107 protein-coding genes (1 of these 107 running past the window's edge) are annotated in these 113,690 nt (G+C 59.7%); 59 read left to right on the forward strand and 48 right to left on the reverse strand.

The features are described 5' to 3' along the window. Window positions 1–110 precede the first annotated feature (110 nt). Both rhtA and AC30D7_RS15330 read left to right on the forward strand, forming a co-directional pair. On the forward strand, window positions 111–998 hold the full coding sequence (rhtA, locus tag AC30D7_RS15325) for a threonine/homoserine exporter RhtA (RefSeq protein WP_490134626.1): 888 nt from the start codon (window positions 111–113) through the stop codon (window positions 996–998). A gap of 170 nt (window positions 999–1,168) precedes the next feature. Further along, complete coding sequence (locus AC30D7_RS15330) at window positions 1,169–1,450, forward strand: hypothetical protein (protein ID WP_007934217.1); 282 nt, start codon at window positions 1,169–1,171, stop codon at window positions 1,448–1,450. A 229-nt stretch (window positions 1,451–1,679) separates the two neighbouring features. Here AC30D7_RS15330 and AC30D7_RS15335 read toward each other — a convergent pair whose 3' ends face one another. The 5 genes from AC30D7_RS15335 to AC30D7_RS15355 all read right to left on the reverse strand — a co-directional run bounded on the left by AC30D7_RS15335 (window position 1,680) and on the right by AC30D7_RS15355 (window position 6,428). After that, window positions 1,680–3,488 (reverse strand): aminopeptidase P family protein, encoded by a 1,809-nt coding sequence (locus tag AC30D7_RS15335; protein ID WP_490134627.1) that lies wholly within the window; start codon window positions 3,486–3,488, stop codon window positions 1,680–1,682. A gap of 56 nt (window positions 3,489–3,544) precedes the next feature. Beyond that, complete coding sequence (locus tag AC30D7_RS15340) at window positions 3,545–4,711, reverse strand: cysteine desulfurase family protein (protein ID WP_490134628.1); 1,167 nt, start codon at window positions 4,709–4,711, stop codon at window positions 3,545–3,547. A 205-nt stretch (window positions 4,712–4,916) separates the two neighbouring features. Next, window positions 4,917–5,531: a LysE family translocator gene (locus tag AC30D7_RS15345; protein ID WP_490134629.1), complete on the reverse strand. Its 615-nt coding sequence runs from the start codon at window positions 5,529–5,531 to the stop codon at window positions 4,917–4,919. Window positions 5,532–5,631: 100 nt separating this feature from the next. Beyond that, window positions 5,632–5,901, reverse strand: coding sequence for a hypothetical protein (locus tag AC30D7_RS15350; protein WP_192379612.1), 270 nt, complete (start codon window positions 5,899–5,901; stop codon window positions 5,632–5,634). A gap of 155 nt (window positions 5,902–6,056) precedes the next feature. Then, complete coding sequence (locus AC30D7_RS15355; RefSeq protein ID WP_490134630.1) at window positions 6,057–6,428, reverse strand: antibiotic biosynthesis monooxygenase; 372 nt, start codon at window positions 6,426–6,428, stop codon at window positions 6,057–6,059. Between the two features lie 96 nt (window positions 6,429–6,524). Here AC30D7_RS15355 and soxR point away from each other — a divergent pair, with 96 nt between their 5' ends. From soxR to AC30D7_RS15405, 10 genes are all read left to right on the forward strand, one after another. After that, entirely contained in the window at window positions 6,525–6,992 is a 468-nt protein-coding gene (gene soxR / locus AC30D7_RS15360; RefSeq protein WP_490134631.1) for a redox-sensitive transcriptional activator SoxR, read from the forward strand. A gap of 114 nt (window positions 6,993–7,106) precedes the next feature. Further along, on the forward strand, window positions 7,107–7,565 hold the full coding sequence (locus tag AC30D7_RS15365; protein WP_490134632.1) for a VOC family protein: 459 nt from the start codon (window positions 7,107–7,109) through the stop codon (window positions 7,563–7,565). A 261-nt stretch (window positions 7,566–7,826) separates the two neighbouring features. Further along, window positions 7,827–9,032, forward strand: coding sequence for a PepSY-associated TM helix domain-containing protein (locus tag AC30D7_RS15370; RefSeq protein WP_490134633.1), 1,206 nt, complete (start codon window positions 7,827–7,829; stop codon window positions 9,030–9,032). Continuing rightward, window positions 9,029–9,571: a thiamine pyrophosphate-binding protein gene (locus AC30D7_RS15375; protein ID WP_490134634.1), complete on the forward strand. Its 543-nt coding sequence runs from the start codon at window positions 9,029–9,031 to the stop codon at window positions 9,569–9,571. Before AC30D7_RS15370 ends, AC30D7_RS15375 begins: the two co-directional genes overlap by 4 nt. Then, window positions 9,568–9,888: a hypothetical protein gene (locus AC30D7_RS15380; RefSeq protein WP_490134635.1), complete on the forward strand. Its 321-nt coding sequence runs from the start codon at window positions 9,568–9,570 to the stop codon at window positions 9,886–9,888. The genes AC30D7_RS15375 and AC30D7_RS15380 overlap by 4 nt, the downstream gene beginning before the upstream one ends. 8 nt (window positions 9,889–9,896) lie before the next feature. After that, the gene (locus AC30D7_RS15385; RefSeq protein WP_490134636.1) at window positions 9,897–10,469 is read left to right on the forward strand and encodes a DUF6162 family protein; all 573 of its coding nucleotides are present in this window, start codon (window positions 9,897–9,899) and stop codon (window positions 10,467–10,469) included. A 35-nt stretch (window positions 10,470–10,504) separates the two neighbouring features. Beyond that, window positions 10,505–11,431 carry a metal ABC transporter substrate-binding protein gene (locus tag AC30D7_RS15390; protein ID WP_490134637.1) on the forward strand — a complete coding sequence of 309 codons (927 nt, stop codon included), beginning with the start codon at window positions 10,505–10,507 and terminating at the stop codon, window positions 11,429–11,431. Next, a complete protein-coding gene (locus AC30D7_RS15395) occupies window positions 11,428–12,171 on the forward strand; it encodes a metal ABC transporter ATP-binding protein (RefSeq protein ID WP_490134638.1) in 744 nt (247 codons plus the stop codon). The genes AC30D7_RS15390 and AC30D7_RS15395 overlap by 4 nt, the downstream gene beginning before the upstream one ends. Then, on the forward strand, window positions 12,171–13,070 hold the full coding sequence (locus AC30D7_RS15400) for a metal ABC transporter permease (RefSeq protein WP_007934243.1): 900 nt from the start codon (window positions 12,171–12,173) through the stop codon (window positions 13,068–13,070). Before AC30D7_RS15395 ends, AC30D7_RS15400 begins: the two co-directional genes overlap by 1 nt. Next, on the forward strand, window positions 13,071–13,985 hold the full coding sequence (locus AC30D7_RS15405; RefSeq protein ID WP_490134639.1) for a metal ABC transporter substrate-binding protein: 915 nt from the start codon (window positions 13,071–13,073) through the stop codon (window positions 13,983–13,985). It begins immediately after the preceding gene. Window positions 13,986–14,089: 104 nt separating this feature from the next. On the opposite strand, the gene AC30D7_RS15410 is transcribed toward AC30D7_RS15405, so the two are convergent. From AC30D7_RS15410 to AC30D7_RS15430, 5 genes are all read right to left on the reverse strand, one after another. Beyond that, window positions 14,090–14,317, reverse strand: coding sequence for an MbtH family protein (locus tag AC30D7_RS15410; RefSeq protein WP_007934245.1), 228 nt, complete (start codon window positions 14,315–14,317; stop codon window positions 14,090–14,092). Window positions 14,318–14,398: 81 nt separating this feature from the next. Further along, a complete protein-coding gene (locus AC30D7_RS15415) occupies window positions 14,399–15,811 on the reverse strand; it encodes an aspartate aminotransferase family protein (protein WP_490134640.1) in 1,413 nt (470 codons plus the stop codon). A gap of 134 nt (window positions 15,812–15,945) precedes the next feature. Further along, window positions 15,946–16,431 (reverse strand): GNAT family N-acetyltransferase, encoded by a 486-nt coding sequence (locus AC30D7_RS15420; protein ID WP_490134641.1) that lies wholly within the window; start codon window positions 16,429–16,431, stop codon window positions 15,946–15,948. 215 nt (window positions 16,432–16,646) lie between these two features. Further along, entirely contained in the window at window positions 16,647–17,972 is a 1,326-nt protein-coding gene (locus AC30D7_RS15425; RefSeq protein ID WP_490134642.1) for an ATP-binding protein, read from the reverse strand. Continuing rightward, the gene (locus tag AC30D7_RS15430; protein ID WP_490134643.1) at window positions 17,969–18,649 is read right to left on the reverse strand and encodes a response regulator; all 681 of its coding nucleotides are present in this window, start codon (window positions 18,647–18,649) and stop codon (window positions 17,969–17,971) included. The genes AC30D7_RS15425 and AC30D7_RS15430 overlap by 4 nt, the downstream gene beginning before the upstream one ends. Before the next feature lie 325 nt (window positions 18,650–18,974). Between AC30D7_RS15430 and AC30D7_RS15435 the strand changes: the two genes are divergently transcribed. The 5 genes from AC30D7_RS15435 (at window position 18,975) to dsbG (ending at window position 24,038) form a co-directional block, all read left to right on the forward strand. Continuing rightward, on the forward strand, window positions 18,975–19,670 hold the full coding sequence (locus tag AC30D7_RS15435; RefSeq protein ID WP_490134644.1) for a hypothetical protein: 696 nt from the start codon (window positions 18,975–18,977) through the stop codon (window positions 19,668–19,670). Between the two features lie 131 nt (window positions 19,671–19,801). Beyond that, complete coding sequence (locus AC30D7_RS15440) at window positions 19,802–20,578, forward strand: hypothetical protein (protein ID WP_490134645.1); 777 nt, start codon at window positions 19,802–19,804, stop codon at window positions 20,576–20,578. Between the two features lie 117 nt (window positions 20,579–20,695). Continuing rightward, window positions 20,696–22,429, forward strand: coding sequence for a protein-disulfide reductase DsbD (gene dsbD, locus AC30D7_RS15445; protein WP_490134646.1), 1,734 nt, complete (start codon window positions 20,696–20,698; stop codon window positions 22,427–22,429). Continuing rightward, window positions 22,429–23,295: a TlpA family protein disulfide reductase gene (locus tag AC30D7_RS15450; RefSeq protein WP_490134647.1), complete on the forward strand. Its 867-nt coding sequence runs from the start codon at window positions 22,429–22,431 to the stop codon at window positions 23,293–23,295. The genes dsbD and AC30D7_RS15450 overlap by 1 nt, the downstream gene beginning before the upstream one ends. Continuing rightward, entirely contained in the window at window positions 23,271–24,038 is a 768-nt protein-coding gene (dsbG, locus tag AC30D7_RS15455) for a thiol:disulfide interchange protein DsbG (RefSeq protein WP_018929978.1), read from the forward strand. Before AC30D7_RS15450 ends, dsbG begins: the two co-directional genes overlap by 25 nt. 114 nt (window positions 24,039–24,152) lie before the next feature. Here dsbG and AC30D7_RS15460 read toward each other — a convergent pair whose 3' ends face one another. Continuing rightward, entirely contained in the window at window positions 24,153–24,965 is an 813-nt protein-coding gene (locus tag AC30D7_RS15460; RefSeq protein WP_490134648.1) for an alpha/beta fold hydrolase, read from the reverse strand. Between the two features lie 80 nt (window positions 24,966–25,045). Next, window positions 25,046–38,029 carry a non-ribosomal peptide synthetase gene (locus AC30D7_RS15465; protein WP_490134649.1) on the reverse strand — a complete coding sequence of 4,328 codons (12,984 nt, stop codon included), beginning with the start codon at window positions 38,027–38,029 and terminating at the stop codon, window positions 25,046–25,048. A 381-nt stretch (window positions 38,030–38,410) separates the two neighbouring features. On the opposite strand from AC30D7_RS15465, the gene AC30D7_RS15470 reads away from it, so the two are divergent. Further along, a complete protein-coding gene (locus AC30D7_RS15470) occupies window positions 38,411–38,959 on the forward strand; it encodes an RNA polymerase factor sigma-70 (protein WP_105343374.1) in 549 nt (182 codons plus the stop codon). 93 nt (window positions 38,960–39,052) lie between these two features. Here the strand turns inward: AC30D7_RS15470 and AC30D7_RS15475 are convergent, their stop codons facing one another. The 4 genes from AC30D7_RS15475 to AC30D7_RS15490 all read right to left on the reverse strand — a co-directional run bounded on the left by AC30D7_RS15475 (window position 39,053) and on the right by AC30D7_RS15490 (window position 42,739). Continuing rightward, complete coding sequence (locus AC30D7_RS15475; RefSeq protein WP_490134650.1) at window positions 39,053–40,066, reverse strand: GNAT family N-acetyltransferase; 1,014 nt, start codon at window positions 40,064–40,066, stop codon at window positions 39,053–39,055. Between the two features lie 149 nt (window positions 40,067–40,215). After that, window positions 40,216–41,055, reverse strand: a complete 840-nt coding sequence (locus AC30D7_RS15480) for a hypothetical protein (protein ID WP_028939030.1) — start codon at window positions 41,053–41,055, stop codon at window positions 40,216–40,218. Between the two features lie 171 nt (window positions 41,056–41,226). After that, on the reverse strand, window positions 41,227–42,021 hold the full coding sequence (locus AC30D7_RS15485; RefSeq protein ID WP_490134651.1) for a substrate-binding periplasmic protein: 795 nt from the start codon (window positions 42,019–42,021) through the stop codon (window positions 41,227–41,229). A gap of 94 nt (window positions 42,022–42,115) precedes the next feature. Further along, window positions 42,116–42,739: a TetR/AcrR family transcriptional regulator gene (locus AC30D7_RS15490; protein ID WP_019582499.1), complete on the reverse strand. Its 624-nt coding sequence runs from the start codon at window positions 42,737–42,739 to the stop codon at window positions 42,116–42,118. Window positions 42,740–42,929: 190 nt separating this feature from the next. Here AC30D7_RS15490 and AC30D7_RS15495 point away from each other — a divergent pair, with 190 nt between their 5' ends. From AC30D7_RS15495 to ppnP, 8 genes are all read left to right on the forward strand, one after another. Further along, complete coding sequence (locus AC30D7_RS15495; RefSeq protein ID WP_490134652.1) at window positions 42,930–44,720, forward strand: acyclic terpene utilization AtuA family protein; 1,791 nt, start codon at window positions 42,930–42,932, stop codon at window positions 44,718–44,720. 12 nt (window positions 44,721–44,732) lie between these two features. Beyond that, a complete protein-coding gene (locus tag AC30D7_RS15500; RefSeq protein ID WP_490134653.1) occupies window positions 44,733–45,632 on the forward strand; it encodes an SDR family oxidoreductase in 900 nt (299 codons plus the stop codon). A gap of 2 nt (window positions 45,633–45,634) precedes the next feature. Continuing rightward, window positions 45,635–47,251 carry a geranyl-CoA carboxylase subunit beta gene (gene atuC / locus AC30D7_RS15505; RefSeq protein ID WP_490134654.1) on the forward strand — a complete coding sequence of 539 codons (1,617 nt, stop codon included), beginning with the start codon at window positions 45,635–45,637 and terminating at the stop codon, window positions 47,249–47,251. Between the two features lie 133 nt (window positions 47,252–47,384). Beyond that, complete coding sequence (gene atuD / locus AC30D7_RS15510) at window positions 47,385–48,542, forward strand: citronellyl-CoA dehydrogenase (RefSeq protein WP_490134655.1); 1,158 nt, start codon at window positions 47,385–47,387, stop codon at window positions 48,540–48,542. Continuing rightward, window positions 48,539–49,336, forward strand: a complete 798-nt coding sequence (locus tag AC30D7_RS15515; protein ID WP_490134656.1) for an enoyl-CoA hydratase/isomerase family protein — start codon at window positions 48,539–48,541, stop codon at window positions 49,334–49,336. The genes atuD and AC30D7_RS15515 overlap by 4 nt, the downstream gene beginning before the upstream one ends. Before the next feature lie 138 nt (window positions 49,337–49,474). Continuing rightward, window positions 49,475–51,436: an acetyl/propionyl/methylcrotonyl-CoA carboxylase subunit alpha gene (locus AC30D7_RS15520; RefSeq protein WP_490134657.1), complete on the forward strand. Its 1,962-nt coding sequence runs from the start codon at window positions 49,475–49,477 to the stop codon at window positions 51,434–51,436. Between the two features lie 71 nt (window positions 51,437–51,507). After that, window positions 51,508–52,056 carry a 3'-5' exonuclease gene (locus AC30D7_RS15525; RefSeq protein WP_490134658.1) on the forward strand — a complete coding sequence of 183 codons (549 nt, stop codon included), beginning with the start codon at window positions 51,508–51,510 and terminating at the stop codon, window positions 52,054–52,056. Window positions 52,057–52,130: 74 nt separating this feature from the next. Continuing rightward, window positions 52,131–52,415 carry a pyrimidine/purine nucleoside phosphorylase gene (ppnP, locus tag AC30D7_RS15530; protein ID WP_018929993.1) on the forward strand — a complete coding sequence of 95 codons (285 nt, stop codon included), beginning with the start codon at window positions 52,131–52,133 and terminating at the stop codon, window positions 52,413–52,415. Between the two features lie 70 nt (window positions 52,416–52,485). Here ppnP and AC30D7_RS15535 read toward each other — a convergent pair whose 3' ends face one another. Together AC30D7_RS15535 and AC30D7_RS15540 are read right to left on the reverse strand one after the other, a co-directional pair. Further along, window positions 52,486–53,289 carry an MOSC domain-containing protein gene (locus AC30D7_RS15535; protein WP_490134659.1) on the reverse strand — a complete coding sequence of 268 codons (804 nt, stop codon included), beginning with the start codon at window positions 53,287–53,289 and terminating at the stop codon, window positions 52,486–52,488. Between the two features lie 139 nt (window positions 53,290–53,428). Further along, on the reverse strand, window positions 53,429–54,364 hold the full coding sequence (locus AC30D7_RS15540; protein ID WP_018929995.1) for a chemotaxis protein CheV: 936 nt from the start codon (window positions 54,362–54,364) through the stop codon (window positions 53,429–53,431). Between the two features lie 462 nt (window positions 54,365–54,826). Here AC30D7_RS15540 and AC30D7_RS15545 point away from each other — a divergent pair, with 462 nt between their 5' ends. The 3 genes from AC30D7_RS15545 (at window position 54,827) to AC30D7_RS15555 (ending at window position 57,330) form a co-directional block, all read left to right on the forward strand. After that, window positions 54,827–55,297, forward strand: a complete 471-nt coding sequence (locus AC30D7_RS15545; protein ID WP_490134660.1) for a hypothetical protein — start codon at window positions 54,827–54,829, stop codon at window positions 55,295–55,297. Window positions 55,298–55,780: 483 nt separating this feature from the next. Beyond that, a complete protein-coding gene (locus tag AC30D7_RS15550) occupies window positions 55,781–56,674 on the forward strand; it encodes a sensor histidine kinase (RefSeq protein WP_490134720.1) in 894 nt (297 codons plus the stop codon). Next, window positions 56,671–57,330 (forward strand): response regulator, encoded by a 660-nt coding sequence (locus AC30D7_RS15555; RefSeq protein WP_490134661.1) that lies wholly within the window; start codon window positions 56,671–56,673, stop codon window positions 57,328–57,330. Before AC30D7_RS15550 ends, AC30D7_RS15555 begins: the two co-directional genes overlap by 4 nt. Here AC30D7_RS15555 and yegS read toward each other — a convergent pair. Beyond that, window positions 57,314–58,231: a lipid kinase YegS gene (gene yegS, locus AC30D7_RS15560; protein ID WP_490134662.1), complete on the reverse strand. Its 918-nt coding sequence runs from the start codon at window positions 58,229–58,231 to the stop codon at window positions 57,314–57,316. The genes AC30D7_RS15555 and yegS overlap by 17 nt on opposite strands. Before the next feature lie 322 nt (window positions 58,232–58,553). On the opposite strand from yegS, the gene AC30D7_RS15565 reads away from it, so the two are divergent. Next, on the forward strand, window positions 58,554–58,862 hold the full coding sequence (locus AC30D7_RS15565) for a hypothetical protein (RefSeq protein ID WP_490134663.1): 309 nt from the start codon (window positions 58,554–58,556) through the stop codon (window positions 58,860–58,862). Window positions 58,863–58,917: 55 nt separating this feature from the next. On the opposite strand, the gene AC30D7_RS15570 is transcribed toward AC30D7_RS15565, so the two are convergent. Both AC30D7_RS15570 and moaB read right to left on the reverse strand, forming a co-directional pair. Further along, window positions 58,918–60,144 carry a molybdopterin molybdotransferase MoeA gene (locus tag AC30D7_RS15570; protein ID WP_490134664.1) on the reverse strand — a complete coding sequence of 409 codons (1,227 nt, stop codon included), beginning with the start codon at window positions 60,142–60,144 and terminating at the stop codon, window positions 58,918–58,920. After that, window positions 60,128–60,667: a molybdenum cofactor biosynthesis protein B gene (gene moaB, locus AC30D7_RS15575; protein WP_007940044.1), complete on the reverse strand. Its 540-nt coding sequence runs from the start codon at window positions 60,665–60,667 to the stop codon at window positions 60,128–60,130. The genes AC30D7_RS15570 and moaB overlap by 17 nt, the downstream gene beginning before the upstream one ends. A gap of 81 nt (window positions 60,668–60,748) precedes the next feature. Here moaB and mobA point away from each other — a divergent pair, with 81 nt between their 5' ends. Both mobA and AC30D7_RS15585 read left to right on the forward strand, forming a co-directional pair. Further along, entirely contained in the window at window positions 60,749–61,351 is a 603-nt protein-coding gene (gene mobA, locus AC30D7_RS15580) for a molybdenum cofactor guanylyltransferase MobA (protein WP_490134665.1), read from the forward strand. A 76-nt stretch (window positions 61,352–61,427) separates the two neighbouring features. Then, window positions 61,428–61,649, forward strand: a complete 222-nt coding sequence (locus AC30D7_RS15585; RefSeq protein ID WP_490134666.1) for a YgdI/YgdR family lipoprotein — start codon at window positions 61,428–61,430, stop codon at window positions 61,647–61,649. Between the two features lie 85 nt (window positions 61,650–61,734). Here the strand turns inward: AC30D7_RS15585 and AC30D7_RS15590 are convergent, their stop codons facing one another. The 3 genes from AC30D7_RS15590 to AC30D7_RS15600 form a co-directional block, all read right to left on the reverse strand. Beyond that, complete coding sequence (locus AC30D7_RS15590; RefSeq protein ID WP_490134667.1) at window positions 61,735–62,625, reverse strand: pseudouridine synthase; 891 nt, start codon at window positions 62,623–62,625, stop codon at window positions 61,735–61,737. Between the two features lie 71 nt (window positions 62,626–62,696). Next, window positions 62,697–63,017: a hypothetical protein gene (locus AC30D7_RS15595; protein ID WP_007895054.1), complete on the reverse strand. Its 321-nt coding sequence runs from the start codon at window positions 63,015–63,017 to the stop codon at window positions 62,697–62,699. A gap of 160 nt (window positions 63,018–63,177) precedes the next feature. Next, complete coding sequence (locus tag AC30D7_RS15600) at window positions 63,178–63,420, reverse strand: glutaredoxin family protein (protein ID WP_490134668.1); 243 nt, start codon at window positions 63,418–63,420, stop codon at window positions 63,178–63,180. Window positions 63,421–63,617: 197 nt separating this feature from the next. On the opposite strand from AC30D7_RS15600, the gene AC30D7_RS15605 reads away from it, so the two are divergent. Next, window positions 63,618–65,330 (forward strand): cation:proton antiporter, encoded by a 1,713-nt coding sequence (locus tag AC30D7_RS15605; RefSeq protein ID WP_490134669.1) that lies wholly within the window; start codon window positions 63,618–63,620, stop codon window positions 65,328–65,330. A gap of 1 nt (window position 65,331) precedes the next feature. On the opposite strand, the gene AC30D7_RS15610 is transcribed toward AC30D7_RS15605, so the two are convergent. Both AC30D7_RS15610 and AC30D7_RS15615 read right to left on the reverse strand, forming a co-directional pair. Continuing rightward, window positions 65,332–66,540 carry an ammonium transporter gene (locus AC30D7_RS15610; protein WP_490134670.1) on the reverse strand — a complete coding sequence of 403 codons (1,209 nt, stop codon included), beginning with the start codon at window positions 66,538–66,540 and terminating at the stop codon, window positions 65,332–65,334. A 12-nt stretch (window positions 66,541–66,552) separates the two neighbouring features. Further along, window positions 66,553–66,780: a hypothetical protein gene (locus tag AC30D7_RS15615; protein ID WP_490134671.1), complete on the reverse strand. Its 228-nt coding sequence runs from the start codon at window positions 66,778–66,780 to the stop codon at window positions 66,553–66,555. Between the two features lie 65 nt (window positions 66,781–66,845). On the opposite strand from AC30D7_RS15615, the gene AC30D7_RS15620 reads away from it, so the two are divergent. From AC30D7_RS15620 to AC30D7_RS15660, 9 genes are all read left to right on the forward strand, one after another. Further along, on the forward strand, window positions 66,846–67,160 hold the full coding sequence (locus tag AC30D7_RS15620) for an ElaB/YgaM/YqjD family protein (protein ID WP_490134672.1): 315 nt from the start codon (window positions 66,846–66,848) through the stop codon (window positions 67,158–67,160). Window position 67,161: 1 nt separating this feature from the next. Next, on the forward strand, window positions 67,162–67,551 hold the full coding sequence (locus AC30D7_RS15625) for a phage holin family protein (protein WP_258672901.1): 390 nt from the start codon (window positions 67,162–67,164) through the stop codon (window positions 67,549–67,551). After that, window positions 67,548–67,889, forward strand: coding sequence for a hypothetical protein (locus AC30D7_RS15630; protein ID WP_490134673.1), 342 nt, complete (start codon window positions 67,548–67,550; stop codon window positions 67,887–67,889). Before AC30D7_RS15625 ends, AC30D7_RS15630 begins: the two co-directional genes overlap by 4 nt. 125 nt (window positions 67,890–68,014) lie before the next feature. After that, entirely contained in the window at window positions 68,015–69,178 is a 1,164-nt protein-coding gene (locus AC30D7_RS15635; RefSeq protein ID WP_490134674.1) for an EAL domain-containing protein, read from the forward strand. Window positions 69,179–69,245: 67 nt separating this feature from the next. Beyond that, on the forward strand, window positions 69,246–70,577 hold the full coding sequence (locus AC30D7_RS15640) for a deoxyguanosinetriphosphate triphosphohydrolase (protein ID WP_490134675.1): 1,332 nt from the start codon (window positions 69,246–69,248) through the stop codon (window positions 70,575–70,577). Window positions 70,578–70,748: 171 nt separating this feature from the next. Further along, window positions 70,749–71,153, forward strand: a complete 405-nt coding sequence (locus tag AC30D7_RS15645; protein ID WP_490134676.1) for a response regulator — start codon at window positions 70,749–70,751, stop codon at window positions 71,151–71,153. 253 nt (window positions 71,154–71,406) lie between these two features. Next, a complete protein-coding gene (locus AC30D7_RS15650) occupies window positions 71,407–72,033 on the forward strand; it encodes a response regulator transcription factor (protein WP_007940027.1) in 627 nt (208 codons plus the stop codon). A gap of 8 nt (window positions 72,034–72,041) precedes the next feature. Further along, window positions 72,042–75,704 (forward strand): transporter substrate-binding domain-containing protein, encoded by a 3,663-nt coding sequence (locus AC30D7_RS15655; protein ID WP_490134677.1) that lies wholly within the window; start codon window positions 72,042–72,044, stop codon window positions 75,702–75,704. 32 nt (window positions 75,705–75,736) lie between these two features. Next, window positions 75,737–78,682: an HD domain-containing phosphohydrolase gene (locus AC30D7_RS15660; RefSeq protein ID WP_490134678.1), complete on the forward strand. Its 2,946-nt coding sequence runs from the start codon at window positions 75,737–75,739 to the stop codon at window positions 78,680–78,682. Here the strand turns inward: AC30D7_RS15660 and AC30D7_RS15665 are convergent, their stop codons facing one another. Together AC30D7_RS15665 and AC30D7_RS15670 are read right to left on the reverse strand one after the other, a co-directional pair. After that, window positions 78,683–79,165: a GAF domain-containing protein gene (locus AC30D7_RS15665; RefSeq protein ID WP_490134679.1), complete on the reverse strand. Its 483-nt coding sequence runs from the start codon at window positions 79,163–79,165 to the stop codon at window positions 78,683–78,685. Next, the gene (locus AC30D7_RS15670; protein WP_019582525.1) at window positions 79,162–80,052 is read right to left on the reverse strand and encodes an ATP-binding protein; all 891 of its coding nucleotides are present in this window, start codon (window positions 80,050–80,052) and stop codon (window positions 79,162–79,164) included. Before AC30D7_RS15670 ends, AC30D7_RS15665 begins: the two co-directional genes overlap by 4 nt. A 166-nt stretch (window positions 80,053–80,218) precedes the next feature. On the opposite strand from AC30D7_RS15670, the gene AC30D7_RS15675 reads away from it, so the two are divergent. Further along, the gene (locus AC30D7_RS15675) at window positions 80,219–82,540 is read left to right on the forward strand and encodes a hybrid sensor histidine kinase/response regulator (protein ID WP_490134680.1); all 2,322 of its coding nucleotides are present in this window, start codon (window positions 80,219–80,221) and stop codon (window positions 82,538–82,540) included. Here the strand turns inward: AC30D7_RS15675 and AC30D7_RS15680 are convergent. The 3 genes from AC30D7_RS15680 to msrB form a co-directional block, all read right to left on the reverse strand. Next, entirely contained in the window at window positions 82,524–82,985 is a 462-nt protein-coding gene (locus AC30D7_RS15680; protein WP_490134681.1) for a MarR family winged helix-turn-helix transcriptional regulator, read from the reverse strand. The genes AC30D7_RS15675 and AC30D7_RS15680 overlap by 17 nt on opposite strands. After that, a complete protein-coding gene (locus AC30D7_RS15685; RefSeq protein ID WP_018930016.1) occupies window positions 82,982–83,467 on the reverse strand; it encodes a glutathione peroxidase in 486 nt (161 codons plus the stop codon). Before AC30D7_RS15685 ends, AC30D7_RS15680 begins: the two co-directional genes overlap by 4 nt. 151 nt (window positions 83,468–83,618) lie before the next feature. Beyond that, window positions 83,619–84,014, reverse strand: a complete 396-nt coding sequence (gene msrB, locus AC30D7_RS15690) for a peptide-methionine (R)-S-oxide reductase MsrB (RefSeq protein ID WP_490134682.1) — start codon at window positions 84,012–84,014, stop codon at window positions 83,619–83,621. 225 nt (window positions 84,015–84,239) lie between these two features. Here msrB and AC30D7_RS15695 point away from each other — a divergent pair, with 225 nt between their 5' ends. Together AC30D7_RS15695 and htpX are read left to right on the forward strand one after the other, a co-directional pair. Next, entirely contained in the window at window positions 84,240–85,451 is a 1,212-nt protein-coding gene (locus AC30D7_RS15695) for a pyridoxal phosphate-dependent aminotransferase (protein ID WP_007940017.1), read from the forward strand. Window positions 85,452–85,768: 317 nt separating this feature from the next. Then, window positions 85,769–86,656 (forward strand): protease HtpX, encoded by an 888-nt coding sequence (gene htpX / locus AC30D7_RS15700; RefSeq protein WP_008075669.1) that lies wholly within the window; start codon window positions 85,769–85,771, stop codon window positions 86,654–86,656. A gap of 111 nt (window positions 86,657–86,767) precedes the next feature. Here htpX and AC30D7_RS15705 read toward each other — a convergent pair whose 3' ends face one another. Next, the gene (locus tag AC30D7_RS15705) at window positions 86,768–87,424 is read right to left on the reverse strand and encodes a thiopurine S-methyltransferase (RefSeq protein WP_490134683.1); all 657 of its coding nucleotides are present in this window, start codon (window positions 87,422–87,424) and stop codon (window positions 86,768–86,770) included. Between the two features lie 103 nt (window positions 87,425–87,527). Between AC30D7_RS15705 and AC30D7_RS15710 the strand changes: the two genes are divergently transcribed. Beyond that, window positions 87,528–88,295 (forward strand): DODA-type extradiol aromatic ring-opening family dioxygenase, encoded by a 768-nt coding sequence (locus AC30D7_RS15710; RefSeq protein ID WP_490134684.1) that lies wholly within the window; start codon window positions 87,528–87,530, stop codon window positions 88,293–88,295. Between the two features lie 105 nt (window positions 88,296–88,400). On the opposite strand, the gene AC30D7_RS15715 is transcribed toward AC30D7_RS15710, so the two are convergent. Continuing rightward, window positions 88,401–90,074, reverse strand: a complete 1,674-nt coding sequence (locus AC30D7_RS15715; RefSeq protein WP_018930020.1) for a DEAD/DEAH box helicase — start codon at window positions 90,072–90,074, stop codon at window positions 88,401–88,403. A 421-nt stretch (window positions 90,075–90,495) separates the two neighbouring features. Here AC30D7_RS15715 and AC30D7_RS15720 point away from each other — a divergent pair, with 421 nt between their 5' ends. Further along, window positions 90,496–91,287 (forward strand): crotonase/enoyl-CoA hydratase family protein, encoded by a 792-nt coding sequence (locus AC30D7_RS15720; protein WP_490134685.1) that lies wholly within the window; start codon window positions 90,496–90,498, stop codon window positions 91,285–91,287. Window positions 91,288–91,429: 142 nt separating this feature from the next. Here AC30D7_RS15720 and AC30D7_RS15725 read toward each other — a convergent pair whose 3' ends face one another. Beyond that, on the reverse strand, window positions 91,430–92,185 hold the full coding sequence (locus tag AC30D7_RS15725) for a spermidine synthase (protein ID WP_007940010.1): 756 nt from the start codon (window positions 92,183–92,185) through the stop codon (window positions 91,430–91,432). A gap of 148 nt (window positions 92,186–92,333) precedes the next feature. Between AC30D7_RS15725 and AC30D7_RS15730 the strand changes: the two genes are divergently transcribed. After that, window positions 92,334–93,680: a class II 3-deoxy-7-phosphoheptulonate synthase gene (locus AC30D7_RS15730; RefSeq protein WP_007899909.1), complete on the forward strand. Its 1,347-nt coding sequence runs from the start codon at window positions 92,334–92,336 to the stop codon at window positions 93,678–93,680. Between the two features lie 114 nt (window positions 93,681–93,794). Here the strand turns inward: AC30D7_RS15730 and AC30D7_RS15735 are convergent, their stop codons facing one another. Next, entirely contained in the window at window positions 93,795–95,024 is a 1,230-nt protein-coding gene (locus AC30D7_RS15735) for a winged helix-turn-helix domain-containing protein (RefSeq protein WP_490134686.1), read from the reverse strand. 64 nt (window positions 95,025–95,088) lie between these two features. After that, entirely contained in the window at window positions 95,089–95,304 is a 216-nt protein-coding gene (locus AC30D7_RS15740; RefSeq protein ID WP_490134687.1) for a DUF1127 domain-containing protein, read from the reverse strand. 96 nt (window positions 95,305–95,400) lie between these two features. On the opposite strand from AC30D7_RS15740, the gene AC30D7_RS15745 reads away from it, so the two are divergent. Further along, entirely contained in the window at window positions 95,401–96,255 is an 855-nt protein-coding gene (locus AC30D7_RS15745) for a LysR family transcriptional regulator (protein WP_490134688.1), read from the forward strand. Here the strand turns inward: AC30D7_RS15745 and AC30D7_RS15750 are convergent. Then, window positions 96,245–96,979: a sulfite exporter TauE/SafE family protein gene (locus AC30D7_RS15750; RefSeq protein ID WP_490134721.1), complete on the reverse strand. Its 735-nt coding sequence runs from the start codon at window positions 96,977–96,979 to the stop codon at window positions 96,245–96,247. The two genes, AC30D7_RS15745 and AC30D7_RS15750, sit on opposite strands and share 11 nt — an antisense overlap. Window positions 96,980–97,104: 125 nt before the next feature. Here AC30D7_RS15750 and AC30D7_RS15755 point away from each other — a divergent pair, with 125 nt between their 5' ends. From AC30D7_RS15755 to AC30D7_RS15765, 3 genes are all read left to right on the forward strand, one after another. After that, window positions 97,105–98,061: a LysR family transcriptional regulator gene (locus AC30D7_RS15755; protein ID WP_490134689.1), complete on the forward strand. Its 957-nt coding sequence runs from the start codon at window positions 97,105–97,107 to the stop codon at window positions 98,059–98,061. A gap of 69 nt (window positions 98,062–98,130) precedes the next feature. Beyond that, window positions 98,131–98,592, forward strand: coding sequence for a MarR family winged helix-turn-helix transcriptional regulator (locus AC30D7_RS15760; RefSeq protein ID WP_026286713.1), 462 nt, complete (start codon window positions 98,131–98,133; stop codon window positions 98,590–98,592). A gap of 266 nt (window positions 98,593–98,858) precedes the next feature. Beyond that, the gene (locus tag AC30D7_RS15765; RefSeq protein ID WP_477813616.1) at window positions 98,859–99,278 is read left to right on the forward strand and encodes an organic hydroperoxide resistance protein; all 420 of its coding nucleotides are present in this window, start codon (window positions 98,859–98,861) and stop codon (window positions 99,276–99,278) included. A gap of 72 nt (window positions 99,279–99,350) precedes the next feature. Here AC30D7_RS15765 and AC30D7_RS15770 read toward each other — a convergent pair whose 3' ends face one another. Both AC30D7_RS15770 and earP read right to left on the reverse strand, forming a co-directional pair. Next, on the reverse strand, window positions 99,351–99,920 hold the full coding sequence (locus tag AC30D7_RS15770) for an elongation factor P (protein ID WP_490134690.1): 570 nt from the start codon (window positions 99,918–99,920) through the stop codon (window positions 99,351–99,353). A 48-nt stretch (window positions 99,921–99,968) separates the two neighbouring features. Further along, on the reverse strand, window positions 99,969–101,111 hold the full coding sequence (gene earP, locus AC30D7_RS15775) for an elongation factor P maturation arginine rhamnosyltransferase EarP (protein ID WP_490134691.1): 1,143 nt from the start codon (window positions 101,109–101,111) through the stop codon (window positions 99,969–99,971). A gap of 124 nt (window positions 101,112–101,235) precedes the next feature. On the opposite strand from earP, the gene AC30D7_RS15780 reads away from it, so the two are divergent. Together AC30D7_RS15780 and AC30D7_RS15785 are read left to right on the forward strand one after the other, a co-directional pair. Continuing rightward, window positions 101,236–101,634, forward strand: coding sequence for a hypothetical protein (locus AC30D7_RS15780; protein ID WP_490134692.1), 399 nt, complete (start codon window positions 101,236–101,238; stop codon window positions 101,632–101,634). 14 nt (window positions 101,635–101,648) lie between these two features. Then, window positions 101,649–102,131, forward strand: coding sequence for a GreA/GreB family elongation factor (locus AC30D7_RS15785; RefSeq protein WP_490134693.1), 483 nt, complete (start codon window positions 101,649–101,651; stop codon window positions 102,129–102,131). 13 nt (window positions 102,132–102,144) lie between these two features. On the opposite strand, the gene cysB is transcribed toward AC30D7_RS15785, so the two are convergent. From cysB to AC30D7_RS15810, 5 genes are all read right to left on the reverse strand, one after another. Then, the gene (gene cysB, locus AC30D7_RS15790) at window positions 102,145–103,119 is read right to left on the reverse strand and encodes an HTH-type transcriptional regulator CysB (protein WP_105343266.1); all 975 of its coding nucleotides are present in this window, start codon (window positions 103,117–103,119) and stop codon (window positions 102,145–102,147) included. A gap of 113 nt (window positions 103,120–103,232) precedes the next feature. After that, a complete protein-coding gene (locus AC30D7_RS15795) occupies window positions 103,233–103,736 on the reverse strand; it encodes a universal stress protein (protein ID WP_007939995.1) in 504 nt (167 codons plus the stop codon). Window positions 103,737–103,832: 96 nt separating this feature from the next. After that, a complete protein-coding gene (locus AC30D7_RS15800) occupies window positions 103,833–104,738 on the reverse strand; it encodes a 5'-nucleotidase (RefSeq protein ID WP_018929795.1) in 906 nt (301 codons plus the stop codon). Between the two features lie 23 nt (window positions 104,739–104,761). Next, window positions 104,762–105,718, reverse strand: coding sequence for a putative 2-dehydropantoate 2-reductase (locus AC30D7_RS15805; protein WP_490134694.1), 957 nt, complete (start codon window positions 105,716–105,718; stop codon window positions 104,762–104,764). Beyond that, on the reverse strand, window positions 105,715–106,101 hold the full coding sequence (locus AC30D7_RS15810) for a thioredoxin family protein (RefSeq protein ID WP_192379582.1): 387 nt from the start codon (window positions 106,099–106,101) through the stop codon (window positions 105,715–105,717). The genes AC30D7_RS15805 and AC30D7_RS15810 overlap by 4 nt, the downstream gene beginning before the upstream one ends. Here AC30D7_RS15810 and AC30D7_RS15815 point away from each other — a divergent pair. Further along, window positions 106,100–106,543, forward strand: coding sequence for a PilZ domain-containing protein (locus tag AC30D7_RS15815; RefSeq protein WP_490134695.1), 444 nt, complete (start codon window positions 106,100–106,102; stop codon window positions 106,541–106,543). The genes AC30D7_RS15810 and AC30D7_RS15815 overlap by 2 nt on opposite strands. Before the next feature lie 189 nt (window positions 106,544–106,732). Continuing rightward, on the forward strand, window positions 106,733–107,809 hold the full coding sequence (locus AC30D7_RS15820) for a 3-deoxy-7-phosphoheptulonate synthase (RefSeq protein WP_038982203.1): 1,077 nt from the start codon (window positions 106,733–106,735) through the stop codon (window positions 107,807–107,809). Window positions 107,810–107,875: 66 nt separating this feature from the next. On the opposite strand, the gene AC30D7_RS15825 is transcribed toward AC30D7_RS15820, so the two are convergent. Beyond that, window positions 107,876–108,157 carry a GNAT family N-acetyltransferase gene (locus AC30D7_RS15825; RefSeq protein WP_007939987.1) on the reverse strand — a complete coding sequence of 94 codons (282 nt, stop codon included), beginning with the start codon at window positions 108,155–108,157 and terminating at the stop codon, window positions 107,876–107,878. 629 nt (window positions 108,158–108,786) lie between these two features. Here AC30D7_RS15825 and oprI point away from each other — a divergent pair. After that, window positions 108,787–109,038: an outer membrane lipoprotei OprI gene (oprI, locus tag AC30D7_RS15830; protein WP_003172710.1), complete on the forward strand. Its 252-nt coding sequence runs from the start codon at window positions 108,787–108,789 to the stop codon at window positions 109,036–109,038. Window positions 109,039–109,161: 123 nt separating this feature from the next. Here oprI and AC30D7_RS15835 read toward each other — a convergent pair whose 3' ends face one another. The 3 genes from AC30D7_RS15835 to AC30D7_RS15845 all read right to left on the reverse strand — a co-directional run bounded on the left by AC30D7_RS15835 (window position 109,162) and on the right by AC30D7_RS15845 (window position 111,221). Next, window positions 109,162–110,133: a L,D-transpeptidase family protein gene (locus AC30D7_RS15835; protein ID WP_490134696.1), complete on the reverse strand. Its 972-nt coding sequence runs from the start codon at window positions 110,131–110,133 to the stop codon at window positions 109,162–109,164. Between the two features lie 132 nt (window positions 110,134–110,265). Continuing rightward, complete coding sequence (locus AC30D7_RS15840) at window positions 110,266–110,559, reverse strand: hypothetical protein (RefSeq protein WP_007899882.1); 294 nt, start codon at window positions 110,557–110,559, stop codon at window positions 110,266–110,268. 56 nt (window positions 110,560–110,615) lie between these two features. Next, entirely contained in the window at window positions 110,616–111,221 is a 606-nt protein-coding gene (locus AC30D7_RS15845) for an arylesterase (protein WP_490134697.1), read from the reverse strand. 10 nt (window positions 111,222–111,231) lie between these two features. Between AC30D7_RS15845 and AC30D7_RS15850 the strand changes: the two genes are divergently transcribed. Continuing rightward, window positions 111,232–111,915 (forward strand): ABC transporter ATP-binding protein, encoded by a 684-nt coding sequence (locus AC30D7_RS15850; RefSeq protein ID WP_490134698.1) that lies wholly within the window; start codon window positions 111,232–111,234, stop codon window positions 111,913–111,915. Further along, a protein-coding gene (locus AC30D7_RS15855) for an ABC transporter permease (RefSeq protein WP_490134699.1) crosses the window boundary here: on the forward strand, window positions 111,915–113,690 show its 5' portion. The gene runs 729 nt beyond the window's last position; 1,776 of the gene's 2,505 nt are visible here — the first part of the coding sequence; the start codon lies at window positions 111,915–111,917; its stop codon lies off the right edge, out of view. Before AC30D7_RS15850 ends, AC30D7_RS15855 begins: the two co-directional genes overlap by 1 nt.

Genomic DNA, 113,690 nt, shown 5'->3' on the forward strand with positions numbered 1-113,690 from the left:
GGATGTTCAAAATCCCTGCTTATATATAGACGCAACCGTAACGAATGCGCAGTGTATTGCCCAGCGCATAACGCGATACTCTCGTTTCCCACCTCGGACGATGTCACGCAATGAATGACCAACCCCGCAGCCTTGCCTCGACCCTGTTCTCGGTAGGCCTGCTCTTGATAGCCATGGCATCGATCCAGTCTGGAGCCTCCCTGGCCAAAAGCATGTTCCCGGTTATCGGCGCTCAAGGGACCACCACCCTGCGGCTGATCTTCGCCAGCGTGATCATGCTGCTGCTGTTACGCCCATGGCGAGCGAAGCTCACCGCAAAGTCCCTGCGCACAGTAATTGTCTACGGGATGGCGCTGGGCGGCATGAACTTCCTCTTCTATATGTCCTTGAACACTGTTCCCCTGGGTATTGCGGTGGCCCTGGAGTTCACCGGCCCATTGGCGGTCGCTATTTATGCCTCACGGCGGGCGATCGACTTTCTGTGGATCGCTCTGGCAGCCGCGGGTTTACTGTTGTTGATTCCGACTGGCGCCACGAGTGCAGGTATTGATCTGGTTGGTGCAGGTTACGCCCTTGGTGCTGGGGCCTGCTGGGCGTTGTACATTCTGTTCGGTCAGAAGGCTGGTGCCGACAATGGCGTGCAGACCGCCGCATTGGGCGTGATGATTGCCGCACTGTTCGTAGCCCCCATAGGCATCGTCCATGCGGGTGCCGCGCTGCTGACACCCTCGCTGATTCCAGTTGCCATCGGGGTCGCCATTCTGTCCACTGCCCTGCCCTACACCTTGGAGATGGTCGCCCTCACGCGAATGCCGGCCCGCACCTTCGGCACATTGATGAGTATCGAACCTGCGTTCGGTGCACTGTCCGGCCTGTTGTTCCTCCATGAATACCTTTCCCTGTCACAGTGGATGGCTATCCTGTGCATCATTCTGGCATCCGTCGGCGCGACCATGACCATGGGGAGCACCGCCAAGCCCGCAGTTGCCGCGGACTGATACGAGATTTGACGAAGGTCTGGTATTTACCGCTCAATTAGGCCATGTTTAGGCTATGTAACTCGGTGTCAGACATGGACTTTTTCAGATAGGGATATCGGAACGCTTCAAGCAAAAGCGAATGCAGGCAGACCCGGGCACAAAGATCCGGGGCCTCAATAAGGACAGCAATGAAACGAATTTTGATACTGATCGCCGTGCTTGCAGTTGCGGGTTGCGCGGCGACCTCGAAAACCCAGATCAAACACGGCAAGAAAGGGCTGCATATCAACTGTTCGGGGCTGTCGTCCTCCTGGGACAAGTGCTACGCCAGCGCTGCCAACTCGTGCGCGCCCAAGGGGTACAAGGTGATCGCCAAATCAGGGGATGCGGTCGAAGAACCCGGAGATTATCCGTTTGGCCTTAACCCCGCCGGCTATACCAGTCGCAGTATGATCGTCATCTGCAAATAACCCTCTACGCCTATCGGGCTTTACATGGCCCGATAGGCGCTTCGCCCGGGATGCTAACGCTCGTCAGTCACTGACCGTTTAGCAAAGGGCGACATCCTCAACCCCGAGCACATCGCCGAAAACCATTGGCACCTATTGATGCGCGTGGTCACAGGTATGCAATTACGTCCCCCCGAGCACTTTCAGGCGTTTATCGATTGCGCTGGAAACAGCACCTGACACTCGCCGATCAAATAGCCGCGGTCCGGGTGTTCAGCCACTCAAGGGCCGCACCATTGAGCAACGGGCTCAAGCGCTCGCGCACTTCGGCGTGGTAGCCGTTGAACCACTGTTTTTCGTCTTCGGTCAGCAGCGACGGTTCCAGGCAGCGGGTGTCGATCGGGCACAGGGTCAGGGTTTCGAACCTCAGGAATTCACCAAATTCGCTCTTGCCTGCTTCGCGGTTCAACACCAGGTTCTCGATCCGCACGCCCCAGCGGCCCGGACGGTAGGTACCCGGTTCGATGGAAGTGATCATCCCTGGTTGCATTGCAGTTTGCGGCGCGGCAGCAGCCTGATAGGCGATGACCTGTGGACCTTCGTGAACGTTGAGGAAGTAACCGACGCCGTGACCAGTGCCATGACCGTAGTCGACGCTTTCAGCCCAGATCGGTGCGCGGGCGATGGCGTCTAGCAGCGGTGACAGGATGCCGCGCGGGAACTGCGCACGGGACAGTGCAATTACGCCTTTGAGTACGCGTGTGCAATCGCGCTTCTGCTCGCCAGTCGGCGTGCCGACCGGCACCATCCGCGTAATGTCGGTAGTACCGCCCAGGTATTGGCCGCCAGAGTCGATCAGCAACAGCCCATCACCTTCAATAACCGCGTGTTCTTCTTCGGTGGCATGGTAGTGCGGCATCGCACCGTTGGCGTTAAACGCGGCAATGGTGTTAAAGCTCAGCGACACGTAATCCAGACGCCGTGTACGGGCCGCGGTCAGGTGTTCGTCGATGGTCAGTTCAGTGATGCGCTCACGACCCCATGCTGCTTCCAGCCAGGCAAAGAATTCACACAGCGCCGCGCCATCCTGCTCCATGGCTCGGCGGATGTGCTCGGCATCGGCCAGGCTTTTCTGCGATTTGGCCAGGGTAGTCGGGTTCAAACCTTCGACAAGTTTCACACCGCTGTTCAAGTTATCCAGCAGGCCCGCCGTGACCCGCGCCGGATCGACTTGCAGGCTCGCGCCGCTCGGAATGGCGCGCAAGGCAGCGGCTACTTCGCTGTAATCGCGCAGGGTAACGCCGTCCTGTTCGAGGATGGCACGCAACTCGGCGCTCACTTTGCTCAAGGCCACGAACAAGGTGGCCTGTTGCTGACTGATCAGGGCGAAGGATACGAACACCGGGTTGAACGACACATCGCCACCGCGCAGGTTGAACAGCCAGGCGATGTCATCGAGGGTGGCAATGAAATGCCAGTCGGCACCGCGCGCTTTCAACACGTCACGCAGCTGGGCGAGTTTCTCGCCACGGCTGACGGTCGCCTGAGGCGGCAAGTGTTGATAAATCGGCTCGTTCGGCAAGCTCGGGCGATCACTCCAGACTTCGCTCAGCAAATCGATGTCAGTGCGCAGGCGTGCGCCACGCTCTTCGAGCTTGCTGCTCAGGGTACGCGCCGACGCCACGGCCATCACTGCGCCATCGACTGCGACGACACCGCCTTCAGGCGTCTGCTCGGCCAGCCAATCAAGCGGGCCGGGTTGACCCGGTTGCAGCTTGACCAGATCGATGCCGCTGCCCTTGAGTTCCTTGCTCGCTTGTTCCCAATAACGACTATCGGCCCAGACGCCGGCAAAATCCGGTGTGACGATCAGCGTACCGACCGAGCCATGGAAACCCGACAGCCACTGCCGCCCCTGCCAATAGCCCGGCAGGTATTCCGACAGGTGCGGGTCGGCCGACGGCACCAGCAGAGCATGAATACCCTCCCGGCTCATCAGCTCGCGGGTTTGCGCCAGGCGCTGGGGTACCAATCCATTGATCGAAGGCTGCGTACTCATCGTGTCTCCTGCTAACCACTTCATCATTATTGTTTGGTGCCGATCAGAGTCGGCGCTTAAGGACCTGTCGCCCAGAATGCCGGAGCACTGGCGGTGGCCGTTTTGATCAGGTGCGCAGCCTGGTCGATATCCTGCTCGGTGGTGAAACGCCCCAGGCTCAGGCGAATGGTGCGACTGGCCGAGCGCGCGTCATGCCCCAGCGCCAGCAGCACATGAGATGGCGCATTACTGGCGGAGTTGCAGGCCGACGTCGCGGAAAACGCGATCGAGGTGCTCAACGCCGCGGAATTGAACTCGCCTTCGTTGAAGGTCAGGCTCAGGGTATGGGGAATGCGTTGGGTCGGACTGCCATTGACGCGAATACCGGAAATGCTCAGCAGCTGATCGAGCAAGCGTTCACGCAGGCGCACGATGGTCGCCTTTTCTTCATCGAACGAAGCGGCCGCCAGTGCGAAAGCGGCGCCCATGGCTGCGATCTGGTGCGTCGCCAGAGTGCCGGAACGCAACCCGCCCTCATGACCGCCGCCGTGGATCTGTGCCTGCAGGCGCTGTTGCGCACGAGGCCCGACGTACAACGAGCCGATACCTTTAGGACCGTAGACCTTGTGCGCCGAGAACGACATCAAATCCACCGGCCATTGGGCCAGGTCGATCGCCACTTTGCCCACGCCCTGGGCCGCATCGACGTGAAACAATACATCGCGATCACGCACCACCTGACCAATGGCCGGGATGTCGTTGACGGTGCCCAGTTCGTTGTTGACCAGCATCAGCGACACCAGAAAGGTGTCTTCGCGCATCGCCTCACTGACCGCTTGCGGGGTAATCAGGCCTTCCGCATCGGGCACCAGATACGTCACGGCAACGCCGGTGTCCTGCAATTGTTTGGCGGTGTCGAGAATCGCCTTGTGTTCGATCTGGCTGGTGATGACATGTCCGCCGGACACACCGCGGGCCTGGGCCACGCCCTTGAGCGCCAGGTTGTTGGATTCGGTGGCGCCGGAGGTCCAGACGATCTGATCGGCCTGGGCGCCCACCAGTTCGGCGACCTGGCGCCGTGCGTGCTCGACCGTTTGCCGGGCCTGTTGACCGAAGGTGTGGGAGCTGGAGGCAGGGTTGCCGAAGTTACCGCTAAAACCCAGACACTCAACCATCACCTTGATGACCCGCTCATCCACCGGCGTGGTGGCGGCGTAGTCGAAATACAACGGACGTTTATTCATAGAAGACTCGCAGAGCGTGTTCCGGGATCAGGAAGCTCGTCACTGGAAATATCAAAGCGCCACCTCATGAGCGGCGCCGAATTTGCAGAACGACAGCAATACCTGATCGGAGGCCGTTAAAGAAGAACAACTTCATTTAAAAGTGCGTAGGAACGCTCCTGAAGTCGAGCTTAACAGGCATCGGGCAACCGGTTGAAGCAATGCGTCAGCTAAAACTTTCAAGCAATAACGGATACATGGAAGCCACCAGCAACAAGGCCATGCCCCAGTTGAACAGACGCAACCAGCGGCGATCACGTAGCACATTGCGCAATAGCGTCCCACAACCGGCCCACACACCAACGCTTGGCAAATTGATCAGGGCAAAGACCGCGGCAATCACAATCACGTTGGTGAAATAGCCCTGCATCGGCGTGTAGGTGCTGATGGCACCGATGGCCATGATCCAGGCCTTCGGGTTGACCCACTGAAACGCCGCCGCCCCCAAATAACTGATCGGCTTGCCCCCGCCCTGCTCACTCTCGGCGACTGGCCCGGAATGGGCAATCTTCCAGGCCAGGTACAGCAAATACGCCGCGCCGAGATAACGCAACACGGTGTAAAGCAATGGATAGGTTTGAAACACAGTGCCCAGGCCGAACCCGACGGCCACCACCAACACAAAGAAGCCGCAGGTAATGCCCAGCATGTGAGGGATGGTGCGGCTAAAGCCGAAATTCACGCCCGAAGCCAGCAACATGGTGTTGTTCGGGCCGGGGGTGATCGAGGTGACAAGGGCAAACAGGGCGAAGCCCAGCAGCAGGTCGAGTGAGAGTGTCATGGGTGCAGTCCATCAGGGTCAGTCAGGTGTTGACCCTATCGCACGCCTTGAGGGAAACCCATGGACAGTTGCGTGAAAGTTCGAGCAGTACAGTTGTCGCTCAGCTTTGGCGACCGTGCAGCTGTACTGTGCGCTCGGCGTTCATCTCGCCCTGCTTGTCAAAACTGATCGATTTGGTCGGCTGGCCGAGCAATTCGGCTTTCTTCGCGTGGTACTCCTCGAAGGACAAGCCCCGACGATTCAAGGCTTCCAGCGCCAGCTCCCGGGTTTCTTCGGCGGTGTAGGGACGCAATTCCGGTGAGACATGACTGGCGCATCCGGCGAGGACGGAAACGGCTAGCAGCAAGAAAGTGGTGAGTAGAGTTTTCATTTCGGGCGTCCGGATAGCTGGGTTCGGGGCAATGAATACAGGCTACCCGCGAGCCCTGACGGGCAGAAATCAATGCTCTCGATAGTGGGTATCGGGGATCGGCGAACTGGTGGTAAACAGGCGTCGCGCTACGGAGAACCTGTCGATCCAGGTTCTTACCGCTGATGCACCAACTTACAGTGCAGCGCATTGTCGTGACTGCGCTCCAGACTGTGTAACACCTGGAACGAGCCGAAGGTCACAGTTTTCGCCCGATGGACACGAATCAGCTGCCAGAAGTCCTGCTCGCCGCTTTCGAAGCTCCGGAAGGCGGCCTCCCCGGCCTCGCGGGATTGCCATTGCAGGTAATTGAGCACCCGCCGGCCATCGTCGCTGGCCTGGATACTGGCACTCAGAAAACCCGGGTAGCCCCCGGCCAGGCGCTCGGTGTGCGCCGACAGTGCCGACACCAGCGCGGATTGCTGACGGGGTTCGATTTCGAATTCGATCAGCTGGGCGAAGCTGCGATTCTTCTCTGGAGCGTGCATGAATAGTCCCCACTTGCGTGTTAAGCCGGATCTTGCGATTCGAAGGCCTGCAGGGTAAAACCTCAAGTTAACTTGAGGTCAAGGGGCATTTTTTAAATGATCACCTCGAAAAACCTGGATAAAGAACTGACTGTCGGCCAAGTGGCTGCGCGCAGCGGCGTGGCGGTTACAGCGCTGCACTTTTATGAGTCCAAAGGGCTGATTAAAAGTAATCGCAATCAGGGCAACCAGCGGCGTTATCCGCGAGAAGTGTTGCGGCGGGTGGCGTTGATCAAAGTGGCTCAGCGGCTGGGAATTCCGTTGGCGGAGATCGGCGAGGCGTTGCAATCACTGCCGGATAACCGGGCCCCGACGGCGGCGGACTGGAAGGTGCTGTCGGCGCAATGGAGTCGGGATCTGGATGAACGGATCAATCAGCTGACCCTGCTGCGGGACAGGCTCAATGGCTGCATCGGGTGTGGCTGTTTGTCGATGGAGGCGTGTCCGTTGCGAAACTTTGGGGATGTACTCGGGGACCGCGGGCCGGGGGCACAGCTGCTTGGGGCGGGGATTGATCGGAAATAGCGGCGCGGCAACTCGTCGGGCATTCGGTTGTGGCGAAGGGTCTGACCTATAGTTATCCGAGCGGAAATCGGCGAAGGAACACCCTAACTCCACAATAATTAAAGGAGAACCGTCATGAGCGTTAAACCTATTCCAGAGGGTTATCACAGCATCACCCCTTATCTGGGCATTCAGAAAGCTGCCGAAGCCATCGACTTCTACAAGAAAGCCTTTGGCGCCACCGAAGTCATGCGCCTGGCCATGCCCGATGGCGGCATCGGGCATGCCGAACTGCGCATTGGCGATTGCCCGATCATGCTGGGCACACCCTGCGACCAGGGCCCTTTGAGCAACCCGGACAAGTCACCGTCCGTGGGGCTGCATTTGTATGTGAACGATGTGGACAAGTCCTATAAACAGGCCATCGATGCCGGTGCCACGGTGGTGTCCGAGGTCAAGGATCAGTTTTATGGCGACCGCACGGGGACCTTGAAGGATCCCTATGGGCATGTGTGGTTTCTGGCCACGCGCAAGGAGGATCTGACGCAGGAACAGATCGAACAGCGGGCGAAGGAGATGTTCAAGCAGGGTTGATAGCTTCGGTACGTGATCAGCCCCCATCGCGAGCAGGCTCGCGAGGGGGCCATCACATTCAACATCAATATTGGCTGTTCCCACACAGCGCAGAAACACGAAACATTTACTTTCATATCCCCTTTCGGGATTTCCGATGCTCATACGTCTTATTTAGATGCAGCCGGTCGCGTAGGCAAAAGCCACGACCGGGCCTTTCATGGACCTCAACGCTGGGAAGCCCGCAGCAGAGGTCCTCTCATCGAAACAAGACCTTTAATCATGTCGAAGAAATCCCGCTCAAAACTCTGGTTTCTGGTCCATAGCTGGCTGACCCTGCCCATCTGGTTCTTTGTATTGATCGTCTGTGTGACCGGCACATTGGCGGTAGTCAGTCAGGAAATCGTCTGGCTAGCCAACCCGCAAATGCGCGCCAGCCCGCCCTCGGACGACGCGCCGCTGCTCAGCTATGACCAGATCATCGCTGCCATCAAAAAGGCCGAACCCCAAACGCTGGTCGAAAGTATCAACCGTCCCGACGAGTCGCATTTCGCCCTGGACGTGAAGGTCAGTTACCCGGACGGACGCTCGGTGACGGTCTATGTGAACCCCTATAGCGGGGTGATTCAAGGCACTGCTCCACCCTTCAACTTCCAGGCCTTTACTCGCGCACTGCATGGCTGGTGGCTGGTGCCATTCACCAACGGCTACAGCTGGGGCTGGTATCTGGTGTCGTTCCTCGGCTTGCCGATGCTGGCTTCACTGGTGACGGGGCTTGTGGTCTACAAACGGTTCTGGAAAGGCTTCTTGCGACCGACCCTGCGCATTCGTCATGGCGCGCGGATTTTCTGGGGCGACTTTCACCGGCTCAGCGGCATCTGGTCGATCTGGTTCATTGCGGTGATTTCCGTCACCAGCACCTGGTTCATGATTGAAGCGATCCTGTCCGATAACCATATTTCGATTTCCACCGCGCCGGTCGCCCCCGTCGTCCCGCGTGAGAGCGTGCCGCTCACCGCCGATGGCGCACCAGCGCCGATGATCAGCCTGGAAAGCGCGATCCGCGAGGCCAAGGAACGCATTCCCGGTCTGCAAGACAGCTCTGTCAGCCTGCCCGCCAATGCCTATAGCCATCTTTTGGTGAGCGGGCGCAGTTGGTACCCGTTGATCTACCAGAGCGCCGAGGTCAACCCTTACACCGGTGACATTTCCACCACGCGCCTGCTGTCGGATCGTTCGGGTCTGGAGCTGGTGACCGAATCCATGCGTCCGCTGCACACCGGCGATTTCGGCGGTATCTGGATCAAGCTGATCTGGTTCTTCTTCGGCCTGATCCTGAGCATGATGGTCCTCAGCGGCCTGTTGATCTGGACCAAACGCACCGCCCTGGCCACGGCCAATGCGCTCAAGCGCAGCAACAAGCGTCCACGGACAGCCTTGACCCATCAGCCGGTCATGAGCCGCGAAGCCACGGAGGGCAGCCGATGAGCCAGGTCGCAGCAGATAAGCCGCGCTCGCCGCTAAGTCGTTTCTGGCACACATGGCGCTTCCACATCAACGTGCTGCTGTTGCTGGTGCCGCTGGGGTTCATGCCCAAATACTTCGCCGACGCAGCGCTGTTTCGCGGAGACACCGGCTTGGGGGAGCGGGAAATCGGTGAAGTTCAGGTCGGCCCCTGGAGCCTGCGACTGGCTGAATTGCGCAACGCTGCCCCTGTATCCGATGGCCCCGCCGGTTACTTGAAGTTCTTCAATGCCGCGCTCTGCGACAGCTGTCGCGATCAGGTCAAGGCGACTTACCTGCGCATTGGCAAACCGCGCAGCCTGCGCGCAGCCGGGGTGATTTTCTTCGGCACGCCCTACAACATGGGCGCCGCGCTGCCGGTACCCGAAAAGACCAAAAACGATGCTGAGCTGTGGATCACCATGGAAGGCTGGGACGGTGCCATGCATCAAGCCTCCATTCCTCTGAGCCAGGCATCCCCGGCCACCATCGCATGGCTGACCAGACAAGGAGGCAAACCATGATCAGCGCTTTTAGCCCGGTTTTACTGGCGCTCTGCGCCGCTTTCAGCGCCAGTGCCCTGGCCCACAACCCGATGTGCGAGTGCAAGGCCATCGACGCCGAACAGATCCGTTGCACCGGTGGTTTCTCCGACGGCAGCGGCGCGCCGGGCGTGACCCTGGATGTGATCGGCTACGACGAAACCATTCTGGTGCCAGGCAAGCTCGGCGCCGATTCGACCCTGACGTTCAAGAAGCCCGGCGCTGAATTCTACGTGCTGTTCGACGCCGGTCCCGGCCACGTGGTCGAGATCGACCAAGCCGACATCGAGGCGCCCTGAACATGAGCATGACCACATCAACGACCCAAGTGGTGCGGCCCGCCGGTGCCGGCCATGAAACCCTCTATGTGTTGCTGTTGTGCCTGATAATCCTGGCGGTGGCCGGCTCGGTGGTCGCCTGGCGCGGCGAGTCCCGGGAAGTGAGCAGCGTCGGCAGCCATCAACTGGATGCCCGTCGCGACTTGAGCGCATCCGAGCAAGGTATTTACGCAGATCTGCGGGTCACGCTGGATGAAATCCATCTGTTGCGTGAGGAACAACAAGCACTGCCCACACCCGCCACCCTCGCCGAGGAAGGTTTCGCGCCGTTTGCCCAGGACGCCAGCTCCGTCAGTCGAGGCGCTCATGCCTGGCAATTGCTGGACGCCAAGGCGTACTTCGGCCAGAGCCAGACACCCACCGTGGCCGGCTCGTTTCTGATGCGTTTGACTGCTGACGATGATGCTCCAGACGTCTGGCTCAACCGCGGCAAAGCCCTCACGCCCCCGACAGATCTGACTGACACCGCGCTCGAAAGCTCCGGCTGGCAGCAGATCGTCGCGCAGTTCGATGCCGGGGTCACCCGCCAGCATCGGCACTGAACCCTCGCCCTCCCCCGAGAGAAGACCGCTTCCCCATGCCTAGTTCATCTCAACGCCCTTTTTTACGCCTGCTGTTGGTCAGCCTGCTTGCCTGTTTGCTGATGCCTCTGGCCAGTGCCGACGAAGCCAAGCGTCTGCGCATCGGCATCACCCTGCACCCTTATTACAGCTACGTGGCCAATATCGTCGGCGACAAGGCCGAAGTGGTGCCGTTGATTCCGGCCGGTTTCAACCCGCACGCCTATGAGCCCCGCGCCGAGGACATCAAACGCATCAGCGGGCTCGACGTGATCGTACTCAACGGCGTGGGCCATGACGACTTCGCCGACCGCATGATCGCCGCCAGCGAAACCCCGAATATCAAAGTGATCGAAGCCAACGAAAACGTGCCGCTGTTGGCCGCCACCGGTGTCGCCGCTCGCGGTGCCGGTAAAGTGGTGAACCCGCACACGTTCTTGTCGATCAGCGCTTCGATTGCCCAGGTCAACAACATTGCCCGCGAGTTGGGCAAGCTCGACCCGGCCAACGCTAAAACCTACACCCAGAATGCCCGCGCCTACGGTAAGCGCCTGCGGCAGATGCGCGCCGATGCCCTGGCCAAACTGACCCAGGCGCCGAACGCCGAGCTGCGCGTGGCCACGGTCCATGCCGCCTACGACTATCTGCTGCGCGAGTTCGGCCTGGAAGTCACCGCCGTGGTCGAGCCGGCCCACGGCATCGAACCCAGCCCCAGCCAACTGAAAAAGACCATCGATCAACTGCGGGAGCTGGACGTGAAAGTGATCTTCTCGGAGATGGATTTCCCGTCCACTTACGTCGAAACCATCCAGCGCGAATCGGGGGTGAAGCTGTATCCGCTGTCGCACATTTCCTATGGCGAATACACCGCCGACAAGTACGAAAAGGAAATGACCGGCAACCTCAACACCGTGGTTCGGGCGATTCAGGAGTCCGGCGCATGACCGCTCAAGAAACCCTGACCGTACAAAGCGCCGGCCCGACCCTCGACTTCGCCGAAGTCAGCCTGACCCTCGGTCGCACGACGATCCTCGACAACGTGACCTTTCAGGTCCGGCCCGGCAGCGTGCATGCCCTGGTCGGCCCCAACGGTGGCGGCAAGAGTTCGCTGATCAAGACCCTGCTCGGGCAGATGCCGCATCAGGGCCGTTTGAGCCTGCAATGGCCCGACGAACCCGGGACGATCGGCTACGTGCCGCAAGCGCTGGAGTTTGATCGCGGTTTACCAATGACCGTCGACGACTTCATGGCGGCCATGTGTCAGCGGCGCCCGGCATTTCTCGGCTTGAGCAAGCATTACGCCGCAGCGATTGGCGAAGCGCTGGAACGGGTCGGCATGCAGGACAAACGTAAACGGCGCATGGGCGCGCTGTCCGGTGGCGAGCGCCAGCGGGTTTTGTTGGCCCAAGGGCTGATTCCGGCGCCACAGTTGCTGGTGCTCGATGAGCCGATGTCGGCGCTGGATGAGGCCGGTATCCAAGTGTTCGAACGGCTGCTGGGCGATTGGCGCCAGAGCGGCATCACAGTGCTGTGGATCGAGCATGATCTGGAAGCGGTCGGGCGCCTGGCCGACCGGGTCACCGGGCTCAATCGCCGGGTGCTGTTCGATGCCACGCCGAAACAGGCGCTGACCCCGGAGCGACTGCTGACCTTGTTCTCGACCCATCCCCGGAGCGCTGCCTGATGAGCTACGAAGCCTTTCGTTTGATGGTCCAGGGTTGGGCCTCGCAAGGTTACCTGCCGGAAGCGCTGGCCTATGGTTTTGTGGTCAACGCCCTGCTCGCTGGATTACTGATCGGCCCGGTGCTGGGCGGTTTGGGCACGCTGGTGGTGGTCAAGCGCTTCGCGTTTTTTTCCGAAGCGGTGGGTCACGCGGCGTTGACTGGCGTGGCCATCGGCATTCTGCTCGGTGAACCTTACACCGGGCCTTATGGCAGCCTGTTCGGTTACTGCCTGCTGTTCGGGATTTTGCTGAACTACCTGCGCAACCGCACGGGTCTGGCGCCGGATACATTGATCGGCGTGTTTCTGTCGGTGTCGTTGGCGCTGGGTGCCAGTCTGCTGCTGATTCTGGCGGGCAAGATCAATGTGCACATTCTGGAAAACGTGCTGTTCGGCTCGGTACTGACGGTCAACGGCAACGACCTGCTGGTATTGGCGATCGTCGGCTCACTGGTGATGGCACTGGCCCTGCCGCTGTACAACCGCATCATGCTTGCCAGCTTCAACCCGCAACTGGCGGCGGTACGTGGTGTGGCGGTGAAAACCCTGGACTACCTGTTCGTGATCCTGGTGACGCTGATCACGGTGGCAGCGGTGAAAGTCATCGGCGCGATTCTGGTCGGCGCCCTGCTCGTGATTCCGGCGGCGGCCGCGCGCTTGCTCAGTCAATCGCTGAAGGGTTTCTTCTGGTGTTCGGTGCTGATTGCCACGGTGAGCACCTTGTGCGGAATTCTCGCGCCGATTGTGTTTGACCTGCCCATCCCGTCCGGTGCCGCGATCATTCTGGTGGCCGGTATCGCCTTCGCTCTGGCCGCGATCGCTCGCGGCATCGTCCCAAGTCTGAAAGGGAACCTCGGATAAATGTGTTTTTCTCTGCGTCAACTGACCCTGGCATTGACCTTCACATTGCCCCTGTGCGGCCTGGCCAATACTGGCTTTGCGGCGGACAGCGCCAAACCGCTGCACGTGCTGGCGTCCTTGCCGATCACCTATGGTCTGGGCGAAGTGTTGCTCAAAGGCACCGAAGTCAAACTGCAACGGGCCGCGCCGGACAATCTGCCCGGCAGCCGACAGACCGCCTATTTCACCGGCCGTGGCGCTCCGGCGCTGGCCAAGCTGGCGACCGACGCCGATGCCGTGATTGGTCTGCGTTCGCTGTGGGCGGATGATCCGCTGTACCCGATATCCCGGCGCAGCAATATTCGTATCGTCGAAGTCGACGCCGCCCGCCCGGTGGACGGCGCCCTTCCCGGCATCGCCGTGCAGCCCGGCAGCAAGGTCGACGGGTTGAACAGCCAGCCGTGGCTTTCCAGCAACAACATGGGGCGCATGGCAGACGTGATGGCGGCGGACCTCGTGCGCCTGGCGCCGGCGGCCAAACCGACCATCGAGGCCAATCTGGCAGCGCTCAAGCAGCGCCTGCTCAAGCTCAGTGCCGACAGCGAAGCGCGGCTGGCCAGTGCCGATAACCTGAGCGTGATGAGCCTGAGCGATCATTTCGGCTACCTGATCGGCGGCCTCAACCTGGAGCTGATCGGCCTCGATCCACGGCCGGATGCCGAGTGGACGCCTGAAGCGCTCAAGCAGTTAAGTGCGACGCTCAAGGACCATGACGTGGCGGTGGTGTTGCATCATCGACAACCGTCGGAGGCGGTGAAAGCGGCGATCTCGCAGGCAGGTAGTCGGTTGGTGGTGTTGAGTGTCGATGCGGCGGATCCGGTGGCCGAGCTGGAAGGAAATGTGGATCAGGTGATCAAGGGGTTGAGCGGGGCGTGACGTCAGTTAAACCCGCGATGGCAACCGCGCAGACAACAGAGATTTCAAACGTGAAAAACCCGCTGACCGTCACCGGTTCAGCGGGTTTCTTTTTGCGCGGCGACTCAGTGAGCCACGGCTGCCTGCTCTTCCATTTTCTGGCGCAGGCTCAGTGGACGCATGTCGGTCCAGACCTCTTCGATATAGGCCAGGCATTCCTTTTTAAGGCCGCTCTTGCCCACGGTGCGCCAGCCTTGTGGCACGGCTTTGTAGTCGGGCCAGATCGAGTATTGCTCTTCGTGGTTGACCACGACCTGAAAGAGGATGTCCTCGCGGTCGAATACTGACGTCATGCTGTCTCTCCATCGCTATAGGGTGGGCTGCACGCCGTGCGCAGCCGTTATGTAAAAAGAACGTTCGAGGCGCCGGAAAATTTAGAGGCTGGCGGTGGCTGCGGCCATGGCCCTGCCGAAAATGTCGGCCACCTGATCGATTTCGGCGGCGGTGATCACCAGTGGCGGCAGGAAGCGCACGACTCCGCCATGACGCCCGCCCAGCTCGAGGATTAACCCGCGCTTGAGGCATTCGCGCTGCACCAACGACGCCAGACGACCGAATACCGGTGGATGGCCTTGAGCGTCCGGCGCACCAGCTGGGTCGACCAATTCGACACCCAGCATCAAGCCACGCCCGCGAATGTCGCCCAGTTGCGGGAAGTCCCGCTGCAGGATGTGCAGGTGTTCGCTCAAGCGCTCGCCCATGACGGCGGCGTGCTCGCAAATCTTGTGTTCGGTCAGGTAGCGCATCACCGCAGAGCCTGCGGCCATGGCCATCTGATTGCCGCGAAAGGTTCCGGCATGGGCGCCCGGCAGCCAGGTGTCGAGCCAGTCGCGATAGACCACCACTGCCAGCGGCAGGCTGCCGCCGATGGCCTTGGACATCACCACCACATCAGGAATGATTCCGGCGTGCTCGAAGGCAAACATCTTGCCGGTGCGGGCAAAGCCGCTCTGGATTTCATCGACGATCAGCGCCACGCCGGCCTGCTCGGTGATGCGCCGCAAACCGCGCAGCCAGTCGAGATCGGCCGGAATCACCCCGCCCTCGCCCTGCACCACTTCGACGATCACCGCAGCCGGCAGTTGCACGCCAGCCTCTGGATCGTTCAGCAGGTTCTCCAGGTAGTTCAGGTTGACCTGCACTCCCTGCGCGCCACCGAGCCCGAACGGGCAACGGTAATCGTAGGGATACGGCATGAACTGCACGCCATTACCGAGCAAGGCAGCCAACGGCTTTTTCGGTCCCAGACTGCCCATCAGGCTCAGCGCGCCCTGACTCATGCCGTGGTAACCGCCCTGGAACGACAAGACTGTGCTGCGCCCGGTGGCGGTACGCACCAGCTTCAGCGCGGCTTCCACGGCATCGGTGCCGGTGGGGCCACAGAACTGGATTTTCGCTTCAGCGGCCAATGTCGGCGGCAGCAGGCCGAACAGCTCCTGGACAAACCGGTCCTTGACCGGCGTGGTCAGGTCGAGGGTGTGCAGTGGCAGTTCATCGGCCAGCACTTGCTGAATGGCTTCGATCACCACCGGATGGTTGTGCCCCAGGGCCAGGGTTCCGGCACCGGCCAGGCAATCGATGAAACGGCGGCCTTCGACATCTTCCACATAAATACCCTTGGCACGCTTGAGTGCCAGGGGAATGCGTCGCGGGTAGCTGCGGGCGTTCGATTCCTGTTGGCTCTGACGGGCCAGCAGCGGCGATTCGTTGAACTGATAAAGCGTCTCGGCAGGCGTCGGGGCAATCCGGGCCGGCTGATCTTCGATAAGGCTGGTAGCGACTGACATCTCTCGACCCCTGTTGATAGTGACCAAAACTGCACACCGGGCAGGTGCGCGGTCCGTTCAGGGGGCGCACTTGCAGGTTTTCCTGTTCTGGAAACGCATCAAGGGCTCGAGGATTTAGACCCTCGATCAGCTTTCTATGAAGGTGGCGCCAGCGCCTTGTGCATGGGAATGGCATGAAGCCCCGCCACCGTGAAGGCTTCAGCGCAAGCCCGGTAACCCAAACGGCGATAGAACGCTTCGCCGGTTCGGGTGCTGTTGAGCCGCGCCTGAGGCAATCCCTGAGCGATCAACCAAATCTCGAGATCGTGCACCAGTGCTTGTCCGGCGCCTCGTCGAAACCATTCCGGTTGCACGTAACAAAACGCGACCTTACCGCTGACTGCGGCCATGGCGACACCGACCGGTTTGTCTTGCAACAGGGCGATGTTCAGGTACAACCGCGGGTCGTTCAGCCAAGGCTGTACGTGCTCGATGGTTTTGTTGTGGGTCCAGTTGGCGACGGTTCGTGGGTCGTTACGATGGTCGAGCGCACAGCCGACGCGAATGGAGCGCTCGACGATCCGGCTGATGATGCCGGCGTCGGCAGACGTTGCCTTGCAGATGTGTATCGATGCAGTCATGGCGCTGTTACCTCAATCCATTGAGTCAAAGCTGCCGGAGACGATAACGCGGTGGGGAACCGGGTGGCTAACGGAGAGACGTTACATTTGGTGTGCGACATAGACCCCTGTGGGAGCGGGCTTGCTCGCGAAAGCGATTTCATTCAAAACAATGATGTTGACTGAGAGTCCGCCTTCGCGAGCAAGCCCGCTCCCACAGGGTTTTGTGTTGTTGGTCAGAGCGGTTGCAACGGCATCGTCAATTCAACCCGCAACCCATCCGGCCGGCTGTCGAAATGCAGGGTGCAACCGCAGCGCTGGACGATGGCCTGGACAATCGCCAGGCCGAGGCCGCAACCGGTGCTCTGGCCGTTGCGCCAGAAGCGTTGGGTCAGGTGTTGCAAGTCGTCTTCGGCAATTCCCGGGCCGTGGTCGCGAACCAAAAAGTGCACACGATTGCCATTGGTTTCCAGGCTCAGCTCCACCGCCCTATCGCCCGGCGTATGGCGCAGGGCGTTGTCGAGCAAGTTGCGCAATGCAGCAATCGACAGCACTGCGGGCATTTGCAGAGGCGCATCGGAGAATCTGGCCGGCACCTGAAACTTGATCCGCTGACGATCGCCGCTGGCGGCATCCTGAATCGCCAGTTTCGCCACCTGCTCAGCGCTGCACTGCACGCCATCATCGAACGACAAGCTGCCCTCGACACGCGCCAGCAGCAGCAATTGTTCAAGGGTACGGTGCAGGCGGTCGGCACCCTCTTCAGCCCGGGCCAGGGACTGATCCCGCGCGGCACCGTCGGTCATGCGCGCCACTTGCAGATGGGTTTTGATCGCAGTCAGCGGGCTACGCAATTCGTGCGCGGCATCGCCGGTCAGGCGCCGCTCGCGCTCGATGGTCTTGCCGATGCGCTGGAACAACTGATTCTGGGTTTCCAGCAGCGGTTGCAATTCGCTGGGCAACGGCTGGATCTGCAATGGTTCCAGAGAATCGGCGCTACGCCGCATCAACGCATCGCGCATACGATTGAGCGGTGCCAGCCCCTGACCGATGCCGAGCCACAACAGGCACAGGCAGCCAAGCAGCGCCACGCCGACCGGCACCGAGGCCGCCAGCAGAATGGACATGTTCAGCGCTTCACGCTCGATCTGCCGGTCGGCGGTGGTGATGCGCACATCGCCCCGTGCCAGGGTGAAACTGCGCCATGGCGCGCCGTCGATGATCTGATCGTGGAAACCCATTTTCTCGGCTTCCAGCGCTTGCTCGGGGTTGCTGTGGCTGCGGGCCAGAATCTCGCCGCGCAACGAGCTGACCTGACAGGCCATGCCGCCGGGGATATTCAGTTGTTCAGCGCTGAAATGGGTGCCCTCGCCCTTGCTCGGCAACGCCGGCAGTTGCTCCAGCAGCCCGGCGACCATCCGCGCCGACGCCACCAGCCGCTGGTCGAGGGAAAACATCATCTGGTTACGCAGATCGCTGAGCATCCAGGCGGCGGCCAGGGCCCAGATCAGCGCAAACGCGGCGCCGAGGGTCAGGCTCAGGCGCAAACGCAGGCTCATCACTTCGATTCTTCTCCGCCATCGGCCGGCCCCAGGCGATAGCCCAGGCCACGCACCGTCTCGACAATGCCATTGCCGAGTTTACGCCGCAGGTGATGGATATGGACGTTAAGGGCGTTGCTTTCCAGCTCATCGTTGAAACCGTAGACGCTGTCTTTCAGTTGCTCGGTTGAGAGTACGCGACCACGGTTGTGCAGCAAGGCTTGCAACAGCGATTGCTCGCGACGGGAAAGGTCCACCGGCTGGCCGCCCAGCAGGGTTTCGCGGCTGCTCGGGTCGTAGGTCAAACGTCCGTGCTCGATCAGGTTGACGCTGCGCCCCGCCACTCGTCGCAGCAAGGTGTGCAGGCGCGCTGCCAGTTCGCGCAGGTCAAAAGGCTTGAGCAAGTAATCGTCGGCGCCGGCTTGCAAACCGTCGACACGGTCGGTGACCGAGTCACGGGCCGTCAGAATCAGCACCGGGATTTCCAGGCCATGATGGCGCAACTGCTGCAACAGCTTCAGGCCGTCTTCATCAGGCAAGCCGAGGTCGAGCACCATTACGTCGAACTCGGCAACCTTGAGCATCGCCCGCGCAGCGGACGCCGTGGCCACGTGCTCCACGGTCAGGCCCTGGGCGGTGAGACCGGCAACGATGCCGCTGGCAATCAGCTCATCGTCTTCGCAAACCAGTACGTGCATGGGCGCTCCATGAGCAAAAACGCGAGTGAAGCAGGCGAGGATTAAGCCGCAATTATGGCAAGCCCCACTGCCGACGAGAAGCATCGCTGCCGTTCAGCCGTCGCACCAGCGTATCAGAGGGGTATTTGATAATCGCCTGATCATTTCAGTGCTTCAGTCAGTTGGCAGCACATCGCCCGGTTTCAAACCGAAACAACCTCCCTCTAAAAAACCATACCGAATAGCATTACATCGCGATAATCTAAACCCGACACAAACTACAACCAACCACTCATTTAAAAACACTACCCAAACAGAACCTCACTTGACTGAAAGGAATCAGATCATGCCAAAACTCAACAACTTTGTTGCCGTCGACTGGCGTGCCGGAAAAGATAAAATCTATTTCTTCTTCAAAGACACCAATCAATACTCACGATTTGATATTGGCTCGAACACGGTTGAAGAGGGTTATCCTGCCAACATTACATCCGATAATTGGGGAGCCGTTCATGCTCAACTCAAAAACCTGCGCTTCGGATTCACAGCTCCTGCACTGGGAGGTTCCGGGGGCGGAGGCGACGATATTTTGTGGCTATTCTATTACGGCGGCGATACGCCGATGGTCTGCAAGTATGATCAGGACCTTGACAAGCCAGTCGGAAACTATCGCCTTGAAAACTCCCTATGGCATTCCCTACTTCCTTATTTTGACAAAATAGTAGCCGGCACGTGGTGGGATACCTTTGCGCCAAAAAATGTATTTCGATTCCTGATGAATGATGGGCACTACATCGCCTTTAACTACATCACAAAAACAACCACACGACTGCCAATAACGCCCGACTCCTGGCCAGGACTGTCACACTATAAAGATCGAATTATAACGGCGGTGCAAAACGACGCGCCCCTTATCGACACCTACTACTACATTTTCCTCACGAACAACGAATACATCAGGTACAACCTCAAGAACAACAAGGCAGAGACCGGCCCTGTAAAAATCAATGACGGCAATTGGCCCGGACTCTTGCGGGGATGAGGCTCAAGGCCAGGCGCTGCCATTCATTGGTTAAAGTTACCCCTGATGCACATCGCTTGCGCAGAAACACGACACTACCCAATGCGCCTTAACTATCCATACGACTTTTACCCACTGAAAGGATTCAGAACATGCCAGCACTTGAAAATCTTGTCGCCGTCGATTGGCGTTCAGGAAAAGACAAGATCTACTTCATTTTCAAAGACACCGATACTTACTCCCGCTTTGATATTCCCGACAACAAGGTCTCTGATGGATACCCCTGGCCGATTAAAGGAAACTGGGGGACGTTGGAAAACCACATGAAAAACCTGCGGTTTGGATTTACGACCACGGGCATAACACTTGATCGTCCCATGGACTTTTCTGACCTCGATATCCTTTGGCTTTTCTATTACGAGCGCACTACGCCGATGGTCTGCGCCTACAATCAGGATACCGATGCGGTGATGCAGACCCGCAAGGTTGAAGACACTAAATGGAAGCTGCTGTTGCCTTATTTCGATCGAATCATTACTGGCACATGGTGGCAGGTAAATCGCAGCTCATTGTTTCGTTTTATCTTGAACGACGGAAACTCTCTTTATCTGGACTGGGATGAGGTACCCCAAAATCCGCAAATCGATTATGCCGACGACAAATATGACGACAACCTCTTTAATACCGTGGTGACGCCCATTCAAACGATCAGGCTCGAAGCTATCACAGAGACCACTTGGCCAGGCCTGACCGCCTACAAAGACCGAATGATCACCGGGGTGCAGAAAGATCGCACGCTTGCCGACAACTATTACTATATTTTTCTAACTGACAATCAATACCTGACATACAACATCCCGAAAAACCGTCTGGAGTCTGGTCCGCATTCGGTGAACAACGAGTCCTGGCCAGGGCTGTTGCGCAACTGAGGATTGAAGCTGATGACTGTCCATGAGCGACTTCGTAGACAGCCCGGCGGTGGTTAATCATCGGTTAATCGCCGCCACCCATTGTGCACCTCACTTGCACAGGGATAAGGCTTACCCATGCGTCGACTGTTTCTATTTTTCGTTCTCTTGATCTCGGGTGTGGCCCAGGCAGGGACCAATCCGTTCGAAGCCAAACCTGAATTTCTGCCGGTGGAAAAGGCATTCGTCTTCACCTCCGAACGCCTTGATTCAGGTGAAACACAGCTCTATTGGCAGATTACCAACGGTTATTACCTTTACCAGAAACGTCTGAAGTTCGATGGATTGCCCACTGAGCACCATCCTGTTTTACCTGAGGGCGAATCCCACAGTGACGAGTTCTTCGGAGAACAGCCGGTTTATCGTCAGGGTCTGGAACTGAAGATTCCGGCCGGTGCCACCGGTCAGATCAAGGTAGGTTTCCAGGGTTGCGCCGACGCCGGTTTGTGTTATCCGCCGCAAACTCAGGTCGTGGAGCTGGGCGGCAACGTTGCCAGTGCAGTGGTAAATGAGGCACCAGATCAAGCCTTGGCCAGTAACCTGCAACAACGGGCGCTGGGCTGGAGCTTGCTGGTGTTCTTTGGCCTGGGCCTGCTGCTGGCCTTCACCCCTTGTTCGTTACCGATGCTGCCGATTCTGGCCGGTTTGATCGTAGGCAGTGGTGCCACGCCCAAACGCGGGTTTGCCTTGGCGACCAGTTATGTCGTGAGCATGGCGCTGGTGTATGCGGCAATGGGTGTTCTGGCTGCGTCGCTCGGTGCGAATCTTCAAGCGCTGCTACAGAATCCATGGCTGTTGGGCAGCTTTGCGGCGGTATTCGTGCTGCTGGCCTTGCCGATGTTCGGTTTTTTCGAACTGCAATTGCCAGTGGCCGTGCGAGATCGGCTGGAACACGTTTCACGTAACCAGCGCGGCGGCAACCTGATCGGTGCCGGTGTGCTGGGCGCGTTGTCCGGCCTGCTGGTGGGACCGTGCATGACAGCCCCATTGGCGGGCGCCCTGCTCTATATAGCCCAGAGCGGCAATGCGCTGCACGGCGGGCTGATTCTATTCACCATGGGCATTGGCATTGGCGTGCCGCTGTTGCTGCTGGTCACCGTCGGCAATCGCTTCCTGCCCAAACCCGGCGCGTGGATGAACCTGCTCAAGGGCGTGTTCGGTTTCCTGTTCCTCGCCACCGCGTTGCTGATGCTGCGCCCGGTGCTGGACGAATCGCTGTGGCTCGGCTTGTGCGGTGCCTTGCTACTGATTGCCGCCCACAGCGCCTGGAAGCAGTCGCAAGGGTTTGGTCGAGTTGCCCACCTGTTCGGCGCCAGTTCGCTGCTGCTGGGGTTATGGGGCAGCCTGCTGGTGGTCGGTGCGGCGGGCGGCAGTGACGATCCGTATCAGCCGTTGCAGGTGTACAGCGCCGGTCGTACCGGCGCTGTCTCGCCAAGCGCTCACGATGCATTCACTACGATCAAGGAGCCCGCGTCCCTGCAACGTGAGCTCGACGCCGCTAAGGCCCAGGGCCAATGGGTGCTGCTGGACTATTACGCCGACTGGTGTGTGTCGTGCAAAGTCATGGAAAAACAGGTCTTCGGCAAACCCCAGGTACTGGATGCGCTGAGCGATGTGCGCTTGCTACGGCTGGACGTCACCGCCGACAATGCCGCCAGCCGCGAACTGCTCGGCCGTTATAAAGTGCCGGGGCCGCCGAGCCTGTTGTGGATCGGCACCGACGGCGAAGAGCGTCGCAGCCAGCGCATCACCGGCGAGGTCGATGCCGGCACTTTCCTGCAACGCTGGACCACCACCCGAGACGCTCGTTAATGCTGACCTTTACCCTCGGCACCTTTGCCATCGCGCTTAACCATTTGCTGCTGATCAGTGCCCTGGCGCTGGCGACGTTTGTCGGCTGGCGGGTGGCCAAGCGTGGCGGCGAGAACCCGGAATCGGTGCTGTTCAGCCTGTTCCTGTTGGGCATGCTGGCGGCCCGGGTCGGCTTCGTGATTGCCTACTGGGCACATTATCGCAACGACCCGTGGCAGATCATCGACCTGCGCGACGGTGGTTTTCTCGCCTGGCCAGGGGTGGTCGTGCTCCTGCTGGCGGCGTTGTACCGCGGCTGGCGTCAACCGGGCCTGCGTCGGCCGTTGGGCTTTGGCGTGGCCAGCGGTCTGGTGTTCTGGCTGCTGGCGAGTTTCTCCCTGAGTATTTACGAACAAGGCACACGCCTGCCGCAGATCACCTTGCGCAATGCCGCTGGCCAGACCCTACAACTCAGCGACTACCAGGGCGGCCCGTTGGTCATCAACCTCTGGGCCACCTGGTGCCCGCCGTGCCGCCGGGAAATGCCGGTGCTGGAGAACGCCCAGCAACAGCGCCCGGACCTGACCTTCCTGTTCGTCAACCAGAGCGAAAGCATGCAGAGCGTCGCCACTTTCCTCGAAACCCAGGGCCTGAGCCTGACCAACGTGCTGTTCGATGGCAGCGGTCGATTGAGCCATGCCGTGGGTTCCATGGCATTGCCGACTACGCTGTTCTATAGCCCCAACGGGTATCTGTTGGGCAGTCACCTGGGTGAGTTGTCGGAAGCCAGCCTGGCCCGCGCCCTGGAACACTTCGACACCCCGAACCCGGCCACCTCGGCCACGCCTTCAAGGAAATTGCCATGCTCCGCCTCCGCCACCTGCTGACACTGACCCTGGGTGCTGCCCTGCTGCACTTGCCGTCGGTACAGGCCGAAGAACTGCCTGAAGCGATCAAGAAGATCGAAGCCAAGGGCGCCAAAATCGTCGGTACCTTCGACGCGCCCGACGGCCTGCGCGGTTACGCGGCGCAGTACCAGAACCGCGGCATGACACTGTACCTGACCCCGGACGGCAAACATGTGCTGCTCGGCAATCTGTACGACGCCGACGGCAATGACCTGAGCAGCGCACCGTTGCAGAAACTGGTCTACGCGCCGATGGCCAAGGAAGTCTGGGGCAAGATGGAAGCAAGCAGCTGGATCGGTGACGGCAATAAGGACGCACCACGGGTCGTCTACCTGTTCAGCGACCCGAACTGCCCGTACTGCAACATGTTCTGGGAACAGGCACGGCCGTGGGTCCAGGCCGGCAAGGTGCAGTTGCGACACATCATGGTCGGCATCATTCGCGAAGACAGCCCCGGCAAATCCGCCGCGCTGCTGGCCGCCAAGGACCCGCAGAAAGCCCTGGAAGAACACGAGAAATCCGGCAAGGGCAGCTCGCTCAAGGCCTTGAAGGACGTACCACCGGCGGTTCAGGCGAAACTGGCGGCGAACATGAAGTTGATGGAAGACCTGGAACTGGCCGCTACCCCGGCGATTTTCTACATGGATGAAAAGGGCCAGTTGCAACAACAGCAAGGCGCGCCGTCGCCGGACAAGTTGCTGAAGATTCTCGGGCCGAAGTAATCCCGGCCGGCCCCTTCGCGGGCAAGCCTCGCGCCTACGAGATTTGTGTCGAATCGCGAATCACACAAATCCCGTAGGAGCGAGGCTTGCCCGCGAAGGGGCCAGCAAGATCGACTAGGTTCTTTCAGACAGAAACTTCAGCAGCGCCTCAGTGACGAACTCGGGGTTCTCCAGACTGGAAATATGCCCCGCCTCCGGCACCAGCACATACGGGCAACCGATCAACTTGGCCATCTCTTGGGTTTCCGACGGCGGCCGCGGTTTGTCCTGGTCGCCGCACATCAACAACGTGGTTTCAGGGTTCAGCTGAGCCAGGCGTGGCAACAAATCATCACGACTAAACGTGATCCGCCCCATCGGCACGATGCTTTCACGCAGCCGGTTGACTGGCAATGCAGCCAGCCTGGCGCGGAAATCCTGATACAAAGCCGACTGCGGATCGATGCCCGGACGGAAGAAGATCGGCACAATAATGTCGAGCAGTTGCGGTGAGATCTCACCGCTGTCTTCGATCTGTTTGAACAGCGAGAAGTAATACTGACGAGTCGGTTCCGGTTCGACACCAACGTAAGTATCCATCAGCACAAGCCCGTTGAGCCGCTGCGGCGCCGACAGTGCCAGGCGAACACCCCACATGCCACCGACCGAAAGACCGACCAGCGTGACGCGATCGACGTCCAGATGATCGAGCAATGCCAGCGCCTGACGCGCCATGTCATTCAGCGACGTCATGCCCTCGGGCATCCGCCCGGATTCGCCATGGCCCCACAGGTCCAGGGCAATGACCCGATAGTGCTGCGACAGCGCCGCAATCTGCGGTGCCCACATGGCCTGGTCCCACAGGTAACTACCCGCCAGCAATACCGCAGGGCCTGTGCCTTGATCTATGTAGTGAAGCGCTTGTCCATCAATCGTTACAAAGGGCATCGACTGTCTCCCTGGTGAAATAGGATCCATTAAAAAACCACGGGAAGCCTGAGCCGCGTGGGCTCGGCAGTCAACCCGGATTAAAGGCCCTCCAGCTCCGCCATCAGGTCATTCAACCGATCCACCTTCTCCTCGGTAATGTCGCTCGCCGCCAACCCGTCGATGTACTCGGCCAGTTCCGCCACAGTGCTGCACTCGAACATCGCCCGCAGCGGCACGTTGCGTTGCAGGGCTTTTTGTACCCGCGAGGCAATTTGCGTGGCCAGCAGCGAATGCCCACCAAGCTCGAAGAAGTTGTCACGCACGCCAACCTTCTCGACCTTCAACACTTCGGCCCAGATATCCGCCAAGGTCTGCTCCAGCTCATTGCCCGGCGCCTGATAGTCCTGGCTCTGCAACTGGCCGATCTCCAGTGCCGGCAAGGCCTTGCGATCGAGTTTGCCGTTGGCGTTGAGCGGCAGCTTGTCGAGCCACAACCAGTGCAGCGGCACCATGTATTCCGGCAACTCGGCACGCAGGCGCTGCTTGATCCGCTCCAGTCGTTCGTTCGGATTGAGCGCCGAATCCGCTGCCACCAGATAGCCGACCAGATGCTTGCCGTTGACGCCCTCCTGCACCCCGACCGCCGCATCGCGGACTTCCGGCTGTTCATGCAGACGCGCTTCGATTTCACCCAGTTCTATGCGGTAACCGCGAATCTTCACCTGATGGTCGATACGTCCGACGTATTCCAGCACACCGTCACTGCGACGTCGGGCCAGGTCACCCGTGCGATACAAACGATCGCCCGGTGCGCCGAACGGATTCGGCACAAACACCTGCGCCGTGCGCAACGGATCGCTCACATAACCGCGCCCCACCCCGGTGCCGGCCACGCACAACTCACCCACCGCCCCCAACGGCACCAGCTCCAGCGCGCCATCGAGCAGGTACAAACGGTTGTTGTCGGTCGGCGTACCAATCGGCAGATAACTGCCACGCGTCGAGGCCATGTCGACCCGGAAGAACGCCACATCGTCCGAGCATTCCGCCGGGCCATAAGCGTTCACCAGCCCCATCTGCGGGTAACGCAGCAACCATTGATGCGCCAGTTCCGGCGGCATCGCTTCACCGGTCGGCAACATCCAGCGCAGGCCATCGAGGCTCATGCAGTCCTGGGCGAGCATGCCCTGAATCAGCGACGGCACGCTTTCCAGCACGCTAATGCCCTGGCTCTGGACGTGAGCCAGCAAGCCTTGCGGATCGTGGGCGATGCTGTTCGGCACGATGTCCACCCGAGCGCCGAACAACGGCGCCGCGAGGAACTGCCAGACCGAAATGTCGAAGCTTTGCGAGGCAGTCTGGGCGATCACATCGGCGTCACTCAGTTTCAGGTACGGCACCTTGCTCAACTGGTTATTGAGCATGCCGCGCTGCTCGACCATCACGCCCTTCGGCAGGCCGGTGGAGCCTGAGGTGTAAATCACGTAGGCGAGGTTGTCCGGACCGCTGTAAATACCCGGATTGGCCACCGAAACATCACTCGCCTGCACGTCTTCCCAGACCAGCAATCGAGGCCGGTTGGCACATCCGAATTCCTCCAGCAGCGCGACGGCTTGGTCACGGCACGCCTGGGTGCAGACCAGCAACGGCGTGCGGCTCAGGTCAATGATCCGGCTCAGGCGCTGACTCGGCAGGCCCGGGTCCAGCGGCAGGTAACCGGCACCGGCCTTGAAGCTGCCGATAATCATGCCCAGCAGATCGAGATTACGCTCGGCGAGCAGCGCCACCGGTTGATCGAGGCCGACGCCTGCAGCGATCAAGGCATGGCCGAGACGGTTGCTGCGCTGGTTCAACTCAACATAGCTGTGTTGCTGATCGAGATAACTGGCGGCAATCCGCTGCGGATGCCGGGCAACCTGCGCTTCGAACAATGAGACATAGCTCTGCTCCAACGGATAGTCGTGTTCGCTCTGGTTGCAGCCATGGATCAGGAAGTCCTGTTCCTCGGCGCCCAACAGCGGCAAATCGGCCATGTCCCCGTGGAAGCCCTCGACCAGCGCCAGCAACAGGCGCTTGAACTCACCGAGCATGCGCTCGACCGTGGATTCGTCGAAATAACGCTGGTCGTAGGACAGGTGCAAACCCAGGTCATCCCCCGGATAGCAGACCGCCGTCAACGGGAAGTTGGTGTGGGTGCGGCCCGAATCCGAAGTGGCATTGAGGCTTTGCGCACGGTCCAGCACCGAGACTTCCACCGGGGCGTTTTCGAACACGAACAGGCTGTCGAACAGCGGCTGGCCTTTCGGCAGTTCGCTGGTTTCCTGGATGCTCACCAGCGGCAGGTACTCGTATTCGCGCAGTTGCATGTTGCTGTCGAGCAAACCACTGAGCCACTGACGAACGCTGCAGCGCTGATCGTCCTCGGGCATTTTCACCCGCAGGGCGATGCTGTTGATGAACAGCCCGACGGTGCGTTGCATCTCTGGCATGTCCACCGGACGCCCGGCCACGGTGACGCCGAACAGCACGTCGCGCTCACCGCTCAAGCGACGCAGCACCAACGCCCACGCCGCCTGGGCGAAGGTGTTGACGGTCAACTGATGGGCCTGGGCCAGTTCGCGCAGTTGCGCGCCATCCCGGGCATCGAGCCTTGTGTAGCGGTCGCCGACGATCATGCCGCCGCTGTCGCCGGCATGTTCACGCAGGAACGGCCGGTCGCTCGGAATCGGCGTGGTGCGCTCGAAACCTTGCAGGTTCCGCCGCCACCACTGCCGCGCTTCAGCCAGGCTCTGGCGTTGCAACCAGCCGATGTAATCGCGATAACGCGGCGGCACAGCCAGTTGCGCCTGCCGACCTTCGCCGAAGGCGCTGTAGATTTCGAAGAAATCGTTCATCAGCAGCGAACGGCACCAGGCATCGATGAGGATGTGGTGGTTGCTCATCATGAACCAGTAGCGCGCCGCGCCCACGCGGATCAAGCGCAGGTGGAACGGCGCCTGATTGAGCAGATCGAACCCGGCCTCGCGCTCGCTTTTGAGCAGCGCCTGCAGCTTCGGCTCTTGCTCGGCTTCGGCCACCGCGCTCCAGTCCAGATACTCGATCGGCGTGCTGCCCGGTTTATGGATCACTTGCAGCATGTCTTCGCCGACGTTCCAGCAGAACGACGCGCGCAGGGCTTCGTGACGGGCGATCACCGCTTGCCAGGCGTGGGCGAAGCGCTCGGGGTCGAGCTCGCTGTTGATGCGGTAGCGGTCCTGCATGTAATAGAGGCCGGTGCCCGGCTCGAGCAAGGTGTGCAGCAGCATGCCTTCCTGCATCGGAGTCAGCGGGTAGACGTCTTCGATCATCGACGCTGGAACCGGCAGTGCGTCGAGTTGCGGCTGAGTCAATCTGGCCAGCGGGAAGTCCGAGGGTGTCAGCCCCCCCGCGTGGTCGCTCAGGCAGTGCTGGATCAGGCTGTGCAATTCATCCAGATACGCCTGCGCCAGGTCGGTGATGGTTTGCCGGTCGTGGCGTTCGGCGCTGAAGGTCCAGCGCAGCACCAGTTCACCACCGTACACCTGACTGTCGATGCTCAGTTCGTTGGGCAACGGCGCCTGCGGATCATGGGCCGCACCCACCGGCTCATCGAGCGGACGGAACAACGCATCGCTGCCGAAACTCTGGTCGAACTGGCCAAGGTAGTTGAAGGTGATCGGCGCCACCGGCAGCGCGGCCATGGTCTGCCGACACAGGCCGTCGGCCAGGTAACGCAGAACGCCATAACCCAGGCCTTTATGCGGCACCGCGCGCAGCTGTTCCTTGATCGCCTTGATCGATGCACCCTGCCCGTTCGCAGGTGTGAGGCGCAGCGGATACGCGCTGGTGAACCAACCGACGGTGCGGGTCAGGTCGATCTCGTCGAACAGGGTTTCGCGGCCGTGACCTTCGAGTTGAATCAACGCCGACCCATGACCGCTCCAGCGGCACAACACACGGGCCAACGCTGTCAGCAGTAAATCGTTGACTTGGGTGCGATAAGCCGCCGGCGCCTGTTGCAACAGTTGGCGGGTGTGCTCGCTGTCGAGGCGCACGCTGACGGTTTGCGCGTGACGATTCTGCTGCCCGCCCCGAGGCCGATCACACGGCAATTCAGCGCTTGGGCCGGCCAGTTGCGCCTGCCACCAGCTCAATTCTTCCCGCAAGGATTCGCTGCCGGCATAAGCCTGCAACCGTGCGGCCCAGTCCCTGAAGGCACTGGTTTTCGCTGGCAGTTTTACTGACTGCTCTGCATCCAGTTGGCGATAAACCGTTTGCAGATCGTCCAGCAGCACCCGCCACGACACCCCGTCCACCACCAAGTGGTGAATGGCAATGAACAACCGTTGTTGCCCCTCGGGATCGTCGACCAACAGCGCCCGCATCAGTGGCCCCTGCTCAAGGTCGAGGCTGCGCTGGGCTTCGGCGAACAGTGCCGCGCATGTGTCCATCGTCGGCACCTGCACTTGCCACAGCACGGCAGCGTCGGAAACTGCCTGATGCTCGGTCTGCCAATGACCGGCGACTTCGGTGAAGCGCAGGCGCAAGGCATCGTGCTGTTCGATCACCGCCAACAGCGCTTGCTCCAGGCGATGCGGCTCCAGCATCACGCTCGGCTCCAGCAGTAACGCCTGGTTCCAGTGTTGACGCTGCGGGATTTCGGTGTCGAAGAACCAGTGCTGAATTGGCGTCAGACGCGATTCACCCGTGAGTAAACCTTGCTCGGCGGTGACCTGCTCGGTGCGGGTCGCCACCGCAGCCAACGTCTGTACGGTCTGGTGCTGGAACAGGTCGCGCGGGCTGAAGTGAATACCCTGCTGCCGCGCCCGGCTGACCACCTGGATCGACAGGATCGAATCGCCGCCCAGTTCGAAGAAGTTGTCGTTAAGGCCGACCTGCCGCACGTTCAACACTTCGCACCAGATGCCGGCCAGGGTCAGCTCAAGTTCGTTGCTCGGCGCCACGTACTGCTGACGATTCAACTCCGGGTCCGGTGCCGGCAGTGCGCGGCGGTCGAGTTTGCCGTTGGCGGTCAGCGGCATGTTGGCCAGCAGGATCAGGTGCGTGGGCACCATGTAGTCCGGCAGCTGAGCCTTCAAGTGAGCCTTGAGGGCTTCGCGCAGCACGGTTTGTTGCGCTTCATCCTGCTCGGCCACGTTTGTAACCAGATAGCCCACCAGTTGCTTGCCGCTCGGCGCATCGAGCGCCAGCACGACCGCTTCACGGATCGACTCATGTTCCAGCAGACGGGTTTCGATCTCGCCCAGTTCGATGCGAAAACCACGGATCTTCACTTGATGGTCGATACGGCCGAGGTACTCGACCAGGCCATCGGCGCGCTGACGGACAAGGTCGCCGGTGCGGTACAAGCGTCCGCCGTTCGCGGCAAAAGGATCAGCGACAAAGCGTTCGGCGGTCATCCCCGGACGTTGGTGATAACCCTGCGCCAGACCGGCGCCGCCGACATACAACTCGCCGGTCGCGCCTTGCGGCAGCAACGCCAGATCGGCGTCGAGAATGTACGCCACCCGAGCGCCGATCACGCTGCCAATCGGCACACTGCCCAGCCCTTCTTCCAATTGCTCGGGGGCCAGGCTGGCGAGCGGCATGACCACAGTTTCGGTCGGGCCGTAAGCGTTGAAAAACAGGCTCGGTTTGAACGCCGCGCGAATCCGCTGCAAGTGTTCGCCAGTCAGGGCTTCGCCACCGGTGATGCACATGCGCACCGGCAGGGTTTCGCCCTGGGTCGCCAGCCATTGCGCCAACTGGCTGCCGTAGCTTGGGGTGAAGCCGAGGATGTTGATGTGGTGGCGACGAATCAGCCCGCAGATTTCCTGCGCGTCCCACTGGCCTTGAGCGCGAAGGACCACCTGCGCACCGCTCAATAGCGGCACCAGCAGACGCTCGGTCGCAGCATCGAAGTTGATTGAATAAAAATGCAGCTCGCAATCATCCGGGCGCATGCCGAAACGCTCGATCACCGCGCGGCAATGCATGGCGATTTCACCGTGGGACACCACCACGCCTTTCGGTTTTCCGGTCGAGCCCGAGGTGTAAATCAGGTACGCCTGATGCTGCGGCATACTGATAAACGGCAGCTCGCTGGCCGGGTAATTGGCCAGGTCCGCGGCATCGTCTTCCAGGCACCAACGACCGACGCTGGCCGGCAATTCACCGAGTGCTGCGAACATCGCCGCATCGCTGAGCAACAAACCGATGCCGCTGTCTTCGATCATGTAGTGCAGGCGATCCAGCGGGTATTCCGGGTCCAGCGGCACATAGGCGCCGCCCGCCTTGAGGATTGCCAGCAAGCCGATGACCATCTCCAGCGAACGTTCCAACGCCAAGCCGACCCGCACCTGCGGCCCAACACCGCGCTCACGGAGCATCCAGGCCAGACGATTGGCGCGGCTGTCGAGCTCGGCGTAGCTCAGGGTTTGCCCGGCGAACGTCAGCGCCGGTGCGCCCATGCGCACCAGCGCCTGCTCAGCGAACAGCTGGTGGATGTATTGATCGAGGCGATACTCACCCGGCTCGATGCCGAGGTTGTCGAGCAGGTTTTGCTGTTCAGTGGCGTCGAGCAACGGCAGTTCACTCAAGCGCTGTTGCGGATCGGCCAGCAACGCGTCCAGCAGATTGCGCCAGTGCCCGGCCATGCACGCAATGCGCGGCTCATCGAACAGATCGGTGCTGTAAGTCAGGCAGCAACCCAGGCGATGGTCGAGGTCGGTGACTTCCAGGTTGAGGTCGAACTTGGTCGCTCGCGCATCATTGGCCAGGTACTCGACGGTCATCCCGGCCAGGTTGCGACTCTGCTGGAACTCCCAGCGCTGCACGTTGCACATCACCTGGAACAGCGGGTTGTAAGCGGCGCTGCGCGGTGGCTGCAAGGCTTCGACCAAGTGATCGAACGGCAGGTCCTGATGGGACTGGCCTTCGATCACCGTGTGGCGAACCTGCTCGAACAACTCGCCGACGGACATCTGCCCATCGAGCTGGCAACGCAGCACTTGGGTGTTGAGGAATGCGCCGATCAACCCTTCGCTTTCCGGGCGAATGCGGTTGGCCACCGGCGCACCGATGCGCAGGTCGGTCTGGCCGCTGTAGCGGTAAAGCAGCACGGCCAGGGCGGCGGTCATGGTCATGAACAGGGTCAGACCGTTGTCTGCGTTGAAGGCACGAACCCGCGCCGCGAGGTCATCACTGAGGTCGAAGCGGAACAGTTCGCCCTGATGACTTTGCACCGGCGGACGCGGACGATCAGCCGGCAACTCCAGCAGTGGATGTTCGCGGCCCAGTTGCGCGGTCCAGTAATCGAGCTGGCGCTGACGTTCGCCGGATTCCAGCCACTGACGCTGCCACACGCTGTAATCCAGGTACTGCACCGGCAAGGGTTGCAGTGGTGATTCGCGGTCATCGACGAACGCTTCGTAGAGCGCGCTGAGTTCCCGGGCGAAGATGTCCATCGCCCAGCCTTCGGTGACAATGTGGTGCAGGGTCAGCACCAGGTAATGTTCCTGCTCGGCGGTCTTGACCAGGCAGGCGCGCAGCAACGGTCCGGTTTCCAGATCGAAAGGCGTGTGCGCCTCGCTGTCGGCCAGTTGCTGGACACGCTGCTCACGAGTATCAGCCGCCAGCGCGGAGAAATCCTTCCAGTCCATGCGCATACCGGTGTCCGGATGCACCTGTTGCCGGGCCACGCCGTCGACGCTCGGGAATGTCGTGCGCAGGGTTTCGTGACGCATGATCAGCGCTTGCAACGCCGCCTCGAAACGCCCGACATCCAGCACGCCGCGCAACCGCGCCATGCCGCCGACGTTGTAGGCCGGGCTGTCCGGTTCCATCTGCCACAAGAACCACATGCGTTGCTGGGAATAGGACAACGGCACCGGTTGGCGGCGGTCGACCTTCTCCATCGGTGGCTGCTGGTTAGTTTTGCCGCAGACCTGGATCAAGCGAACCTGTTCGGCAAACGCGCCCAGCTCACTGGCCTCGAACAGCGCCCGCAACGGTAACTCGACGTCGCAGGCCTGACGGGTACGGGAGATGATTTGCGTGGCCAGCAGCGAGTGGCCGCCAAGGGCGAAGAAGTCGTCGCGCAGACCGATCTGCGTCTGGCCCAGCACTTCGCGCCAGATGCCGGCGATTTGTTGCTCAAGCGCCGTGACCGGTTCGACGTGCTCGCGGACGTGCCGCTGAGGTTCCGGCAAGGCGCGGCGATCGAGTTTGCCGCTCGGGCTCAAGGGCATTTGGTCCAGACGCATGAGTTGCGCCGGGACCATGTATTCCGGCAACTCGGCGGCCAGCACGGCTTTCAGGCGTGCGGCTTGAGTGTCGAGGTCTTCAGTGGAATCAGCGGCGGTGTAGTAACCGATCAACTGCCCGCCGACCGCCGTTTCGCGCACCAGCACCACCGCTTGGGCGACGCCGGATTGTGCCAACAGCCGCGCTTCGATCTCTTGCGGCTCGACACGAAAGCCACGCAGTTTGACCTGCTGATCGAGACGACCGAGGTATTCGATTACGCCATCGGCGGTCCAGCGCGCACGGTCGCCGGTGCGGTACAGACGCGCGCCCTGCTCGCCCAGTGGATCGACCACGAAACGCTCAGCCGTCAGCCCCGCACGGCCCAGATAGCCCCGGGCCAAACCGATACCGCTGATGCACAGTTCACCCGGCACGCCGGCCGGCACCGGGTTGAGGTCACTGTCGAGCACCCGGCACAGCACGTTGCCCAATGGCCGGCCAATCGGCGAGCGCTCGCCATCGGCGGTTGTGCAGTGCCAGTGGGTGACGTTGATCGCGGTTTCGGTGGGGCCGTAGCGGTTGTGCAGTTGCACCGCCGGCAGTTGCGTCAGCACGCGGTTGCGCAGTTCGACGGGCAAGGCTTCGCCGCCGGAAAACACCCGGCGCAGGCTGGTGCATTCGGCGGTCAGCGGTTCGTCGATGAACAGAGAAAGCAGCGGCGGCACAAAGTGCAGCGTGGTCACGCCGTATTGCTGAACCAGTTGTGCGATGCGGTGCGGATCGCGGTGTTCGCCGGGGCCGACGATCAGCAAGCGGCACCCGGTGATCAACGGCCAGAAACACTCCCATACCGACACGTCAAAACTGATCGGGGCTTTTTGCATCAGCACGTCGGTATCGTTCAGGCGATAAGTGTTCTGCATCCATTGCAGACGTTCAGCGAGCGCTGCGTGAGTGTTGCCAACGCCCTTGGGCTGGCCGGTGGAACCAGAGGTATAAATCACGTAGGCCAGGTTGTCGCCGTGCAGGTGCAGACCCGGTGCATGGCTTGGCCAGTTCTCCAGGTGCAGGGCATCCATGGCAATCACGCAGACGCCATCAGTGGCCGGCAAGCGGTCGAGCAATTCGGTTTGGGTCAGCAACAACTCGACGCCACTGTCGCTGAGCATGTAGGCCAGGCGCTCAGCCGGGTAATCCGGGTCCAGCGGCACATAAGCGCCGCCGGCCTTGATGATCGCCAGCAAGCCGATCAACAACTGCGGTGAACGTTCGGCGGCGATGGCCACGCACACATCCGGGCCGACGCCTTTGTCGCGCAGGTAATGCGCCAAGCGGTTGGCCTGAGTATGCAGTTCAGCGAAGTCCAGGCTGCCGCCGTCCCACAGCAACGCGGTGTGCTCCGGGATCTGGCGTGCTTGTTCGCTGAGCAGTTCCGGCAACCACTGCTGCGCCGTTTTGCACGGAGCAACGCTCCAGTCATTTTGCTGAGCCTGTTCGGCGGCGGTCAGCAGTTGCAGATCGCCGATCGCTTGTTGCGGACGCTCACAGACGGCTCGCAGCAGGTTGCTGAAATGCTCGGCCAGACGCCTGATGGTCGCCGCGTCGAACAGTTCAGTGGCGTAGTCGAACGACAGACTCAAGCGCCCGTTGCGGTCTTCTTCGCTGTGCAGTTGCAGGTCGAATTTGGCTTCGCGGCTGTGCCAAGGCAGCTCTTCGGCGAGTAGCCCCGGCAAGCGGCGCAATGCACTGAGATCCCGTTGCTGGTGGTTGAACATGACCTGGAACAAACCTTGTTCGCGAGCCTGGGGGAAAGCTTCGAGCAGCTGTTCGAACGGCAGGTCCTGATGCGCTTGCGCGCCCAATGCGGCTTGCCGGGTTTGCGCCAGCAACTCAATGAACGGCAGACGCGAATCCACCTCGGCGCGCAGCACCTGAGTGTTGATAAAGAAGCCGATCAACCCCTGGGTTTCCAAGCGTGGACGGTTGGCATTCGGCACGCCGATGCGGATGTCGCGCTGGTCGCTGTAGCGATGCAGCAGGCTCTGGAACGCCGCGAGCAACAGCATGAACGGCGTCGACTCATGGGCCTGGGCGGTCTGGCGAATCGCGTTGCTCAGGCTCGCGTCCAACCGCAGGGTGTGGCGGGCGGCGCGGTGGGTGTGTTGTGCCGAACGTGGGTGGTCGGTGGCCAGGCTCAGGGTCGGATGCTCATCACCCAACTGCTCTTTCCAGTAAGCGAGTTGCCGTTCGCCCTCCCCTTGCGCCAGCCACTGGCGCTGCCAACTGCCGTAGTCAGCGTATTGGGTCGACAAGGCCGGGAGGCTGGCGGCCTGGCCTTGAGAGGCCGCCGCATACAGGCGCGAGAATTCATCGATCAGAATGTTCAGCGACCAGCCATCCGCGATGATGTGATGCATCGTCACCAGCAGTTGATGATCCTCATCGTCGAGGCGCACCAGGGTCACCCACAGCAGCGGGCCGTTCTCCAGGTCGAACAGGGTGCGGGCTTCGTCCTCGCGGATTTGTTGCGCGCGGGCTTCACGCTCGGCGGCCGGCACGTCGCTGATGTCGATCACTTGAAGATTGAACTCACCGGCAGCATCGACCTGTTGCAGGGCCACACCGTCGCGCTCGAAAAAACGCGTGCGCAGGGATTCGTGACGTTCGATCAGTTGCTGGAAACTGGCGCGCAAGGCGTCTTCGTCCAGTTCGCCGCGCAGTCGCAAGGCGCCAGGAATGTTGTAGGCGCTGCTCTGCGGGTCGAGTTGCCAGGTGATCCACAAACGGTTTTGCGCCAGGGATTGCGGCATGGCGTCGTTGCGCGACAGCTGAGTGATCGCGCCTTGGGCGAGGCCGCCATCCTGTTGTTGCCGGGCGACGGCGGCGGCGAACGCGCCGAGGGTCGGCGCTTCGAATAACAGACGCAGATTCAGCTCCATCCCCAACGCTTCACGCAGGCGAGCAACCACTTGAGTGGCGGCGATGGAGTTACCGCCGAGCAGGAAGAAGTGATCGTCGGCGTTGACTTGCTTGACCTGCAATTGCTCGCACCAGATCTGGCCGATCAGGGTTTGCAGTTCGGAACCCGACTCGCTGCAGTCTTCACTTTCGTTCGCTGCCGACGGGAAAACCGCATAGCTGTCGAGGCTGCCATCGGCCAGACGATTGCGGCAGGCCGAACGTTGCAACTTGCCGCTGGAGGTCTTGGGCAGCGCCCCCGGATTGAGCAGCACCACCACGCTCGGCGCCTCCTGATACGCCTCGGCCACCGCTTGGCGGATGGCTTTGATCAGCGCCTCGGGCGGCAGGATTTTCTGCACGCTGCGGCTGATTTCCGCGACGACGCCGATACCTTCCTGTCCCTCGAGATTGACCGCGAACGCGGCCACGCGACCTTTGCGCACCACCTCCACTTCGCGCTCGATGGTCTGCTCGATGTCCTGCGGATAGAGGTTGTGACCACGAACGATCAGCATGTCTTTCAGGCGCCCGGTGATGAACAGTTCACCGTCACGCAAAAAGCCCAGGTCGCCGGTGCGCAACCAGGTGCGACCCGCATGCTGGACGAAGGTCTTGGCCGTGGCTTCAGGGTTGCGCCAGTAGCCATGGGCGATGCTTGGCCCGGCGGCCCAGACTTCACCGACCGCGTTGTCGGCGAGTTCTTCGAACGATACAGAATCGACAATCAGCACCGCATGATCCGGCTGGCCGATGCCGCAACTCATGATCGGACTGCCGTCGCCCGGTTCGGCGCGGTTTTGCGCCAAGGCCTGATCATCCACGCGCAACGCCGGAATACCCTGACCGCGCGGGCTGCCGGCAACGAACAGCGTGGCTTCCGCGAGGCCGTAAGAGGCCATGAAGCTGTCTGGCGTAAAGCCACAGGCCGCGAACTTCTCGGCGAAGCGCTCCAGGGTGTCGAGGCGAATCGGTTCGGAACCGGAATAGGCCACGCGCCAGCCGCTCAAATCAAGACGCTCCAGAGCCGATTCGCTGACGCGCTCGCTGCACAGTCGATAGGCGAAATCCGGCCCGCCGCTGATGGTGCCGCCGTATTCGCTGATCGCTTCCAGCCAGCGCAACGGGCGGCCGAGGAAGTACGCCGGCGACATCAACACGCACGGCACACCACTGAAAATCGGCTGCAGCAGACCACCGATCAAGCCCATGTCGTGGTACAGCGGTAGCCAGCTGACGATCACGTCATCAGGATTGAAGTCGATGCCAAAGCCGTGACGAATCAATAGTTCGTTGGCCACCAGATTGCCGTGGCTGACTTGCACGCCTTTAGGCAACGCGGTGGAGCCGGAGGTGTATTGCAGGAAAGCGATGTGCTCGCCTTGCAGGTCCGGCGCAACCCAGTGTTCAGCCAGGGCGCTGTCGAGGGTATCGACACATAGCAGCGGCGGCGCCCCGTTGATTTGCAGCAAGGCGTCGCGCAGGTCGGCGCTGGTCAACAGCAGGCGCGGCTCGGCATCGCTGATGATCGACAGCAGGCGTTCCTGATGATGACGACGGGTCGATTCCGGCGGATAGGCCGGCACCGCGATCACCCCGGCGTACAGGCAACCAAAGAACGCCGCGACGTAATCCGGGCCACTGGGAAACAACAGCACCGCGCGATCACCGAACGACGCCTGGGCCTGCAACGCGCCGGCAATGGTTCGCGCCCGCAGGTCCAGCTCACGATAACTGAGCACCACAGCCTGATCCTGGGTTTCGGCAAGAAAACGCAAGGCCACCCGGTCCGGCGTCAGGGCCGCGCGGCGCTGGAGGGCTTGGACCAGTGTGCTGGGGAGTTCGAACGCGTCGGTCATGAGGTTTCCTGCCTGAATTCGGCTTGCAAGTGGAATCGGTTTTCGTACGTCACGCCCGTTCACGGGCATGCAGGATGCGGTCTTCGCCGACCGCGCAAGGCATTGGGAATGCTGTTTTGGCCGGGACTTGCGCCCGCAGCCATTCACCAATGAGAACGGATGAGGTCTTGAAATAATTAGTCGCCGGGCTTGAGCGCCGGCAGGCTTGAGGTCAGTGGATGAGTCAGCGTGTCGCCGTTCTCAGTCCGCACCCTAAGGGAGCATTAATTCTCTTTCTCAATTGACAATCATTATCATTAAGAATAATTTGTCGCTCGATATGTAGGACGGCTCCGACCCCCTTGTCGTCCCACGACCCTATTTGCAGCAAGGTGATTTCCAATGACGGAACAAGTATCCACAAGCAGGTGCGATTCACCGCTACTTCAGGCCTTCGTCGACAACCGAATGATTCTGGTCAAGATTGCCGCCCGCATTACCGGCTGCCGATCCCGCGCCGAAGACGTGGTGCAGGATGCGTTCTTCCGGTTGCAGTCGGCGCCGCAGATCACCTCGTCCATCAAGGCGCAGCTCAGTTACCTGTTCCAGATCGTGCGCAACCTGGCGATCGATCACTACCGCAAGCAGGCGCTGGAGCAGAAGTATTCGGGCCCGGAAGAGGAAGGTCTGAACGTGGTGATCCAGGGTGCTTCGCCGGAAACCTCGCATATCAATTTCTCGACCCTGGAAAACATTGCCGATGCACTGACGGAGCTGCCCAGCCGCACCCGTTACGCCTTCGAGATGTACCGCCTGCACGGCGTGCCGCAAAAAGACATCGCCAAGGAACTGGGCGTCTCGCCGACCCTGGTGAACTTCATGATTCGTGATGCGCTGGTGCATTGCCGCAAAGTGTCGGGCAATCGTGCGGACACCTTCGCACGTCGCTAAAAGCTTCGCGGGAAAGCCTCGCTCCACAGGGAATATTGCCTGTCACTGTAGGAGCAAGCGGTGCGGCGATCCGACTTGCCCGCGAAGACTGACTCAAGCCAACGAACACCGATCAAAAAACTGCTCACGCCCCAGCATCATCAGCGCCGCGCGCTTGTGCGGGAAGTCGAACTCTTTTTCGCAGTGAAAACACTGATTGTGCAGATGCCCGATCATCTTCGCGTTGTCGGCGCGAGGTTCGGCGACCACCCTTTGAGTGCGCGGATCATCGAGAAACAGGTAGTGCACCAGCGCCGATAACCAACTCGCCACTTTGTGCGGGCCACGGTGATTTTCCTCACCCACCAGCATGTGAATGCCACGGTCGTAATCGGCGACATCATAGAACGGCGCAATGCGATCTTCCTTGGCCCAGTAGGCTTCGAAGTAGGCAAACGGTTGATCATCGAAGCAACCGATCAGGGTCAAGGTGTGTGGGTCGGCTTCAAGCTTGCTCAGGTATTCCCGATGCTGCTCGAGACTGCCCTCCTCCTGCCAGAAACTCGCGACCCGAGGGCTGTTCTGCCAGCGGTTGAAACGCGCCAGATCCTGCTCGATTTCTAGCGTACGCAGGGAGACCCACGCACCGAGCCGCGCATCAAAGCGTCGATAAACCTCACCACGGGGTTTCACCGCACGCAGGGGGTGGCGCTTGCCGTCACTGATGACCATCTGCTGTGGATAGCTACCGGTCAACGACTCACCCAGCCAAGGCTGAGGCAATTGCCAGAACAGCGTGCGCTCGCAGCGATATTGATCGTTGACCTCGGTCGCAATCAGCAATCCACTGCGCAAGGCCTCGGTGGGTACTTGATCGAGGTGCCAGGTCAGACGCTGACACTGCGCATCACGGGCAAAAAGCCAATAACAGGCCGCCCAGAATGCTTGACCATCAGGACGACCGAAGCGCTCCTCCAGCCGCAGATTCAGCTCAGGCTCGCGGGTCAGCCGCAGTTCGATCAGCGGCTGCCCTTCCAGGCTGAGGCTCAGGCGACTTGTGGTTTCATCGGCTACAAGACGGTTGCCTGACGGCAAGGCCAGGGCGGTCAGGTCATTCAGATTGGACATGGGTCGGGCTCACGGTAATCGTCGACAGTTAACTGAGGTGACGTGAGCCAGGCAGGGAAATTTAACGAAAAGCACCGCGAACCTTAATCAGCGTTCGCGGTGGCATGCACAGCCCGGATCAGTTCCAGGCCATTGACGTTACGCAGGCACTAGATCGACCTGACCCAGATTTCGCGGAAGGCATAGTCGTTGCCGTTTCCGGTGGCGACATGGTTAACGATCTGCAACTCCATCTGTGATGCACTCGCGGTAAACGTGCCTTTGAGCGGAGCCCAGGCCATTGACGAAATTTCCGTCGCGGGGGCAATGACTTGCGCTCCGCTGTTGAGTGACAGCACCGGAACCGAATAGCTGTTGTTCCACCTGCGCACGGTCAGCCCGAACTCATAGGATCGACCCATCTCCAGCCCCTGAAAGGTCTTTTTCAACACTGTCCCGGCAGAGTTGTTGGTGTAGGTGTTGTCGAACAATACGTAGATATCTCCATCTTTGGTGATGGTGAGATCCCGTGGATCAGTCGCAGCGTCGCCCCTCATCCAACCATTCCAGTTATTGGTACCGTCTGTTGCCGAGAAGGTCGTTGTATCGTCAAAAGGCGCCTGAACCTCAAGACACAATGTCGGGAACAGCACCGGGCCAGCACAACTGCCTCCATCCAGCGCCGCCTGAAAAACAAACGCGAGATGGCTCCCGTCTTTCAGATTCTGTAAAGACGCCCAGGCAATATTGCGACGCCAGCCCTCCTGGAACTCTTGTTGCGTGACGGGCTCGGCGTCCGCCACTCGCAGCATCACTGGCGAGCCGTCGGCTTGTTGACCGCAGACATGCAGCGTTGTCTTTTGATTAACCACCATGAATGGCCAACGCGCCACCTCGACCGTGACACCGGCCGAATCATCAGGTTTTTTCAGAATGAGTACATCGTTGACGGCTTGTGGCACCACAGGAGCGGGCACACAGGAGAGAGAAACCAACGAGGGGGTTGTCATGACAGAAATCCTTTCTGAATGAGCGCCAACCCCTCCATGGGGTCGGACACAGGCAAGGAGCTAAGACCACGTTAGGCGAAGCGTCTACTGTCAATTCGACCATTCGAACAGCAGAACATAAATACCAGATGAATGGTCGTACGCCCCCCCTGCCCCCGGAAACTCTATCTGTCAGTGCTTGCCCACCGGCACCAGGGCAATTCTGTAAGGATCGAAAATCTTCAGCATCTGGCCGTTGTTTCGCAGGCCTTGCAGCAATTTGCCGAAGGCTTCGCCCGTAATCGGCGCCTGCGGGCGAATCAGCGCGTAATGGTGATAGACCTGATCGATGCGTTGCGACACCAGCAACTGCTCGCCGACTTTTTCGTTGCGCAGCAGGTAATCGCTCAGATAGGAGCGTGTCACCAGGGCAATGTCCGCTCGCCCGCGCAGCACCATCAGCAGGTTGCTGTCGTGGGAATAGGTCAGCGTGGCGTTGTAGGTGTCGGCCAGGTACTTGGGATCGGCGTTGAAATTGGCAAACTCGTAGTGATAGCCGCTGTACAGCGCCAGGCGCTTGCTCGCCAGATCCTTGAAGTAGTTCTCATCGCGACCGGGTTGTTTCTGCGCGACAAAGATTTCTGCATCTTCCAGGCCCATGTCGACATCGGTATGCGGAATGTCCTTCCACCCCCACTCAGGGTTCTCGAAAATTGCCATATCGACCCGGCCTTCCTTGAAGTCATTGAAACGCCTGGGAATCGAGGTGGGCACCAGCACAAACTGATAATCGGTTTGCAGCTGATTCAGCGCTTCCACCAGTTGCGGCAGCAGGCCGGTGTCGGCACCGGACTCCGGGCGCACGGTATAGGGTGGAAAATGGGCGGCCCCGACCCGCACCTGTTGCGCGGCCTGAGATGGCAACACCCAGCACACCGCAAGCGCCGCCAGCAAAAGCCGCGACGCCATTCGAATTGATGAAGACATCAAAACAGCACACTCCCCAAAAAAATACTCACCAATGCATACAAACTAGGCGGTTTCGTCAACTTAGCCAGTTTCTTGCCGAGATAGACGGCTCTTACCGTTCTTCAAGCACCAGAATCAGCGCTTCATCGGCCAATTGATCGAGGTTCATACTGCCACCGGCGCGAAACCAGGTGGTGGTCCAGGATAGCGCGCCCGTCAGGAAACGGCGGGTGATGAACACATCGCCACGGATAAAACCGGCGTCCTTGGCTTCTCCCAGCACCTGCAGCCAGATGGCTTCATAAATATCGCGCAGCGCCAGAACCTGCGCCTGGCCTTCCTCAGACAGCGAACGCCACTCATATACCAGCACCGCCATGGCCTCGCCACTGCCGCCCATGATCGACTGCAATTCACAGCGAATCAGCGCCAGCACCCGCTCGCGCACATTGCCGGCCTCGGCCAGCGCTGCACGCATCAACGCGGTGTTGTAGCGAATGGTCTCCTCCATCACTGCTCGCAGGATCTCGTCCTTGCTTTTGAAGTGATGAAAAATGCTGCCTGACTGAATGCCCACCGCACTGGCCAGGTCACGCACGGTGGTGCGTTCATAACCTTTGTTGCGAAACAGGTGAGCGGCCACTTGCAGCAGTTTGCCGCGGGCGCTGTCGGGGTCGGTCAATTGGCCGCTGTCGACCAACTCGCGCATCACCCTCAGGGCTTTTTGCTCGTCCACCCGTTCTCTCCTACAGTCGATCAATCAAATGCGCCGCTGCCTGTTAAAACAGCAGGGTTGCGCGGGCAATTTAAGCTGGCGGGGGCGACCAAGCAAGCGCTCGGGAAGAAGATAATCAAGGCGTTTACAAACCAAGCGCTTGCTTGGTAGTCTCGAAGCACTTCTGTCGCAGGTGGCTATGGAGTTGACTGTGCCTAAAACAATTCGCATCGGTTGTGCCAGTGCATTCTGGGGCGACACCTCGACCGCCGCCGCACAGTTGGTGGAGGGCGGCCGCCTGGACTATCTGGTGTTCGATTATCTGGCCGAAATAACAATGTCGATCATGGCCGGGGCGCGGATGAAAGATCCCGCCACCGGCTACGCCAGCGACTTCATCGAAGTCCTCAGCCCCCTCCTCGAGCAGCTCGCGAAACAACAGATCCGGGTGATCAGCAACGCCGGCGGGGTCAATCCACAGGCCTGCGCCGCCGCCCTGCAAGCGGCCTGCGACAAGGCAGGGGTGGCGCTGAAAATCGCCGTGCTGTCGGGTGATGACCTGCAACCGCAGTTCAAACGCCTGAGCAGTCTGGGCATCCATGAGATGTTCAGTGGCGCGCCCCTGCCACCGATGTGCGTGTCGACCAACGCCTACCTCGGCGCACCGGGCATCGTCGAAGCCCTACGCCTGGGCGCCGACATTGTGATCACCGGGCGCGTGGTCGACAGCGCCGTGGTCAGCGCCGCGCTGGTGCATGAGTTCGGCTGGTCGTGGCACGACTACGACAAACTCGCCCAGGCCGCATTGGCCGGGCATCTGATCGAATGTGGCGCCCAGTGCACCGGCGGCAATTTCACCGATTGGCAAGACGTGCCTGACTACGAACACATCGGTTTTCCGATCGTCGAAGTCGGCGCCGACAGCCAGTTCATCGTCAGCAAACCCGACGGCTCCGGCGGTCTGGTCACACCGCTGACGGTTGGCGAGCAGATGCTCTATGAGATCGGCGACCCACAGGCCTATTTGCTGCCCGATGTAGTGTGCGATTTCAGCCAGGTCAAACTCGTGCAACAAGGCAAAAACGCGGTTCAGGTGCATGGCGCGAAAGGCTTGCCACCGACCGCTCAGTACAAGGTCAGCGCAACGTACCCGGACGGTTTCCGCTGCACCGCCAGTTGCCTGATCGCCGGGATCGATGCGGTGGCCAAGGCCCGAAGGGTCAGCCAGGCAATCATCAACAAGACCTCGGAAATGTTTAGCCAGCGCGGCTGGGCGCCCTACAGCGAAGTGAACATCGAACTGCTGGGCAGCGAGGCCACTTACGGCCCCCACGGCCAGCGCCAGGACAGCCGCGAAGTGGTGATCAAACTCGCTGTGCGCCATCCGAGCAAACAGGCCTTGATTCTGTTCTCCCGGGAAATCGCTCAGGCTGCCACCGGTATGGCGCCCGGGCTGACGGGAATCGTCGGCGGGCGGCCGACGGTGTATCCGTTGATCCGGCTGTTTTCGTTCCTGATCGACAAAACCGCCTGCGCCTTGGAAATCGACCTTGCCGGTGAGCGCCATCCGTGTGCCCTGCCCGCCCTCGATGCGCTCGATCCGGCTGACTTGCCGCTACCGTTCGATCCGCCCAAAACCACAGAGCGCGCCGACGCCAGCGTGGCCTTGATCAAACTCGCCGTGGCGCGCTCCGGCGACAAGGGCAACCACAGCAACATCGGCGTCATGGCCCGCCACCCCGACTACCTGCCATGGATCGCCGAAGCACTGACACCCGAGGTGATGGTCGACTGGATGAGCCATGTCCTCGACCCGATCCACGGACGCGTCGAACGCTGGTATTTACCCGGCACTCAGAGCTTTAATTTTCTTCTGGAGAACGCACTCGGCGGCGGTGGCGTGGCCAGCCTGCGGATCGATCCGCAGGGCAAGGCGTTCGCCCAACAACTGTTGGAAATCCAGATTCCGGTGCCCCAGCGCATCGCCGATCAGTTCAATTAGAGGACTGTCGCCATGGCCTATGACTCGATTTTCAAACCCAACCTGTTCGCCGGCCAAACCATCATCGTCACCGGTGGCGGCAGCGGCATCGGTCGTTGCACCGCCCATGAGCTCGCAGCCCTCGGCGCGCAGGTGCTGCTGGTGGGGCGTAATGCCGAGAAATTGAAAAAGGTCAGCGCCGAAATCACCGAAGACGGCGGTAAAGCCAGTTGGCAGGTCTGCGATATCCGCAACGAAGACGCTGTCACGCAACTGGTCAGCGAGCTGATCCGCGAACACGGGCCGATTCATGGATTGGTCAACAATGCTGGCGGGCAGTACCCGTCGCCGCTGGCGTCGATCAATCAGAAAGGTTTCGAAACCATCCTGCGCACCAACCTGGTGGGCGGTTTTCTGATGGCTCGCGAGGTGTTCAATCAGTCCATGAGCAAGCACGGCGGCGCCATCGTCAACATGCTCGCCGACATGTGGGGCGGCATGCCCGGCATGGGCCATTCGGGCGCGGCGCGCTCGGGCATGGACAACTTCACCAAGACCGCCGCATTCGAATGGGGTTACGCCGGCGTGCGGGTCAATGCCGTCGCGCCGGGCTGGGTCGCGTCCAGCGGCATGGACACCTACGAAGGCGCGTTCCGGGCGGTGATTCCGACGCTGTGCGAACACGTGCCGCTCAAGCGCATCGGCACCGAATCGGAAATCAGCGCGGCGATTGTATTCCTGCTCAGCCCGGCAGCGGCGTTTGTCAGCGGCAGCACGTTGCGCATCGACGGTGCCGCCAGCCTCGGCGGGCGGGCCTGGCCAATGCACAAGGCGCAGAACAGTCACTCGTACAACGGCTTTCACCGCGCCTATTTACCTGAAGTACTCAGGCCGGACGCCTCCAAACCAGACGAACCGAAGGACAAGGAATAACCATGCCGGTCATCCAGTCCCAGATAGACCCGCTCAGCGAACCATTCGCCCGCAACCGTGCGGCCATGCTGGCCGGCATCGAGCAGGTCCGCCAGCTCGAACAGAACGTGTTGAATAAAGCCGCTGAAGCCAAACCGAGGTTCGACAAGCGCGGGCAACTGCTGCCCCGGGAGCGGCTGAACCTGCTGCTTGATCCCGGCGCGCCGTTCCTCGAACTGGCGAGCCTGGCCGGCTACAAGCTGCACGACGACAAGGACGGCAGCGCGGCCGGCGGCGGTTTGATCGCCGGGATCGGTTACGTGTCCGGCGTGCGGGTGCTGGTGGTGGCGAACAACAGCGCAATCAAAGGCGGCACCATTTCCCCCAGCGGCCTGAAAAAGTCCCTGCGCCTGCAACAGATCGCCATGGAAAACAAACTGCCGGTGATCACCCTCGCCGAAAGCGGAGGCGCCAACCTCAATTATGCGGCGGAGATTTTCGTCGAAGGTGCGCGCAGCTTTGCCAATCAGGCGCGGATGTCGGCGATGGGCTTGCCGCAGATCACCGTGGTCCACGGCTCGGCCACGGCGGGCGGTGCTTACCAGCCAGGGTTGTCGGATTACGTGGTGGTGGTGCGCGGCAAGGCCAAGCTGTTTCTCGCCGGCCCCCCACTGCTCAAGGCCGCCACCGGTGAAGTCGCCACCGACGAAGAACTGGGCGGCGCCGAGATGCACGCGCAAACCGCCGGCACCGCCGAATACCTGGCTGAGAACGATGCCGATGGCGTGCGCCAGGTGCGCGAAATTGTCAGTCTGTTGCCGTGGAACGATCAGTTGCCGTGGTTACCGGAGCGTCGGTGGGAAGAGCCGCGCTATCCCATCGACGAACTGCTGGGGCTGATCCCGGATGACCCGAAAAAACCTTACGACGTGCGTGAAATCATCGCGCGGGTTGCCGACGCTTCGAACTTCCTCGAATTCAAAAGCGAGTTCGATCAGCAGACGGTGTGCGGGCATTTGCAGATCCAGGGTCGAGCCTGCGGTTTCATCGGCAACAACGGCCCGATCACCCCCAAAGGCGCAAGCAAGGCAGCGCAATTCATTCAACTCTGCGACCAGAGCCAAACGCCGCTGCTGTTTTTCCACAACACCACCGGCTTCATGGTCGGCACCGAGTCGGAACAGCAAGGCGTGATCAAGCACGGCGCGAAAATGATTCAAGCGGTGGCCAATGCCCGGGTGCCTAAACTGACAATCGTCGTCGGCGGCTCCTACGGTGCCGGCAATTACGCGATGTGCGGCCGCGGTCTCGACCCGCGCTTCATCTTCGCCTGGCCCAACAGCCGCACCGCTGTGATGGGTGGCGCCCAGGCCGGCAAGGTGCTGCGGATCGTCACCGAAGCCAAACAGCTCAAAGACGGATTGGTGCCCGACCCGAAAGTGCTCGACATGCTGGAACAGGTCACCGCGCAGAAACTCGACAGCCAGTCCACCGCGCTGTATGGCAGCGCCAACCTGTGGGATGACGGGCTGATCGATCCACGGGATACCCGCACGTTGCTTGGATACTTGCTGGACATCTGCCATGAGGCCGAGGTTCGGGCGCTGCAACCCAACAGCTTTGGTGTCGCGAGGTTTTGATTGATCGTTCCCACGCTCTGCGTGGGAATGCAGCCCGGGACGCTCCGCGTCCCAAAAGCGGACGCGGAGCGTCCATAGAGGCGTTCCTTTGCTGCGCATGGGAACGATCGGGTTCGACAGGAGAACAATAAAAATGATCTTCACCCAGGAACACGAAGCACTGCGCCGCACCGTCCGCCAATTCGTCGATCATGAAATCAATCCTCATGTCGAGGAGTGGGAGAAGGCCGGGCGCTTTCCGATCCATGAGATCTTTCGCAAGGCCGGCAAGCTCGGTTTGCTGGGGATTTCCAAACCGGAAAAATTCGGCGGCATGGGCCTCGATTACAGCTATTCGATTGTGGCGGCCGAAGAGTTCGGCACCATTCATTGCGGCGGCATTCCGATGTCCATCGGCGTGCAGACCGACATGTGCACCCCGGCCCTGGCACGTTTCGGCTCCGATGAACTGCGTGAAGAATTTCTGCGGCCAGCGATCACCGGCGAGCAGGTCGGCTGCATCGGTGTTTCCGAAGTCGGCGCCGGTTCCGACGTCGCCGGGCTTAAAACCACCGCCCGCAAGGACGGCGACGACTACGTGATCAATGGCAGCAAGATGTGGATCACCAACTCACCGAGCGCCGACTTTATCTGCCTGCTGGCCAACACCTCGGACGACAAACCGCACATCAACAAGTCGCTGATCATGGTGCCGATGAACAGCCCCGGCATCAGCCTCAGCTCGCACCTGGACAAGCTCGGCATGCGCAGCTCGGAAACCGCCCAGGTGTTTTTCGACAACGTGCGCGTGCCGCAGCGCAACCGCATCGGCCACGAAGGCACGGGGTTCATGATGCAGATGCTGCAGTTTCAGGAAGAACGGCTGTTCGGCGCGGCGAACATGATCAAAGGCTTGGAATACTGCGTCGACAGCACCATCGAGTATTGCAAGGAGCGCAAAACCTTCGGCAACGCGCTGATCGACAACCAGGTCATCCACTTTCGCCTGGCCGAACTGCAAACCGAAATCGAATGCCTGCGGGCGCTGGTCTACCAGGCCACCGAGCAATACATCAAAGGCCAGGACGTTACCCGTCTGGCGTCCATGGCCAAACTCAAGGCCGGACGACTGGGTCGGGAGGTCAGCGACAGTTGCCTGCAATACTGGGGCGGCATGGGCTTCATGTGGGACAACCCGGTGGCCCGGGCTTACCGCGATGTGCGGCTGGTATCGATTGGCGGCGGTGCCGACGAAATCATGCTGGGGATCATCTGCAAACTCATGGGCATCCTGCCGGGGAAAAAAAAATGAGCACCCTCCCCACCTGTCAAACCCTGCTGCTCGACCTGCATAACGGCGTGCTGCACATCACCCTCAATCGTCCCGAAAGCCGTAATGCCATGAGCTTGCAGATGGTCGCCGAACTGCGTGCGGTGCTGGCGGCGGTTCGCGATGACCGGCAGATTCGCGCGCTGGTGATCGGCGGTGCCGGCGGGCATTTTTGTGCCGGTGCCGACATCAAGGACATGGCCAACGCCCGCGCTCAAGGCCAGCCCGCCTACCGCGATTTGAACCGTGCGTTCGGTGCGCTACTGCAAGAGGTGCAACACGCGCCGCAAGTGGTGATTACGGTGCTGCAGGGTGCGGTGCTTGGCGGCGGCTTCGGCCTGGCCTGCGTCAGCGACATCGCGATGGCCGAACATCAAGCGCAGTTCGGCTTGCCGGAAACCAGCCTCGGCCTGTTGCCGGCGCAGATCGCACCGTACGTGGTGCAGCGCATCGGCCTGACCCAGGCCCGCCGACTGGCCCTGACCGCCGCACGCTTCGATGGCACCCAGGCGCGGCGCATGGGGCTGGTGCATTTTGTCGAACATGACCCACAAGCCTTGGCCGAACGCCTCGATGAGGTACTGGCCCATGTGTTGTGTTGCGCACCGGGGGCGAATGCAGCGACCAAAAAGCTGTTGCTGGCGAGTGCCGGACAACCCTCGGATGACCTGCTGGATCAGGCAGCCGAGTGGTTCAGCGAAGCGGTGACCGGGGCTGAAGGGGTCGAGGGGACCCTGGCTTTTGTGCAGAAGCGTAAACCGGGGTGGGCCATTTAAAAGCTTCGCGAGCAAGCCCGCTCCCACAGGGTTCACCAATGGTCAATCAATCCGGGGACACCCTGGAGATCCAATGTGGGAGCGGGCCTGCTCGCGAAGAGGCCATCCAATTCACCGCAACAACCAAGGGAATAGCCCATGCCCACCCTCAAAAAAATCCTGATCGCCAACCGCGGTGAAATCGCCTGCCGCATCCAGCGCACCGCGCAAAACCTGGGCTACCGCACCGTCGCCGTATTCAGCGATGCCGACGCCAATGCGCTGCATGTGCAGATGGCCGACGAAGCCGTGAACATCGGCCCGGCCCCGGTGCAGCAGTCTTATCTGAACATCCCGGCCATCATCGACGCCGCCCGGCGTACCGGTGCTGATGCAATCCATCCCGGTTACGGCTTCCTCTCGGAAAACTCAGGCTTCGCCCTCGCCTGCCAACAAGCCGGCATCATCTTCATCGGTCCCAGCCCCGAAGCCATCGAGCTGATGGGCAGTAAACGGCTGTCGAAACTGGCCATGATCAAAGCCGGCGTGCCTTGCATCAACGGCTATCAGGGCGGCAAACAGGACGACGCGACCCTGCGCCGCGAAGCCGAACGCATCGGCTACCCGCTGATGATCAAGGCCAGTGCCGGCGGTGGTGGTCGCGGTATGCGCCTGGTGCACAGCGCCGCCGAATTGCTGGAGCAGATCCGTACCGCACGCTCCGAAGCCTTGCACGGGTTTGGCAGCGACGAACTGATCCTCGAACAAGCCTTGATCGATCCGCGTCACGTTGAAGTTCAGGTGTTCGGCGACCAGCACGGCAACCTGATTTATCTCGGCGAACGCGACTGTTCGATCCAGCGTCGCCACCAGAAAATCATCGAAGAAGCGCCCTGCCCGGTGATGACCGCCGAGTTGCGCCAGGCCATGGGCGAAGCGGCGCTCAAGGCGGGGCGCGCGGTGAATTACGTGGGCGCTGGCACCGTGGAATTCCTGCTGGATGCTCACAGCCGATTTTACTTCCTGGAGATGAACACCCGGTTGCAAGTGGAACACCCAGTGACCGAACTGATCACCGGCCTCGATCTGGTGGCCTGGCAGTTACACATCGCCGAAGGGCAACCGCTGCCGCTACGACAGGAACAGGTGCGGCTCAACGGGCATGCCATGGAAGTGCGCCTCTATGCCGAAGATCCGGCCCAGGGATTTCTGCCGCAAACCGGGCGAGTCGTAGCTTGGGAGCCAGCGATCCAGGGCAGTGTACGGATCGACCATGGCCTGATCGAAGGCCAGTCTGTCAGCCCGTTCTATGACCCGCTGCTGGGTAAGCTGATCGCCCACGGCGCCACCCGTGAAGTAGCCCGGCGCAAGTTGCTGCGGGCAGTACAGGACAGCGTGCTGCTGGGCGTGCAGAGCAATCAGCGCTTGCTCGCCAATCTGCTGGAACACCCGCACTTCATCAGCGGCGAATTCAACACCGGGTTCATCCCCACGTACTTCGCCGACCACCCCTGCCTGCACCCTCATGCACCGAGCGCCGAAGAACTGGCCATCGCCGCGGTGCTCTTTTATCAAGCCTCAGCTCAGGCTCACCCCGCCCCGCTGGCCGGTTGGCGCAACAATGCCAGCGTGCCTCTGCACTATCGGATCGGCCTGGAGGATCAAGCGTGGCCGGTAGAACTGCATGCTGCACCTGGCGAACCCTACCGTGTTCAGGTCGGCGCCCGGACTCTCGAACTGAAGGTCATCCAGTACGACGGACGCTGGGCCACCCTGCAAATCGACGGCATCCGCCAACGCCATGCCTATCGTCTGGAAGCCGGGCAACTCTGGTTGTTCGCGCGCCCCGGCAGCTTGCTGCTGGTCGATCGGACCCAGGTGCAGGTCAGCGGCCAAGCCAGTGTCAGCTCCGGCACGCTCAAGGCGCCAATGGACGGGGCGATTGTGGACGTATTGGTCAGTGAGGGTAGCCCAGTCAGCAAAGGGCAGCTGCTGGTGGTGCTTGAAGCGATGAAAATGGAGCATCCGCTCAAGTCGGGTATCGATGGCGTGCTCAAGCGCTTGCAGGTCAGGGTCGGTGACCAGGTAAAAAATCGTCAGATTTTGTTGGAGGTCGAATAAGCCGCTAGGCGGATCCGTCGGGTTTGGCTACGCTCAAGCCCTATCAGGACGCGGATACCAGGAAACCTGCGATGCCTCACTGGCTGGTCATTGATCTGGAAGCCACCACCGATGAGGGCGGCTGGCCAGTAACCGAAATGGAAATCATCGAAATCGGCGCCACCCTTGTGGACCGCAAAGGCCGGGAACTGGATCACTTCCAGTGCTTCGTGCGCCCGTTGCGTCGGCCCTTGCTGACGCCGTTTTGCCGGGAACTGACCCACATCACCCAAGCCAATGTCGATGCCGCTCAGTCCTTGAGCGATGTCTGGGTTTCGTTCGAGCACTGGCTTGGCCAGCATCTCTCGAACCTGGAAGGCTGGGCCAGTTGGGGTGATTACGACCGCAAACAACTGCTTCAGGAATGGCAGCGCCTGCAACTCAACAGTGCCCTGAGCCGAATGCCGCACATGAATCTCAAACAACGCTTCGCCAAAGCCTGCCGACTGGAGCGCCCGCTGGGGCTTAATGGCGCGCTGCAACTGGCGGGTCTGCAGTTCAACGGTCAGCAACATCGGGCGCTGGAGGATGCGCGCAATACCGCGCGCCTGTTACCGCTGATTTTCCCCGCCAATCCTTGAGTGCAGGAGGTGACGCCTATCGACACCTTGTGCATACTGGCCGGCCCTTTTTAGCCCTTTTCGAGGAATCGCCCATGTTTAAAGTCAACGAGTACTTCGACGGCACCGTCAAGTCGATCGCCTTTGGCACTGCTGAAGGTCCGGCGACCATCGGCGTCATGGCACCGGGCGAATACGAATTCGGCACCAGCCAGCGTGAAATCATGCACGTGGTGTCCGGCGCCCTGACCGTCAAACTGCCTGACAGCAGCGACTGGCAAACCTTCGCCGCCGGCAGCCAGTTCAACGTGCCCGCCAACAGCAAGTTCCAGCTGAAAGTGGCCGTCGACACCGCTTACCTGTGCGAATACCGCGGCTAAACCCGAGGGTTTTCACCGCGACAAAAAATGCCCGTGTCCAAGGACACGGGCATTTTTTTATTGAGGGCTGCTATTCGAGGATCGTCACTGGCATACCGACTTCGAGCCGGCCGTTACCGTCATTGACCAGATTCTGCCCGAACATCGCGCCGTCTTCCTGGGCTCGGTACTTCTGCAAGGTCGCCAGAGGTTCACGGTCGTCGCTGCGTTCACCGGTTTGCGGGTCGATGGTGGTCAGAACGCAGCGTGAGCAGGACTTGACCACGCGAAACTCGACATCGCCAATGCGAATGCGCTTCCAGCCATCTTCGGCGTACGCCTCGCTGCCCTCGATCACCAGATTGGGCCGAAAGCGCAACATCTCCAGCGACCGCCCGACCCGTTGCGACAAGTCTTCCAGTGACGCCTGACCAATCAGCAACAACGGAAAACCATCGGCAAACGCTACCTGATCGTCCTCCTTGCCATAGCCGGCCTGGGTGGTCCGCGCGCGATCCAGCGGCACGTGCACCAGACGCGTCGGATTGCCGATGAACTCACTGACCCAGGCTCCCGCCGCATCCCCGGCATCGGGGACGCGCAAAGTGTCGCGCCAGATGGTCACGCCACGCAGATCGGCGTCGCCGTCAGGTAACGTAATATCAATCGGTGAATGGCCCGGAGCACTGAGGGTCAAACCGCCGCTTGCATTCCACAACGCCGACAGCTGACTCATTTTGGCGACCGCGCGCTGGGTCAGAAAGCGCCCGCTGGCCTCATCCACCAGCATCCAGCGTCGATCACCGTCCAGCCCCAGTTTGTCCAGGCTGACCTGATTCAAGGTCTCGCCCTTGCCGGATTTCAACGGAAAACGATACAGCGCGCTCAGATGCATGGCCACAGCTCCCTGGTGGGCAAAAACGCCACCCTATACGAGCTTGATCGCCGAATCAAAGACCCTGTGGCGAGGGGCTTGCCCCCGTTGGGCTGCGCAGCAGCCCCAAACCCTGCCACCACGCTTTTCCAGATCGTTATCAGGCCGGCACTTCGTCGAGCATCAGACGCTGACGAACCACGTCGACAAGTTTGTCGGGCTGGAATTTGGAGAGGAAGTTGTCGCAGCCGACCTTCTTGACCATCGAGTCGTTGAAGCTACCCGACAGCGAGGTGTGCAGGACCACATAGAGGCCGCGCAAACGGGGGTCGTTGCGGATCTCGGTGGTCAGGCGATAGCCGTCCATTTCCGGCATTTCCGCATCGGTGAAGATCATCAGCAGTTTGTCAGTCATGTTCACACCGGTATCAGCCCAGGCCTTGAGCATGTTCAGCGCCTTCAAGCCATCGCTGGCGATGTGCATCTTCACGCCCAGTTGACCCAAGGTATCGCGCAATTGCGACAGAGCCACGTTCGAGTCATCCACCAGCAGCACCTCACGGCCACGGGCGCGCTCCAGAACCGGATCGTCGAGTTTGTCGCGCGAGACCTTGGCGTTGTACGGCACGATTTCGGCCAGGACTTTTTCCACGTCGATGATCTCCACCAACTGATCGTCGACCTTGCTGATAGCGGTCAGGTAATGCTGGCGACCGGCGCTGGTCGGCGGCGGCAGGATGGCTTCCCAGTTCATGTTGACGATGCGGTCCACGCCACCGACCAGGAACGCCTGCACCGAACGGTTGTACTCAGTGACGATGATCGTACTGGTGGGGCTTGGCACTAGCGGACGCATGCCGATGGCTTGGGACAAATCGATCACCGGAAGCGTCTGGCCACGCAAGTTGACCACACCACAAACAAAGGGGTGGCGCTGCGGCATCAGAGTCAGCTTCGGCAGTTGCAGCACTTCCTGGACCTTGAAGACGTTGATCGCGAACAATTGCCGTCCGGCCAGCCGAAACATGAGAATTTCCAGGCGATTCTCACCCACCAGTTGCGTGCGTTGGTCTACCGTGTCGAGAATGCCGGCCATTAATGACTCCTGGGCTTGTTCTGATGAATTCACTAAAGGGAGTTATCGGCCGTTTTTGCCAAATCTTGACCCCCAGACAAAATGCCACGCCCAAGCATTGATGTCACATTAACATCATGCTTTACTGACCCCGTGATTTCATCTGCTTCATTCCCTGCGGCGCGACCTCGGTTTGCACGTTAGGTTCCCCTGCGTAAGGGATTCCCCTAGGCACAATCAGGCCCAACCTGATGTTCGCAGTATCCAATAGCCATTAATGTGACGCCATTCTCATTGCATGAACGGAGTCAGGCTTTTGTGTGCGATCGCAGGTCAGTGGCCATCCACCCTCTCGAGTTCCCCAGCCGGCGCCCAAGCCAGCCGGAGCGCGATCTCACGAAGGCATGGCAACGCCGGGACACGTAACGTTCTCGTCGACACACACGACATTCCCTCATCTGACATGACGTTGTGGAGATAAGCATGCCGAACACCCCTAAACAGTGGGCCCAGCGATTTCCGGAGTTTCTCGTCGAGGCTGAAACACTCCTGGCCAAGTCCGAGGAGTGCCTGAGTCATTTGCAATTGATCAGCAATGACAAGGACGCCATCGACTGCATACTCAGCACCCTTCTCAAGCTGGCGAGCAAGGCCGATGCCCTGGCACTGGCAGCGGTCTCGGAATTCTCGTTGCACCTCCATGGATTGCTGAGCCACGCCCAGAATCACATGGACCTGCACGATCAGGCCCTGGATGCGCTCAAGGATTGCTTCACGTTAATGGCCTGGCAACTCGAACTCATCGACCAGACCACCGGCCAACTCGGCCTTGATGACAGCGAACAGACTTCCCTGATCGAAGCGTTTGCGTTTCAAGTGGGACAAAGCCAGTTTCAGCCGCCCAGCCACTCTAAACAGTTCAGGCTCGTTTCGTTCTCGGAACGGCAGGCTTAAACTCATCAGCCCGCTGTTTTTTATTGCAATGATGCGCCCTGTAACTTGAGTGGGTTTATGCCGCCATTGAATAGTTCATGCCTGATGGCAGCAGCTCGAAATAAATAGTTACCCCAACCTCGACTTCAGATAGTGCCTGTCGATCAGAATAAAACGATTCGGCACACTCGATATCTTCGAAGATAAAAATCAAAATTTTTCCATTATGGAACCATCGTCCAACAACGGTATTTCCTCCTGTGCAGACTTCTATCCCAAACGCGACCAACGGTATCTTAAGTGTTATTATGCCGCCCATTCGTTGACGTCAATTAATGGCAAAGTGACTCTTGGCGCGAACAAGCCCATAACATTGAAGGCTTTTATTTCGAGCATTGCACCGCAGTCATCAAAGGCGACTCATACAAACTATTTTCACACAGAGACCCGCCACCCTTTATGGCCGGTCTGCCCGCAGCGAACATTCCATTGGCTCCATCAGCTATGTATGCCAGCCTCAAGTTAATTGCCCTGTGGCCACCCTCCCGAAAAAGCGCACGCCGGTTCACGCTTTTCGTGTGTACCTGCTCGGCGCTTGGCAGCCTGTTGGTGTACAGCTTGTCCATGCCTTTGCCGGTGAGTCTGCTGGTGCTCAACAGTGCGGCGCTGACCTGCGTCTGGGTCGGACATCGCCTCTCGCTCAAATCGATAAAGTTCCAGCCTCAGGAACTGGCCGACCGCCTGCTGGAAGTTCAGGAAAACGAACGCCACCGGCTCAGTCGGGAACTGCATGATGATATCGGTCAGTTGCTGACCGCCGCAAAACTTCAAAGTGAATGGCTCAAACGTCGATTACCTGAAGAACTGCAAGGTCAGTGTTCGGTACTCTGCGATACGCTGGACGAAACCCTGACCAAGGTTCGTGATGTGTCGGCCATCCTGAACCCACGACAGTTGACCAGCCTCGGGTTGGAAGCCAGCCTGCGTGCACATTTGCTCAGAACCCTGGCCAATACGTCCGTGAACTGGAGCCTGGAATGCCATCAACGTTTGACTGGCATACCGGAGGAAATGGCAGTGGCGGCCTTTCGCATCACTCAAGAAGCGGTTACCAATATGCTGCGCCATGCCGAAGCCAGGAATCTGTTGGTCCGCCTGCAACGTCTGCCCCAAGGCCTGACGTTGTTGATCAGTGACGATGGCCTCGGTTTCAAGCCAGCGGCAGACCCCGCTCGCGAAGGGCAACGCGGAATGGCCGGAATGTCGGAACGGATCGATCAGTTAGGCGGCACGCTGACCGTGACCAGCGAACCGGGCAAAGGCACTCAAATCGAAGCACTCTTCCCTTGGGCGCCCCGTGCGCTGGAACGGGCCAGTACGAATAAGGTTATGCGTTGACTTGTAACTTACTTCTGGTGGACGACCACTCGCTTATCAGGGCTGGCGTGCGCGCTCTGGTGCTGGATATTCCCGGCTATGCGGTCATCGGGGAGGCCAGTGACGGCTCGCAGTTAGTCGAGATGGTCGAGCAACTGTCGCCCGACATCATCCTGCTGGATATCTCCATGCGGGCAACCGGTGGCCTTGAAGCCTTGCAGCGACTCAAACGTGTACGTCCACAGAGTAAAGTGCTCATCCTGTCGATGCACACCGACCCGGCACTCATCATGCAGGCGCTCGAATCCGGGGCTCATGGCTACCTGCTCAAGGACACCACGGCCACCGAACTCGAACATGCCCTGGATGCCTTGCGCAATAACGAGCGCTACCTGAGCCCGGCCATTGCCCACACCGTCATCAACCAGGCGCTGACCCGAACCCAGAAAAATCAGGCGCCCACTCAGAATTCGCACAACCTGACGGCACGCCAGCTGGAAATCCTGCGATTGATTGTTCGCGGAAAATCCACCCGGGAAATCGCCAATGGCCTGGGCCTGAGCATCAAGACTGTCGAAACCCACCGCTCGCAGATCATGAAACGCTTGCAGATCTACGATGTGGCCGGCCTGGTGTTGTTCGCCGTGCGCGAGCAAATCATCAGCCTGGACGATTAGCCGGATTCGAGCCGCCCAGCAACGGCGAGCCCTCGGGCAAGTGCACCCGCAATGCCGCCGGACGTGCCGAAAAACGCAGGCTATCGCCCTCCAGAGGCTCACCATCGAGGTTGATATAAAGGCCCTCCGAGACTTTGATCTCAACCCATGGCAAACGGGCTCGAACAAACATGTTGTCGATTCCGAAGCCATCGCTCAGCAGGTCCTTCAACGTACCGACCACCTCCTGGGGCGCGGGTAAAATGCTGATATCCAGCAGACCATCGTCAGCCAGCGCCTGCGGGCACAACATATGACCACCGCCAGCCTGTCGGCCATTGCCGATGCCCAATGCCAACAGCTCGCCGGCCCAGTGAAAGTCCGGCCCCTGCAACTCGCCATAGGCCGCATGCAACTCACTGAAGCGCGATAAACCGGTGAAGAGATAAGCCGCGCCGCCGAGAATTTTTTTCAGATCCTCGGAAGTATTGGCCGTGACCTGACTGCCAAAACCGCCCGTGGCCATGTTCAGAAAAACCTGTCCGTCGACCTCCCCCAGATCAATGGCACGCGGGACGGCTTCCAAAAGCTCCAGCGCCTGGGCGGGGTCCAAAGGCACACCAGCGGCGCGTGCAAAATCGTTGGCGGTGCCCAAGGGCAAAAGCACCAGGCTGGCCTGCGTCGAATGCGCCGCCATGGCTTCGGCGATATCACGCAAAGTGCCATCGCCGCCGCCGGCAATCAGCTGCGTATAGCCCGCCGTCAACGCTTCATTCACCAACCGCTGCGCATCACCGGCTTCCCAGGTCAGTCGAACAGCCAGTTCCCAGCCTTGTTGGCGCTTGCCTTCGACAGCTGAACGGACCTGCTCATTGAGCGCCTGCTTGCCATGCAGAATCAACAGCGCCTTGCGCTCGATCATTTTGATCACCTCCTTTCCGAATCCGTATGGGAGATGTTGACCTCGCAGCCCCTCATAAAAGTCGCAAGAATTTCAATTATTTCCTGGGGCGGAACACTTGAATCCTACAGAGCGGTATTTTTTCTTACAAAACGTGAGGAATCGGCTCAATTGACCCATCAGGGCAATTGGTACACCGTTGTGTCAGCGGTTATCAGTCATCACCAGTAAATTACACAGGGACGTGAAAAAATGAATGGACCCCCTTTAAGGGCCTCAAAAATCCTAACTAATAACAGTATCGGCCACCTGAATGGTTTTAACGCAAGGAGCCAGTTATTCCATGCAAAGCCATGACCTCAGACTACCGGTAACTCCGGTCGCGCCTTTCGCAGACAATCGCGCCAATCATCAGGCTGAATTCAAAAGCAGCGCAAAGCCCACCGGAGAAGTTGATATGGAACCTCGCGTCACTGAACTGGAGACACACCTCAAGTACATCCGCAGAGACCTGGATGAAGTCCGCGGCGACGTCAAATCCATCAAGCACAGGCTTGCCTATTCAGCTGGCGGAACAGCCGTGGTCCTGGGGCTTTTGACCTGGATATCCAACAGTCGCTTCGATCAGGTCGTGACACTTCTGGCAAATTAAGGAACGGCCATGCACGCAAGCCCCAACGGGCTTGCGTGGTAGAACCAGGCCTGTATCAGCCCATGACCTCACTCAACGGGATGAAACTCACACTATCACCCTCGATCAGCGTACGGTCCTCCAGCACTTCAACCAGACCGTCCGCCCAGGCGGCACTGCGCAGTACGCCAGAGCTCTGATTCTTGTAGATGATTGCCCGGCCATTCTCCAGACGTCCGCGTAAGTACTCACGTCGGTTACCAGCCTTTGGCCAGACAAACCCTGCCGGCACCTGAAATTTCAGGGGCTCGACCTCTTTTACGCCTTGGCGGCGCAAGAGGTAGGGCCTTGCCAACAGAGCAAAAGTCACCAGGGTCGACGCCGGGTTGCCGGGCAAACCGATAACCGGCACGCCGCGAAAATGCCCGAACGTCAGCGGCTTGCCTGGTTTGATGGCAAGCTTCCACAGAGTCAACTCGCCCTCTTCCCGCAAGGCAATGCCCAGAAAGTCCGCCTCTCCCACCGATACACCACCGGTCGAGAGAATCAGGTCGACATCCTTCAACTCGCCCAAGCGGGCACGAGTAGTCGCTAAATCATCGGGAAGAATGCCGGCATCGATCACCTCGCAGCCCAAGCGCTGCAACCAACTGCAGAGCAACACTCGATTGCTGTTATAGATCTGTCCCGGCCCAAGGGTCCGGCCCGGTTCAATCAGCTCATCCCCGGTAGACAAGACCGCAACACGAACCTTGCGAACCACGTCCAGCTCAGCGCATCCCAGCGATGCCGCCAGCCCCTGTTCGATGGGCCCCAAGCGTGTGCCGGCGGGCAAGATCAACTCACCGACGGTGGTTTCCTGGCCTTGTGGACGGATGTTCTGTCCCCGGGTCATGGTCTCGGTGAAACGTACACGCTCATCCGCCTGAACCTCGGCGTTCTCCTGCATCTCGACACAGTCGGCACCCGCGGGTACAGGTGCACCGGTGAAGATCCGCGCACAGGTACCGGGCTTCAACGGCTCCGGCGCCTGGCCTGCAAAAATCTTCTGGCTGACCGGCAACGGCGCGCCCGTCCAGTCAGCGGCGCGCAAGGCATACCCGTCCATGGCACTGTTGGGCCAGGGCGGCAAATCAAGTGTCGAGATCAGATCAGCGGCCAGTACACGCCCCTGGACCTGCGCCAACGGCAAGCGTTCGTGCTCATGAATTCTTGAGGCGTCGGCCATTTCCAGTAAGCGCGCAAGTGCCACCTCGACGGCCATCAGACTGCCAGTCTTGCCTGGCTTACCCGCGGGATTCACAGGGTGCCGCCTGTTTCAGATGGGTTACGAAATTGCACGGACGGTGCCGGGAATCCAGTTGCTCGGCGAGAATGCCATCCCAGCCGGTGCGCACTGCATTGGTCGAACCCGGCAAGCAGCAAACCAGCGTGCCATTGGCCAGACCGGCCAGGGCCCGGGACTGAACCGTAGAAGTGCCGATATCGGCTACCGATATTTGTCGGAACAGTTCACCAAAACCGTCAACCTGCTTGTCCAGCAAGCAACTCACGGCTTCAGGTGTGCTGTCACGACCGGTGAACCCGGTGCCGCCAGTGATCAGCACTACTTGCACGACCTCATCGGCAATCCAGTTGGCGACTTGCGCGCGAATTTTGTAGAGGTCATCTTTGAGCAATACACGGGCCGCCAGGTTATGACCGGCAGCGCTCAAGCGGTCTACGAAGACCTGGCCTGAGGTATCGGTTTCCAGGGTACGGGTATCGCTGACAGTCAGCACCGCGATGTTGAGTGGTGCGAAAGGTACATCAGCCTTGGCTTTCATAGGCTCGTCCAGTTGTAGGAGAAACAGCCCGGTGTTATATCACAGCGCCTCATTTTTTCGCCGCCCCCATGGAGAAGTGCGATGACCTCGAATACACCTTTGGCGCCTTGTTCCATTCTGCTCCTGGCAGGCGGGCGTGGCCAACGCATGGGCGGTCAGGACAAGGGATTACTGGAATGGCACGGCGAGCCACTGATCGCGCACTTACACCGCAAAACCCGTCCGCTGAGTGATGATCTGATCATCTCCTGCAACAGAAACCTGGAGAAATATGCGCCTTATGCAGATCAGTTGGTCCATGACGACGAAGGCGACTTTCCGGGGCCATTGGCGGGTATTCGCGCCGGCCTGAAGGCCGCCCGCCATACGCACCTGTTGGTATTGCCCTGCGATGTGCCCCGCATCGATGCCGCGCTGCTCCAGAGCATGCGTGAAACGGCCGCGCAGCATCCGGACAAACCATTGATGCTGCGCCATGGAAAACACTGGGAACCTTTGCTGTGCATTATTCCCGTCATTCTTTCAGCGGCTTTCGAGACGGCCTGGAACGAAGGAGAGCGCAGCCCGGGCCGACTGATGCGTACTTTGGGCGCCACAGCCCTGCAGTGCCCCGACAACGACCCTCGCCTGGCCAACCTCAATACGCCGGAACTGTTAAGCACGCATCACACTGTGTCAGACTGACACGCGAAGGAACTTGCGCGTGTTGCATACGTCTCAAGCTCAGTATTCAAAAGAATTTCCATTCGGAGACACACTCATGACCCAACGGACCCTCGCCACTTTCATGCTTGCTCTGGGCCTTGCAACCCTCGCCGGTTGTGCATCGCCTTCAGTGATCACCTTGAATGACGGTCGAGAAATCCAGGCCGTCGACACGCCTAAGTACGATGAAGAATCGGGCTTTTACGAATTCGAACAACTGGATGGCAAACACACCCGCATCAACAAGGATCAAATCCGTACCGTTAAAGAGTTGTAATCTTTGCGGCGATAACCGGATACAGAAAAGCCCGCTTTTTAAAGCGGGCTTTTTCGTGGCTGAAGAAAAGCAGGTTTGCCTGTAATCACCACTCCAAGGTGATCGTGCTTTCGAATTCTCTTTCCTGCCCCGTGACCGGATCGATAAATCGCAACCCCTGGGCCAGCAGCTTCAAGGGGTTGGCATAGTCGTCTTCTACGTCCTTGAGGACCTGCGGATAGAACGGGTCATTGCAGATGCCAGCCCCCAGGGCCGCCATGTGTACTCGCAACTGATGTTTCTTGCCCGTCACCGGGTAAAGCGCATAGCGCCAGAACTCACCGTTTTTTTCCCTGACCTCGACAGCCGTCTCGGTATTACTGACACCCGGACCTTCCTGCATGCGAAAGAACGGCTCGCCATCGATAAGTCGACTTTTATGAACCATCGGAAAGGTTAACTCAGGCAATGCTCGGGCGATTGCTTCGTAGCGCTTTTCGATCTGGCGTGTAGGGAACAATGACTGATACGCCGAGCGACTCTGAGGGTTGGCTGAGAACAACACCAGCCCTGCCGTATGCCGGTCAATGCGATGCAAAGGCACCAGATGCGGGTTATCCAGTCGACGGATCAGTCGTCGCAACAAAGTCTGCTCCACGTATTCTCCAGCCGGCGTCACCGGTAGAAAGTGCGGTTTATCCGCCACCACCAGATGCTCGTCTGCATAGAGGATCGACTCCACCACCGGGATCGGCTTTTCGTCCGGCACCTCGCGAAAATAATGAATTCGCAGACCTTCCTTGTAAGGCAGATCCAGAGCGATCGGCATACCTTGCCCATCGAGGACACGACCGCGAGCAATTCTGTCCAGCCATTGCTCACGACCGATGGCGCTGAAGTGTTCGCATAGGCAATCGAATACGGTCTGCCACGGACCAGGCGGCAGATAGAGCGTGCTGGCCTGGTTATGCGCAGCAGAAAAAGATGAAGTGGACATACGAAAAACTCTAACCCCGATGCAGGGCGGCATTATCCAACAGTGACCGGATCGAACCTAGAAGAGAATCCTCAGGCCGGTATCGACTGCGTTCGAGCGGCTGCTTCGGTGAACTCCTTGAGCCAGCGCAGCACATCGACCGCTTCCCAGCGGCCAGGATCATAAAGCGCGTATAACAAACCCTGATAACCCACGACATCCAGTTGCCGGTGATAACCCGCGCGCTGGAACAAGGCTTCGATTTCGGCGAAGCAGGTATTGAAATGCAGTTTATTGAAGGGCGTTTTCCCTTCCGTGACCAGACCATCCAGACGCAATTCGAGGACCGCCTCGCGCACCACGTCTGCCGACATCCGGTTCACGCTGTTCTTCAATTGTTCGACATTGACCACGTTTCGTCCCTCTGACTTCCGGGATCGGCTGCCCAAACCCGAACAGGGAAAAGCATGGCAGGCAATCCGAATAACTGTATGCACATACAGTAACCGAATAATCAACCTTTCGCCAACGAATGAAACGAGGATCGCGACAGATGGAGTATCGCCAGCAGCGTCAGGACTCGCGCAGGAACGCCACCACCTGCTCGGCATTAAACGGCCAGCCCAGCTCAGCGCCGGTATCGACCCGACGCAACACCGGAATACGCAGGCTGTAAGCTTCGAACCAGGCTTCATCGTCAGCGATATCCACCAGCTCCACCAACAGACCACGCTCGACAAACTCCATCAGCATGGCTTCGGCGACTTCACAAAGATGGCAACCAACGGTGCCGAACAGCTGACATTCAGGAGGCATGACGACAAGACCAAACGAAGTAAGCGCTCATTCTAGGCCCGCCATCAAACGCAGTCGAGCCGACGTCTGAGCAACGGTAATTTCAAGAGGTTTCGGTAAAATTCTGACGCAAATCATTTGCGTCGGTGGTCATTTGCGCAATGCTCGTGTCTTTTTTGCCTCTACGCTTGAGTAGCCAGAACCTCACGGAGTTTTTTGTGTTCGCCAACCTGTTGATCATCCTCGCGTCTTCCCTAGTGGTGATTGCACTGTTCCAGCGCCTGCGTTTGCCACCGGTGCTGGGCTACTTGTGCGTGGGGCTGATGATCGGACCGACAGCGTTCAACTGGGTAAATGAAAACGAAGATTTGCCCGATCTGGCGGAGTTGGGCGTGGTGTTCTTGCTGTTCTCCCTGGGGCTTGAGTTTTCCCTGTCGAAAATGCTCGCGCTGCGCCAAGTGGTGTTTGGCTTGGGCAGCCTGCAAGTGCTGGGGTCCGGGATCGTGCTGGGGGCATTGCTGATGCTGTTCGGCATGCCGATCACACCGGCCCTGTTACTCGGTGCCGGCTTGGCGCTGTCGTCTACCGCCATTGTCAGCAAGGAGTTGAGCAGCCTCGGCGAAATATTCAGCCGTCACGGCCAGAATGCCATCGCCGTGTTGTTGTTCCAGGACGTGATCGCGGTGTTGCTGCTGACGCTGGTGCCAGTGTTCGCCGGCAGCGGCGACCAGACCTGGTATTGGGCGCTGCCGGTGACGCTGGCCAAGACCCTGGTGCTGTTCGTCGGTCTGCTGCTGGTCAGTCGCTGGTTTCTGCCACGACTGTTCCATGAAGTCGCCGCGGCCCGGTCCGCGGAGCTGTTCGTCCTGCTGGCATTGGTGATCGTTCTGCTGACCGCCTGGCTGACTCACTTGCTCGGCCTCTCCCCTGCCCTGGGCGCTTTTCTCGCAGGTATGCTGCTGGGGGAAAGCCACTACCGACATCAGATCGAGGCCGACATCCGTCCGTTCCGCGACATCCTGCTCGGGGTGTTCTTTGTCAGTATCGGCATGCTGATCGACTTGCGCCTGTTTGCCAGCCATGGCCTGCTGATTCTCGGTCTGACGCTCGGGTTGCTGCTGATCAAGGGCACCCTCGTCGCGCTGCTGGTCAAATGGCGCGGCAGCGATGGTGAAACCGCCTGGCGTAGCGGCCTGGCGTTGGCTCAGGGCGGCGAATTCTGCTTTGCCCTGATGGCGCAGATGCAACAGAACCAACTGATGCCCGCCGACCTCGGCGGCCTGCTGCTGGCCGCCACTTTCTGCTCGATGCTGGTAACGCCTCTACTGCTGCGCGTCGCTCCCCGCATTGCCATGCATCTGCACCGCAAACCCAACAAAGCGGCCGAACTCGAAGAAATCAGCGCGCTCAACGCCGGCCTGCACAATCACGTGGTGATCTGTGGCTACGGCCGCGTAGGTCAGTCCATCGGGCGCTTCCTGAGTCATGTACAACAACCGTACATTGCGTTGGACACCGACCCGGTGCGGGTCCAGGAGGCCGCCATCAATGAAAGCAGTGTGCATTACGGCGACTCACGTCGCGGCGAGCTGCTGATCGCGATAGGGCTGGAGCGCGCCAGGCTGCTGGTCGTTGCCGTGGACAAAACGGACATCGCCCTGCTGATCCTCAAGGAAGCACGCCGGTTCAATCCGACCGTGCCGATCCTGGTGCGCACCCGGGACGACAGTCAGTTGGCCGAATTGAAGGCGGCGGGTGCCAGCGAAGTCGTACCCGAGCTGCTGGAGTCCAGTCTGATGCTCGCCTCCCACGCACTGATCATGTTGGGCATACCCGGTCAGCAAGTGCAGGACCGGGTCGACCAGGTACGACATGACCGCTATCGCCTGCTGCACGATTTCTACCCCGGCGCCAACGATGAAGAACGCTGATTCAATCCTGGCTCACGGCGCCGATCTTGTGCACCGACAAATCCGCGCCGTAATACTCTTCTTCCTGGCTCAGGCGCAGGCCATGGGCCGCCTTGATCGCGCCATACACGGCAAAACCACCGGCCAGCGCCACAACTATCCCCAAAGAAGTGCCGATCAACTGACTGATCAGACTCACGCCCCCCAAACCGCCCAACGCGGTTTGACCGAAGATGCCGCAAGCGATTCCGCCCCAGACGCCACACAGACCATGCAACGGCCAGACACCCAGCACATCGTCGATACGCCATTTGCCTTGAGCCGCGGTAAAGCACCAGACAAACAGGGCTCCGGCGATGGCGCCGGTCACCAACGCGCCTACCGGATGCATCAGGTCCGAGCCGGCGCAGATCGCCACCAACCCGGCCAGCGGGCCGTTATGCAGGAAGCCCGGGTCATTGCGCCCGACGATCAACGCTGCCACTGTGCCGCCGACCATGGCCATCAACGAATTCACCGCCACCAGCCCGCTGACTCCTTGCAGGGTCTGGGCGCTCATCACGTTGAAGCCGAACCAGCCGACGATCAGGATCCACGAACCCAGCGCCAGAAAGGGGATGCTCGACGGCGCGAATGCCACCAATCGTCCGTCGCGATAACGACCATGCCTCGGCCCCAGCAGCAACACCGCCGCGAGTGCCAGCCAGCCGCCCATGGCGTGAACCACCACGGAGCCGGCGAAGTCATGGAAACTGGCGCCAAAGCGCTCCAGCAACCAGGCTTGCAGACCGAAATTGCCATTCCAGACCACGCCTTCGAAGAAGGGGTAGATGAACGCCACGATCAGCGCCGTCGCGCACAACTGCGGGACGAACCGGGCGCGCTCGGCGATGCCGCCAGAAATGATCGCCGGTATCGCCGCAGCAAAGGTCAGCAGAAAGAAAAACTTCACCAGCCCATAGCCATGGTCGGCGGTAATCACCGCCGCCGGTTGCATGAAACTGACCCCATAGGAAATCCAATAGCCTATAAAGAAGTAAGCCAGGGTCGAAATGGCGAAGTCGCTGAGGATCTTCGACAAGGCGTTGACCTGGTTCTTTTGTCGAACCGTACCGACTTCGAGAAAGGCGAAACCGGCGTGCATGGCCAGGACCATGACCGCACCGATAAGAATGAACAACGTGTTGGAGCTATGGACCAGACTGTCCACAGCACTTTGCAGATTTTCCATGGATTGGCAGACCTAAAGGCTGAAAAAAGCACCAAAGCAGTTCATGCAGATGACCGACGCACCAAGTTGCAGCTCTTCAGGACCATGGCATTGGCCCGAATGAACCGCTTTGGCGCACAAGACCGCCGCCTCTGCGCGAGTTTTGATTGTTTGAATCAGGGTTTTCCTGAAATCATGCCCGGCAACAGCGCAATAGCGCCGGCTGACGCACCACGACGTAGCAAAAGATGTACCAGTCATTTGTACTGAACCTTCGCGCAAGGCTCATACTCGAACGCTTCAGAAGCCACTTACGGAGATCACCAATGGCACGCATCAAGGCAAAGACTGCTCAAGAAATTCTGATGGAAGATTTCCAGGCACTGGTCAGCGACACCGAGCGGTTGCTGGAACACACCGCCTCCCTGGCCGGTGATCAGGCCGACGAGCTGCGCGAACAGATCCGCGACAGCCTGCTGCGTGCCCGGGAAACCCTGAAGCTGACCGAAGACGCCCTGCAAGAGCGCGGCAAAGCGGCCGTCGCCGCCACGGAAGATTACGTTCAGGCCAACCCATGGCAATCGGTCGGGATTGCAGCCGGCGTGGGTTTCCTGATTGGTCTGCTGGCCACTCGGCGCTGATATGGCGATCGATGAATCCGGCTCGTCCGCGACGGGCACCCGCTCTTCATCGCGGCGCCTGGGTGCCGCGTTTCTTGGATTGCTGCATAGCCATGTCGAACTGTTCGGCATCGAACTGCAGGAGCAAAAAGCACGCACCGTAAGCCTCTTGCTGTTCGCAGGCCTGACGCTGGTCTTTGCCTTGTTGTTGCTGGTGGGGTTGTCGACGCTGGTGTTGATCCTGTTCTGGGACACCTATCGCCTGGCGGCGATCATCGGGCTCTGTGTGTTCTACACCCTCGCCGCGTTGTTCTGCGCGATGCGCTTGAGGGCGGCGATTTTCGATGAATCCTCGCCCTTCCATGGCACCCTCGAAGAGCTGGCCAATGATCGGGAGCGCCTGTTGCCATGAACCTGCCTGAACTTCCCCGTAACAGCTCGCGCACGGAAATGCGCAAGGCACTGATCCGCCTGCGCATGGAAATGCATCGCCAGGAAATTCGCCACGAATCCCAACAACTGCTGCAGCCCCTGCAACGGGTGCGCGGCATGACACAAAGCCTGCAAGACGGCTTCGGCATCAAACACGCCCCGCTCTGGGGCATCGCCGCCGTGCTCGGGTTGGGTTTTCTGACCGGCAAGGGTGCCAAGGGCGGCAGTCTCGGCGGCCTGACCAAGCTGGTTAGCTTGGGCGCGGCACTGGGGCCGTTGATCAAGCTGATCATGCAAAACTCTTCGCGCAAACACTAATCAGTCTTGTCTGGCTGCATTCTTGCAATACCACCGGGATTAGCCTCTTTATCGAGCGGTTAATCCTGCGTGCCTACCTGGCCACCAGGTTTCTGATCAGAACAACACCTTACTAAGGAGGCCTCGTGATCGACGGGCAACCGCTCGCCTGTTTCCAGCCATTCATCGATACCGCCACAGGCCGTATCGCGGGTGTCGAAGCGCTGGGCCGACTGCGCCAGGCCGATGGTCAGCTGACCTCGGTAGGTGCGCTGTTCGCCGATCCGCGAACCCCGGCCATCGCCCTGCGACGTCTCGATCGCCAGATTCGCGACAACGCCCTGAGCCGTCTGCATGAAGCGCCCGCGGACTGGTTTCTCAGCCTGAACATCTCCCCCCGCTGGATCAGCCACTTGCGCCGGGACCAGGCACTGCCGAGCCTCAAGCAACTGAGCAGGCATGGTGTCGATGCACAGCGAATCGTCTTCGAGATCACCGAATTGGGCGGCGACAGCCAGCGTCTGGCTGAAGTCGTGGCCCGCTACCGGCAAGCCGGGGCCCGGATCGCCATCGATGATTTCGGTGCCGGTTACTCTCAACTCGATCGCGTGTTGGCCCTGCAACCGGACATTCTCAAGCTCGACATGCGGTTGTTCCAGGCCGCCGCGTTGGGCGGTCCCAGCAGCGATGTGGTCAAGGCACTGGCGCAAATGGCGGAAAAAACCGGTTGCTGGATCATCGCCGAAGGCGTGGAAACCGAAGCTCAACTGAATTTTGCCCTGGAATGCGGCTCACGCTACGTACAGGGCTTTCTGTTCGCCCGAGCGCAAGCGGATTTCTTCGCCACCGACGCCTTTGTCGAGCGCTTCGCGCAACTGCGCCAGCGTTACGTTCAGCAAAAACTGACTGAGCGCGCCCGTCTGATGATCATGCGCCAGCAACTCAGTGAACTGATGGCCATCCTGCAAGCCTGGGCTCAAGCCGGCGCCCCCCTCAGCGCCTTGCCGCAACTGCAGGCTTTTCCCTGGCTGTTGCGTTTTTATCAGTGCGACCGCCACGGCACGCAGCTGACCCCCAACCTGGAATGGCGCAACAATGGCTGGGAAGCCGATAACCGCTACCTGGGTCATAACTGGTCATGGCGCCCCTATTTTTATCACTTGCTGGCCGAGGGTTGGGATGAGCGTCGTCTGACTCTCTCCAACACTTACCGAGACGCCACCAGCAATCAGTACTGCCTCACTGCCGGACAGTTTTTCGATAACGGCGAACGACTGCTGCTCATCGATATCGACGCCGCAGGGCTCTAGTTCTCCTTGCAGGTACCGGCGCGAACCGGGAAGCTAGGGGCTCAGTCACCTGACGGAGAAACCAGCCTTGGATTGGCACACCCTGCTTACCCGCGAGCGCCTCGGAAAACCTGTACACAGCCCGGAAGAACTCGGCCGCAGTCCTTTCCATAAAGACCACGACCGGATCATTTTCTCGGGCGCGTTTCGCCGTCTCGGGCGCAAGACCCAGGTCCATCCGGTCTCCAGCAACGATCACATCCACACGCGACTGACCCACTCGCTGGAAGTCAGCTGCGTCGGCCGTTCACTGGGTATGCGCGTCGGTGAAACCATCCGTAGCGCCCTGCCCGACTGGTGCGAACCAAGCGATTTGGGGATGGTGGTGCAATCGGCTTGCCTGGCCCATGACATCGGTAATCCCCCCTTCGGCCATTCCGGCGAAGACGCGATTCGCCACTGGTTCCAACAGGCCGCCGGCCGTGGCTGGCTGGATGCAATGAGCGAAGCCGAACGCAACGACTTCCTCAACTTCGAGGGCAATGCCCAAGGCTTCCGGGTGCTCACCCAGCTTGAATACCATCAGTTCGAAGGAGGCACCCGACTGACCTATGCCACCCTGGGCACCTACCTGAAATACCCGTGGACGGCCCGGCACGCCGACTCACTGGGCTACAAGAAGCACAAGTTCGGCTGCTACCAGAGCGAACTGCCGCTGCTGGAACAGATCGCTCATAAACTCGGACTGCCCCAACTGGAAGAGCAGCGTTGGGCACGCCATCCGCTGGTGTATCTGATGGAGGCCGCCGACGATATCTGCTACGCGTTGATCGATCTGGAAGATGGCCTGGAAATGGAGCTGTTGGAGTACGCCGAAGTCGAGTCCCTGCTGCTGGATCTGGTGGGTGACGATCTCCCGGAAACCTATCGCCAGCTCGGCCCGCAGGATTCGCGGCGGCGCAAACTGGCGATTCTGCGGGGTAAAGCCATCGAACACCTGACCAACGCAGCAGCCCAAGCATTCGTCGAGCAACAGGACGCGCTACTGGCTGGCACGCTGCCGGGCGACCTTGTCGAACACATGCATGGCCCGGCCAAACGCTGTGTCTTGAATGCCAAGGACATGGCGCGCAAAAAAATCTTCCAGGACAAGCGCAAGACACTCCACGAAATCGGCGCCTACACCACCCTGGAAATCCTGCTCAATGCTTTTTGCGGTGCGGCACTGGAGCAACACAACGGTCGTACGCCCTCCTTCAAGAACCGGCGCATACTCGACCTGCTGGGCAACAATGCACCCGATCCCCACGGCCCTTTGCACACTTCCTTCCTGCGCATGATTGATTTCATCGCTGGCATGACCGACAGCTATGCCGGTGAAATGGCGCTGGAAATGACGGGGCGTTCAAGCCACGGATAACAGCGCATCGATCAGCCGCGTCAGCGATGTCTGAACGGCTGATCGAACGCCTCGACATTCATCTGTATTTCAACATCGACAGAATCGCCCTACACCTTGTGCAGAGCTGACTGATCGATTGTTCCGCCGTCTCGCGAAACAATTGCACACCCATTGCTCGACAGATGAAGCATGAAAAATCCTACGCTCAAACACGATTGGCACATATTGCTTGTGGAAGATCATCCGTTTCAGCTGAGAGCGACTCAATACCTGCTCGAAAGTTACGGCTTCACCCAGTTGACCACCACTGACAGTGCCGAAGGCGCCTTGCAACAAATGCTCAAGGCTGCACAACCGTTCGATATTCTTCTGTGCGACCAATGCCTGCCCGACCTTCCCGGTCTTGATTTGATCGAGATCGCCAGTCACTGGGGGATGATCAGACAGGCAATACTGCTGAGCAGCCTGACATCGGCCGAACTGGAAAAACTTAAAATAATGGCCTACGAACATGGACTCCCCTTACTGGGTTACTTGATCAAGCCATTGAAACAATCAGACTTTAGAAACTTGTTGAGCTTAGCCCCACAATAAAACACACCACTTCCCACACACTAAAAACGCACAAAAGACACAGACTAGAACTTATAATCCAACGCTCCCCCCTCTTGACTACACCATCCAAACTTCAACCCTTCCTCATTCAAAACCTAGTTGGTGCGTAGTCCATTTCTTTTTCAATTGTAGGATTATTCCTATATTGCTGCTATCGGCTTGTCAGTTCATGCACCCCCTCAACTACTGAGCTAAGGTGCGCGCTTTATTTGTGCACGTATGGGATTTGATTATGAACTCCGTTTTTATTGTCGACGATCACCCTGTCATCCGCCTTGCCGTTCGAATGCTGCTGGAACATGAAGGTTACAAAGTCGTCGGCGAAACTGACAATGGCGTCGACGCCATGCAGATGGTGCGCGAATGCATGCCCGATCTGATCATCCTCGACATCAGCATTCCCAAACTGGATGGGCTGGAAGTGCTCTCCCGTTTCAACGCGATGAGCACGCCATTAAAGACGCTGGTATTAACTGCACAATGCCCGAAGCTTTTCGGCATCCGCTGCATGCAATCAGGTGCATCAGGGTATGTATGCAAACAGGAAGAACTCAGTGAACTGGTGAGTGCGATCAAGGCAGTCTTATCAGGTTACAACTACTTCCCCAGCGAGGCCTTGAATCCTGTTCGTTGCGACGACGCACAGTGGGCAGACCTGGACCTGTTCAAATCCGTTAATGATCGAGAGTTGATGGTATTACAACTTTTTGCCCAAGGCCGCACCAACAAAGAAATTGCAAAGGGCATGTTCCTCAGCAACAAGACTGTCAGCACCTATAAAAAACGACTTATGCAGAAACTCAAAGCCAAATCTCTGGTTGAACTCATCGATATGGCAAAACGTAACGCGTTAGTGTGAGGAACAGGATGCCCAGTCGTTTGAAGGATTATCTAAGACTCATGGTCGCGGCTTTATGCCTGAGTACCTCGGTGTTCGCAGCGCAGACGGCCAGCGAAAACTACACCCTGCTCAGTCGCTCAACGACCGGGCACATGGAAGTCCAACTGGATACCTCACAACTACAATGGGTCAAAGACAAACGTGAATTGATCCTGGGCACGTCAGGCCCGGATTATCCGCCCTTCGATCTGACCCTCAGCGGCCATGACTACGAAGGTTTCACCGCCGACTACGCCGGCATCCTCGGCAAAGTTACCGGGTTGCCCGTCAAGGTCAGGCGCTTTGCGTCCCGTGGGGCTGCGATCGAGGCGCTGGAAAAAGGCCAGGTCGATATGCTCGGCACCGCCAATGGGTTCGAGGCAGACAATGCCGACATTACGCTGTCCACACCTTACGCCGTGGATCAACCGGTGCTGGTGACACGGGAAGGAGAAACCAGGTCTCTGACCGATGGTCTTGCCGGTCTGCGGCTCAGCATGGTGTATCACTATCTGCCTCTGGACGAAGTCAGGGCGCTGTATCCGAAGGCAATCATCACCTCCTACCCGTCCTACCAGAATGCAATCAATGCGGTTGCCTTCGACCAGGCCGACGTTTTTCTTGGTGACACCATTTCAACTCATTACATGATCAACAAGGGGTACCTGAACAACATCCGCATGGCCAACTTCGGCAAACACGAAGCCCATGGTTTCAGCTTTGCCGTACAGAAGGGCAACCCGGACCTGCTCGGGATCATCAACGCGGCACTCAAGGCCATTCCCACCAACGAACGGGAAAACATCGCCAAACGCTGGAGTGCCGGCAGTGACATTCTTCTCACCGATCAAAAGCTGCAACTCACCCACCGCGAAGAACGCTGGCTGGCGCAACATCCAGTCGTGCGGGTGGTGGTCAATGAAGCGTTTGCGCCGCTGACGTTTTTTGACAGCGACGGCAACTTTCGGGGTGTCACGGCAGACCTGCTTGAACTGATCAGATTGCGCACCGGTTTGCGCTTCGAGATCCAGCGCAGCCGAAGCGATGACGAGATGGTCGAGCAGATCGCCAACCATCAGGCCGACTTGATCGCCGCCCTGCTCCCCAGCGCACAACGTGAAACGATGTTGAACTTCAGCCGCCCTTATCTGGAAAACTCCTTTGTCCTGCTGACACGCAAAGCGGCTAACAGCCCGACAAACCTCAACCAGCTGCAAGACAAACGCCTGGCCATTGCCCAGGGCAATCCACTGGTGGATTACCTGCGCAGAGAGTTTCCGCGGATCAACCTGGTTGAAACTCCAGACACGTTCAGTGCCGTGGAGTTGCTCGCCGAGGGCAAGGCAGAAGGTGCGGTGAACTCATTGGTGATCGCCAATTACTTCATCTCATCGCGGATCTTCGAGCAGACACTTCAGATCAGCACCACCATTGGCACCCAACAGGCGGCATTTTCCCTGGCAACCGGGCGCGATGCCAAAGAGCTGAATGCCATCCTCGACAAGGCGCTGTTGAGCATCGCACCGGAAGAACTGGGCATCATCAACAACCGCTGGCGCGGCTATTCGGCGGCCTCGCAAAGTACCTGGCGCAACTATCACCGAGTGTTCTATCAGATCGTTACCGGCGCCGGCGTGTTATTGCTGATCTCCGTTGCCTGGAACGCCTATATGAGACGCCAGATAAAACAGCGGCAGGCGGCCGAGCGCGCACTGAACGATCAACTGGAATTCATGCGATCACTGGTCAATGGCACGCCTCATCCCCTTTACGTGCGTGATCGCCAGGGGTTGCTGCAAAGCTGCAACGACAGTTACCTGCAAGCCTTCTGCACCGAACGCGAAGACATCATTGGTAAAGGCGTCATACCGGGCACCCTGAGCAACGCCTTCGAAGCTCGGGAATATCAGGCGGACTACCAGCGCGTCATGGCCGAGGGCACGCCATTGATTCTCGACCGCCCGTTGCACATCGGTGACCGCAAGCTGACGATCTATCACTGGATCCTTCCCTATCGAGACTCCAGCGGTGACGTGCAAGGCGTCATCGGCGGCTGGATCGACATCAGCGAACGGCGGCAACTGTTCGAAGAGCTGCGGGCAGCAAAAGAACGCGCCGATGAAGCCAACCGGGCTAAAAGCACCTTTCTAGCCACCATGAGCCATGAGATCCGCACCCCGATGAATGCGATCATCGGCATGCTCGAACTGACACTCAAACGTATCGAGCACAGCCATCCGGATCGATCGGCTATCGACGTCGCCTATCACTCGGCGAAAGACCTGCTGGAGCTGATCGGGGACATTCTCGATATTGCGCGCATCGAATCCGGACGTCTGAGCCTGAGCCCTGAGCGCGTCAATCTGGCTGAAACCGTAGGCTCGGTGGTGAGGATCTTCGACGGGCTGGCCCGGCAGAAAAACCTCAAGCTGCACCTGGAATTCAACCCTGCCAAACCGACGACCGATGTCCTGTTGGACCCGATGCGTTTCAAGCAGGTGCTGTCCAATCTGGTCAGCAATGCAATCAAGTTTACGCAACAAGGCGGGGTCAGGATCAGCCTCGAGTTGCAACCGACCGACAAGCCCGATCGCGTGCAGCTGCAGTTGCTGGTTGAGGACAGTGGCGCCGGGATCAGCGAGCAGGATCAGCAGCGACTGTTCGAGCCTTTCGTCCAGGCCGATAACTCCGGCCAGTTGCCTAGGGGCGGTGCGGGGCTAGGTCTGGTGATCAGCCGCAATCTATGCGAAATGATGAGTGGCACCCTGAGTTTGAGCAGCCAGCCGGGAGTCGGCACACAGGTCCGGGTTTCGCTGAGCCTCGCAACCCTGCCGCCGGAACGGATACCGAAACCTGTAGAGCCAAACATTCAACCGACTGCGGCCCCCTTGAACGTTCTGGTGGTCGATGATCACCCGGCCAATCGCTTGCTCATGTGTCAGCAACTCGAATTTCTGGGGCATCGGTTCAATGTCGCGGCGGATGGCGAGGCGGGATTGGAGGCGTGGAAAGATCAGCCATTCGACCTGGTGATTGCTGATTGCAACATGCCGATCATGAATGGATATGACATGGCCCGTGCCATTCGCCAACATGAACAGCGCATGCAGCGCGCTGCCTGTACCGTTCTGGGTTTCACCGCCAATGCGCAACCGGAGGAAAGACAACGCTGCAAACAAGCCGGGATGGACGATTGCCTGTTCAAACCCCTGAGTTTGACAGCCTTGAGCCAATGGATCGAAGGCATTGCACCGACGGTCCGCGACCCGGCGTTCAGCCTGGAGGGGCTACACCTGTTAACCGGTGGCAACCCGGCACTGAACCGGCGATTGTTGACCGAGCTGCTGAACAGCAACCGCCTGGACCGGCAAACGCTGCTGACATTGTCCCGGGCAAACGACCGGCAGCCACTTCTCGACATCGCCCACAAAATCAAGGGTGCGGCGCGAATCGTCCAGGCATCCCGAGTGATCGACAGTTGCGAGGCGCTCGAAAAGGCCTGCAAAAACAGGCATCACCACAATCAAGTGGCCGATTGCAGCAAGTCCATGGACCGCGCCATGCTTGAACTGGATCACGCGTTGCAGCAACAGATCGCATGCCACGACAAAAAGCAGAATGATGGAGCGTTAACTATGCTGGAAGGCTGAGCAGTGTGTTCATCATCACGGAGAAAGCTGCAATGCCCAGCCCACTGCGCCCGGATCAACGCCGGTTCCCCCTGCACTTCCATATCAGCGTGATGTTCACGTTCCTGTTGTTGCTGACCGGGGTAGTACTGGGCATTTTCAATTATCGGCAAACCACCCAGATCATTCTTTCCAGCAGTGACAAGCTCTTCAATCGCATCGAGCAGGATGTCCGTCTGGACCTGCATCGCACCTATGAGCCGATTCGTCATCTGCTGAGCCTGCTGGCGGACAATCCCGCAACCCAGGCGCCAGACCTTGAGCAACGCCTGGCGCTGCTCAAGCCCTTCAGTCAATCGCTCACGGACAACCCCGATCTGGCCTCGCTGTACCTGGGCTACGGCAACGGCGATTTCTTCATGGTGCGCCCACTGCGCAGCGTCGACTTGAAAACACAGGTCAAGGCACCGGACATGGCGGCGTATCAGGTATGGAGCATCGAGCACCCAGCCAGCGGTCAAGTCCGCTCCCAATCGTTGTTTTTCGATCAGAACCTGGCCCTTCTCAGCCGCCTGGACAACCCCGACGAAATCTACGATCCGCGTACTCGCGCCTGGTTCTCCAGCGCCCGCACCGAACGAGATCAGATCACCACCGAACCCTATCTGTTTTTCTCTACCCACAACATTGGCACCACGCTCGCCCGGCGCAGCGGCGAGCAAGCAGTGATGGGGGCCGACCTTACGCTGGCGGAACTGTCGGCAACCCTGGCCAAACATGTAGTGACCCCCAATACCGAAATAGTGCTGATCGATGCCGAGGGTAACGCTATCGCCTACCCCGACAGCAGCAAACTGATCGTCGACGACCAGACAGCCCGGCTGATCAAAGCCGCCGACCTGAGCCCCAGCCTCGCGGCCCTGCTCTCCAGCCCCACCGAGGTCAATCGCCTGAACGCCGCGGGTCGTCAATGGATCGTGGCGCGCAGCAGCATGCAGGAAGGCGGCCCCCAGGGGCTGCAACTGGCGCTGTTGGTGCCGGAGGACGAATTGCTCGTCGATGCCTACCGCATGCGCTGGCAAGGTGCGCTGATTACTCTGGCGACGCTACTGTTGTGCCTGCCCATGGGTTGGCTGACCTCGAGGGTCCTGGTCAAACCCTTGCGCGCCCTGGTGCGGGAAGCCGATGCGATTCGTAGTTTCGATTTCAATTTTCCGGCCAGCCGTCGCTCGCCAGTGTTGGAAGTTGATCAACTGAGCGTGTCGATGGGGCGCATGAAAGACACCCTGGCGAGTTTTTTCCGGATCACCGACAGTTTGAGCGCCGAAACCCGTTTCGCCCCCTTGCTGCAACGGGTGTTGTTTGAAACCGTGCAGATCGGCCAGGCCCAGGCCGGTCTGATCTACCTGCGTGAAAACGATGAAAATCGCGTGGAACCTCATGCGCTGGTCATCAACGGCAGTTCACAGGCCTTGCCGTCATTCGACATCCAAGGACACGTACCTCAGGATCCGCGGAGCCCTGAGTGGATGCAGACGCTGTCGACCGCCGACAATGTCGTCACGTCTCTAGGCTTCGAACAGGCGGCGGATCTGCAGAAAGTTTTGCTCGCGCTGGAGTGCCCGCGGGTTCACCTGATTGGTATTCGCCTGCACAATCGTCATAACGAAACCGTGGGCCTGCTGATCCTGCTACTGGCCGACAGTGGCACACAAGACGACCTGGAAAAACTGCGCCCGGATCGCATCGCGTTTCTCCAGGCTGTGTCTGGCGCGGCCGCCGTGAGTATCGAAAGCCAGCGCCTGCAAGCCAGGCAAAAACAACTGCTGGACTCGTTCATTCAATTGCTGGCCGGCGCAATCGATGCCAAGAGTCCTTACACCGGCGGGCACTGCCAGCGGGTGCCGGCTCTGACCCTGATGCTGGCGCAGGCGGCCGCCGCCAGTCAGGACCCGGCCTTCCGCAGCTATCAGCCCAACGAAGATGAATGGGAAGCACTGCATATCGCCGCCTGGCTGCATGATTGCGGCAAGGTCACGACCCCTGAATACGTGGTCGACAAAGCCACGAAACTTGAGACCCTGTACGACCGCATCCACGAAATCCGCACCCGTTTCGAAGTCCTCAAGCGGGATGTCTGGATCAATTATTGGCAGGCCATCGCTCAGGGGGGGGACGAGCCGCCTCTGGCGCAATTGCGTAATGCGAACCTGGCGGCGCTGGATGATGATTTCGCATTCTTGGCGCGCTGCAACCTGGGCAGCGAGGCCATGGCCGAGGCCGATCTGCAGCGGCTGAACACCATCGCCCAACGTACCTGGACCCGAACCCTGGATGATCGGCTTGGCGTTTCGTGGGAAGAGAACCGTCGCCAGGCCCGGACCCCGGCGCCGACCCTGCCGGTCAGCGAGCCGCTATTGGCGGACAAACCCGAGCATCTGCTCGAGCGCGCCGACAGCGAACTGATCCCGGCCGACAATCCCTGGGGTTTCAAGCTCGACGTGCCGCGCTACAAGTACAACCGGGGCGAACTTTACAACCTGAGCATCGCCCGAGGCACCCTGACCCGCGAGGAGCGTTACATCATTAATCACCACATGGTGCAGACGATCCTGATGCTCAGTCACCTGCCCTTCCCCGACCACCTCAATAACGTCACGGAGATCGCCGGCGGCCATCACGAAAAAATGGACGGCACCGGTTATCCCAAACGCTTGAAACGCGAAGACATGAGCCTGCCGGCGCGAATGATGGCGATTGCCGATATTTTCGAAGCGCTGACCGCCGCCGATCGCCCCTACAAGAAAGCCAAATCGTTGAGCGAAGCACTGGGCATCATGGCCACCATGTGCCGTGACGCCCACATCGACACTGAATTGTTCGGGTTATTCATCAACGACGAAATCTACATGCAGTACGCCAACCAGTTCCTTGAGCCACAACAGATCGATGCCGTTGACCCGACAAGCCTGCTGATCAAGGCCGGCTTGAAAGCCTGATCAACAGTCGGTCAGACGCAGGAAAATCGCCGCCAGTTGCTCGATTCCGGCTTGATCGTCAGCGCTGAAACGCGCCAGTTTCGGGCTGTCGAGATCGAGCACACCGATCAGTCGACCGTCCTTGACCAACGGCACGACGAGTTCACTATTCGATGCGCTGTCGCAAGCGATGTGGCCGGGGAAAGCGTGCACGTCTTCGACCCGCTGGGTCTGCAAGGTGGCAGCAGCAGCCCCGCACACACCGCGCCCGAATGGAATACGCACACAGGCGATCTGCCCTTGAAACGGGCCAAGCACCAGTTCTTCATTGCGATTAAGGTAGAAACCGGCCCAGTTCAAGTCATCGAGCTGGTTGAACAGAAACGCGGAAAATTGCGCGGCGTTGGCGATAAAATCACGCTCCTCCGCCAGCAACGATTCCAGCTGCGCCCATAACATGCCGTAGCCCTCAAGGCCTTGGCCGCTTTTTTGCAAATCGATCATGCCTTTTGCTCCAACAGCTTCAGCCCGACCCAATAGCGGGCAAATTGATACGCGCAACGTCCGTTGCGATTACCCCGGCCCGTGGCCCAGCGCACCGCGAGGATGTCCAACTCTTCGTCACGCTGCCACTTGAGGCCGGCCTTATCGGCCAATTGGCCGATCCAGTGCTCGACGACATTGAGGAAGTGTTCCTGAGTAAACGGATAGAACGACAGCCACAGGCCAAACCGGTCCGACAGCGCGATCTTGTCTTCCACCGCCTCATTGGGATGGAGCTCGCCATCGACCCTTTTCCAGTTTTCGTTATCGCTTTCCTTTTCCGGCACCAGATGGCGACGGTTGGAGGTGGCGTACAGCAGAACGTTATCTGGCGCCTGCTCGAGAGAGCCATCGAGTACGCTCTTGAGCACGCGATAATCGCCCTCGCCCGACTCGAACGACAGGTCATCGCAGAACAGCACAAACCGTTGAGGCAGCTTGGCAATCTGCTCGACCACTCGCGGCAAGTCCGCCAGGTGATCGCGCTCGATCTCGATCAGCCGCAGGCCGCTCTTGGCGTGTTCGGCCAGCAAGGCGCGCACCAGCGACGATTTACCGGTGCCCCGCGAGCCCCAGAGCAAGGCGTGATTGGCAGGCATGCCGTCGAGGAACTGTTGAGTATTGCGGCCCAATTGCTCAAGTTGCCGGTCAACGCCGATCAGGTCGGACAGGCGCATGTCGAGGCTGACTTGCAGCGGCAACAGAAAACCGTTGCGACCCTCGCGTTGCCAGCGTGCGGCCAGGCAGTGTGTCCAGTCGACAGTTTGCCGAGGCGCCGGCAGCAGCGGTTCGATACGGGCCAGAACGGCATCGGCGCGTTCAAGAAAAGCATTCAATCGGGAATCCACGTCTTCTCCTCGGGCACGTTCACAGTGATGATGGCGGTACAGCGACGAAACACAGCATCCGATGCCCGGCCAACACCCCGTACAGGTGTTTTGCGAGAACATCGGTATCCATTGATGATCGACTATGCTTGAGCAGCGAAGGGAAACGGAAGTGGTTCAACATCCCATGGATATCAAGTTCAGCCAGCGGCTGTCGTACAAGCAAGCCAAGCTTACGGTGCTGGTCGGCTTCATTCTGGGCACGCTGCTCAGCCTTGTGCAAATTGGCATCGATTATGCCAGTGAAGACGCCTCCATCAACCGCGAAATCCTGTCTTTGCTGGAAATCAGCCACAACCCCGCGTCTCGCATCGCCTACAACATCGACGCCGAACTTGCCCAGGAGCTGATCCTGGGTCTGCTGCGCTCCCCGGCGATCATCGGCGCGAAATTGACCGACAACAACAATACGGTGCTGGCCAGCGTCAAACGCCCGGGCCTGGAAAACAGTTACCGGATGCTCAGCGACTTCCTGTTCGGCGCCAACCGACAGTTTGAAGACCGTCTTTACCTCGACCACTTGCCGGACGAATCCCTCGGGACCTTGCAACTCGAAGTCGATACCTACGCCTTTGGCAGCCGTTTCCTGCGCCGGGCCGAAGTGACCCTGCTCAATGGCTTCGCGCGCAGCCTGATCCTCACGGGCATTCTGCTGGCGCTGTTTTACGTGATGCTGACCAAACCGCTGGTGCGGGTCATCCGCGAACTCAGTGGCCGTGATCCGCGTAGCGCGGAGCCGACCTGGCTGGAGTATCCGGCGGGGCATGAAAACGATGAAATCGGGATCCTGGTCAAGGTCGCCAATCAGCAGTTCGAAAACATCGCCACCGAAATCCAGCAGCGGCGCAACGCTGAAAACCGTCTGACCGACTACCTTTCGCAACTGGAAAACATCGTCTCGGCCCGCACTGCGGAACTCAAGGCCATCAACTCCCGGCTCAGTCAATCCAACGAGGAGCTGGAAGTCGCCCGCCGCACCGCCCTGGACATGGCCGAGGCACGCTCAGTGTTCCTGGCCAACATGAGCCATGAAATCCGCACGCCCCTCAATGGTCTGCTGGGGATGATCGCGCTTTCGCTGGACGGCCCGCTCAATGCCGAGCAGCAACAACAACTGTCCATCGCCCATGACTCGGGCAAAGTGCTGGTGGAACTGCTCAACGATATTCTCGACTTGTCGAAATTCGATGCCGGCCAGCTGGAACTCGAACACATTCCATTCGACCTCGGCTCATTGATCGAAGACACCGCCAACCTGCTGTCCCAGAACGCCGCGCCGAGCGTCGAACTGACGTGCCTGATCGACCCACAATTTCCGGCTCTGGTGCTCGGTGATCCGACCCGCGTCCGGCAGATCGTCAGCAACCTGTTGTCCAACGCCCTCAAGTTCACCCGTTTCGGGCGGGTCGATGTGCGTCTTTCAACGTTCGAAGACGGCGTGCGAATCGAGGTCTGCGACACCGGCATCGGCATTGCCCAAGACGCTCAGGTCAAAATCTTTCAACCGTTCACCCAGGCCGGTGCCGGCATTACCCGACAATTCGGCGGTACCGGGCTGGGCCTGGCGCTGACTTATAACCTCTGCGAAGCGATGCAGGGGCGCCTGACAATCAACTCGGAAGCAGGCTTCGGCAGTCAGTTCTGCGCTGATCTGCCGCTGCCCTGCCACACCCGCGCCATCCCGCCAGCGGCGCTGCAAGGCAACATCGTCGCGATCACGGCCGCCAGCAGCGGTCTGGCGGAACTGCTACAGAATCTACTACCCGTATGGGGGCTCGGCTATCAACAGCGTTCCATCGATGACCGGTTGATCGGCCTGAAACCGGATGTGCTGATCACCGACTGCCCCGAATGCCTGTTTGGCCTACGCCCTACTTTCACCGCGCCGATTCTACTGGTGACCGCCTACGGCAGTTTCCTGCCCAGCGAGCAAGTCAATGCCCTGGCGCCCTTGCAGCAGCAGGCGCGACCATTGGCGCGCAATGCGCTTTACCAGACATTGCGGCGGATCTTGCAGCCGGAACTCAACACGATCAACGGGGCGCGGGTTGAAGTCCTCTCTACCCAGCGACGCGGGCGCATCCTGCTGGTGGAGGACAACCCGGTCAATCAGTTGGTGGCCAAGGGAATGCTCGGCAAACTCGGTTGCGAAGTGAGCGTCGCGGCCCATGGCGCCGAAGCCCTGGATCAGCTCGAGCACAGTGAATTCGACCTGGTGCTGATGGACTGCAACATGCCGGTGATGGATGGCTATGAAGCCAGCAGGCAGATCCGTCGCAGCGGGCGCTGGCCACAACTGCCCATCGTCGCCCTGACCGCCAACGCCATGTCCGAAGAACGCGAACGCTGTCGTGCGGCGGGCATGAGCGACTACCTGGCCAAACCCTTTCGCCGGGAAGAACTGGCGGCCCTGCTCGACTTGTGGATACCCACTACGACAGCGCTTTGATTTGCCCCAACAAGTGATCGAGGCCATCGCGCAACTCATTCAGGCGATCCAGATCGACACCGCTATCGCACAACAAGCGGGCCTTGAGCGGCCCGACCTGTTCGCGCAAGGCCTTGCCGGCTGGCGACAGGCTCAAGTGCACCTCCCGCTCATCGCGCGCCGAACGCTGACGCTGCACCAGTTGCAGTTGCTCAAGACGCTTGAGCAGCGGCGTCAGGGTTCCGGAATCCAGCGCCAGGCGCTCACCCAGCGCTTTGACCGTCGGCTGCTCCGGCGCCGCCTCCTGCCATTCCCACAGCACCAGCATCGCCAGGTATTGCGGGTAGGTCAGGCCCAGTTGATCGAGCATCGGCTTATAGGCACGGATCACCGCTCGAGAAGCGGCATACAGCTTGAAGCAGAGCTGACTGTCGAGCTTCAGCGAATCGACTGACAACGTGTTCATTTGAGCAGGGCTTCGATCTCGCGGCGCAGCGCTTGCGGCTTGGTTGCCGGAGCAAAGCGCTTGACCAGTTGACCGTCCTTGCCGATCAGGAACTTGGTGAAGTTCCATTTGATGCCCTGGGAACCCAATACACCTGGCGCGCGTTTTTTCAGCTGAACGAACAGCGGATGGGCGCCGGCACCGTTGACTTCGATCTTCTTGAACAACGGGAAACTCACTCCGTAATTCAGCTCGCAGAACTCGGAAATCGCCCCTTCATTGCCCGGCTCCTGCTGGCCGAACTGATTGCAGGGAAACCCGAGCACCACCAAACCTTGATCCTTGTAGCTCTGCCAGAGCTCTTCGAGGCCTTTGTACTGCGGGGTGAAGCCGCATTTGCTGGCGGTGTTGACCACCAGCACCGCTTTACCGGCGAAATCGGCCAGGGTCTTTTGCTCCCCCTTGATGGTGGTGCAAGGGATGCTCAGCAGGTTGTCGCTCATGGCACGAACTCCGAATGAAGGAATATCAAACATAGCGAGCAATTGAATTGTGTGCAATTTAATAAATCAATACATCCCCGACACGCGAACATCATTGCAGGAGCTGCCGAAGGCTGCTCCTGCATACACAAGCCAGACGTGCGACGGCGGATTATTCGCGAGGAACCAGGTCCAGACACACCGAGTTGATGCAATAACGCAAACCGGTTGGCGGCGGACCGTCCGGGAACACATGCCCAAGGTGCGCATCGCATTTGGCGCAGACCACTTCGGTACGGATCATGCCATGGCTGATATCACGGATCTCGACCATCGCGCTGTCGCCGATCGGCGCGTAGAAGCTCGGCCAGCCGCAGCCGGAATCGAACTTGGTTTTAGAGTCGAACAGCGGTGCGTTGCAGCAGATACAGTGGTAGACACCGTCGGTTTTGGTGCCGTTGTATTTACCGGAGAACGGCCGCTCGGTGCCCTTGAGGCGGCAAACGTTGTACTGCTCCGGATCAAGCATGGCCCGCCATTCTTCCAGGTTTTTTTCCAACTTTTCCATCGATACACCTCAGCAGTTGAAAAAGCCCGATCTGTACCTTTTCCACGGATCGGGCGGCACGTATGATTGCGCCTCGTCAAACGCCAGTCTGGCAGCCAGACCAAGCGCATTCAAACGGATTATGAGTGCCGCCACTCAAGGCGTCAGGCCTGTGTGAATACGCAGGATTCCCAGCACGGTCGTTCATACGCCGCCTGGATCGTTCATTTTCGGGAACACATCGCCATGCAGGTCAGCAAATCGAACAAGCTCGCCAACGTCTGCTACGACATTCGCGGCCCAGTGCTCAAGCACGCCAAACGCCTGGAAGAGGAAGGCCATCGCATCCTCAAGCTGAACATCGGCAACCCGGCGCCCTTTGGTTTCGAAGCGCCGGATGAAATCCTTCAGGACGTGATCCGCAACCTGCCGACCGCCCAGGGCTACAGCGACTCCAAAGGCCTGTTCAGCGCCCGTAAAGCCGTGATGCAGTACTACCAGCAAAAGCAGGTGGAAGGCGTCGGCATTGAAGACATTTACTTGGGCAACGGCGTTTCCGAGCTGATCGTGATGTCGATGCAGGCCCTGCTCAACAACGGCGACGAAGTGCTGGTGCCGGCCCCCGACTATCCGCTGTGGACCGCCGCAGTGAGCCTGGCGGGCGGCAACCCGGTGCATTACCTGTGCGACGAGCAGGCTAACTGGTGGCCGGACCTGGCCGACATCAAGGCCAAGATCACCCCGAACACCAAGGCCCTGGTGATCATCAACCCGAACAACCCGACTGGCGCGGTGTATTCGAAAGAAGTCCTGCTGGGCATGCTGGAGCTGGCCCGTCAGCACAATCTGGTGGTGTTCTCCGACGAGATCTACGACAAGATCCTGTACGACGACGCCGTGCACATCTGCACCGCCTCGCTGGCACCGGACCTGCTGTGCCTGACCTTCAACGGCCTGTCCAAGTCCTATCGCGTGGCCGGCTTCCGCTCCGGCTGGATCGCCATTTCCGGCCCGAAACACCACGCCCAGAGCTACATCGAAGGCATCGACATGCTGGCTAATATGCGCCTGTGTGCCAACGTGCCGAGCCAGCACGCGATCCAGACTGCACTCGGTGGCTATCAGAGCATCAACGACCTGGTATTGCCCCAAGGGCGCCTGCTGGAACAGCGTAATCGTACCTGGGAACTGCTCAACGACATTCCCGGCGTGAGCTGCGTCAAGCCGATGGGCGCGCTGTATGCGTTCCCACGGATCGACCCGAAAGTCTGCCCGATCCACAACGATGAGAAATTCGTGCTCGACCTGCTGCTCTCGGAAAAGCTGCTGGTGGTACAAGGCACGGCCTTCAACTGGCCATGGCCAGATCACTTCCGCGTGGTCACCCTGCCACGGGTCGACGACCTGGATCAGGCCATTGGCCGGATCGGCAACTTCCTCAAGTCCTACCGCCAGTAAATGGCCTGTCACCGTGCGACGCGAGTAAAAGTCGCACGGTGATTAATTCAGCAACACATCTGTGCGCCCTGCCCTGCCTCGCTGTTTCAAGCGCTGACTGACGACACGCTTCATGCCCATACCCAACAACGGCGGGGGCTTGTGAAGCTAATCGGCTGACAACCGTTTCCCATGTCGACGTCGGAAATGCCCTTCAAGCAACTAGACTGTTGCCGTAGGACACAGTTTGAAATAGTCACCCGGTTGAATAGCCCGGTGCAGCACCTTATATACCCCGCAGTACGCTACATCTTTAGCACGAGGAGATTTCTACAACCATGATGCGCATTTTGCTGTTTTTGGCCACTAACCTGGCGGTCGTGCTGATTGCCAGCATCACCCTGAGCCTTTTCGGCTTCAACGGGTTCATGGCGGCCAACGGGGTTGATCTCAACCTCAATCAGCTGCTGATTTTCTGTGCGGTCTTTGGTTTCGCCGGTTCCCTGTTCTCGCTGTTCATCTCCAAGTGGATGGCGAAAATGAGCACCAGCACGCAGATCATCAGCCAGCCGCGCACCCGGCACGAGCAATGGCTGCTGCAAACCGTCGAGCAACTGTCCCGCGAAGCCGGGATCAAGATGCCCGAAGTCGGGATTTTCCCGGCCTATGAAGCCAACGCCTTCGCCACCGGCTGGAACAAGAACGACGCACTGGTCGCGGTCAGCCAGGGCTTGCTCGAGCGCTTCTCGCCGGATGAAGTGAAAGCCGTTCTGGCCCACGAAATCGGTCACGTGGCCAATGGCGACATGGTCACCCTGGCGCTGATCCAGGGCGTGGTGAACACCTTCGTGATGTTCTTCGCCCGGATCATCGGCAACTTTGTCGACAAGGTGATCTTCAAGAACGAAGAAGGCCAGGGCATTGCCTACTACGTGGCGACGATCTTCGCCGAACTGGTCCTGGGCATTCTGGCTAGCGCCATCGTCATGTGGTTCTCGCGCAAGCGCGAATTCCGTGCCGACGACGCAGGCGCACGCCTGGCCGGTACCAGCGCAATGATCGGCGCCCTGCAGCGTCTGCGTGCCGAACAAGGGCTGCCGGTGCACATGCCGGACACCCTGAATGCCTTCGGCATCAACGGTGGTCTCAAACAAGGGTTCGCCCGCATGTTCATGAGCCACCCGCCGCTGGAAGAACGCATCGACGCACTGCGTCGCCGGGGCTGACAGCTTCCGCAGCACTAAAAGAAAAGGCCCGCAGTGAATGCGGGCCTTTTTTTGTCTGTTTGATTAATGCGGTGCTCTTCAGGCCCTCTTCGCGGGCAAGCTCAACACACCTTAATGGCTGGAAACCCGATACACACGCTCCTCAAGCCGCGTGACACCGGCCTCGAGAAACTTCCAGCTCTCACCCAGGACATCCTGGTCTTCCAGGATCTTCAGCTCCCACGAGCCCCCCAGCAGCCGTTGCACTTCCTCATCAAGCACAGCAAACGGCGGCCCGGCCATTTGCTTCTGGTCGTAATCCAGCGTAATCAAAAGCCCTAGAGAATCCTTTGGCAGAATCCGGATCAGATGAGCCGCGTATTGCTCACGCATCGCCGGCGGCAAGGCGATCAGCGCCGCGCGGTCGTACAGCGCGCTGCAATCGGCAACATCGCCTGCCGTCAACTCAAAGAAATCGCCGCACCACAGCTCGATCGACCCGGCCCGATAGACGTTGAAAGGCCCCTGCTCGCTGATTGCCGGGTCCAACTGATGCTCATTGAAAAAGTCCTCGATGGCCTTTTCCGACAGCTCGATACCCAGAACCTCATGACCGCAGTGTGCCAGCCACAACAGGTCCAGGCTCTTGCCACACAACGGCACCAGTACGCGAGAACCTTCATCAAGGCCCAACTGCGGCCAGAACCGTTGCAGATAGGGATTTACTTCCGGCAGATGAAAGCCGATCTGATTCGACGCCCACCGTTTGTGCCAAAACTCCGGTTGCATAATTAACCCCGAAAAATTCGATCAAAAGACTCTAAAACTTATATTAGATTTAGATCAATGATCTGACTGAAGATGCTGCCATCTTACTCTCAGGAGCTTATTTATGTTCCCCAGCCTGTACATCTCTCATGGCTCCCCCATGCTGGCCCTGGAACCCGGCGCCAGTGGGCCGGCCCTCGCGAATCTGGCCGCAGCAATGTCGAAACCCAAGGCCATTGTGATCGTTTCCGCGCACTGGGAAAGTAGCGAACTGCTGGTCAGCGGCAACCCTCACCCCGAAACCTGGCACGACTTCGGTGGTTTTCCGCAGGCCTTGTTCGAGGTGCAATACCCGGCACCCGGCAATCCGCAACTGGCGGCGGAGGTTGTCGAACTGCTGAAGGCCGACGGCCTGCCTGCGCGCATAGACCCCCAGCGCCCCTTGGATCACGGCGTTTGGGTGCCCTTGTCGTTGATGTATCCGCAGGCCGATGTCCCGGTGGTGCAGGTCTCGCTGCCCACCCGCGGCGGTCCTGCCCTGCAAACCCGCGTTGGCCATGCCCTGGCCAGCCTGCGTGAACACGGCGCGCTGTTGATCGGCTCTGGCAGCATCACCCACAACCTGCGCGAACTGGACTGGCACGCCGGCCCGGAAAGCGTCGAACCGTGGGCCAAGGCGTTCCGCGACTGGATGATCGAGAAGCTCGAAGCAAACGACGAAGCCGCGTTGCACGACTATCGCCAGCAAGCGCCGAATGCTGTACGCAACCATCCGAGTGACGAACATCTGTTGCCGCTGTACTTCGCCCGCGCGGCCGGGGGCGAGTTCAGCGTTGTGCACCAGGGGTTCACCATGGGAGCACTGGGGATGGATATCTATCGTTTCGGCTGACAGGTAGACCGACTCCGCACAAACGCCGGACACAAACCTGCAGGCAAAAAAATCCCCGAACCAGTCGGGGATTTTTTATGTGCGATCAATCAGCCCGAGGGCGGATCAATCTTCGCGGTAGCGACGCAGCTTCAACTGCTTGCCGGCAACGCGAGTGTCCTTCAGCTTGGTCAGCAAACGCTCCAGACCATCTTCCGGCAGCTCGACGAGGCTGAAGCTGTCACGCACCTGGATGCGACCGATGGCTTCACGCGCCAGACCACCTTCGTTGAGGATGGCGCCCAGCAGGTTCTTGGCAGCGATACCGTCACGCGCACCCAGCGCGGTACGGCAACGAGCACGACCTTCAGCCAGCGGGATCGGAGCACGACGCTCGCGGTCACCACGGTCCGGACGATCACCGGAACGCTCTGGACGATCGCCACGCGGTGCATTGTTCGGCACCAGTGGACGCTCTTTCTCGATAGCCGCCAGGGTCAGCGCTTGACCGTTGGTAGCCTTGCGCAGCAGGGCTGCGGCCAGGGCACGCGGGCTGCAACCGATGTCGGCAGTCAGACGATCCAGCAGATCACCGTGAGTCGACTCGGCATCACCTACCAGCGGCGACAGGCTGTTGGTCAATTTCTTGATGCGGGCATCGAGAACAGCTTGAGCGTCCGGCAGGCGAACTTCGGCAACTTTCTGACCGGTAACACGCTCGATCACTTGCAGCATGCGGCGCTCACGAGGAGTGACCAGCAGCAGCGCGCGACCTTCGCGACCGGCACGGCCGGTACGGCCGATACGGTGAACGTAGGATTCCGGGTCGTACGGCATATCAACGTTGAACACGTGAGTGATACGCGGAACGTCCAGGCCACGAGCGGCAACGTCGGTCGCCACAACGATGTCCAGACGGCCATCCTTGAGGGATTCGATTACGCGCTCACGCTGGTTCTGAGCAATGTCACCGTTCAGCGCAGCGGCTTTGTAGCCTTTGGCTTCCAGGGCACTGGCCAGGTCCAGGGTCGCTTGCTTGGTGCGCACGAACATGATCAGGGCGTCGAAATCTTCCACTTCCAGCAAGCTGAGAACGGCAGAAGTCTTCTGGTCGGCGTGAACCAACAGGTGAGCCTGTTCGATCGCGGTAACGGTCTGAGTCTTGCTCTGGATCTTCACGTGCTTCGGATCGCGCAGGTGGCGTTCGGCGATGGCACGGATCGATTGCGGCAGGGTGGCCGAGAACAATACGGTCTGACGGGTTTCCGGCATGGCCTTGAAGATAACTTCCAGGTCGTCCATGAAGCCCAGTTTGAGCATTTCGTCCGCTTCGTCGAGAACCAGGTGGTTCACGGTAGCCAGGACTTTTTCGTCGCGACGCAGGTGGTCGCACAGACGACCCGGAGTGGCGACAACAATCTGTGCGCCATTACGGATTGCTTTCAATTGTGGGCCCATCGGCGCGCCGCCGTAGACAGCCACAACAGTTACGCCCGGCATTTGCTTGGCGTAGGTTTCGAAAGCGGTTGCAACTTGTAGCGCCAACTCACGAGTTGGGGCCAGGATCAGAGCTTGCGGCTCGCGCTTGGACGGATCAATGCGGTGCAGGATCGGCAGGGCAAAGGCAGCGGTTTTACCGGTACCGGTTTGCGCCTGGCCAATCATATCGTGACCGGCGAGAATGATCGGGATCGACTGCTGCTGAATGGCCGAAGGCTCTTCATAGCCGGTAGCGACTACTGCAGCGACAATATTAGGGTGAAGTTCAAGAGCGGCGAAGCCGCCGATTTCCTGGGTCATGGGTCTGCCTCTAAGTGCATCCGCAAAGACCCATGCTCCAAAGCTGCGCATGCCGTGTTGAGACTCAAGAGTCGCCCTGGCAGCTTTGTCGGCGGGGATTTGCGAAAACGAATGAATGAAAAGAATCGTCAAGGAAGAGTCCGCGGGGCGGACGTGCAGCCGAAGCTGGCTTCGGGGAATTGCGCTACCTAAACGCGGCCCGGTTAAAGGCCGGCGCGCACTATACCGGAATTCGGCAAAAAAGGGAGCTTTTTTTATCGGAAAAAACCGGCATACGCCGTTGTGTCACGGGCTTTGCGGATAATCGTACAACCGTCTATTTTGCAAAGGCCCGGCCCTGCTGACGATGGCGCTAAAACGGTTCACCCTTGCGACGCAGACCTTTGGTCTGACACACCCTTCCCGCCCGAGGAAATGCTCCATGAATCAGCCCAGCCCCAGTCGTGTAACCCGTAAACGGCACGGTCATGTCCTGATGATCGGCCTGGATCGGGTGGCCAAGCGCAATGCTTTCGACCTCGACCTGCTCAATGCACTCAGCCTGGCTTATGGCGAGTTCGAGGCCGACAGTGAGGCTCGAGTCGCGGTGGTGTTCGGTCATGGCGAGCATTTCACTGCCGGGCTCGATCTGGTCAGCGCCGGCGCGGCCCTGGCCGAAGGCTGGCAGGCACCACCCGGTGGCTGCGATCCCTGGGGCGTGTTCGGCGGCCCCCGGATCAGCAAACCGGTGATTGTCGCGGCGCAGGGCTATTGCCTGACCGCGGGCATCGAGTTGATGCTGGCCGCCGATATCAACCTGTGCGCCAGCAATACCCGTTTTGCCCAAAAGGAAGTACAGCGTGGGCTCTTCCCGTTCGGCGGCGCAACCTTGCGCCTGCATCAGGTCGCCGGTTGGGGCAATGCCATGCGCTGGCTGCTTACCGGGGATGAATTCGACGCACATGACGCCTTGCATCTGGGCCTGGTGCAGGAAGTCATGGCCAGCGAGGATCTGCTGCCACGGGCGGTCGAGCTGGCTGAAAGGATTGCGAGGCAGGCGCCGCTGGGAGTTCAAGCGACGCTGATGTCTGCGCGACAGGCGCGCTATGAGGGTGAAACTGCTGCGGCCCGGGCATTGCCGGCGCTGGTGAAGAAACTGCTCAACAGCGAGGATGCCAAGGAGGGTGTGCGGTCGATGATCGAGAAGCGGCCGGGCGTCTTCAAAGGCTGCTGACAGATCGGCTTTTGTGGCGAGGGATCTTGCTCCCGCTGGGCTGCGAAGCGGCCCCAACAATCCTTGTACATCAATACAGATTTTGTGAGTGCTGCGCACTCAAGCGGGAGCAAGCTCCCTCGCCACAGATGACCTCATCGTATTAAGTCGCCGGCCGAATATCCTTGATCAACGATTGCAACGAATACCCCAATCGCGGCGCCAGGCCTTCCGCGCGGGCGATCAGCCCTTCCATGTCCAGCTCCTGATCCAGCTCCGATGGCACGATCAGAATCACGTTGCCCTCCTTCACCGGCAACTCCCAGTAATGCCGGTGATAGAGCCCGCGCAACAACGCCGCGCCCAACGGTTTGCCGTCGTCGGTGGCCCACTGATTGATCACCAGCCAGCCACCCGGATTCAAGCGTTTCTGACAGTTTTCCAGAAAGCTCCAGGCCAGGTGCCCGACACCCGGCCCGACATCGGTATACAGGTCGACGAAAATCAGATCGGCCGGTTCCGCCGTATCGAGCAATTCCAGCGCATCGCCGACGCGAATGTACAGCCGCGGATCGTCATCCAGCCCCAGGTATTCGATGGCCAGGCGCGGTACGTCGGGACGCAGCTCGATGGCTTCGACATCTTCCAGTGGCAGGAACTTCAGGCAGGCCTGGGTCAGCGTGCCGGCACCGAGGCCGAGGAACAGCGCGCTTTCCGGCTGCTCGTGGCACAACGCGCCAATCAGCATCGCGCGGGTGTAATCGTACTCGAGCCAGCTCGGGTCGGCGGTGAACACACAGCTCTGTTCGATGGCGTCACCGAACTCCAGAAAACGGTAATCGGCCACTTCCAGCACGCGAATCACGCCGAACTCATCCTGTACCTCGGCGAGCAGATGCTCGACGCGCTCCTCAGTCATTTCGTCTCCTGGTCGTTACCGGCTCCGGCAACGCGATGAACCGCAACATAAAGCGGCAAAGGCGCAATTGTCCGCGAAGCGACGGGAACAGGTCACGCACTAATTGCTGATAACATAACCGTCCGAACGTAAAACACTAGAGACTGCGATGAGCCAACCCTGGAGCCCTGACAGCTGGCGCGCCTTGCCGATCCAGCAACAACCTCAATACCCCGACGCGGCCCATTTGCTGCACGTCGAGCAAACCCTGGCGAGCTATCCGCCACTGGTTTTTGCCGGTGAAGCGCGGGAGTTGCGCCGTCAGTTTGCCGAAGTCACCCAGGGCCGGGCGTTTCTGTTGCAGGGCGGCGACTGCGCCGAAAGCTTCGCCGAATTCTCCGCCGCGAAAATACGCGACACCTTTAAAGTGTTGCTGCAAATGGCGATCGTCATGACCTTCGCCGCCGGCTGCCCGGTGGTCAAAGTCGGACGCATGGCCGGTCAGTTCGCCAAACCCCGTTCGGCCAACGATGAAACCATCAACGGCGTGACGCTGCCGGCCTACCGTGGCGACATCGTCAACGGCATTGGTTTCGACGAAAAAAGCCGCGTGCCGGACCCGGATCGCCTGCTGCAGTCCTACCACCAGTCCACCGCGACCCTGAACCTGCTGCGCGCCTTTGCCCAGGGCGGTTTTGCCGACCTGCATCAGGTGCACAAATGGAACCTGGACTTCATCGCCAACTCGGCACTGGCCGAGAAATACAGCCACCTGGCCGATCGCATCGATGAAACCCTGGCCTTCATGCGCGCCTGCGGCATGGACAGTTCGCCGCAACTGCGCGAAACCAGTTTTTTCACCGCCCACGAAGCGCTGCTGCTGAACTACGAAGAAGCTTTCGTGCGTCGCGACAGCCTGACTAACGACTACTACGACTGTTCGGCCCACATGCTGTGGATCGGCGACCGTACCCGCCAACTGGACGGTGCTCACGTCGAATTCCTGCGCGGGGTGCATAACCCGATCGGGGTCAAGGTCGGCCCGAGCATGAACCCTGAAGACCTGATTCGCCTGATCGATGTGCTCAACCCGGACAACGACCCAGGTCGCCTGAACCTGATTGCGCGGATGGGCGCGAACAAGGTTGGCGATCACCTGCCGCAGCTGATCCGCGCGGTGCAGCGCGAAGGCAAGCAAGTGCTTTGGAGCTCCGACCCGATGCACGGCAACACCATCAAGGCCAGCAGCGGCTACAAGACCCGCGACTTCGCGCAGATCCTTGGCGAGGTGAAGCAGTTTTTCCAGGTTCACGAAGCGGAAGGCAGTTATGCCGGCGGCATCCACATCGAAATGACCGGGCAGAACGTCACCGAATGCATCGGCGGCGCGCGGCCGATTACCGAAGATGGGTTGTCGGATCGTTATCACACCCATTGCGACCCGCGGATGAATGCCGATCAGTCGCTGGAACTGGCGTTTTTGATTGCCGAGACCCTGAAGCAAGTCCGCCGTTAAATCGCGTTAAGCCCTTCGCGGGCAAGCCTCGCTCCTACAGGTTTTGGGTCGTTCACATTTCCGGTGGACGACATAAAACCTGTAGGAGCGAGGCTTGCCCGCGAAGGCGTCAATTCAAACAACACTGAATTGAGCCAACGCCACCCGCAACCGCGCCGCACTCGCCCGCGGGCAATTCAGCTGAACCCGCTCAAGCCCCAACCAGTCTGCCATCCGCCGCAGATTGACCGCCAAAGCCCGCATCCCTTCATCATCCAGCCCCGGCTGTTCCTCATGCACGGCATGCACCGCCAACCGGCCCGACGCTCGTTCGGCTCGCAAGTCGACCCGCGCAGCGATCCGCTCATTGTGCAAAAACGGCAACACGTAATAGCCATAGACTCGCTTGTGCTGCGGCGTATAAATCTCCAGCCGATAACGGAAATCGAACAATCGCTCGGTACGGCTGCGCTCCCAAATCAGCGAATCGAACGGTGAAAGCAGCGCACTGGCCTCGACCTTGCGCGGCACCTTCGGCTCAGCCAGGCAATAGGCCGGTTGTCGCCAGCCTTCAACTTCACAGACCAACAGATCACCGCCCTCGACCAGTTCAGCCAGACGCGGCCGGCTGTCTGCCGGGTTCAAGCGAAAATAATCCCGCAGGTCCTTTTCCGTGCCGACGCCCAACGCCGTGGCGGCATACAGCAACAACCCGCACTGGGCCTCCGCTTCACTGGGCAAGGACTGCTGAAGTATCGCCGATGGAATCACCCGCTCCGGCAAATCATAAAGCCGTTCGAACCCACGCCGGCTGGCGACGGTCACTTCACCGGCGGCGAACAACCATTCCAGCGCATGTTTTTCGGCGCTCCAGTCCCACCACGGCCCTGCCCGCTCCTGACGGGTCGACAGGCTACCCGCCCCCAATGCACCGAGTTCCTGGACCGACGCCAACACGCGGCGAATCGTGTCCTGTTGCTCACGACCGAAACGCGCCAGTTGCTGGTAGATATCTTCGCCGCGGGCTGCGCGCTGCATGCGCCAGCGCATCAAGGGGTACATCGACAAGGGCAACAACGATGCTTCGTGACCCCAATACTCGAACAACGTGCGTCGACGCCCCTGACTCCAGGCTGCCTGATCGAGCAAGTCGGTTGAATAATTGCCAAGACGGGAAAACAAGGGAAGGTAGTGCGAACGCACCAACGCATTGACCGAATCGATCTGCAGAATGCCGAGTCGTTCGATCAGCCGGTTGAGCTGAACCGGTTTGATCGCCGCTGGCGGCTGGCGCCCGTTGAACCCTTGGGCAGCCAGCGCCAGACGCCGAGCCTGTTTGAGGGAAAAGGACAGTGTGGCGGGCATGAGCATCTCCTTGTCTGCTCGCAACCTACCTCACCCGAAAGCGGTTTGTGTAGCGATGGCCTCATCATTTATGCATCGGATCATCCCAGAACGGTCTTACCGACTCATGCTCTACATCTGCGCGGCTCACGCCAATATCCTTCAGCGCTTCGTCGCTCAAGCTCGCCAGTAATTCACGTTCACGGTGAAGTTCGTACCAGCGACTAAACTTGTGCAGCAGATCGGATACCGCGTGGATTGAGAATTTTTCTTGCGTTACATGCTCGTTGTGACCTTTCATCGTGTAGCCCTCCTTTAGGGATGGATCCAGTTTCGCTCCAGCGCTAAGATCAATCCAACGAATGTTTCTGATGGCATACATCTCGGAGATTGATGAATGTCCGCCTACCCCAGTATCGACACCGATGTACTACGCACCTTCGTCGCGATCGCTGATCAGGGCGGCTTTACCCGCGCCGGGGAAATGGTCAACCGCACCCAGTCGGCGGTGAGCATGCAGATGAAACGCCTGGAAGAGGACGTGTTGCAGCGCCAGCTGTTCGAACGCGACGGGCGCCAGGTCAAGCTGACCGCCGAAGGCCAGGTATTGCTGGGCTATGCGCGGCGCATCCTCAAACTCCACAGCGAAGTCTTCAATACCCTGCGCGAGCCGCACATGGTCGGCACGGTGCGCATCGGCACGCCTGACGACTACGTGATGCGCTTTCTGCCGGGCATCCTGTCGCGCTTCGCGCAGTTCTACCCGTTGATCCAGATCGAGGTTCATTGCGAATCGACCCGGCAACTGTTGCAGCGCCAGGATCTGGACCTGTCCATCGTCACCCGCGAGCCAGGTAACGAGATCGGCCAGTTGTTGCGCAAGGAGCGTTTTGTCTGGGCCGAAGCCCAATGCTTCAACGCCCATGAGCAGACGCCGCTGCCGCTGGCGATGTTCAACAGTGATTGTTTCTGCCGCGTCTGGGCGTGTAATGCGCTGGACGCCATGGGCCGCGATTACCGCATTGCCTACAACAGCTCCAGCCTGTCAGCATTGATGGCGGTGGTCAGCGCGGGGCTTGCGATCACCGCGCAACTGGAAAGCCTGATCACGCCGGACATGCGCATCCTCGGCACCGACCAGGACCTGCCCCTGTTGCCGGAAGCCAGCATCATGCTGATCCGCAACCTGAACAACCCTTCGCCGATCACCGAATGCCTGGCCGAACACATCATCGAAGGCTTCAAGCTTTAAAAGCGAGCATCACCGCACAGAACACCAGAAAACCACAGAACAGCCCGCGCAATAGCCTCTCCGGCAGCGCGTGGGCGATTCTCACGCCCCAACTGATACTCATCAGTCCACCGACCGCCAACGGTATACCGATCGGCCAGTGCACCTGATGATGCACCGCGTAAGTCGCCAACGTAACGCCCGTGCTCGGCAATGCCAGCGCCAGCGACAAGCCTTGGGCAACCACTTGGCTGGTGCCGAACAGACTGGTCAATACCGGCGTTGCCACCACCGCCCCACCCACGCCAAACAGCCCGCCCATAGTCCCGGAAGCCGCGCCGAGCACGCCCAGCCATGGCCATGAATAATGCATCTGCGAAGCCGCCGGTGCGGTGGCGGTGAACATTCGCATCAGGTTGTAGGCCGACAGCGCGACCAGAAACGCGACGAAGCCCACGCGCATGGTTTGCGCATCGATGCCCACCGCCCAGATCGAACCGATCCAGGCAAAGCAGAACCCCATCGACGCCAGTGGCAGCGCATGGCGCAATTCAATGCGATTTCGCTGGTGATAGCGCCACAGCGCCAGCATCACGTTCGGCACTACCATCACCAGCGCCGTACCTTGGGCGACCTGCTGATCGAGACCGCACCATACGCCCAACAGCGGAATCGCTATCAACCCGCCACCAATGCCGAAGAGTCCGCCAAGGGTGCCCAAGGCAGCGCCAAAAACCAGGTACATCACGAACTCGATCACAGGCGATTTTCCTCTTGTCAGGCCGTTTATCCTACGCAGTCGGCTCTGGCGGGGAAATGCACAGCAACGCACAATGGCTGTGCCAAATTCGCACAAGCGTTGACGAAACCATGAATCCCAATCAATTGACCGAACAACTCGGGTTGTTTCTGGATGTGCTGGAAACCGGCAGTTTTTCCGCTGCATCCCGCCGTCATCCCCTGACGCCATCGGCGGTGGCGCGACGCATCGATAGTCTGGAAGGTGCCGTCGGCAGTCAGCTGTTCATTCGCAGCACCCATGCGGTGCGAGCCACACCGGCGGGTCTGGCATTCTCCGAGCGTGCACGACGGATCGTTGCGGAACTGCGGCTGGCCCGAGCGGAAGCGGTATCCCTGAGCAATGCGCCGGTAGGCTTGATTCGGGTCGATGCGCCGGCAGCGTTCGGACGACGCCATCTGGCACCGGTGATTGCCGACTTCCTGACCCTTTACCCCGGCCTCGACGTGCAATTACACCTGATCGACAGCTTTGTCGACATGCAGGGTTCGAACCTGGGCAAGGTCGACCTGGTACTGCGTGCCGGGCAAATGGCCGATACCCGGTTGGTGGCCACGCCGCTGGCGAGCATGGTGCGCATCGCCTGCGCCAGCCCCGATTACCTGCAACGCCGTGGCGTGCCGACCGAGCCGGCGCAATTGGTCGACCACGACGGTCTGGATTGGGACGGCCTGGCTCCGCCGTTCGCCTGGCGCTTCGAGCGGGATGGGCAGATGCACTTGCACCGGCCTGCGCGAATCCGCATGAGCGCCAACAACGCAGAGGCGCTGGTCTGCGGCGCACTGGCCGGGTTGGGCGTCGCGCATCTGCCGACCTGGCTGGCCAGTGAATATTTATTGCGCGGTGAACTGCTGCCGCTGTTCTGCGAAAAAGGCCTGCCAAAACCGGAAAGCACCGGTATTTATGCGTTACGTCTGGAGCAACAACCCAGTTCGCGTAGCCGCTTGCTGCTGGAATACCTGAAGACCCGTTTCAGCCCCATCCCACCGTGGGATCTGGCGCTGCAGACCAACCTGGACCGCCACTGATCCATAATTATCTGGCGCATTAAAGATTCGCCCGCTAGATTCATGACGATCACTGATCAAGGCTTTGAAATGAACACCGAGCGCGACACCCCGGACAACTGCGATAACCTGCTGCTGGATAATCAGGTCTGCTTCGCCCTGCATTCCACTTCGTTGCTGATGACCAAGGTCTACAAGCCGCTGCTGCAAGCGCTGGGCCTGACGTATCCGCAGTACCTGGCGATGATGGTGTTGTGGGAAAAGGACGGATTGACGGTCGGCGAAATCAGCAGCCGACTGCTGACCGATCCCGGCTCCCTCACCCCGCTGCTCAAACGCCTGGAAGCCGAAGGCCTGCTGAGCCGCACCCGCAGCCGCGAAGACGAACGGGTAGTGATTGTCGAACTCACCGAGCAAGGCCATGCGCTGCGAGACAAAGCACGCGATATTCCGCAGTGCATCCTCGGCGCCAGCGGGCAGACGCTGGAACAGTTGAAGAAGCTGCAAGCGGATCTCCAGGAGCTGCGCAGCCACCTGCAAGACAGCCTTTAGACCGCGTTATCATTCTTCGCGGGCAAGTCGGATCGCCCGCGAAGGCGTCCTCCCCGTCGCAAAAAAATTCACTTCGCATAAATCCCGCACGAAAGCCTCTATCTCAAGCATCTCCCGCCTGATCGAATCTCCAGGTGATGGGCTGAGTCAATTTTCTTCAGAAATTTATCTTGCGCACTAAATATTAGCGAGCTACATTCACTTTGCACTTACTTAGCGCGCAAACATTTAGCGCAAATAATCAAATCGCGAACGAGGCTCACCCCATGCAAACTCTCTACACCGCAATCGCAACCTCCACCGGCGGCCGTGACGGTCGTGCGATCTCCAGCGACAACGTCCTCGACGTCAAACTCGCCACCCCGAAAGAACTCGGTGGCGCTGGCGGCGCGGCAACCAACCCTGAACAACTGTTCGCTGCCGGCTATTCCGCCTGCTTCATTGGCGCGCTGAAATTCGTCGCCAGCCAGACTAAACGCAAAATCCCGGATGACGCCTCGATCACCGCCCATGTCGGCATCGGCCAGATCCCTGGCGGTTTCGGTCTGGACATCGACCTGCACATCAGCCTGCCAGGCCTTGAACAAGCCGACGCACAAAGCCTGGTCGACGCCGCCCACCAGGTTTGCCCGTACTCCAACGCCACCCGTGGCAACGTCGATGTACGCCTGCACGTTGCCGTCTGACTCCAAGGTCTGAGCAGCGCCCACAAAAAAGCCCGACTCAATGGTCGGGCTTTTTCATTCCTCAAGCGGTGCTTATTTAGCACGGCCTTTGTAGGAACCGCCTTCGCGGGTATCGATCTCGATCATGTCGCCGATTTCGATGAAGTCAGCAACCGACAGTTCGGTACCGTTCTTCAGTTTGGCAGGCTTCATCACCTTGCCGGAAGTGTCACCGCGAGCGGAACCTTCGGTGTAGTCAACCTGACGCACGATAGTGGTCGGCAATTCTACGGAAACCAGACGATCTTCGAAGAACACGGCTTCGCAAACATCGGTCATGCCTTCTTCAACGAAAGGCAGAACGGCTTCGATGTCTTCAGCGTTCAGCTCGTACATGGTGTAGTCAGTGGTGTCCATGAACGTGTAGGAGTCGCCGCTGATGAAGGACAGGGTCGCTTCTTTACGGTCGAGGATTACGTCGTCCAGTTTGTCGTCGGCGCTGTAAACGGTTTCGGTCTTGTAACCGGTCAACAGGTTTTTCAGCTTGGTCTTCATGATCGCGCTGTTACGACCCGACTTGGTGAATTCAGCTTTCTGAACCAGCCAAGGATCGTTGTCGATACGGATCACCATACCGGGTTTCAGTTCTTTACCAGTTTTCATTGCGAATATCCGAATTTGGATGGGATTTACAAAAATCTAGGCCGCGTATCATATCCAATTTAGGTAAAACTGTACCAGCGCTGCGGCAAGATCTGCCTGCAAGGCTTGTTCCAGACACCACGCCTCGGCATGTTTTTCCAGTTCCGGCCAGTGTTTGCGGGTTGATTTCCAGTGATCCATCATTGTCTCACCTGCGTTCCACGCCCGCCATAGACCGCCGATCGCCTCGCCAGCAGGCTTGGACAGGCCTTGGGTGTACAGGGCCAGGAAGGCATCGAGCTTGTCCAGATGAATATCTTCGTCCTGCCGATAGATGTGCCAGAGCAGTGGCCGGCCTGCCCATTGCGCGCGAACAAAGGAATCTTCGCCGCGCACGGCGTTGAAATCGCAGCTCCACAGCAGCAGGTCATATTGATCCTGTCGGACGAACGGCAGCACTTGCACGGTCAGGGCATCGCGCACATGCACCGCGCCGGCGGTCAGCCCGTCCACTTCGAGCCAGCGTTCGACATCGCCGAGAATCCGGCTTTCGGGCACCAGCAGATGAGTGGGCGTTGCATCGGCAGCCATGGCGTCTAACCAACTGGCCAGCCCGGTATTTTCGTAGGCGAACAGCGAGATCAGCTGTGCATTCGGGTCACGTTCAACCCCCAGGCCTTGCAGGAATTCTCGTTGAGCCTCAGGACTTTGCTGAAACTGCCGACGCCGCTCGAGCAATCCGCTCTCACGCAGCAAGCCACCGGTGCCCTTGCGAAACCCCGGGAAGAAAAAGAACTTCTGCACATTCTTGTACTTCACCGACGGCAAGCCGTGACAACCGACGACCCAGTCTTCGGCGCTCAGATAATCGAGGTTCATCCACAGCGGCGGCTTTTCCCGGTCGGCCATGGCCTCCATATAAGCACTCGGCAACTGGCAGGCGAACGCGGCGATAACGACATCCGCGGCTTCGGTGGGTTGCCAGTGCGCTGACCATTGCCGCACCTCGACACCCTGCTGCCACTGCTGCGTAGCGTGGATGTCGATTTCTGGACACAACCGCTCGAAGGCCCGCAGGTCATCGACCCACAAGCGCACCGTCACTGAATGTTCGGCCACCAGTTGGCGGGCCAGACGCCAGGTCACACCGATGTCGCCGAAATTGTCGACCACGGTGCAAAAAATATCCCAGCGGGTTTTTACTTCAGGCATACCAGGTTCCCGTTGGCAAAAACGCCGATTGTCCGCATAAATTACCCCGCGCAGAAGAGCCGACGACGATTAATCTTCGTGCGACAATCGCCACTTGCCCGCGACCACCCGCCAGGAGGCAGTCATGCCCTACCGTCCCCACCCGCGCCGCTCCATGCCGATCCGGCTCAATGTGCTGCAACTGACCGGCAGCATCGCCCTCGGTTTGTGGCTGGGATTTATCGCGATTGCTCTGACCTGTTGGCTCGCCTGGCGCCTGTTGTCCAACGAGCAATTGGCGCCCTTGGCCCAAGCGGTGGAGCAACTGACCAGACCGCCGGTGATGGAACAACCCGCTGCGCAGAACCCGATGTTCGAACAGTACGAGGACCACCTGCGCAGGAACGAGCAGCAGCAAATGGTGGAACAGGCCAGAAGCAGCAAACACAATCAGGCCAATCCAAAATGCCAGTTCTGGCTGCAACAGGACCAGACCGCGCCGAGCGAAAAGAGCCGCGCCAACGTCCTGCAATTCTGCGATTGATCATGAAGCTCTCTATGCACAAGCCGACCGTCCACCAACTGATTATCGACAAGCTGCGGATCGACCTCGACATCGCCGAGCGTGCCGCGCAAACCGCTTACGAAACCGCGACCCACGAAGAAAACATAGCCGAAAACAAGTACGACACCCTGGGGCTGGAGGCGTCTTATCTGGCAGCCGGGCAGGCCAGGCGGGTGGAGGAAATCAGACTGTCATTGAGCCTCTGCCAGAACCTGACACTGCGGCCTTATGACGAGCGGCGCGGTATCGAAGTCGGCGCCCTGCTCGGCCTGGAAGACGAAAAAGGTCGCGAACAATGGCTGTTCCTGGCTCCCGACGCGGCCGGGCTGAAGATTGACCTGGTGGGGCAACTGATTACTGTCATCACCCCTCGCTCGCCACTGGGCAAAAGCCTGCTGGGCAAGTTCGAAGGGGATGAAGTGGAGATTCTGGTGGCCGGCGCTCGGCAACAGTTCGCTGTCACCGAGGTGCTCTAGAGTCTGTTGATGCTTAATGGACCGGCAGTTCGACGCCGTCGAACAGTTCTTCCAGTTCCTGCTTGTTGTGGCACTGAATGGCCTTGGCCATCACTTCGCGAGTCAGGTGCGGAGCGAACTTTTCGATGAAGTCGCACATGAAACCACGCAGGAAAGTGCCGCGACGGAAACCGATTTTGGTAATGCTGGATTCGAACAACTCGCTGGCATCGAGCACCACCAGATCGCTATCGAGCTTGGCGTCGACTGCCATTTTCGCCACGATGCCCACGCCCAGCCCCAGTCGAACGTAAGTCTTGATCACGTCGGCGTCGGCGGCGGTGAACACCACTTTCGGTGTCAGGCCACGATGGCTGAAGGCTTCGTCGAGTTTCGAACGACCGGTGAAACCGAACACATAAGTCACGATCGGGTATTCGGCCAGGGCTTCGAGGGTCAGCTTCGACAGCTTGGTCAGCGGGTGGCCCTGAGGGACGACCACGCAGCGGTTCCAGCGATAGCACGGCATCATCACCAGGTCGCCGAACAGCTCCAGGGCTTCGGTGGCGATGGCGAAATCGACGGTGCCGTCAGCAGCCATTTCGGCAATCTGCATTGGCGACCCTTGGTGCATGTGCAGGGCAACGTCCGGGTATTGCTTGATGAAATTACTGATCACCGGCGGCAATGCATAACGCGCCTGGGTGTGGGTGGTGGCGATCGACAGGGTGCCCTTTTTCTCGTTGGAAAACTCCTGGGCGATCTGTTTGATGCTTTCAACTTTGCGCAAAATCTCGCCGGCAGTGGTGATGATGCGCTCACCGGCCGGGGTCACGCGGGTCAGATGCTTGCCGCTGCGAGCGAAAACCTCGACCCCCAATTCGTCTTCCAGCAGACGGATCTGCTTGCTGATGCCCGGCTGTGAGGTGTAGAGGCTTTGGGCTGTAGCAGAAACGTTGAGGTCGTGGTGCGCCACTTCCCAGATGTAGCGCAATTGTTGAAGCTTCATATGAATCCCTCAAAGCAGGTAGACGCCACGGGCATCAGCGACGGTATATAACTATATTAATGGTTAGACCAATAAATCTAGAACTTTTTTGTCAAAATGCCATTATTCGTGTTCTAGCGATCCTCTTTGCGGCGACGCTCTACCAGCGGCACCAAATAGACCGGCACCCTGGCCAGTTGCAACACGCGCGCAGCGGTTCGACCCAACGGCGTTTCCGCGCCAGCACCATGGCTGTGACTCCCTACGATCAGTAAATCGACAGAGAGTTTCTGCGCCTGGTCGAGAATCACCTGCGACGGATCGCCCTGCAGCACCCGCACTGCCTGAATCCGCTGCAAATCCTGCTCTCCTTCATCCCCCAGCTCTTCGCGAAAGTTGTCGAGCACCCGTTGCTGAATATTGGCGATCACATTGTTCAGACCTTGACTGTGAAATTCGTTCAAGGCCTTCTCGTCGAGATAGCTTTGCAACACGGATTCGGCAAACAGCCCCATGGGCTCTACCGCGTGCACCACATACAAGTCGGCATTGAATGTTCGAGCCAGTTCCAAGGCATGCTGCATCACCAATGGTGCGTACAGACCCAAGTCAGTGGCATACAGCATCGAACGAATCATATGACCTCCTCAAATGCCAACATGGCGGAGATTGATTCAGCTTAGCAGTGCCGTGGCGAGTGCGGCGCCCGGCGCAACGTATTGAACCGCCGGGCTTTAAACCGACGGCTCGTTACTGATGCCATGGGGCACGTGCCCGGTGGCGACCACTTCGCGGGCCAGTTCGCAATGGCCTGCCTGATCGTCGAAAAATACGTCGGCGGCAAAGGCTTCGAGAAAAGCCGATTTGGTCAGGCCGCCAAGAAACAGCGATTCGTCCAGACGAATGTCCCATTCGCGCAAGGTACGGATCACCCGTTCATGGGCCGGCGCCGATCGCGCGGTCACCAGCGCGGTACGGATCGGACAGGCATCATCGGGAAACTCGCGCTGCAACAGATTGAGCGCCGCGAGGAAACCTTTGAACGGCCCGCCACGCAAAGGCTCGCGGGCCGCCTCACGCTCGCTGGCCTGAAACGCCGCCAGGCCTCCCGACTGATAGACCCGCTCCGACTCGTCGGAAAACAGCACCGCGTCACCGTCGAAGGCAATGCGCAATTCATCGCTGGCGGCGCGACTGGCACCGCCCGATAGAATAGTCGCTGCGGCGAATCCGGCCTCCAGCGCATTGCGCACATCTTCGGCATGGGTCGAGAGAAACAGGTCGCAACCAAAAGCCTTGAGGTACGGATAAGGACTGCGCCCGCCGACGAACGCCGCACGCGAGATCGACAGGCCATAGTGATGAATCGAGTTGAAAACCCGCAGGCCGGTGTCGGCGCTGTTACGCGACACAAGGATCACCTCGACCCGGGCACGGCCGAGACGGGTATTCAGGTTCAGGAGTTTTTCCACCAACGGGAATGCATCGCCGGGCTCGAGAATTTCGTCTTCGTGTTCGATCTGGTACTGCCGATAAGCCTCGACGCCGCTCGACAGATAGACCTTGTGGCTCTCGCTCAAGTCGAACAGCGCTCGCGAAGAAATCGCCAGCACCAGTTTGTCGTCTATGACATTTGCCATGCCCTTCCCCCTTCTTGACCGACTCAGTGGTTACGTCGGTCGATAAAACTCAAGCTGCGATACAAGGCCTCGATTCGCGGCAACTCACATCCCGCCGCCTTCGCCGCTGCCAGTGGCCGAGTGTAGATGGCGTCCAGTTCCAGCGGCCGCTTGTGCAGAAAATCGTGATGCATGCTCGGCCAGTAGTCGGGCATTTTCTCGGTCATCATGAACAGATAATCGGCGTAACCCGGCGGCATGTCATGACCGCAAGCCTTGGCCCCCTGAACCACTTCGGCCATCAAGGCCTGAATCAGCGCGCGGCTGTCGGCATCCGCCATCAACGGTGTGGTGCTGGCCCCGAGCAGCACCGACAGACCGTTGTAGGGAATATTCCAGACCAGTTTCTGCCAGCGCGCCTGCTGCAGATTCGGCATGGCCTGGGCGTCGATACCGGCCGTGCGGAACAATCCGGCGCCCTCCTCGACGATGTTCATGCGTACCTGTGCATCGGCGGCGGGGCCACTGTGGTAGCCGACATTCACCGCCCCCAGCGCTTGATGGGTGATGACCCCGGGGCCGGCGCGATGGACGCAGATCAGACAAAGCCCGCCCAGCAGATGCAGCGAATCGGGGAGCAACTCGCGCAGATGGTCTTCGACGTCCAGGCCATTTTGCAGCAACAGCACTTTGGCATCAGGTGCCGCGGCTTGAATAATGGCCGGTGCCAGGTCCGCGTTGCTGGTGGTCTTGGCGCCCACCAGCAGCCAGTCACAGGGCGGCATGTCGGCAGCCGACGAATAGGCCTGGACCGGGTTCAGGGTCAGCGGGCCCAACGACGCATGGTCAAGATGCAAGCAGCGTTCGGCCACCGCTGAAAACTCGCTGCGCAACAGAAAATGCACATCGAAGCCGGCACGCGCCAGCATCAGCCCGTAGAAACCACCGATCGCGCCGGTCCCGATAATGCCGATTGTCGGCTTGGCCACTGTGCCTGTCATGGCAGCTCCTCTGCTGGTCGATTCAACGCCTGCTCCACAGCCTCGTTGAGCGCTGTGCGGGTCAGGCGCGACTGTAGCGCCCCGAAATACTCACCGTCGCGCACCACAAACAGTGCCGGCAAATGAAAGACCCGATAACGCTCAACCACCCCGCCATTGCTTCCGGCATCGATCCAGCACAGCCGATCGACCGCCAGTTCGAGCCTGGGCAACTGCTCGCGGGCAAAACGGCAACTGGCACAGCCGACGCTGGTAAAAATCACCAGTGAAATGCCGCTCATTGCCAGCAACCGTTGGTCGGCGTCGAAATCGGTCAGTTCCAATTCGACCACTATACTGGGAGAAACAGTGTCAAGTGGCCGACACAGGGAGTCCGTGTTCATGAGACGTTATCTTCCTCATCCTGACGATGTGCCCGTCGAATTAACGTTGCTCAAACATGAGTGTATTTCGCGGCAAGAGCTGCACACTATCAGCCTCGGCGGCATGGCTTGCAATTACCACCGCGCGTGGCGCCACGGTACGGCGCTGGAAATACGCATGCCGACCCTGAACCCGGACTTGCGTTTCCTGGGTTATGTGGCGTGGTGCTTGCGACGCAAACGCGGCTATCTGGTGGGGATCGCCTTCGTCGACGAACAGACGCTGTTTTGCGCGCGGATGGGTGAGCAGATCTGCCAGATCGAACGTTACTGCCGTCAGCATGAACCCCAAAGCCAACAGCAGAACAATGAGACCCTGGCCCTCGAGTGGGTCCAGCAGCACGCCGACGAGTTCTCCCACGATACGGTCAGCAAGGCATTTGTGCAGCCAATGGCCGGTTAGGGTGCATTCCCCATCAGTTTCCCCGCCACGGTGGGGGAAACTGATGGGGAATGCCCATTAAACCGGTGTCTGCCCATTGTCGAGCCACGGTGTAACGCGCTAAGGTTCTGCTCCCCGACGCGCTTAATTTGCTGTGCTCCGCCGCGCGGGTTCGCTGGCGGCCGGCACCCGTGACCTGACGAGTAAACGATGGCTGATTTACCGATCAACGACCTTAACGTCGCCTCCAACGAGACCCTGATCACTCCCGATCAGCTCAAGCGTGATATCCCCCTGAGCGATGCCGCCCTGCGCACCGTCACCAAGGGCCGCGAAGTCATTCGCAACATTCTTGATGGCACCGACCACCGCCTGTTCGTCGTGATCGGGCCATGCTCGATCCACGACATCAAGGCTGCCCACGAATACGCCGAGCGCCTGAAAGTCCTTGCGGCCGAAGTGTCCGATACCCTGTATCTGGTCATGCGCGTGTATTTCGAGAAGCCACGCACCACCGTTGGCTGGAAAGGCTTGATCAACGATCCGTACCTGGACGACTCGTTCAAGATCCAGGATGGCCTGCATATCGGTCGTCAATTGCTGCTGGACCTGGCCGAGATGGGCCTGCCGACCGCGACCGAAGCCCTCGACCCGATCTCCCCGCAATACTTGCAGGACCTGATCAGCTGGTCGGCGATCGGCGCACGCACCACCGAATCCCAGACACACCGTGAAATGGCTTCCGGGCTGTCCTCGGCCGTCGGCTTCAAGAACGGCACCGATGGCGGCCTGACGGTAGCCATCAACGCCCTGCAGTCGGTTTCCAGCCCGCACCGTTTCCTTGGCATCAACCAGGAAGGTGGCGTGTCGATCGTCACCACCAAGGGCAACGCCTACGGTCACGTGGTATTGCGCGGCGGCAACGGCAAGCCGAACTACGATTCGGTCAGCGTCGCGCTCTGCGAGCAAGCGCTGAACAAGGCCAAGATCAAGCCGAACATCATGGTCGATTGCAGCCACGCCAACTCCAACAAGGATCCGGCCCTGCAACCACTGGTGATGGAGAACGTCGCCAACCAGATCCTCGAAGGCAACCAGTCGATCATCGGCCTGATGGTCGAAAGCCACCTGAACTGGGGCTGCCAGGCAATCCCGAAAGACCTCGCCGACCTGCAATACGGCGTGTCGATCACCGATGCCTGCATCGATTGGACTGCCACTGAAAATACCTTGCGCAGCATGCATGCCAAGCTCAAGGACGTGCTGCCTAAACGCAATCGCAGTTGATCGCCGTTTCGCGCATAAAAAAACGCCAGGTTTGAAACCTGGCGTTTTTTTATGCGTTGGTTTTGTTCACAGCTTGGCGGCATGCCGCTGGTGACGCTCCATGTAGCGCTCCACGTAGGAGCACGATGGAATCACCGTGTAGCCCATTTCATCAGCGTATTGCAGCGCCTGCTCGGTCAGAGCCGCCGCGATGCCGCGACCACGCAGCGCGTTGGGCACAAAAGTGCGATAAATATCCAGGGTCTGTTTTCCCAGATCCATATAGGTCAGGTAGGCACGATAACCGTCCACAGTGGTCTCGAACTGATGACCAGCCTGGTCATGGTGGATGGACAACGCCTCGCTCATCACTACTCCTCGCGGGTCTTTAATTCTGACCCCTACCTTACCGATGTTTTTCCGGCGAAGGAACAACTACGCCACCCCGTGCCTGAATGGACACCGAGAGAGCCGCACCAATCTCGCGCAACCGAGCACGTATCAAATAGTAGGCACCATTGGCGAAAATGCTCAAGGGACGCTCGTCATTGTGCTTGGGGTGGCGCGTATTGCCGCGGATCACGCAGGGACGGCTCGACCGAAAGGGTCAAAGCCTGAACATTGCCGAATATTGAGACTTAAGACGAGCGACCTTTGTTTAAGTCACCTCAACATGGAAAAAGATAGGCGAACGGCTGCACAAAATCCGAACAAAAGTGTAGACGAACCCATCTAGACGGACTTTGGCCAAGACTGAAAAACAGCGTCGGGACCGGGGAACTTTCCCCCGGCGGATCGCTCAGTTCGGGCCTCGTAGCTGGATATTTTTTATACAACGCAGTTAAAAGTTGCTCGAAAAAGAATCAACGCCTACAATTTTTTTTGCTTCTTGCGCTACGTCAGTTTACTTACTACAAGTAATGGGTAGTATGTACGCCGGCTATTTCCTCACTCTGAGGAGACAGCTACTTAATAGAAAGTCCTTGAAGGGGAACACGATGAACAACGTTCTGAAATTCTCTGCTCTGGCTCTGGCCGCAGTTCTGGCTACCGGTTGCAGCAGCGTATCGAAAGAAACTGAAGCACGTCTGACTGCTACTGAAGACGCAGCAGCTCGCTCCCAAGCTCGTGCAGACGAAGCTTACCGTAAAGCTGATGAAGCTCTGGCTGCTGCTCAAAAAGCACAACAGACTGCTGACGAAGCTAACGAGCGTGCTCTGCGCATGCTGGAAAAAGCTAGCCGCAAGTAATAATCCTTCGGGATTGTTATCAAGCCGATCCATTTTTTGGGTCGGCTTTTTTATTGCCTGGGGTTTCTGCAGGCCATAAAAAACCCGCCGATGCGGCCTGCATCGGCGGGTTGCTCTAACGCGTTACTGCTGCAGGTCGAGCGGCACACTCGAGGCCATCGGCGCCGACGCATTCGGCACGGCGATCTCCACCGGCAAGCCATCTTCAGCGGCGACCACGTCACGCACCACATCCCAGTTCATGCGCAAGTTGTTGGTAATGTCCTCACGCTTGAGCATCGCATTGATCACGGCGGTATGCTTGTCGACGACAGAAGGGTTGCCCTTGTCGTCCAGCGGCGTGTGCGCTTCCAGATAAACCTTGCCGCCACTGAGACCGAACTTGTACGGATCGTTGAGGATGCGTACCGACGTCCCTACCGGCACCATGCTAGCCATTTCCAGCACGTTGTTGTTGAACATGCGGAAGCAACCGTGGCTGGTGCGCATGCCAATGCCGAACTTCTTGTTCGAACCGTGGATAAGGTAGCCCGGAGTGCCCAGGGTGAATTTGAAAGGCCCCAGCGGGTTATCCGGGCCGGCCGGCACTACGTTCGGCAGTGGGTCGCCATCGGCGGCGTGCTCGGCCTTGATCGACGCTGGAGGGGTCCAGGTCGGGTTCGGCGTCTTGGCGACGATGCTGGTGTGGGCAATCGGCGAACCCCAGCCTTCACGGCCGATACCCAGCGGGAAGGTGTACACCACGTTCCGGCCTTTCGGGTAGTAGTAGAGGCGGTATTCAGCCAGGTTGATGACGATGCCTTCACGCGGACCAGGCGGCAGGATGAAGCGCGTCGGCAGGACGACTTCGGTACCGGCGCCCGGCAGCCATGGATCGACGCCAGGGTTGGCCGCGACCATTTCCAGATAGCCCAGGTCGTAGGTGGTGCCAAGGTCGGCGAAGGTGTCTTCGTATTTGGCCTTGATCACTTGCACCTGGCCGACAATGTCTTCACCGGGTGGTGGCAGGGGCAACTCCAATGCTGCAACGGGACCCGCCACGCAGAGCGCAGCAAGAGACAGGCAGCGGGTGACGGCGGGAAAGCGCGGCAACATCCGGAAAATCCTTCGCATGATCGACAAGGGTATAAAAACGGGATTGTACACCGCCGCCCGTTATTTCGGGGAGATGCAAGACCTGTGGCGAGGGGGATTGCCTGTGGTGGAAACTTTCCTGTGGCAAGGGAGCTACAGCTCGAACCGCAACTCAGGCCAGATCGGCGAGGTGCCGCGTTTTTGCGATTCCAGAATGGCCCGGCACAGCGAGCACAGGCGCTGGTCCTGGAACACCGTGCGATCGACGCTCGACCAGCGTGGTTGCGCCGGCAACAGGCTGCCGCACAGGGTTCGGTCGGCCGAGCCGCCCAGCTCCAGCTGACGGGTCACCAGATGCACCCGCACTTCCTGGCAGGCGAACAGATCCAGCTGTTCGTCAGGCTCGATCAGTTGATAGGCAAAAAGGGACCAGGCGGGACGCGGCATCGGGGGCTCCAAATCGGGGGCGCCACCTTAGCCGAAACGCCGCCGCTAGAAAAGCGTCAAAGCAGCGGTTTCAGTGTCGGCCAGACATTTTCCAGCAACTTGCCCTGAGCCCCCGCCGCCGGGTGCAGGCCGTCGGATTGCATCAGGTCCGGATGACCGCCCACACCGTCGAGAAAAAACGGCACCAGAGGGATTTTTTTCTCGTCTGCCACCTTGGTGAAAGCCTCGGCGAATGCCTGGGTGTAACGCACGCCGTAATTGGGTGGCAATTGCATGCCCAGCAACAGCACCTTGGCGCCACTGACACGGGAGCTGTCGATCATCGACGCAAGATTTTGTTGCAATTGTGTTGGCGGCATTCCGCGCAAGCCATCATTGCCTCCCAACTCGAGGATGACGAGCTCAGGCTTATGCTCTGCAAGCAGCGCCGGCAGGCGTGCCCGGCCTCCGGCACTGGTGTCGCCGCTGATGGACGCATTGACCACCTTATCGTCGAAACCTTCGCGCTTGAGCCTTTGCTCGAGCAACGACACCCACCCTACCCGGGTATCCAGGCCGAAACCGGCGCTGATACTATCGCCAACGATCAGGACAGTACCCGCCGCTGCGCTCTGGGCCATGCACATCATGGCCAGGCCAGCACTCAAAAACCATACACGCATCGGATTCTCCATGGGCGCAAGCATTCTCACCGCGAAGAACCTCAGCAAGATGGTTCCCAGCGCGGAAGGTGAACTGACTATCCTGCACGAACTCAGCCTGGAACTGAACAAGGGCGATAGCCTGGCCATCGTCGGCGCCTCGGGTTCCGGCAAATCCACCCTTCTCGGCCTGCTGGCCGGCCTCGACCTGCCGAGCAGCGGCGAAGTGACGCTCGCCGGTCAGGTTCTGAGTAATCTCGACGAAGACCAGCGCGCGCGTATTCGCGCCGAGCACGTGGGGTTTGTCTTCCAGTCCTTTCAACTTCTCGACAGCCTCAACGCCCTGGAAAACGTCATGCTGCCGCTGGAACTCGATGGCCGCAAAGACGCCCGTGAGCGCGCCACCGAGCTGCTGCAACGGGTCGGCCTGGGTCAACGCCTGACCCACTCGCCGCGCCAGCTCTCCGGTGGCGAACAGCAACGCGTGGCGATTGCCCGTGCCTTCGCCGCCGAACCCGATGTGTTGTTCGCCGATGAACCCACCGGCAACCTCGACAGCCACACCGGCGAGCGCATCAGTGATCTGCTGTTCGAACTCAACAAGGAACGCGGCACCACCCTGGTGCTGGTAACCCACGACGAACGCCTGGCACATCGCTGCCGGCGCCTGATCCGCCTTGAAGCCGGCCTGCTGGTCGCCCCTCTGGAGCCTTGATGGCACGCCTGCCGCTGTTACGCCTGTTCAGTCTCGCCATTCGCCAACTGCTGCGCGATGCCCGCGCCGGTGAGTTGCGCGTGTTGTTCTTCGCCTTGCTGGTGGCCGTGGCGGCGAGTACCGCCATCGGTTACTTCGGCGCCCGCCTGAACGGCGCCATGATGCTGCGTGCCACCGAGTTTCTCGGCGCTGACCTGCTGCTCGAAGGCAGTTCGCCAGCGCGGCCGGAACAGATCAAGAGTGGCATCGAGCTGGGCCTTGAACATGCTCAGGTGGTGGAATTTTCCAGTGTCATTGCCACCGACAACGGCATTCAACTGTCCAGCATCAAAGCCGCCGATGACGTCTACCCGTTGCGCGGCGAACTGAAAAGCGCTCCCGCGCCGTTCGCGCAAGAAGAGCCCGGCGGCGGTCCGAAACCCGGCGAAGCCTGGGTTGAGGCGCGACTGCTGACTGCCTTGGACTTAAAGATCGGCGACAGCATCGACGTCGGCATGAAAACCCTGAAACTGGCCCGGGTGCTGACCTACGAACCGGATCGCGCCGGCAACTTCTACAGCCTCACGCCACGGGTGCTGATCAATCTCAGCGACCTCGAAGCGACCGGCGTGGTGCAACCCGGCAGCCGGGTCAGTTACCGCGAACTCTGGCGCGGCAACGCCCAGGCGCTGGAAACCTATCGTCAACTGATCAAGCCAGGCCTGGCCGCCAACCAGCGCATCCAGGATGCCCGCGATGGCAACCGACAGATCGGCGGAGCCCTGGGCAAGGCCGAACGTTACTTGAACATGGCCAGCCTGGTGGCGGTGCTGCTGTCCGGCGTGGCGGTGGCGTTGTCAGCAACACGCTTCGCCACCCGCCGATTCGATGCCAGTGCATTGCTGCGCTGCCTGGGTCTGTCCCGTCGGGAAACCATGGTGCTGTTCAGCTTGCAACTGACGGTACTCGGACTTCTCGCCAGCATCAGCGGCGCCCTGCTCGGCTGGTTGGCACAGCTCGGGCTGTTTGCACTGCTGCATGATTTACTGCCGACTGACGTTCCACCGGGAGGCCTGTTGCCGGCCATTGCAGGGATCGGCACCGGGCTGGTCGCGCTGGCAGGTTTCGCGCTGCCGCCATTGGCCGCTTTGGGGCGAGTCCCACCGCTTCGGGTATTGCGCCGGGACTTGCTACCAATTCCGTCCAGCACCTGGATGGTTTATGGCGCGGCATTGGGTGCCCTCGGCCTGATCATGTGGCGTCTGAGCCTGGACCTGGTGCTGACCTTCGCCCTGCTCGGTGGCGGCGTGATTGCGGCGCTGGTGCTTGGTGGTCTGCTCTTGCTGCTGCTCAAGAGCCTGCGCCGGATGCTGGCGCGCGCCTCATTGCCATGGCGCCTGGGGTTGGGCCAACTGTTGCGTCATCCACTGGCGGCGGCGGGTCAATCCCTGGCCTTCGGCTTGATTCTGCTGTCGATGGCATTGATCGCTTTGCTGCGTGGCGAGTTGCTCGACACCTGGCAAAACCAGTTGCCGAAAAACGCCCCGAACTATTTCGCCCTGAACATTCTGCCGGCGGACAAACAGGCCTTTAGCGATCGACTGATGGAGCTGTCGGCACAATCGGCACCGCTGTACCCGGTGGTGCCGGGACGGCTGATCAGCATCAATGGCAAACCAGTGCAGGAGATCGTCAGCAAGGACTCGGCCGGTGACCGAGCCATTCAACGCGACCTGAGCCTGACCTGGGCAGCTGACCTGCCAGCGGGCAACAAGCTCACCGCCGGCAACTGGTGG

The organism is Pseudomonas sp. DF5 (assembly GCF_058148225.1).

What these genes read in the sequence shown, in the direction of transcription:
- AC30D7_RS15825 (WP_007939987.1), bottom strand. Translation starts at nt 108,157, where the DNA reads ATGAGCGAGGCGTTGTCCATCCACCATGACCAGGCTGGTCATCAGTTC.
- AC30D7_RS15525 (WP_490134658.1), top strand. Translation starts at nt 51,508, where the DNA reads ATGCCTCACTGGCTGGTCATTGATCTGGAAGCCACCACCGATGAGGGC.
- yegS (WP_490134662.1), bottom strand. Translation starts at nt 58,231, where the DNA reads ATGATCGAGCGCAAGGCGCTGTTGATTCTGCATGGCAAGCAGGCGCTC.
- AC30D7_RS15415 (WP_490134640.1), bottom strand. Translation starts at nt 15,811, where the DNA reads ATGTCAGTCGCTACCAGCCTTATCGAAGATCAGCCGGCCCGGATTGCC.
- AC30D7_RS15815 (WP_490134695.1), top strand. Translation starts at nt 106,100, where the DNA reads ATGAGACGTTATCTTCCTCATCCTGACGATGTGCCCGTCGAATTAACG.
- AC30D7_RS15680 (WP_490134681.1), bottom strand. Translation starts at nt 82,985, where the DNA reads ATGAACACGTTGTCAGTCGATTCGCTGAAGCTCGACAGTCAGCTCTGC.
- AC30D7_RS15740 (WP_490134687.1), bottom strand. Translation starts at nt 95,304, where the DNA reads ATGAAAGGTCACAACGAGCATGTAACGCAAGAAAAATTCTCAATCCAC.
- AC30D7_RS15685 (WP_018930016.1), bottom strand. Translation starts at nt 83,467, where the DNA reads ATGAGCGACAACCTGCTGAGCATCCCTTGCACCACCATCAAGGGGGAG.
- mobA (WP_490134665.1), top strand. Translation starts at nt 60,749, where the DNA reads ATGACCTCGAATACACCTTTGGCGCCTTGTTCCATTCTGCTCCTGGCA.
- AC30D7_RS15645 (WP_490134676.1), top strand. Translation starts at nt 70,749, where the DNA reads ATGAAAAATCCTACGCTCAAACACGATTGGCACATATTGCTTGTGGAA.
- AC30D7_RS15765 (WP_477813616.1), top strand. Translation starts at nt 98,859, where the DNA reads ATGCAAACTCTCTACACCGCAATCGCAACCTCCACCGGCGGCCGTGAC.
- AC30D7_RS15385 (WP_490134636.1), top strand. Translation starts at nt 9,897, where the DNA reads ATGACCACATCAACGACCCAAGTGGTGCGGCCCGCCGGTGCCGGCCAT.
- htpX (WP_008075669.1), top strand. Translation starts at nt 85,769, where the DNA reads ATGATGCGCATTTTGCTGTTTTTGGCCACTAACCTGGCGGTCGTGCTG.
- AC30D7_RS15785 (WP_490134693.1), top strand. Translation starts at nt 101,649, where the DNA reads ATGCACAAGCCGACCGTCCACCAACTGATTATCGACAAGCTGCGGATC.
- AC30D7_RS15435 (WP_490134644.1), top strand. Translation starts at nt 18,975, where the DNA reads ATGCCAAAACTCAACAACTTTGTTGCCGTCGACTGGCGTGCCGGAAAA.
- AC30D7_RS15590 (WP_490134667.1), bottom strand. Translation starts at nt 62,625, where the DNA reads ATGTCCACTTCATCTTTTTCTGCTGCGCATAACCAGGCCAGCACGCTC.
- AC30D7_RS15665 (WP_490134679.1), bottom strand. Translation starts at nt 79,165, where the DNA reads ATGATCGATTTGCAAAAAAGCGGCCAAGGCCTTGAGGGCTACGGCATG.
- AC30D7_RS15730 (WP_007899909.1), top strand. Translation starts at nt 92,334, where the DNA reads ATGAGCCAACCCTGGAGCCCTGACAGCTGGCGCGCCTTGCCGATCCAG.
- AC30D7_RS15770 (WP_490134690.1), bottom strand. Translation starts at nt 99,920, where the DNA reads ATGAAAACTGGTAAAGAACTGAAACCCGGTATGGTGATCCGTATCGAC.
- oprI (WP_003172710.1), top strand. Translation starts at nt 108,787, where the DNA reads ATGAACAACGTTCTGAAATTCTCTGCTCTGGCTCTGGCCGCAGTTCTG.
- AC30D7_RS15780 (WP_490134692.1), top strand. Translation starts at nt 101,236, where the DNA reads ATGCCCTACCGTCCCCACCCGCGCCGCTCCATGCCGATCCGGCTCAAT.
- atuD (WP_490134655.1), top strand. Translation starts at nt 47,385, where the DNA reads ATGATCTTCACCCAGGAACACGAAGCACTGCGCCGCACCGTCCGCCAA.
- AC30D7_RS15335 (WP_490134627.1), bottom strand. Translation starts at nt 3,488, where the DNA reads ATGAGTACGCAGCCTTCGATCAATGGATTGGTACCCCAGCGCCTGGCG.
- AC30D7_RS15735 (WP_490134686.1), bottom strand. Translation starts at nt 95,024, where the DNA reads ATGCCCGCCACACTGTCCTTTTCCCTCAAACAGGCTCGGCGTCTGGCG.
- AC30D7_RS15840 (WP_007899882.1), bottom strand. Translation starts at nt 110,559, where the DNA reads ATGCCGCGTCCCGCCTGGTCCCTTTTTGCCTATCAACTGATCGAGCCT.
- AC30D7_RS15340 (WP_490134628.1), bottom strand. Translation starts at nt 4,711, where the DNA reads ATGAATAAACGTCCGTTGTATTTCGACTACGCCGCCACCACGCCGGTG.
- AC30D7_RS15565 (WP_490134663.1), top strand. Translation starts at nt 58,554, where the DNA reads ATGCAAAGCCATGACCTCAGACTACCGGTAACTCCGGTCGCGCCTTTC.
- AC30D7_RS15370 (WP_490134633.1), top strand. Translation starts at nt 7,827, where the DNA reads ATGTCGAAGAAATCCCGCTCAAAACTCTGGTTTCTGGTCCATAGCTGG.
- AC30D7_RS15485 (WP_490134651.1), bottom strand. Translation starts at nt 42,021, where the DNA reads ATGTCTTCATCAATTCGAATGGCGTCGCGGCTTTTGCTGGCGGCGCTT.
- AC30D7_RS15625 (WP_258672901.1), top strand. Translation starts at nt 67,162, where the DNA reads ATGGCGATCGATGAATCCGGCTCGTCCGCGACGGGCACCCGCTCTTCA.
- AC30D7_RS15660 (WP_490134678.1), top strand. Translation starts at nt 75,737, where the DNA reads ATGCCCAGCCCACTGCGCCCGGATCAACGCCGGTTCCCCCTGCACTTC.
- AC30D7_RS15535 (WP_490134659.1), bottom strand. Translation starts at nt 53,289, where the DNA reads ATGCATCTGAGCGCGCTGTATCGTTTTCCGTTGAAATCCGGCAAGGGC.
- AC30D7_RS15615 (WP_490134671.1), bottom strand. Translation starts at nt 66,780, where the DNA reads ATGACTGGTACATCTTTTGCTACGTCGTGGTGCGTCAGCCGGCGCTAT.
- earP (WP_490134691.1), bottom strand. Translation starts at nt 101,111, where the DNA reads ATGCCTGAAGTAAAAACCCGCTGGGATATTTTTTGCACCGTGGTCGAC.
- AC30D7_RS15610 (WP_490134670.1), bottom strand. Translation starts at nt 66,540, where the DNA reads ATGGAAAATCTGCAAAGTGCTGTGGACAGTCTGGTCCATAGCTCCAAC.
- AC30D7_RS15725 (WP_007940010.1), bottom strand. Translation starts at nt 92,185, where the DNA reads ATGACTGAGGAGCGCGTCGAGCATCTGCTCGCCGAGGTACAGGATGAG.
- AC30D7_RS15845 (WP_490134697.1), bottom strand. Translation starts at nt 111,221, where the DNA reads ATGCGTGTATGGTTTTTGAGTGCTGGCCTGGCCATGATGTGCATGGCC.
- AC30D7_RS15800 (WP_018929795.1), bottom strand. Translation starts at nt 104,738, where the DNA reads ATGGCAAATGTCATAGACGACAAACTGGTGCTGGCGATTTCTTCGCGA.
- AC30D7_RS15330 (WP_007934217.1), top strand. Translation starts at nt 1,169, where the DNA reads ATGAAACGAATTTTGATACTGATCGCCGTGCTTGCAGTTGCGGGTTGC.
- AC30D7_RS15675 (WP_490134680.1), top strand. Translation starts at nt 80,219, where the DNA reads ATGGATATCAAGTTCAGCCAGCGGCTGTCGTACAAGCAAGCCAAGCTT.
- AC30D7_RS15420 (WP_490134641.1), bottom strand. Translation starts at nt 16,431, where the DNA reads ATGACTGCATCGATACACATCTGCAAGGCAACGTCTGCCGACGCCGGC.
- dsbG (WP_018929978.1), top strand. Translation starts at nt 23,271, where the DNA reads ATGCTCCGCCTCCGCCACCTGCTGACACTGACCCTGGGTGCTGCCCTG.
- atuC (WP_490134654.1), top strand. Translation starts at nt 45,635, where the DNA reads ATGCCGGTCATCCAGTCCCAGATAGACCCGCTCAGCGAACCATTCGCC.
- AC30D7_RS15550 (WP_490134720.1), top strand. Translation starts at nt 55,781, where the DNA reads ATGTATGCCAGCCTCAAGTTAATTGCCCTGTGGCCACCCTCCCGAAAA.
- AC30D7_RS15760 (WP_026286713.1), top strand. Translation starts at nt 98,131, where the DNA reads ATGAACACCGAGCGCGACACCCCGGACAACTGCGATAACCTGCTGCTG.
- AC30D7_RS15810 (WP_192379582.1), bottom strand. Translation starts at nt 106,101, where the DNA reads ATGAACACGGACTCCCTGTGTCGGCCACTTGACACTGTTTCTCCCAGT.
- AC30D7_RS15630 (WP_490134673.1), top strand. Translation starts at nt 67,548, where the DNA reads ATGAACCTGCCTGAACTTCCCCGTAACAGCTCGCGCACGGAAATGCGC.
- moaB (WP_007940044.1), bottom strand. Translation starts at nt 60,667, where the DNA reads ATGAAAGCCAAGGCTGATGTACCTTTCGCACCACTCAACATCGCGGTG.
- AC30D7_RS15405 (WP_490134639.1), top strand. Translation starts at nt 13,071, where the DNA reads ATGTGTTTTTCTCTGCGTCAACTGACCCTGGCATTGACCTTCACATTG.
- AC30D7_RS15460 (WP_490134648.1), bottom strand. Translation starts at nt 24,965, where the DNA reads ATGCCCTTTGTAACGATTGATGGACAAGCGCTTCACTACATAGATCAA.
- AC30D7_RS15585 (WP_490134666.1), top strand. Translation starts at nt 61,428, where the DNA reads ATGACCCAACGGACCCTCGCCACTTTCATGCTTGCTCTGGGCCTTGCA.
- AC30D7_RS15395 (WP_490134638.1), top strand. Translation starts at nt 11,428, where the DNA reads ATGACCGCTCAAGAAACCCTGACCGTACAAAGCGCCGGCCCGACCCTC.
- msrB (WP_490134682.1), bottom strand. Translation starts at nt 84,014, where the DNA reads ATGGAAAAGTTGGAAAAAAACCTGGAAGAATGGCGGGCCATGCTTGAT.
- AC30D7_RS15835 (WP_490134696.1), bottom strand. Translation starts at nt 110,133, where the DNA reads ATGTTGCCGCGCTTTCCCGCCGTCACCCGCTGCCTGTCTCTTGCTGCG.
- AC30D7_RS15375 (WP_490134634.1), top strand. Translation starts at nt 9,029, where the DNA reads ATGAGCCAGGTCGCAGCAGATAAGCCGCGCTCGCCGCTAAGTCGTTTC.
- AC30D7_RS15655 (WP_490134677.1), top strand. Translation starts at nt 72,042, where the DNA reads ATGCCCAGTCGTTTGAAGGATTATCTAAGACTCATGGTCGCGGCTTTA.
- AC30D7_RS15520 (WP_490134657.1), top strand. Translation starts at nt 49,475, where the DNA reads ATGCCCACCCTCAAAAAAATCCTGATCGCCAACCGCGGTGAAATCGCC.
- rhtA (WP_490134626.1), top strand. Translation starts at nt 111, where the DNA reads ATGAATGACCAACCCCGCAGCCTTGCCTCGACCCTGTTCTCGGTAGGC.
- AC30D7_RS15750 (WP_490134721.1), bottom strand. Translation starts at nt 96,979, where the DNA reads ATGTACCTGGTTTTTGGCGCTGCCTTGGGCACCCTTGGCGGACTCTTC.
- AC30D7_RS15745 (WP_490134688.1), top strand. Translation starts at nt 95,401, where the DNA reads ATGTCCGCCTACCCCAGTATCGACACCGATGTACTACGCACCTTCGTC.
- cysB (WP_105343266.1), bottom strand. Translation starts at nt 103,119, where the DNA reads ATGAAGCTTCAACAATTGCGCTACATCTGGGAAGTGGCGCACCACGAC.
- AC30D7_RS15470 (WP_105343374.1), top strand. Translation starts at nt 38,411, where the DNA reads ATGACGGAACAAGTATCCACAAGCAGGTGCGATTCACCGCTACTTCAG.
- AC30D7_RS15715 (WP_018930020.1), bottom strand. Translation starts at nt 90,074, where the DNA reads ATGACCCAGGAAATCGGCGGCTTCGCCGCTCTTGAACTTCACCCTAAT.
- AC30D7_RS15720 (WP_490134685.1), top strand. Translation starts at nt 90,496, where the DNA reads ATGAATCAGCCCAGCCCCAGTCGTGTAACCCGTAAACGGCACGGTCAT.
- AC30D7_RS15450 (WP_490134647.1), top strand. Translation starts at nt 22,429, where the DNA reads ATGCTGACCTTTACCCTCGGCACCTTTGCCATCGCGCTTAACCATTTG.
- AC30D7_RS15350 (WP_192379612.1), bottom strand. Translation starts at nt 5,901, where the DNA reads ATGAAAACTCTACTCACCACTTTCTTGCTGCTAGCCGTTTCCGTCCTC.
- ppnP (WP_018929993.1), top strand. Translation starts at nt 52,131, where the DNA reads ATGTTTAAAGTCAACGAGTACTTCGACGGCACCGTCAAGTCGATCGCC.
- AC30D7_RS15795 (WP_007939995.1), bottom strand. Translation starts at nt 103,736, where the DNA reads ATGATTCGTTCGATGCTGTATGCCACTGACTTGGGTCTGTACGCACCA.
- AC30D7_RS15365 (WP_490134632.1), top strand. Translation starts at nt 7,107, where the DNA reads ATGAGCGTTAAACCTATTCCAGAGGGTTATCACAGCATCACCCCTTAT.
- AC30D7_RS15355 (WP_490134630.1), bottom strand. Translation starts at nt 6,428, where the DNA reads ATGCACGCTCCAGAGAAGAATCGCAGCTTCGCCCAGCTGATCGAATTC.
- AC30D7_RS15600 (WP_490134668.1), bottom strand. Translation starts at nt 63,420, where the DNA reads ATGCCTCCTGAATGTCAGCTGTTCGGCACCGTTGGTTGCCATCTTTGT.
- AC30D7_RS15755 (WP_490134689.1), top strand. Translation starts at nt 97,105, where the DNA reads ATGAATCCCAATCAATTGACCGAACAACTCGGGTTGTTTCTGGATGTG.
- AC30D7_RS15515 (WP_490134656.1), top strand. Translation starts at nt 48,539, where the DNA reads ATGAGCACCCTCCCCACCTGTCAAACCCTGCTGCTCGACCTGCATAAC.
- AC30D7_RS15650 (WP_007940027.1), top strand. Translation starts at nt 71,407, where the DNA reads ATGAACTCCGTTTTTATTGTCGACGATCACCCTGTCATCCGCCTTGCC.
- AC30D7_RS15380 (WP_490134635.1), top strand. Translation starts at nt 9,568, where the DNA reads ATGATCAGCGCTTTTAGCCCGGTTTTACTGGCGCTCTGCGCCGCTTTC.
- AC30D7_RS15400 (WP_007934243.1), top strand. Translation starts at nt 12,171, where the DNA reads ATGAGCTACGAAGCCTTTCGTTTGATGGTCCAGGGTTGGGCCTCGCAA.
- dsbD (WP_490134646.1), top strand. Translation starts at nt 20,696, where the DNA reads ATGCGTCGACTGTTTCTATTTTTCGTTCTCTTGATCTCGGGTGTGGCC.
- AC30D7_RS15430 (WP_490134643.1), bottom strand. Translation starts at nt 18,649, where the DNA reads ATGCACGTACTGGTTTGCGAAGACGATGAGCTGATTGCCAGCGGCATC.
- AC30D7_RS15710 (WP_490134684.1), top strand. Translation starts at nt 87,528, where the DNA reads ATGTTCCCCAGCCTGTACATCTCTCATGGCTCCCCCATGCTGGCCCTG.
- AC30D7_RS15440 (WP_490134645.1), top strand. Translation starts at nt 19,802, where the DNA reads ATGCCAGCACTTGAAAATCTTGTCGCCGTCGATTGGCGTTCAGGAAAA.
- AC30D7_RS15695 (WP_007940017.1), top strand. Translation starts at nt 84,240, where the DNA reads ATGCAGGTCAGCAAATCGAACAAGCTCGCCAACGTCTGCTACGACATT.
- AC30D7_RS15500 (WP_490134653.1), top strand. Translation starts at nt 44,733, where the DNA reads ATGGCCTATGACTCGATTTTCAAACCCAACCTGTTCGCCGGCCAAACC.
- AC30D7_RS15390 (WP_490134637.1), top strand. Translation starts at nt 10,505, where the DNA reads ATGCCTAGTTCATCTCAACGCCCTTTTTTACGCCTGCTGTTGGTCAGC.
- AC30D7_RS15540 (WP_018929995.1), bottom strand. Translation starts at nt 54,364, where the DNA reads ATGGCCGGCATTCTCGACACGGTAGACCAACGCACGCAACTGGTGGGT.
- AC30D7_RS15820 (WP_038982203.1), top strand. Translation starts at nt 106,733, where the DNA reads ATGGCTGATTTACCGATCAACGACCTTAACGTCGCCTCCAACGAGACC.
- AC30D7_RS15545 (WP_490134660.1), top strand. Translation starts at nt 54,827, where the DNA reads ATGCCGAACACCCCTAAACAGTGGGCCCAGCGATTTCCGGAGTTTCTC.
- AC30D7_RS15480 (WP_028939030.1), bottom strand. Translation starts at nt 41,055, where the DNA reads ATGACAACCCCCTCGTTGGTTTCTCTCTCCTGTGTGCCCGCTCCTGTG.
- AC30D7_RS15620 (WP_490134672.1), top strand. Translation starts at nt 66,846, where the DNA reads ATGGCACGCATCAAGGCAAAGACTGCTCAAGAAATTCTGATGGAAGAT.
- AC30D7_RS15805 (WP_490134694.1), bottom strand. Translation starts at nt 105,718, where the DNA reads ATGACAGGCACAGTGGCCAAGCCGACAATCGGCATTATCGGGACCGGC.
- AC30D7_RS15410 (WP_007934245.1), bottom strand. Translation starts at nt 14,317, where the DNA reads ATGACGTCAGTATTCGACCGCGAGGACATCCTCTTTCAGGTCGTGGTC.
- AC30D7_RS15850 (WP_490134698.1), top strand. Translation starts at nt 111,232, where the DNA reads ATGGGCGCAAGCATTCTCACCGCGAAGAACCTCAGCAAGATGGTTCCC.
- AC30D7_RS15705 (WP_490134683.1), bottom strand. Translation starts at nt 87,424, where the DNA reads ATGCAACCGGAGTTTTGGCACAAACGGTGGGCGTCGAATCAGATCGGC.
- AC30D7_RS15475 (WP_490134650.1), bottom strand. Translation starts at nt 40,066, where the DNA reads ATGTCCAATCTGAATGACCTGACCGCCCTGGCCTTGCCGTCAGGCAAC.
- AC30D7_RS15465 (WP_490134649.1), bottom strand. Translation starts at nt 38,029, where the DNA reads ATGACCGACGCGTTCGAACTCCCCAGCACACTGGTCCAAGCCCTCCAG.
- soxR (WP_490134631.1), top strand. Translation starts at nt 6,525, where the DNA reads ATGATCACCTCGAAAAACCTGGATAAAGAACTGACTGTCGGCCAAGTG.
- AC30D7_RS15345 (WP_490134629.1), bottom strand. Translation starts at nt 5,531, where the DNA reads ATGACACTCTCACTCGACCTGCTGCTGGGCTTCGCCCTGTTTGCCCTT.